This is a genomic window from Woronichinia naegeliana WA131 (genome assembly GCA_025370055.1).
Classification (GTDB): domain Bacteria; phylum Cyanobacteriota; class Cyanobacteriia; order Cyanobacteriales; family Microcystaceae; genus Woronichinia; species Woronichinia naegeliana.
Genome location: CP073041.1, coordinates 7,437,053 through 7,552,395 on the forward strand (window position 1 = coordinate 7,437,053; position 115,343 = coordinate 7,552,395).

General features: G+C 40.1%; 117 protein-coding genes and 22 pseudogenes (1 of these 139 cut by a window edge). 67 read left to right on the forward strand and 72 right to left on the reverse strand.

Annotation, left to right across the window (positions count from 1 at the left end):
* On the reverse strand, positions 1-435 hold the start of the coding sequence (gene thrC, locus KA717_37825) for a threonine synthase (GenBank protein UXE61099.1). It extends 882 nt beyond the left edge of the window; the window shows 435 of its 1,317 coding nt (coding positions 1-435); the start codon lies at positions 433-435; its stop codon lies beyond the left edge, outside the window.
* A gap of 329 nt (positions 436-764) precedes the next feature.
* Positions 765-1,427 (reverse strand): class I SAM-dependent methyltransferase, encoded by a 663-nt coding sequence (locus tag KA717_37830; GenBank protein ID UXE61100.1) that lies wholly within the window; start codon positions 1,425-1,427, stop codon positions 765-767.
* 46 nt (positions 1,428-1,473) lie between these two features.
* Between KA717_37830 and KA717_37835 the strand changes: the two genes are divergently transcribed.
* Both KA717_37835 and KA717_37840 read left to right on the forward strand, forming a co-directional pair.
* On the forward strand, positions 1,474-1,932 hold the full coding sequence (locus tag KA717_37835) for a reverse transcriptase-like protein (protein UXE61101.1): 459 nt from the start codon (positions 1,474-1,476) through the stop codon (positions 1,930-1,932).
* A 270-nt stretch (positions 1,933-2,202) separates the two neighbouring features.
* Complete coding sequence (locus KA717_37840; GenBank protein UXE61102.1) at positions 2,203-2,673, forward strand: hypothetical protein; 471 nt, start codon at positions 2,203-2,205, stop codon at positions 2,671-2,673.
* A 71-nt stretch (positions 2,674-2,744) separates the two neighbouring features.
* On the opposite strand, the gene glnT is transcribed toward KA717_37840, so the two are convergent.
* The 8 genes and pseudogenes from glnT to KA717_37880 form a co-directional block, all read right to left on the reverse strand.
* Positions 2,745-4,052, reverse strand: coding sequence for a type III glutamate--ammonia ligase (gene glnT / locus KA717_37845; GenBank protein ID UXE61103.1), 1,308 nt, complete (start codon positions 4,050-4,052; stop codon positions 2,745-2,747).
* Between the two features lie 39 nt (positions 4,053-4,091).
* The gene (locus tag KA717_37850) at positions 4,092-5,108 is read right to left on the reverse strand and encodes an alpha/beta fold hydrolase (GenBank protein UXE61104.1); all 1,017 of its coding nucleotides are present in this window, start codon (positions 5,106-5,108) and stop codon (positions 4,092-4,094) included.
* Positions 5,105-5,977: a fatty acid desaturase family protein gene (locus KA717_37855; protein ID UXE61105.1), complete on the reverse strand. Its 873-nt coding sequence runs from the start codon at positions 5,975-5,977 to the stop codon at positions 5,105-5,107. The genes KA717_37850 and KA717_37855 overlap by 4 nt, the downstream gene beginning before the upstream one ends.
* 192 nt (positions 5,978-6,169) lie before the next feature.
* Positions 6,170-7,006 carry an AAA family ATPase gene (locus KA717_37860; protein ID UXE64910.1) on the reverse strand — a complete coding sequence of 279 codons (837 nt, stop codon included), beginning with the start codon at positions 7,004-7,006 and terminating at the stop codon, positions 6,170-6,172.
* Between the two features lie 5 nt (positions 7,007-7,011).
* Entirely contained in the window at positions 7,012-8,028 is a 1,017-nt protein-coding gene (locus tag KA717_37865; protein UXE61106.1) for a T4 RnlA family RNA ligase, read from the reverse strand.
* A gap of 105 nt (positions 8,029-8,133) precedes the next feature.
* On the reverse strand, positions 8,134-9,054 hold the full coding sequence (locus tag KA717_37870) for a LysR family transcriptional regulator (protein ID UXE61107.1): 921 nt from the start codon (positions 9,052-9,054) through the stop codon (positions 8,134-8,136).
* A gap of 127 nt (positions 9,055-9,181) precedes the next feature.
* On the reverse strand, positions 9,182-9,388 hold the full coding sequence (locus KA717_37875; protein UXE61108.1) for a hypothetical protein: 207 nt from the start codon (positions 9,386-9,388) through the stop codon (positions 9,182-9,184).
* A gap of 511 nt (positions 9,389-9,899) precedes the next feature.
* A pseudogene (locus KA717_37880) lies at positions 9,900-11,181 on the reverse strand (ISKra4 family transposase).
* Positions 11,182-11,280: 99 nt separating this feature from the next.
* On the opposite strand from KA717_37880, the gene KA717_37885 reads away from it, so the two are divergent.
* Together KA717_37885 and KA717_37890 are read left to right on the forward strand one after the other, a co-directional pair.
* Positions 11,281-11,574, forward strand: coding sequence for a hypothetical protein (locus KA717_37885; GenBank protein UXE61109.1), 294 nt, complete (start codon positions 11,281-11,283; stop codon positions 11,572-11,574).
* 20 nt (positions 11,575-11,594) lie between these two features.
* Positions 11,595-12,077, forward strand: a complete 483-nt coding sequence (locus tag KA717_37890) for a hypothetical protein (protein ID UXE61110.1) — start codon at positions 11,595-11,597, stop codon at positions 12,075-12,077.
* A gap of 17 nt (positions 12,078-12,094) precedes the next feature.
* Here KA717_37890 and KA717_37895 read toward each other — a convergent pair.
* Positions 12,095-13,152, reverse strand: a protein-coding gene (locus KA717_37895) for an ISKra4 family transposase (GenBank protein UXE64911.1) whose coding sequence is annotated in 2 segments (ribosomal slippage) — positions 12,095-12,996 and positions 12,996-13,152 — 1,059 coding nt in all. Because the reading frame shifts where the segments join, the coding sequence is not laid out codon by codon here.
* 157 nt (positions 13,153-13,309) lie between these two features.
* Between KA717_37895 and KA717_37900 the strand changes: the two are divergent.
* Both KA717_37900 and KA717_37905 read left to right on the forward strand, forming a co-directional pair.
* A pseudogene (locus tag KA717_37900) lies at positions 13,310-13,615 on the forward strand (ISKra4 family transposase).
* Positions 13,612-14,727: a transposase gene (locus tag KA717_37905; protein UXE61111.1), complete on the forward strand. Its 1,116-nt coding sequence runs from the start codon at positions 13,612-13,614 to the stop codon at positions 14,725-14,727. Before KA717_37900 ends, KA717_37905 begins: the two are co-directional and overlap by 4 nt.
* 43 nt (positions 14,728-14,770) lie before the next feature.
* Here KA717_37905 and KA717_37910 read toward each other — a convergent pair whose 3' ends face one another.
* Positions 14,771-16,018: a CCA tRNA nucleotidyltransferase gene (locus tag KA717_37910; protein ID UXE61112.1), complete on the reverse strand. Its 1,248-nt coding sequence runs from the start codon at positions 16,016-16,018 to the stop codon at positions 14,771-14,773.
* Positions 16,019-16,151: 133 nt separating this feature from the next.
* Here KA717_37910 and KA717_37915 point away from each other — a divergent pair, with 133 nt between their 5' ends.
* Both KA717_37915 and KA717_37920 read left to right on the forward strand, forming a co-directional pair.
* The gene (locus tag KA717_37915; protein UXE61113.1) at positions 16,152-16,400 is read left to right on the forward strand and encodes a Ycf34 family protein; all 249 of its coding nucleotides are present in this window, start codon (positions 16,152-16,154) and stop codon (positions 16,398-16,400) included.
* Between the two features lie 72 nt (positions 16,401-16,472).
* Entirely contained in the window at positions 16,473-17,765 is a 1,293-nt protein-coding gene (locus KA717_37920; GenBank protein ID UXE61114.1) for a TldD/PmbA family protein, read from the forward strand.
* Between the two features lie 10 nt (positions 17,766-17,775).
* Here the strand turns inward: KA717_37920 and KA717_37925 are convergent, their stop codons facing one another.
* Together KA717_37925 and KA717_37930 are read right to left on the reverse strand one after the other, a co-directional pair.
* Entirely contained in the window at positions 17,776-18,537 is a 762-nt protein-coding gene (locus KA717_37925; protein ID UXE61115.1) for an MBL fold metallo-hydrolase, read from the reverse strand.
* Positions 18,538-18,601: 64 nt separating this feature from the next.
* The gene (locus tag KA717_37930) at positions 18,602-19,201 is read right to left on the reverse strand and encodes a hypothetical protein (GenBank protein ID UXE61116.1); all 600 of its coding nucleotides are present in this window, start codon (positions 19,199-19,201) and stop codon (positions 18,602-18,604) included.
* Positions 19,202-19,537: 336 nt separating this feature from the next.
* Between KA717_37930 and KA717_37935 the strand changes: the two genes are divergently transcribed.
* Positions 19,538-19,789 (forward strand): hypothetical protein, encoded by a 252-nt coding sequence (locus tag KA717_37935; GenBank protein ID UXE61117.1) that lies wholly within the window; start codon positions 19,538-19,540, stop codon positions 19,787-19,789.
* On the forward strand, positions 19,786-20,220 hold the full coding sequence (locus tag KA717_37940) for a PIN domain-containing protein (protein UXE61118.1): 435 nt from the start codon (positions 19,786-19,788) through the stop codon (positions 20,218-20,220). The genes KA717_37935 and KA717_37940 overlap by 4 nt, the downstream gene beginning before the upstream one ends.
* A gap of 529 nt (positions 20,221-20,749) precedes the next feature.
* Here KA717_37940 and KA717_37945 read toward each other — a convergent pair.
* Both KA717_37945 and KA717_37950 read right to left on the reverse strand, forming a co-directional pair.
* Positions 20,750-21,022: a hypothetical protein gene (locus KA717_37945; GenBank protein UXE61119.1), complete on the reverse strand. Its 273-nt coding sequence runs from the start codon at positions 21,020-21,022 to the stop codon at positions 20,750-20,752.
* A 135-nt stretch (positions 21,023-21,157) separates the two neighbouring features.
* Entirely contained in the window at positions 21,158-21,310 is a 153-nt protein-coding gene (locus KA717_37950; GenBank protein UXE61120.1) for a hypothetical protein, read from the reverse strand.
* 395 nt (positions 21,311-21,705) lie between these two features.
* Here KA717_37950 and KA717_37955 point away from each other — a divergent pair, with 395 nt between their 5' ends.
* Entirely contained in the window at positions 21,706-22,044 is a 339-nt protein-coding gene (locus KA717_37955; GenBank protein ID UXE61121.1) for a hypothetical protein, read from the forward strand.
* Positions 22,045-22,164: 120 nt separating this feature from the next.
* Here the strand turns inward: KA717_37955 and KA717_37960 are convergent, their stop codons facing one another.
* Both KA717_37960 and KA717_37965 read right to left on the reverse strand, forming a co-directional pair.
* Positions 22,165-22,575, reverse strand: a complete 411-nt coding sequence (locus tag KA717_37960; GenBank protein ID UXE61122.1) for a PIN domain-containing protein — start codon at positions 22,573-22,575, stop codon at positions 22,165-22,167.
* Entirely contained in the window at positions 22,559-22,774 is a 216-nt protein-coding gene (locus tag KA717_37965) for a hypothetical protein (GenBank protein UXE61123.1), read from the reverse strand. Before KA717_37965 ends, KA717_37960 begins: the two co-directional genes overlap by 17 nt.
* A 136-nt stretch (positions 22,775-22,910) precedes the next feature.
* Here KA717_37965 and acnB point away from each other — a divergent pair, with 136 nt between their 5' ends.
* The 4 genes from acnB (at position 22,911) to KA717_37985 (ending at position 26,973) form a co-directional block, all read left to right on the forward strand.
* Positions 22,911-25,520 (forward strand): bifunctional aconitate hydratase 2/2-methylisocitrate dehydratase, encoded by a 2,610-nt coding sequence (gene acnB, locus KA717_37970; GenBank protein ID UXE61124.1) that lies wholly within the window; start codon positions 22,911-22,913, stop codon positions 25,518-25,520.
* 54 nt (positions 25,521-25,574) lie between these two features.
* Positions 25,575-26,009: a XisH family protein gene (locus tag KA717_37975; GenBank protein UXE61125.1), complete on the forward strand. Its 435-nt coding sequence runs from the start codon at positions 25,575-25,577 to the stop codon at positions 26,007-26,009.
* Positions 25,979-26,320 carry a XisI protein gene (locus KA717_37980; GenBank protein UXE61126.1) on the forward strand — a complete coding sequence of 114 codons (342 nt, stop codon included), beginning with the start codon at positions 25,979-25,981 and terminating at the stop codon, positions 26,318-26,320. Before KA717_37975 ends, KA717_37980 begins: the two co-directional genes overlap by 31 nt.
* A 497-nt stretch (positions 26,321-26,817) precedes the next feature.
* A complete protein-coding gene (locus KA717_37985) occupies positions 26,818-26,973 on the forward strand; it encodes a hypothetical protein (protein UXE61127.1) in 156 nt (51 codons plus the stop codon).
* A gap of 28 nt (positions 26,974-27,001) precedes the next feature.
* On the opposite strand, the gene KA717_37990 is transcribed toward KA717_37985, so the two are convergent.
* The 8 genes from KA717_37990 to KA717_38025 form a co-directional block, all read right to left on the reverse strand.
* On the reverse strand, positions 27,002-27,256 hold the full coding sequence (locus tag KA717_37990) for a hypothetical protein (GenBank protein ID UXE61128.1): 255 nt from the start codon (positions 27,254-27,256) through the stop codon (positions 27,002-27,004).
* Positions 27,256-27,456 (reverse strand): hypothetical protein, encoded by a 201-nt coding sequence (locus KA717_37995; GenBank protein UXE61129.1) that lies wholly within the window; start codon positions 27,454-27,456, stop codon positions 27,256-27,258. The genes KA717_37990 and KA717_37995 overlap by 1 nt, the downstream gene beginning before the upstream one ends.
* 235 nt (positions 27,457-27,691) lie before the next feature.
* On the reverse strand, positions 27,692-28,036 hold the full coding sequence (locus KA717_38000) for a type II toxin-antitoxin system RelE/ParE family toxin (protein ID UXE61130.1): 345 nt from the start codon (positions 28,034-28,036) through the stop codon (positions 27,692-27,694).
* The gene (locus KA717_38005) at positions 28,033-28,287 is read right to left on the reverse strand and encodes a hypothetical protein (GenBank protein ID UXE61131.1); all 255 of its coding nucleotides are present in this window, start codon (positions 28,285-28,287) and stop codon (positions 28,033-28,035) included. The genes KA717_38000 and KA717_38005 overlap by 4 nt, the downstream gene beginning before the upstream one ends.
* A 75-nt stretch (positions 28,288-28,362) precedes the next feature.
* Complete coding sequence (locus tag KA717_38010) at positions 28,363-28,503, reverse strand: hypothetical protein (protein UXE61132.1); 141 nt, start codon at positions 28,501-28,503, stop codon at positions 28,363-28,365.
* Positions 28,504-28,708: 205 nt separating this feature from the next.
* Entirely contained in the window at positions 28,709-31,381 is a 2,673-nt protein-coding gene (locus KA717_38015) for a GTP-binding protein (protein ID UXE61133.1), read from the reverse strand.
* Positions 31,382-31,450: 69 nt separating this feature from the next.
* Positions 31,451-31,753: a HigA family addiction module antitoxin gene (locus tag KA717_38020; GenBank protein ID UXE61134.1), complete on the reverse strand. Its 303-nt coding sequence runs from the start codon at positions 31,751-31,753 to the stop codon at positions 31,451-31,453.
* 11 nt (positions 31,754-31,764) lie between these two features.
* Entirely contained in the window at positions 31,765-32,040 is a 276-nt protein-coding gene (locus KA717_38025) for a type II toxin-antitoxin system RelE/ParE family toxin (GenBank protein ID UXE61135.1), read from the reverse strand.
* Between the two features lie 104 nt (positions 32,041-32,144).
* Between KA717_38025 and purL the strand changes: the two genes are divergently transcribed.
* Positions 32,145-34,463 carry a phosphoribosylformylglycinamidine synthase subunit PurL gene (purL, locus tag KA717_38030; protein ID UXE61136.1) on the forward strand — a complete coding sequence of 773 codons (2,319 nt, stop codon included), beginning with the start codon at positions 32,145-32,147 and terminating at the stop codon, positions 34,461-34,463.
* Here the strand turns inward: purL and KA717_38035 are convergent.
* Positions 34,443-34,679, reverse strand: a complete 237-nt coding sequence (locus KA717_38035; GenBank protein UXE61137.1) for a hypothetical protein — start codon at positions 34,677-34,679, stop codon at positions 34,443-34,445. The genes purL and KA717_38035 overlap by 21 nt on opposite strands.
* A gap of 332 nt (positions 34,680-35,011) precedes the next feature.
* Here KA717_38035 and petN point away from each other — a divergent pair, with 332 nt between their 5' ends.
* The 3 genes from petN (at position 35,012) to KA717_38050 (ending at position 36,293) form a co-directional block, all read left to right on the forward strand.
* A complete protein-coding gene (gene petN, locus KA717_38040; GenBank protein ID UXE61138.1) occupies positions 35,012-35,101 on the forward strand; it encodes a cytochrome b6-f complex subunit PetN in 90 nt (29 codons plus the stop codon).
* 14 nt (positions 35,102-35,115) lie between these two features.
* Positions 35,116-35,265, forward strand: coding sequence for a hypothetical protein (locus tag KA717_38045; protein ID UXE64944.1), 150 nt, complete (start codon positions 35,116-35,118; stop codon positions 35,263-35,265).
* Between the two features lie 65 nt (positions 35,266-35,330).
* Complete coding sequence (locus KA717_38050; GenBank protein ID UXE61139.1) at positions 35,331-36,293, forward strand: metallophosphoesterase; 963 nt, start codon at positions 35,331-35,333, stop codon at positions 36,291-36,293.
* 27 nt (positions 36,294-36,320) lie between these two features.
* Here KA717_38050 and KA717_38055 read toward each other — a convergent pair whose 3' ends face one another.
* Together KA717_38055 and pruA are read right to left on the reverse strand one after the other, a co-directional pair.
* Complete coding sequence (locus KA717_38055) at positions 36,321-36,593, reverse strand: hypothetical protein (protein UXE61140.1); 273 nt, start codon at positions 36,591-36,593, stop codon at positions 36,321-36,323.
* A gap of 333 nt (positions 36,594-36,926) precedes the next feature.
* On the reverse strand, positions 36,927-39,842 hold the full coding sequence (gene pruA, locus KA717_38060; protein UXE64912.1) for an L-glutamate gamma-semialdehyde dehydrogenase: 2,916 nt from the start codon (positions 39,840-39,842) through the stop codon (positions 36,927-36,929).
* Positions 39,843-40,544: 702 nt separating this feature from the next.
* Here pruA and KA717_38065 point away from each other — a divergent pair.
* A pseudogene (locus tag KA717_38065) lies at positions 40,545-41,613 on the forward strand (IS4 family transposase).
* 134 nt (positions 41,614-41,747) lie between these two features.
* On the opposite strand, the pseudogene KA717_38070 reads toward KA717_38065, so the two are convergent.
* Positions 41,748-42,880, reverse strand: a pseudogene (locus KA717_38070) (IS1380 family transposase).
* Between the two features lie 464 nt (positions 42,881-43,344).
* Here KA717_38070 and KA717_38075 point away from each other — a divergent pair.
* From KA717_38075 to KA717_38125, 11 genes and pseudogenes are all read left to right on the forward strand, one after another.
* Positions 43,345-43,592: pseudogene (locus tag KA717_38075) on the forward strand (ISKra4 family transposase).
* 148 nt (positions 43,593-43,740) lie between these two features.
* A complete protein-coding gene (locus KA717_38080) occupies positions 43,741-44,415 on the forward strand; it encodes a hypothetical protein (protein UXE61141.1) in 675 nt (224 codons plus the stop codon).
* A gap of 59 nt (positions 44,416-44,474) precedes the next feature.
* Positions 44,475-45,755 (forward strand): ISKra4 family transposase, encoded by a 1,281-nt coding sequence (locus KA717_38085; protein ID UXE64913.1) that lies wholly within the window; start codon positions 44,475-44,477, stop codon positions 45,753-45,755.
* A 309-nt stretch (positions 45,756-46,064) separates the two neighbouring features.
* Positions 46,065-46,217, forward strand: coding sequence for a hypothetical protein (locus KA717_38090; protein UXE61142.1), 153 nt, complete (start codon positions 46,065-46,067; stop codon positions 46,215-46,217).
* A gap of 152 nt (positions 46,218-46,369) precedes the next feature.
* Entirely contained in the window at positions 46,370-47,413 is a 1,044-nt protein-coding gene (locus KA717_38095) for an IS630 family transposase (protein ID UXE61143.1), read from the forward strand.
* Between the two features lie 161 nt (positions 47,414-47,574).
* The gene (locus tag KA717_38100; protein ID UXE61144.1) at positions 47,575-47,742 is read left to right on the forward strand and encodes a transposase family protein; all 168 of its coding nucleotides are present in this window, start codon (positions 47,575-47,577) and stop codon (positions 47,740-47,742) included.
* A 56-nt stretch (positions 47,743-47,798) separates the two neighbouring features.
* A complete protein-coding gene (locus tag KA717_38105; GenBank protein UXE61145.1) occupies positions 47,799-48,299 on the forward strand; it encodes a transposase in 501 nt (166 codons plus the stop codon).
* A 112-nt stretch (positions 48,300-48,411) separates the two neighbouring features.
* Positions 48,412-49,749: pseudogene (locus tag KA717_38110) on the forward strand (IS5 family transposase).
* 239 nt (positions 49,750-49,988) lie between these two features.
* Positions 49,989-51,221, forward strand: a complete 1,233-nt coding sequence (locus KA717_38115; protein UXE61146.1) for a transposase — start codon at positions 49,989-49,991, stop codon at positions 51,219-51,221.
* Positions 51,222-51,253: 32 nt separating this feature from the next.
* Positions 51,254-51,682, forward strand: a complete 429-nt coding sequence (locus tag KA717_38120) for a hypothetical protein (protein UXE61147.1) — start codon at positions 51,254-51,256, stop codon at positions 51,680-51,682.
* Positions 51,648-51,857, forward strand: coding sequence for a hypothetical protein (locus tag KA717_38125; GenBank protein ID UXE61148.1), 210 nt, complete (start codon positions 51,648-51,650; stop codon positions 51,855-51,857). The genes KA717_38120 and KA717_38125 overlap by 35 nt, the downstream gene beginning before the upstream one ends.
* Before the next feature lie 9 nt (positions 51,858-51,866).
* Here KA717_38125 and KA717_38130 read toward each other — a convergent pair.
* From KA717_38130 to KA717_38140, 3 genes and pseudogenes are all read right to left on the reverse strand, one after another.
* Positions 51,867-52,604, reverse strand: a pseudogene (locus KA717_38130) (IS4 family transposase).
* Between the two features lie 16 nt (positions 52,605-52,620).
* Positions 52,621-53,796 carry an IS4 family transposase gene (locus KA717_38135; GenBank protein ID UXE61149.1) on the reverse strand — a complete coding sequence of 392 codons (1,176 nt, stop codon included), beginning with the start codon at positions 53,794-53,796 and terminating at the stop codon, positions 52,621-52,623.
* Positions 53,797-53,813: 17 nt separating this feature from the next.
* The gene (locus tag KA717_38140; GenBank protein ID UXE61150.1) at positions 53,814-54,008 is read right to left on the reverse strand and encodes a transposase; all 195 of its coding nucleotides are present in this window, start codon (positions 54,006-54,008) and stop codon (positions 53,814-53,816) included.
* Positions 54,009-54,236: 228 nt separating this feature from the next.
* On the opposite strand from KA717_38140, the gene KA717_38145 reads away from it, so the two are divergent.
* Together KA717_38145 and KA717_38150 are read left to right on the forward strand one after the other, a co-directional pair.
* On the forward strand, positions 54,237-54,599 hold the full coding sequence (locus KA717_38145) for a hypothetical protein (protein ID UXE61151.1): 363 nt from the start codon (positions 54,237-54,239) through the stop codon (positions 54,597-54,599).
* Positions 54,600-54,736: 137 nt separating this feature from the next.
* Complete coding sequence (locus tag KA717_38150) at positions 54,737-55,513, forward strand: TGS domain-containing protein (GenBank protein UXE61152.1); 777 nt, start codon at positions 54,737-54,739, stop codon at positions 55,511-55,513.
* Here KA717_38150 and KA717_38155 read toward each other — a convergent pair.
* Positions 55,492-56,624, reverse strand: a protein-coding gene (locus tag KA717_38155; protein UXE61153.1) for an IS630 family transposase whose coding sequence is annotated in 2 segments (ribosomal slippage) — positions 55,492-56,204 and positions 56,204-56,624 — 1,134 coding nt in all. Because the reading frame shifts where the segments join, the coding sequence is not laid out codon by codon here. The two genes, KA717_38150 and KA717_38155, sit on opposite strands and share 22 nt — an antisense overlap.
* 164 nt (positions 56,625-56,788) lie before the next feature.
* On the opposite strand from KA717_38155, the gene KA717_38160 reads away from it, so the two are divergent.
* The gene (locus KA717_38160) at positions 56,789-57,277 is read left to right on the forward strand and encodes a hypothetical protein (GenBank protein UXE61154.1); all 489 of its coding nucleotides are present in this window, start codon (positions 56,789-56,791) and stop codon (positions 57,275-57,277) included.
* Here the strand turns inward: KA717_38160 and KA717_38165 are convergent.
* Complete coding sequence (locus KA717_38165) at positions 57,259-58,302, reverse strand: IS630 family transposase (protein UXE61155.1); 1,044 nt, start codon at positions 58,300-58,302, stop codon at positions 57,259-57,261. The genes KA717_38160 and KA717_38165 overlap by 19 nt on opposite strands.
* Positions 58,303-58,517: 215 nt before the next feature.
* Complete coding sequence (locus tag KA717_38170) at positions 58,518-58,691, reverse strand: hypothetical protein (protein ID UXE61156.1); 174 nt, start codon at positions 58,689-58,691, stop codon at positions 58,518-58,520.
* A 75-nt stretch (positions 58,692-58,766) separates the two neighbouring features.
* On the opposite strand from KA717_38170, the gene KA717_38175 reads away from it, so the two are divergent.
* From KA717_38175 to KA717_38195, 5 genes and pseudogenes are all read left to right on the forward strand, one after another.
* Positions 58,767-58,922, forward strand: a complete 156-nt coding sequence (locus KA717_38175) for a hypothetical protein (protein UXE61157.1) — start codon at positions 58,767-58,769, stop codon at positions 58,920-58,922.
* A 129-nt stretch (positions 58,923-59,051) separates the two neighbouring features.
* Positions 59,052-59,507, forward strand: a complete 456-nt coding sequence (locus KA717_38180) for a transposase (protein ID UXE61158.1) — start codon at positions 59,052-59,054, stop codon at positions 59,505-59,507.
* Positions 59,508-59,577: 70 nt separating this feature from the next.
* On the forward strand, positions 59,578-60,903 hold the full coding sequence (locus tag KA717_38185) for an IS4 family transposase (GenBank protein UXE64914.1): 1,326 nt from the start codon (positions 59,578-59,580) through the stop codon (positions 60,901-60,903).
* The gene (locus tag KA717_38190) at positions 60,900-61,652 is read left to right on the forward strand and encodes a hypothetical protein (protein UXE61159.1); all 753 of its coding nucleotides are present in this window, start codon (positions 60,900-60,902) and stop codon (positions 61,650-61,652) included. Before KA717_38185 ends, KA717_38190 begins: the two co-directional genes overlap by 4 nt.
* A gap of 105 nt (positions 61,653-61,757) precedes the next feature.
* A pseudogene (locus KA717_38195) lies at positions 61,758-61,844 on the forward strand (DUF2499 domain-containing protein).
* A 162-nt stretch (positions 61,845-62,006) separates the two neighbouring features.
* Here the strand turns inward: KA717_38195 and KA717_38200 are convergent.
* Positions 62,007-62,603 (reverse strand): PAP/fibrillin family protein, encoded by a 597-nt coding sequence (locus KA717_38200; protein ID UXE61160.1) that lies wholly within the window; start codon positions 62,601-62,603, stop codon positions 62,007-62,009.
* Between the two features lie 28 nt (positions 62,604-62,631).
* On the opposite strand from KA717_38200, the gene KA717_38205 reads away from it, so the two are divergent.
* On the forward strand, positions 62,632-64,152 hold the full coding sequence (locus tag KA717_38205) for a mercuric reductase (GenBank protein ID UXE61161.1): 1,521 nt from the start codon (positions 62,632-62,634) through the stop codon (positions 64,150-64,152).
* 72 nt (positions 64,153-64,224) lie between these two features.
* On the opposite strand, the gene KA717_38210 is transcribed toward KA717_38205, so the two are convergent.
* A complete protein-coding gene (locus KA717_38210; GenBank protein ID UXE61162.1) occupies positions 64,225-64,512 on the reverse strand; it encodes a peptidase in 288 nt (95 codons plus the stop codon).
* Positions 64,513-64,727: 215 nt separating this feature from the next.
* Here KA717_38210 and KA717_38215 point away from each other — a divergent pair.
* Together KA717_38215 and KA717_38220 are read left to right on the forward strand one after the other, a co-directional pair.
* A pseudogene (locus KA717_38215) lies at positions 64,728-66,065 on the forward strand (IS5 family transposase).
* A gap of 590 nt (positions 66,066-66,655) precedes the next feature.
* Positions 66,656-68,308 (forward strand): iron uptake porin, encoded by a 1,653-nt coding sequence (locus KA717_38220; protein ID UXE61163.1) that lies wholly within the window; start codon positions 66,656-66,658, stop codon positions 68,306-68,308.
* A 261-nt stretch (positions 68,309-68,569) separates the two neighbouring features.
* Here the strand turns inward: KA717_38220 and KA717_38225 are convergent.
* A pseudogene (locus tag KA717_38225) lies at positions 68,570-69,907 on the reverse strand (IS5 family transposase).
* 235 nt (positions 69,908-70,142) lie between these two features.
* Between KA717_38225 and KA717_38230 the strand changes: the two are divergent.
* Positions 70,143-70,499 (forward strand): annotated as a pseudogene (locus tag KA717_38230) (ISAs1 family transposase).
* Between the two features lie 106 nt (positions 70,500-70,605).
* Here the strand turns inward: KA717_38230 and KA717_38235 are convergent.
* A complete protein-coding gene (locus tag KA717_38235) occupies positions 70,606-71,241 on the reverse strand; it encodes a peroxiredoxin (protein UXE61164.1) in 636 nt (211 codons plus the stop codon).
* 538 nt (positions 71,242-71,779) lie between these two features.
* On the opposite strand from KA717_38235, the gene psbU reads away from it, so the two are divergent.
* On the forward strand, positions 71,780-72,190 hold the full coding sequence (gene psbU / locus KA717_38240) for a photosystem II complex extrinsic protein PsbU (GenBank protein ID UXE61165.1): 411 nt from the start codon (positions 71,780-71,782) through the stop codon (positions 72,188-72,190).
* A gap of 727 nt (positions 72,191-72,917) precedes the next feature.
* On the opposite strand, the gene KA717_38245 is transcribed toward psbU, so the two are convergent.
* The 6 genes from KA717_38245 to KA717_38270 form a co-directional block, all read right to left on the reverse strand.
* On the reverse strand, positions 72,918-73,085 hold the full coding sequence (locus KA717_38245; protein UXE61166.1) for a type II toxin-antitoxin system HicB family antitoxin: 168 nt from the start codon (positions 73,083-73,085) through the stop codon (positions 72,918-72,920).
* A 47-nt stretch (positions 73,086-73,132) separates the two neighbouring features.
* A complete protein-coding gene (locus tag KA717_38250) occupies positions 73,133-73,357 on the reverse strand; it encodes a type II toxin-antitoxin system HicA family toxin (GenBank protein ID UXE61167.1) in 225 nt (74 codons plus the stop codon).
* A gap of 345 nt (positions 73,358-73,702) precedes the next feature.
* Positions 73,703-74,770, reverse strand: a complete 1,068-nt coding sequence (locus KA717_38255; GenBank protein ID UXE64915.1) for an IS4 family transposase — start codon at positions 74,768-74,770, stop codon at positions 73,703-73,705.
* 73 nt (positions 74,771-74,843) lie between these two features.
* Positions 74,844-76,103 carry a lipase family protein gene (locus tag KA717_38260; protein ID UXE61168.1) on the reverse strand — a complete coding sequence of 420 codons (1,260 nt, stop codon included), beginning with the start codon at positions 76,101-76,103 and terminating at the stop codon, positions 74,844-74,846.
* A gap of 440 nt (positions 76,104-76,543) precedes the next feature.
* Positions 76,544-77,758: a bifunctional phosphopantothenoylcysteine decarboxylase/phosphopantothenate--cysteine ligase CoaBC gene (gene coaBC, locus KA717_38265; GenBank protein UXE61169.1), complete on the reverse strand. Its 1,215-nt coding sequence runs from the start codon at positions 77,756-77,758 to the stop codon at positions 76,544-76,546.
* Between the two features lie 13 nt (positions 77,759-77,771).
* Complete coding sequence (locus KA717_38270; protein ID UXE61170.1) at positions 77,772-77,984, reverse strand: DUF2555 domain-containing protein; 213 nt, start codon at positions 77,982-77,984, stop codon at positions 77,772-77,774.
* A 234-nt stretch (positions 77,985-78,218) separates the two neighbouring features.
* Here KA717_38270 and KA717_38275 point away from each other — a divergent pair, with 234 nt between their 5' ends.
* A complete protein-coding gene (locus KA717_38275) occupies positions 78,219-78,800 on the forward strand; it encodes a hypothetical protein (GenBank protein UXE61171.1) in 582 nt (193 codons plus the stop codon).
* A 150-nt stretch (positions 78,801-78,950) separates the two neighbouring features.
* Positions 78,951-79,658 (forward strand): hypothetical protein, encoded by a 708-nt coding sequence (locus tag KA717_38280; GenBank protein UXE61172.1) that lies wholly within the window; start codon positions 78,951-78,953, stop codon positions 79,656-79,658.
* Here KA717_38280 and KA717_38285 read toward each other — a convergent pair.
* A pseudogene (locus KA717_38285) lies at positions 79,631-80,912 on the reverse strand (ISKra4 family transposase). The gene KA717_38280 and the pseudogene KA717_38285 overlap by 28 nt on opposite strands.
* A 150-nt stretch (positions 80,913-81,062) precedes the next feature.
* On the opposite strand from KA717_38285, the gene KA717_38290 reads away from it, so the two are divergent.
* The gene (locus tag KA717_38290) at positions 81,063-81,428 is read left to right on the forward strand and encodes a hypothetical protein (GenBank protein UXE61173.1); all 366 of its coding nucleotides are present in this window, start codon (positions 81,063-81,065) and stop codon (positions 81,426-81,428) included.
* An 85-nt stretch (positions 81,429-81,513) separates the two neighbouring features.
* Here the strand turns inward: KA717_38290 and KA717_38295 are convergent.
* From KA717_38295 to KA717_38305, 3 genes and pseudogenes are all read right to left on the reverse strand, one after another.
* Positions 81,514-81,645: pseudogene (locus KA717_38295) on the reverse strand (ISKra4 family transposase).
* A gap of 41 nt (positions 81,646-81,686) precedes the next feature.
* The gene (locus KA717_38300; GenBank protein ID UXE61174.1) at positions 81,687-82,766 is read right to left on the reverse strand and encodes an IS1 family transposase; all 1,080 of its coding nucleotides are present in this window, start codon (positions 82,764-82,766) and stop codon (positions 81,687-81,689) included.
* Between the two features lie 139 nt (positions 82,767-82,905).
* Positions 82,906-83,298: pseudogene (locus tag KA717_38305) on the reverse strand (ISKra4 family transposase).
* Between the two features lie 654 nt (positions 83,299-83,952).
* On the opposite strand from KA717_38305, the pseudogene KA717_38310 reads away from it, so the two are divergent.
* Positions 83,953-85,290 (forward strand): annotated as a pseudogene (locus KA717_38310) (IS5 family transposase).
* 245 nt (positions 85,291-85,535) lie between these two features.
* On the opposite strand, the gene KA717_38315 reads toward KA717_38310, so the two are convergent.
* Positions 85,536-85,808, reverse strand: coding sequence for an ISAs1 family transposase (locus KA717_38315; GenBank protein UXE61175.1), 273 nt, complete (start codon positions 85,806-85,808; stop codon positions 85,536-85,538).
* Positions 85,809-85,957: 149 nt separating this feature from the next.
* On the opposite strand from KA717_38315, the pseudogene KA717_38320 reads away from it, so the two are divergent.
* The 5 genes and pseudogenes from KA717_38320 to KA717_38340 all read left to right on the forward strand — a co-directional run bounded on the left by KA717_38320 (position 85,958) and on the right by KA717_38340 (position 89,364).
* Positions 85,958-86,268, forward strand: a pseudogene (locus KA717_38320) (ISKra4 family transposase).
* A gap of 46 nt (positions 86,269-86,314) precedes the next feature.
* The gene (locus KA717_38325; GenBank protein UXE61176.1) at positions 86,315-86,743 is read left to right on the forward strand and encodes a hypothetical protein; all 429 of its coding nucleotides are present in this window, start codon (positions 86,315-86,317) and stop codon (positions 86,741-86,743) included.
* Entirely contained in the window at positions 86,709-87,569 is an 861-nt protein-coding gene (locus KA717_38330; protein ID UXE61177.1) for a hypothetical protein, read from the forward strand. Before KA717_38325 ends, KA717_38330 begins: the two co-directional genes overlap by 35 nt.
* 48 nt (positions 87,570-87,617) lie before the next feature.
* Positions 87,618-88,746: pseudogene (locus KA717_38335) on the forward strand (ISAs1 family transposase).
* Between the two features lie 159 nt (positions 88,747-88,905).
* Positions 88,906-89,364, forward strand: a pseudogene (locus tag KA717_38340) (ISKra4 family transposase).
* Positions 89,365-89,504: 140 nt separating this feature from the next.
* Here KA717_38340 and KA717_38345 read toward each other — a convergent pair.
* Both KA717_38345 and KA717_38350 read right to left on the reverse strand, forming a co-directional pair.
* Positions 89,505-90,786, reverse strand: a pseudogene (locus KA717_38345) (ISKra4 family transposase).
* Between the two features lie 59 nt (positions 90,787-90,845).
* Positions 90,846-91,727 (reverse strand): annotated as a pseudogene (locus KA717_38350) (ISKra4 family transposase).
* A gap of 218 nt (positions 91,728-91,945) precedes the next feature.
* On the opposite strand from KA717_38350, the gene KA717_38355 reads away from it, so the two are divergent.
* The 4 genes from KA717_38355 (at position 91,946) to KA717_38370 (ending at position 93,620) form a co-directional block, all read left to right on the forward strand.
* On the forward strand, positions 91,946-92,158 hold the full coding sequence (locus KA717_38355; GenBank protein ID UXE61178.1) for a type II toxin-antitoxin system HicB family antitoxin: 213 nt from the start codon (positions 91,946-91,948) through the stop codon (positions 92,156-92,158).
* Complete coding sequence (locus tag KA717_38360; GenBank protein UXE61179.1) at positions 92,151-92,378, forward strand: type II toxin-antitoxin system HicA family toxin; 228 nt, start codon at positions 92,151-92,153, stop codon at positions 92,376-92,378. The genes KA717_38355 and KA717_38360 overlap by 8 nt, the downstream gene beginning before the upstream one ends.
* Positions 92,379-92,573: 195 nt before the next feature.
* Positions 92,574-93,170, forward strand: coding sequence for a Uma2 family endonuclease (locus KA717_38365; protein ID UXE61180.1), 597 nt, complete (start codon positions 92,574-92,576; stop codon positions 93,168-93,170).
* Positions 93,171-93,392: 222 nt separating this feature from the next.
* Positions 93,393-93,620, forward strand: a complete 228-nt coding sequence (locus KA717_38370) for a hypothetical protein (GenBank protein ID UXE61181.1) — start codon at positions 93,393-93,395, stop codon at positions 93,618-93,620.
* 215 nt (positions 93,621-93,835) lie between these two features.
* On the opposite strand, the gene KA717_38375 is transcribed toward KA717_38370, so the two are convergent.
* The 4 genes from KA717_38375 to KA717_38390 form a co-directional block, all read right to left on the reverse strand.
* Positions 93,836-94,303, reverse strand: coding sequence for a DUF721 domain-containing protein (locus KA717_38375; GenBank protein ID UXE61182.1), 468 nt, complete (start codon positions 94,301-94,303; stop codon positions 93,836-93,838).
* 29 nt (positions 94,304-94,332) lie between these two features.
* On the reverse strand, positions 94,333-94,770 hold the full coding sequence (locus KA717_38380; protein ID UXE61183.1) for a peroxiredoxin: 438 nt from the start codon (positions 94,768-94,770) through the stop codon (positions 94,333-94,335).
* Between the two features lie 366 nt (positions 94,771-95,136).
* Positions 95,137-95,730 carry a pyridoxamine 5'-phosphate oxidase family protein gene (locus KA717_38385; GenBank protein ID UXE61184.1) on the reverse strand — a complete coding sequence of 198 codons (594 nt, stop codon included), beginning with the start codon at positions 95,728-95,730 and terminating at the stop codon, positions 95,137-95,139.
* 9 nt (positions 95,731-95,739) lie between these two features.
* Positions 95,740-96,357: a glutathione S-transferase gene (locus KA717_38390; GenBank protein UXE61185.1), complete on the reverse strand. Its 618-nt coding sequence runs from the start codon at positions 96,355-96,357 to the stop codon at positions 95,740-95,742.
* 112 nt (positions 96,358-96,469) lie between these two features.
* Here KA717_38390 and KA717_38395 point away from each other — a divergent pair, with 112 nt between their 5' ends.
* From KA717_38395 to KA717_38405, 3 genes are all read left to right on the forward strand, one after another.
* On the forward strand, positions 96,470-97,015 hold the full coding sequence (locus tag KA717_38395) for a TetR/AcrR family transcriptional regulator (protein ID UXE61186.1): 546 nt from the start codon (positions 96,470-96,472) through the stop codon (positions 97,013-97,015).
* Between the two features lie 402 nt (positions 97,016-97,417).
* A complete protein-coding gene (locus KA717_38400) occupies positions 97,418-98,467 on the forward strand; it encodes an ATP-binding protein (GenBank protein UXE61187.1) in 1,050 nt (349 codons plus the stop codon).
* A 2-nt stretch (positions 98,468-98,469) separates the two neighbouring features.
* Positions 98,470-99,108, forward strand: a complete 639-nt coding sequence (locus KA717_38405; GenBank protein UXE61188.1) for a hypothetical protein — start codon at positions 98,470-98,472, stop codon at positions 99,106-99,108.
* A 199-nt stretch (positions 99,109-99,307) separates the two neighbouring features.
* Here the strand turns inward: KA717_38405 and KA717_38410 are convergent, their stop codons facing one another.
* The 6 genes from KA717_38410 to KA717_38435 form a co-directional block, all read right to left on the reverse strand.
* Positions 99,308-99,610 carry a putative addiction module antidote protein gene (locus KA717_38410; protein UXE61189.1) on the reverse strand — a complete coding sequence of 101 codons (303 nt, stop codon included), beginning with the start codon at positions 99,608-99,610 and terminating at the stop codon, positions 99,308-99,310.
* Positions 99,588-99,752, reverse strand: a complete 165-nt coding sequence (locus KA717_38415; GenBank protein ID UXE61190.1) for an addiction module killer — start codon at positions 99,750-99,752, stop codon at positions 99,588-99,590. Before KA717_38415 ends, KA717_38410 begins: the two co-directional genes overlap by 23 nt.
* Before the next feature lie 504 nt (positions 99,753-100,256).
* Positions 100,257-100,601: an endoribonuclease MazF gene (gene mazF, locus KA717_38420; GenBank protein ID UXE61191.1), complete on the reverse strand. Its 345-nt coding sequence runs from the start codon at positions 100,599-100,601 to the stop codon at positions 100,257-100,259.
* Positions 100,602-100,605: 4 nt separating this feature from the next.
* Positions 100,606-100,842 (reverse strand): hypothetical protein, encoded by a 237-nt coding sequence (locus tag KA717_38425; protein ID UXE61192.1) that lies wholly within the window; start codon positions 100,840-100,842, stop codon positions 100,606-100,608.
* A 671-nt stretch (positions 100,843-101,513) separates the two neighbouring features.
* Complete coding sequence (locus KA717_38430) at positions 101,514-101,816, reverse strand: putative addiction module antidote protein (protein ID UXE61193.1); 303 nt, start codon at positions 101,814-101,816, stop codon at positions 101,514-101,516.
* The gene (locus KA717_38435; protein UXE61194.1) at positions 101,794-102,114 is read right to left on the reverse strand and encodes a type II toxin-antitoxin system RelE/ParE family toxin; all 321 of its coding nucleotides are present in this window, start codon (positions 102,112-102,114) and stop codon (positions 101,794-101,796) included. The genes KA717_38430 and KA717_38435 overlap by 23 nt, the downstream gene beginning before the upstream one ends.
* A 254-nt stretch (positions 102,115-102,368) precedes the next feature.
* On the opposite strand from KA717_38435, the gene KA717_38440 reads away from it, so the two are divergent.
* From KA717_38440 to KA717_38455, 4 genes are all read left to right on the forward strand, one after another.
* On the forward strand, positions 102,369-102,587 hold the full coding sequence (locus tag KA717_38440) for a hypothetical protein (protein UXE61195.1): 219 nt from the start codon (positions 102,369-102,371) through the stop codon (positions 102,585-102,587).
* Positions 102,587-102,826 carry a type II toxin-antitoxin system HicA family toxin gene (locus tag KA717_38445; protein UXE61196.1) on the forward strand — a complete coding sequence of 80 codons (240 nt, stop codon included), beginning with the start codon at positions 102,587-102,589 and terminating at the stop codon, positions 102,824-102,826. Before KA717_38440 ends, KA717_38445 begins: the two co-directional genes overlap by 1 nt.
* A 387-nt stretch (positions 102,827-103,213) precedes the next feature.
* On the forward strand, positions 103,214-103,642 hold the full coding sequence (locus KA717_38450; GenBank protein UXE61197.1) for a putative toxin-antitoxin system toxin component, PIN family: 429 nt from the start codon (positions 103,214-103,216) through the stop codon (positions 103,640-103,642).
* Complete coding sequence (locus KA717_38455) at positions 103,639-103,884, forward strand: toxin-antitoxin system HicB family antitoxin (GenBank protein ID UXE61198.1); 246 nt, start codon at positions 103,639-103,641, stop codon at positions 103,882-103,884. Before KA717_38450 ends, KA717_38455 begins: the two co-directional genes overlap by 4 nt.
* A gap of 100 nt (positions 103,885-103,984) precedes the next feature.
* Here KA717_38455 and KA717_38460 read toward each other — a convergent pair whose 3' ends face one another.
* Complete coding sequence (locus tag KA717_38460; GenBank protein UXE64916.1) at positions 103,985-104,983, reverse strand: IS630 family transposase; 999 nt, start codon at positions 104,981-104,983, stop codon at positions 103,985-103,987.
* A 319-nt stretch (positions 104,984-105,302) separates the two neighbouring features.
* On the opposite strand from KA717_38460, the gene KA717_38465 reads away from it, so the two are divergent.
* Both KA717_38465 and KA717_38470 read left to right on the forward strand, forming a co-directional pair.
* Positions 105,303-105,452 (forward strand): hypothetical protein, encoded by a 150-nt coding sequence (locus KA717_38465; protein UXE61199.1) that lies wholly within the window; start codon positions 105,303-105,305, stop codon positions 105,450-105,452.
* A 94-nt stretch (positions 105,453-105,546) separates the two neighbouring features.
* Entirely contained in the window at positions 105,547-106,626 is a 1,080-nt protein-coding gene (locus tag KA717_38470) for an IS1 family transposase (protein ID UXE61200.1), read from the forward strand.
* Between the two features lie 180 nt (positions 106,627-106,806).
* On the opposite strand, the gene KA717_38475 is transcribed toward KA717_38470, so the two are convergent.
* Both KA717_38475 and KA717_38480 read right to left on the reverse strand, forming a co-directional pair.
* Positions 106,807-107,325, reverse strand: a complete 519-nt coding sequence (locus KA717_38475; protein UXE64917.1) for a transposase — start codon at positions 107,323-107,325, stop codon at positions 106,807-106,809.
* Between the two features lie 206 nt (positions 107,326-107,531).
* Positions 107,532-107,834: pseudogene (locus tag KA717_38480) on the reverse strand (ISKra4 family transposase).
* 96 nt (positions 107,835-107,930) lie between these two features.
* Between KA717_38480 and KA717_38485 the strand changes: the two are divergent.
* Positions 107,931-108,140, forward strand: coding sequence for a hypothetical protein (locus KA717_38485; protein UXE61201.1), 210 nt, complete (start codon positions 107,931-107,933; stop codon positions 108,138-108,140).
* Positions 108,141-108,544: 404 nt separating this feature from the next.
* Here KA717_38485 and KA717_38490 read toward each other — a convergent pair.
* The 6 genes and pseudogenes from KA717_38490 to KA717_38515 all read right to left on the reverse strand — a co-directional run bounded on the left by KA717_38490 (position 108,545) and on the right by KA717_38515 (position 115,146).
* Positions 108,545-109,885 (reverse strand): annotated as a pseudogene (locus tag KA717_38490) (IS5 family transposase).
* 178 nt (positions 109,886-110,063) lie between these two features.
* Complete coding sequence (locus KA717_38495) at positions 110,064-110,465, reverse strand: HNH endonuclease (GenBank protein ID UXE61202.1); 402 nt, start codon at positions 110,463-110,465, stop codon at positions 110,064-110,066.
* An 8-nt stretch (positions 110,466-110,473) separates the two neighbouring features.
* Positions 110,474-110,824, reverse strand: a complete 351-nt coding sequence (locus tag KA717_38500) for a hypothetical protein (GenBank protein UXE61203.1) — start codon at positions 110,822-110,824, stop codon at positions 110,474-110,476.
* A 353-nt stretch (positions 110,825-111,177) separates the two neighbouring features.
* On the reverse strand, positions 111,178-112,602 hold the full coding sequence (locus KA717_38505; protein UXE61204.1) for a hypothetical protein: 1,425 nt from the start codon (positions 112,600-112,602) through the stop codon (positions 111,178-111,180).
* A gap of 672 nt (positions 112,603-113,274) precedes the next feature.
* A complete protein-coding gene (locus tag KA717_38510) occupies positions 113,275-114,636 on the reverse strand; it encodes an SCP2 sterol-binding domain-containing protein (GenBank protein ID UXE61205.1) in 1,362 nt (453 codons plus the stop codon).
* A 54-nt stretch (positions 114,637-114,690) separates the two neighbouring features.
* A complete protein-coding gene (locus tag KA717_38515) occupies positions 114,691-115,146 on the reverse strand; it encodes a MarR family winged helix-turn-helix transcriptional regulator (protein ID UXE61206.1) in 456 nt (151 codons plus the stop codon).
* Positions 115,147-115,343: the final 197 nt, after the last annotated feature.

Here is a 115,343-nt window from a genome sequence, read left to right on the forward strand (position 1 = left end):
AACCGTCGTAAAACCCAATTCACGAGCACGGGTCAGAGCCACGGATACCACTCGATCTTTAAAACTGAGGGTGGGCATATTGACCGCATCATTTTTAATATAAAGATTTTTTAGACCCAAACGACGGGCTAAACGGTGGGATTTAACCAGAGGAGTCATGCCTGTTCCCACATCAATTAGGTCATCGCCAACGACGGGCAGAAAAGCTCGATAACGCCAGATGGAGTGGGGGCCAGCCTGAATGGTTTCGCGGGTGACATAACGACGAATCAAGTCATAGTCATAGGCGACTTCCAAAGGGGCAAAGGTTTCTTCGCAGATGTGGATCGCCTTGAGGGGGTATTCGGTGCCACCTTCCTTGGAAACCAGTTTAGTGCAGAAACTTGTGGGGGCTTGAGTGGTGAAAGCGGTGGGGATTTGTGTTGCTACAGTCATGGTTAAGATCGTCCTCTTTTCCATTGGTATGTCGTCAGATTAACACTGGGCAAAATACCTGTCAAACATACCCGATAAAAAAAGTCGGGATTAGGATTTTCGTACGAAAAAGGTCGGGAGATGGGGAGATGGGGAGATGGGGAGATGGGGAGATGGGGAGATGGGGAGATGGGGAGATGGGGAGATGGGGAGATGGGGAGATGGGGAGATGGGGAGATGGGGAGATGGGGAGATGGGGAGATGGGGAGATGGGGAGATGGGGAGATGGGGAGATGGGGAGATGGGGAGATGGGGAGATGGGGAGATGGGGAGATGGGGAGATGGATTAGTTAACGGTGGATGTAATGTCGTTCAATTGTCCAATGGCGATCGGAGGATTGATAAATTTTTAAGTCAGAGAGGGCAAGGGTTTGGGCAAGGTTTTCGATTTCGGGTAAAGTCAGGGCAGCCTGTAGAGAATCTCGAAAGAGTTGGGTTTGGCGATCGCTGTAATCGGGGCCAATCTGGTTGACGATTTGATCGAGTTGTTCAGGGGTATCGGGACGAAGTAAATCTCGCAACAGTAAAAAGCCCTGGGGTTTTAGAACTCGTTTCACTTCCTGTAGAAAAATCTGGGGACGGGGTAAATGATGCAATAAACTGTTAGAAATGACCCCATCAAAGCAATGATCAGCATAGGGTAAATGCTTGGCATCCACAAATTCCAAACGGATTTGCTTTTCTAGTCCGGCGGCTATGACATTACGCTCGGCGATCGCTAACATCGACTGGGCCAAATCAATGGCCACAATCTGCCACTCAGGACGCAACTGAGCGATTAAAATAGGAATACGTGCGGTTCCTGTTCCAGCATCTAAAATATTCCCAACCATCGGGCCAAGGGCTAGGGCTTGTTGCGCAAAAACAGTATTAATGGACAAAAAGTCCATCGCATCATACTCCAAGGCTTCGGCTTCTGTATCCATTACTTCCGGTTCAAGAATACGCTCCATCTAATTACCCTCTCCTGATTACGTTCATTGTATTTAATAATTGACGATGCCTAATCCTACCAGTCAAATCATCAGGGACAGTGCTTTTCCCATTATGCTATTCGCGGGAGAATCCAAAAATGAACAGGGAGCCGCCGCCGCCGTCATTTTGCTACCGAATGGCCGACGTTTTACGGTTAGCCAACTGCTCTCCTTTGTTAGTAAAGAAGAAGCGGAATATCAAGGGCTACTCATTGGTCTCCGTAAAGCCCAACAACTTGGACTGCAATCTGTGGAAATCAAAGGAGATAGTGAGACAATCTTCAATCAGGTCAATGGCTTGGTGGAAGTTGTAGCCGAAAAAGTGCGCGTCCTCTATCGGGAATCCATACGACTAATGCGACAGTTTGACCGAGTGAGTGTGGAATGGATCTCGGCAGAACAAAATCGTTCAGCCCATAAGGCAGTTCATCGCTGCATTGAAGAAGCCCTAGGATGGGAGCTTCGTTGCCTCCAATCAAAATAATCATGTCATGTTTTTTCCGTGACTGATTACCAAGATCCTTTCAGTACAGCCGCCGAAGATCTGGAATTGAATTTTATGCCCAAAGATCCTGGCAAGCATAAGGAAACACTTCCTCGCATGGATTCGGATACAGCAAATCGTTGCTATGATTATGCCCTTGCCGGAAGAAGACAAAACTCGCCTAGTTCGAGAGTTAGTTCAATCCCCTGATTTGATTAATCGCATTCTCAACGCGATCGCTGAAACCTTAAAACCACGAGAGGACAGGCCATGAATCTGAAATCCCAACTCCAGGAGCTATCTAAAGGACTACAAGGAATCATGTCCACCGTTGCGATCGAAAAAGCAATCATTCCAGTGATGGTTAGTTATGCGAAACGGGTTAAACGGGGCCATTTTTTCGTCTGGACAAGTCCTGAACAAGAATGGATTGTAACGACCCTTTGCCATCGATTAGATCCCTCGTTAGAGAAAAGGGTTGTCTATGCCTTTACAAGTATGCAAGATGCAAAAAAGCATGAAGATTTTGATGATCCAGGGTTGCGAGTTGTTGAAGTCCCTATCGTCTTAATTTTCACTAAGTTATTGGTCTCAGAAGGCCTAGACAGCATTATTTTCTTTCCCCATCGTGGCAACGTTAAACAGGGATTGGAATTGGAAAAAAGTCAGTTTTTAGAGCTTATTAAAGATCGTCTCAGACAAGTTGAGGATGTTACCGATAATTATTCTCGAATAGCCTAATTTCCCAAATGTGGCGATCGCTGTTGAGGAGGAAGAGCTTTTCAATTGATAACAAGCTTGATGCTTATCTATTAACAATCCAACGTATTTTCTTTCTCCCAAGCCGTAATGCGATCGCAGAAATTGTGCCATTCCTGATGTTTTAGTTTGAGATAGGAAGCGACAAATTGTTCACCTAAAGCATTGGCAATAATCGTATTTGCTTCCAAGCAACGTAACGCATCCAGTAAATTACCGGGTAGTTTTTTGGCCGTTCCTTCGGGTAACGGATCTGTATAGTTATTGTTATCGCAACGCTGACCCGCCTCTCGTTTTTGCTCGATACCCTCCAGACCTGCCGCAATCAGGGCGGCTGGTAAAAGATAGGGATTAGCTGCACCATCGGCTAGGCGAAACTCAAATCGTCCTGCTTCAGGAATGCGAATGGTATGGGTGCGATTGTTGCCACTATAACTAATGGAGTTGGGCGACCAGGTTGCTCCCGAAGCCGTGACAGGGGCATTAATGCGTTTATAGGAGTTGACAGTGGGATTGGTAAAAGCACAAATCGCTTCGGCGGAATGTAAAACGCCCGCAATAAATTGATAGGCCAAACTCGATAGTCCCAATTCTCCCTGGGCATCATTAAAAAGATTGGTATTTCCTGCTAAATCCCAAATAGAAAGGTGAGTATGACAACCGCTGCCTGTTAAATGGGGAAAGGGTTTGGGCATAAAAGTGGCTCGCAGTCCGTGTTTTTCCGCGATCGCCTTGACCATGTATTTAAAAAAGGCATGACGATCCGCCGTAACGAGAGCATCATCGTACATCCAGTTCATCTCAAATTGCCCATTGGCATCTTCGTGATCATTTTGATAGGCTCCCCAACCCAAGGCCAGCATGGCATCACAAATTTCGGCAATGACCTCAAAACGACGCATTAAAGATTGCTGGTCATAACAGGGTTTACTTTGGCGATCGCAGCTATCCGAGATTTGTTCACCATCAGCAGAGAGGAGGAAATATTCGCATTCCACCCCCGTTTTAACGCGATAACCCTTAGATTCCGTTTGGCTTAACACTTGTTTTAGTACCAGTCGAGGCGTTTGCAAAATCGGTTCTCCTGTCGTTGTCTGCAAATCCGCCGTCATCCAAGCTACATCGGGTTGCCAGGGTAATTGAATTAAAGTATTGCGATCGGGAATTGCCAACACATCAGGATCGGCGGGAGTCATATCCAACCAAGCGGCAAAACCTGCAAAGCCCGCCCCATTAGTTGCCATGATGTCGATCGCCTGGGCAGGAACCAATTTTGATCGCTGGACTCCGAAAAGATCGGTAAAACTAATCAGGAAATAACGGATACCTTTTTGGCGAGCAATGTCAGAAAGAAGAGTCATAGAAATTTAAAGTAGGTTTTTCGGTTTGACAGACAAAATTTAAGTAGCGAGTAATTTATGGACGGCTTGACGAATAAAAGCTTCATCTTCGGGATTTTGATAGGGATTGCCTGCTCGATGTCCCCAAATCGAAGGAATGGGTAAAAATTCAGCATTCGGAATCAAGTTTGCTTCGGCTTGGCAATCTTCGGGAGTGAAATACAAATCCGTGGTAGAGGGCATCACTAAGGTTTTAGCTTGAATGGCCGTTAAAGCGCGATGATAATCCCCTTTATAGGTGGTATTATCACTCAGATTACAGCGCAACCAGGTATCAATCATTGCCAATAAATTATGAGGATCTCGTTTTCGATAACCCGCTTCCCAGGCTCTTTGTAGATAATCTTCAAGGGAATCATAACCCAATTGATAATAAATGCCTGTTCGATAAAAGGCTTGGGATGCCGCCCAACTCGCGTAAATTCTGGCAAAGGCACGAAAACCCCGTTCGGGAATACCTTCAAAATGGGTTCCTGTCCAGGCCGGATCAGCCGTTAAAGCCGCTCTCAGACTTTCTAAAAAGATGCGGTTATGGTCGGTGGTTCTAGCCGTTCCACAAAGAGCCACGATTCTTTCTACCTTGTCGGGAAATAAAGTTCCCCAGTGATAGCCCTGTTGCGCTCCCATAGACCAGCCATAGATCATCGCTAGTTTTTCTATTCCGAAAACTTCTCGTAGCAATTTTTCCTGAGCTAACACATTATCCCAATGGCTAAACCAAAAGCCCTGTTCCGCTAAACCGCAAGCCTGACAATTACTCGGTGAACTGGATAGCCCATTGCCAAACATATTGGGGATGACAATAAACCATTGCTCTGGATCAAGAATGCCGTTAGGACGAATCAGCCACTCAATATCTAAATGGGTTGCGCCGTAGGAAGTGGGATACAGAATGGCATTACAGCGATCGCGGTTTAATTGACCGTAGGTTTGATAGACCAATTGGGCTTGGGGCAGAACTGCACCACATTGAAGGACGAAGTTTTCAATCGTAAAAGTGCCACCAGAACTGATCATGATTGGAGCGGCTCAATAGATTGATCAAAACCCGCAATAATGTTGCGATTCACCTTCAGATAACCTGATTCAAGCTGTTTTAAATGAGGTGACAATTTAGCGTGGGCTGCTGTCAAAGCATGGAAAGGAATTGAAGCATAAAGATGATGTTCGGTATGGTAGGGCATATTCCACATTAAAAAGCGAATCGGCCACAGAGTTAAGGTTGTGCGAGTATTGGTGACAGGATTGTCATCCTGGGTACAGCCTGTATGTTCTGCCAAAAGAATCATCCGCAAAATCGGTTGCCCAATCGCCAAAGGCAATAGCCAATACATCACAAACCAAGGCTGTTTAAAAATAATAGAAACCGCGATCGCAACAAAATAAACTAACAATTGTAAGCGAGTTGAACGAATGACTTCCTGCCTGGCTGTTTCTGAAATATAGGGATAATTATCTAACTGTCCTAACGCAATGCGAAAATGTCCCCGTATCTTTCCTAACCACCAGGGAATGGCACTAATTTCTAATAGATATTGCTGTAAATTTTGAGGTTTTGGGTCTTCCAATTCGGGATCTTTATCGGGAATTTGGGTATAGCGATGATGCCATTTATGGTAACGCCGATAAAAGGTACTGTTATAAAAGGAGAGGATGCCAGCCAACCAAGCAACTCCATCATTCAAGCGATTATTTTCAAAGGCTGTGCGATGGCTACATTCATGTAAGGTGGCAAACATTGTCGCCAAACTAAAGCCATAAATAACTACCGCAGGAAAGGCAATAAACCAGTGAGGATTGGTTGCCCATAAATAACCACTCGTAATCATCACGCCTAAATGACCTGTTAATTGCAGCCCTCCTTTGAGGTTGGAACGCTCGTTCAAAAGTTTCAGATCTTCTGGGGAAAGCAACGGGTTTAGCTTTGTACTGCTATCACTCTCGATGGGAGATGAGACTGAATTGGCGATCGGCATTGCGGCTAGAGAGTCTAGGGGGAAATTAATGCTAGTTTCAACGGTGTGCTGGCCCATAAGTTGTAACGTGAGATACGAAATTCCCCGATAATAGAGAAATGATTAAAAATCTCCATCTGCCACCTGCAAACAGGTTAATCCCAAACTGCGCCAAAGCTCTACCACTTGATTGCGATCATCTAACACAAATTCAATATTGTAAACATCCCGAATATGACGATCAAAAATCTCTTTTTTGATAATCGAGTCTTTACGCCTATCTCCAGTTTCTCGCATCCAGAGAGCATGATATTGAATATTATATTTTGTTAGAAATTTTAAAGTTGGTTCGCGATATTTTTCTTCTCGACCGGACACCAGCAAAACAATTTTCCCCACTAATAGAGAGGCAACTACTGGATTGAGATCATCTTGATCACAATGGGAAGCATCGTAGGGATTGCGATTTCTTAATAGACATAAAGTCCCATCTAAGTCACAGATTACAGCATGGGGTAAACCTTCTTTAAATAAGTAGGGTTCTAGTTTCGGGGCAAGGAATTGTTTATACATATCCCGAATCACCTTTTCTCCCACAGAAGCAAAACGATTTAAGTCACGCTTAATGCAAGTTTCCACAGAAATATGGGTAAAATCTTGAATAGAAACCGTCGCAATTCCTTTAACTAGTTCCCGAATTTTAGCTTCATGTTTTGGGTGTAAATTTGTGTCATCAATGATAACGTGTTTGCCTTGCTGTAAGGCCATCAATAAAATTTGATTGCGAACCTCCAGCACAAAATCTTCATTTTGCTTAGAAAATTTTCCATTGTCTAACATGGCTCTGAGATCATCCTTGTTAATCCTTTTATATTGTCCTGGATGATCATCAATCAGTTTTTTTGCCCAGGTACTTTTACCGGAGCCAGGCAAGCCTTTACAAATAATCACGTTTAACATTATCACTAAGTTTCAATCTTAAAGGGTTTACTATAGGCCGGTTTAACCATTTTCCAGATAACCTCTGCGGGATCTTTATGATCCAATAAACGGAACATCACATGGGGATATTTTTGGGTCAGAAAATATTCCGCACATTCTTTCCGAGTAGGAAAAATTTTAAAAGCAGCCTGGGCTTCATCTAAAATAGCATTGAACTTTCCTTCCAATTCTAATTTAGTTTGCTTAACCCACTCATAGAATTCATCGGGAACTCTTTCGAGTAATTCTTCTAGGGATTTTCCGGCAGCTAAATGTTCCCAGACAACGGTACTAGAAGTTTGAGTAATAATACGATGTAAACGAACATATTCTGAAAATTTAACTTTCAAGCGAAAGCCATTTTTAAAACGAATCACAAAACCTTCTTTATTGTCCTGTTCTAACGCCTTTAATTGGTCTAGATCATGAATGCCATCATAATGGGTAATGACGGGAAAACCTAATTCAGTGGGTAAGGGTAAATCCAAACCTGTTTGATTGTCGATTACGGCTAATAGGAGCAAATCGTCCATTTCTCCATAGTCCACGACAATGCGATTGTCGGGATAGATAATTTCAAATAAATAGGTGACATTTCGCTCTAGTTTAGAAAAAAGATGGCTATAGCGATCGCGTAATAATTGAGTAGCATGAAAAGCTTGATCACTGGTAAAACTGCCCCTGGTGGCAATACAAGGTTGTTCCTGTAACCAATAGAGAATCCCTAAACTGCCATCTGCTTTATCAAATACATCAAAGGGTTCCTGGGGAATTTCTGTCGGGGAATGTTCTTCTAAATTGAAAAACTTTTTAAAGGGACGAGCAATAATATTACCGTCGGCATCCAGAATTAATCCTCTGGTCATCAGCGTTATCTCATTCCACAGTCGCTGATATTGCACCAAAGGACTGTAATTATAGATATAAAATTCTGTATCGGGATGTTTTTGAACAGTCACCAATTTTTGTTCGACCAAGGCTTGTAAGGCTTCTAGATTCATTCTTTTTTTATTAATGTTACTTATAATCTCAAGTCACGACGTAATGAGTTAACCTAAACAATCTAAGCTAGTTGAGCAAGACCATCGCCTATTTTTGTGAAGTATTTAGACAATATTAACAAAATTCTGAGCCGACTCCCTACCCTCTGTTAATAGATAATCTAAAAAGGTTTGGGCCACAATCGATAACTGTTTACCACTGGGGTAAATAACATACCAGTGTTTTTGAATAGGAAAACCTTCCACATCCAGGATCACTAAAGGGCCTTGAGCACCTTCTAGGGCAAGGGAGTGACGGGAGAGAATTGATAGGCCTAAACCTCCGACTACCGCTTGTTTAATGGCTTCATTACTGCCAATTTCCATTTCTACCCGCATTGGCAAACGGTTTTCCGTAAAAAAATCTTCTACGGCCATTCGAGTCCCTGACCCAGGCTCACGCATGATTAGAGGTTCCTTAGCTAATCGTTCGAGGGGAATTAACTTTTCCTGGGCCAAAGGGTGATGACGGGGAGCAATCACAACAAGAGGATTATCGAGAAAGTGACGGAGATTAATGTCTAAGTCTTCTGGCGGTTGACCAATAAAATAAAGATCATCTAGATTATTGCTGAGACGATCCAAAATTTGTTGGCGATTGGCAATTTGTAGGGAAATACTAATGCCTGGATAGCGTTGCCGAAAAACGCCTAAAATACGAGGCACAAAATATTTGGCAGTGGTAATGGCCGCTAGTCGCAGGTTTCCCTGTTTTAGCCCTTTGATATCAGCTAGAGTCATTTCTAGCTCGTTAAAGCGTTGGGAAATATCTTGACTAACACTCAGAACCGCTTTGCCGGCATCCGTGAGATAAATCCGCTTGCCAATTTGTTCGTAGAGTGGAACGCCGATCGCCTTGGTCAGTTGTTTCATCTGTTGGGAAACCGTCGGTTGAGTTAAAAATAATTCTTCCGCCGCACGGGTAAAACTCCCATAATGGGCGATCGCCGCAAAAATCTGCAATTGATGGAGAGTGGCCTGTTTCATATATATAGATAAAAGCTATGATAGAAATAATATATCTTTGCTTTATCTATGTTAGTTCTTTTCTATGACTAAAGTCAATCCAGAGAGACTGCTCTGGCATCTTCACTCAATTCTGGGTCACCTTAAATCAATCACTAATCACCCAAAACCCGCTTTTACGCCAATGTTGCTCCAATAAGGCTTCGGCTAATTGGGATGAGGTAAGAAAACCTTGTTGCACCAGTAACTCTCCCAACCTGATAGGAACCTGAGATTGAGCTTGTAGCTTGAGTACCGTTTCTAACTGGTCGGAAGAAATCCAGTTTTTTCGCAGGAGAATTTGACCGAGTTGCATCGTTAACAACCTCCCAAGTATTGAAGATGTTAGCCAGGGTTGATTCAATGAACCTGCTTTATAGTGCGAGCAAACCAAGGTATTTGTCGAGTTGAAAAAGTCAGGAAAAAGTCAGGAAAAAGTCAGCACACCTAATCATTGAATAACGAAGTATAATGGGGTCAAATAGGATAAATCAAATGAAGTACCTAACCCCAACCCAAGTTTATCAAAAGTATGGTTATCACCCAAGAACAACATCTGACTGGGCAGATCAAGGGAAAATCCCTTGTATTCGTTCTCCTGGTGGGCATCGCAGATACCCTGAATCGGCATTCGAGGAGTCGATCTCTATCGAGAAAGAACGGGTCTTGTATGCTCGCGTAAGTACGAGAACACAAGTCAACGATCTTGAAACTCAGATTGACTTTTTGGGGAAAGCCTACCCAGGGACACGGGTTGTCAAGGACGTTGCCAGTGGAATGAACTGGAAAAGAAGGGTGCGACCTTTAGTTGATAAAAGCTGTTGTAATCAGGGTTCTACAGGGAACCCATATTGATCAAGTTTTGCCCAAAATTGACTCCATCGTTCCTTGGTCAATACCAAAGCTCGTAGGCTCAAAATAATTCCTGCTCCTTTTTCCTTCCATCGCATTCCTGAACAACATAATCGTTGTTTGACCAACGTCTTACAAGCTGCTTCCGTAACACCTGAACCAATCGGATACTTTTTCTCTATGTATTCAGCATAATCCATTTGATGCTGATGATTCTCGTAATAAGTAATCGCCGCTTGTAGTTTCTCGGTAAGATTCTTAGAATGACTTTTTTCTTCTTTGACTTCTTTCATCAGATTTAGCAGTTCTCCTGCTTTTCCTTTTTCATGCTTGAGTTCTCGACAATTTTCAGTCAACCATTCTTTTTGTTTTGACACGGTATTCGGATGCAACGCTTCTGCCAAGGCACCTAAGTAACCAGAGGCATGATAGAAATCTAATATCTGTTCTTCCGTTTGCTTTTCTAAAAACTTCCAATTTGATTCTGCCCCGTCTGCTATCCCGACCAATGTTGCCTCTGGATAACGGTTTTTCGCTCGCTCAATTTCTCTTTCTAATCTTTCTAGAAAACTCTTTTTTCCATACTCTGGTGCCGCACCTAGATAGATTGTAGGTTGACGTTCGCCTTCACTATCGTATAGGGAAACGGTTCCCACCATTGCTTCACGGTAGCCATCCTCACACATCAGCATACAGGTTCCATCTAATCCTATTCCCACTGTTGCAATTTGGCTATCCTCCTTGGGCGGGGCATAACTCCACGCTTCTTCTTTTGCCTGTACCACACTTCCTACTGCTTCACTCAATCTTTGGATATAGGATAGCGCTACTTTTCTACCATGATTTTCTAATAAATCATTTTTCACCTCTTTGCCTGCCATCCCTGACATTTTTGAGGATACCTGTTTTGCCAATAATGGCGTTGATGTTATGATTATCCTTGCTTCTCTTTCTAAGGGGCAATACGTTTTTCCTCAAAGGTGAACGCTGATATACATGACGATTCACTATAACCTCACCATAAGGTGTTTGATATTCTTTCGGTTGCTCTCCCTTACTCTTCCAGATTTCTTCACCGATTTTTAAGGGTGAACCATCTGTATCTAAATATTTCAAGGCTTCTTTGCTGGCGATGCAACCTACTTCGTTTAAGCCTTTTTGAATATTTATTTCTGTATCCAACATTGAACGACTTAGTTCTAATGTTAGTTCTATTTTTATCTTTGAACCCTCTACATTAATTAGTTTTGCTGTCATCATTGTTTCCTCTTTGTCACTTTTCATCTCATGTTAACACTTTTCTTTTCCTTCATCAACTAAAGGTCACACCCGAAAAGAAAAGGTTTCCTGAAATTAATGACTCAAGTATCAAAAGGAGAAATAGGTGAGATTGTTGTTGGTCATAAAGACCGACTTTGCCGATTCGGATTTGATTTTGTGGAATGGTTCTGCCATCTTCACGATTGCAAAATCACGGTAATCAACAACAGTAAACTATCTCCTCAAGAAGAATTGATGCACGACTTTATGAGTATAATGCACTGTTTTAGTTCCAAGCTCCATTTTCTTCGTGCTTACAAGAAAAAGATTGAGGATGAACAAAATATATCTACAATCGATCCAACAACTAAGCAATGTGAATCGCTATAATAAAAGAGGAGGTTAACTCAATGAAACGCAAGGTAAAAGGTCAACTGACGGTAACTAGGATTGCTATTCTAGGAACTCAAGAACTGAATAAGTGGAAGTCGGAAGAACTGGATACCATCGCGCTTCGATTGGGTCAACTTCGTTGTGACTTGTGGAATGAATTTGGCTCATTAAAAGCTTGGGGAATCTCTAAATTTGAGATTGACAAGCAACTACGTCCCTTTCGTGAGAAATATGAGCTACCAGCGAAGTTATGGGATTCAACTCTTTATGATGTCATAGATGATATTCACCTTGTACAAGCTTCCTGTATTGAAAAGGTAATGAAAGCTCTGAGGCAATCTTATCAAACGTTTCACTCCAAAAAAGGAGTATTACAGTTAACCCTAGAAAGTCGTGATTGGCTTAATCACCCTAAACTATGTTCTCTTGTCCGTAAATATTGGCATCGTGGACACACGAAGGGGGAGCATCTCACCTTTGCAATAAGTAGAAATACTTAACGAGGTAAATGAAAGAGTCAAAAAAGGTAATCATTTAAATAGGAACAGCGATGACGAAGTACTTGTGGTACATTGTCAGAATTCCAACTCGCACCAGTAATTTTAAGACGATGACCAATTTGTTTAACTTGAGATTCGACAGAGCCAGAGCCAATGGAAATGCCCTCTGCCTGCAAATAACCATAATTGACAATCCGATGTTTATGCTTGTTTAAATAAATGATAAAATTCTCAGCTTGAGGCTCTGACCATCCCTCAAAACAGGAGATAGCGGCATCCACTTCACCCGTCCAAAGAAAAGACTTGACCTCCTCAATTCGCTGGAATGACCCCCCAACTTTATAGAGGTTTTCAATTAAGTGATACCAGTCCAAAATTTCAATTCGCTCATGTTTCTGTCCTATCTCACGAAATAAGTTCCAGATACCATCATGTCCATCTCCCAAACAAATTAAAGGCTTAGCCAAAATTTGAGAATTAACCAAATCTAATAAAGCCGAGTTATCTTGAAAAAAGGCAGCTACCCCCAATTGATGAAAACTGACTCCTTTATAATCACGCCAAATTAAGGGTTCTCCCTTGGGAGTTCTGAGTCGTACCTTCCCACCATCTATGCTAATTTCTTCGACTTCTGTGTTAGAGGGTAATTCTTCAAAATGATAGCGATGTACAAGGCGTTGTTGCGTACTGTGAGAAACAGCAATTCCCGTCAATGATTGGATTTTCTTAGCTGCTTTTTCATAAGACTCATCGCCACTCAGTAGCAAACAGTTCTTCTCTAACATTGGACTCATCTGAGTTCGAGGCTTTAGTTCTAATTTCTTCGCTTGTTTTTCTGTAATGGGCAATTCCCCCAAAATACTTTTTACTGTTCGTATCCGACCTGTGGTTTCCTCGGTACTTGTTTTGACAAAAAAATACCTATTTCTGGGTTGACATACTGAATCATTAAGTCTCTGACAGTCTCCTCTATTTCGCCCAAATTATTAAATGTTTTAACTTGAGATTGTTGATAGAGACATTCTCCCAACTCTTGACATAACTCTTGAATCCTTTTTTCATTTTCTGATAACACTGATAACATGAGATTGTTCCTCAATTGGGATAGATTTTGGAAAGTGGGTCTCGACTATTATACTCTCATTTCTTTTTTTGATAAAGTTCGATAAAGTTCAAAGTCTTATTTTTCTGCCCATAAGTATTAATACTTATTGCATAAGTGAGATGCTCCCCAGCGAATTGAGGAGGTCAAGTCTTTTCTTTGGACGGGTGAAGTGGATGCCGCTATCTCCTGTTTTGAGGGATGGTCAGAGCCTCAAGCTGAGAATTTTATCATTTATTTAAACAAGCATAAACATCGGATTGTCAATTATGGTTATTTGCAGGCAGAGGGCATTTCTATTGGCTCTGGCTCTGTCGAATCTCAAGTTAAACAAATTGGTCATCGTCTTAAAATTACTGGTGCGAGTTGGAATTCTGACAATGTACCACAAGTACTTCGTCATCGCTGTTCCTATTTAAATGATTACCTTTTTTGACTCTTTCATTTACCTCGTTAAGTATTTCTACTTATTGCAAAGGTGAGATGCTCCCCACGAAGGTTGACAATCAAATTATTCTCAGAGCGTTTGATACACAAATTGACAAAAATGGAGTGGTTTGGCTTCGTTTTGGTGGCTTAAAAAAAGGGAAAACTATAAAAGTTCCGACTACATTACCTCACGAAGTTACCTGTCAGTTACGCTTGATTAAACGGGCTGATAGATGGGAAATTCATTACACAACTAATATTCAAAAGTCCGAACTTAAAACAGAAGGTTTAACCATCGGTTGCGATAGGGGTTATACGGAAGTTTATGCCACTTCTTCTAACGATAGTGCTAGACTTTTAGGTAATAATTTTGGTTCCTTGCAAACGAAAGAAACCGATTATCGTACAGCCAAAAAAGTTAAGCGCAACAAATTAAAATCTGTTGCCGATAAAGCAATCCAAAAAGGGGATACCGCCAAAGCGGATAGGATTAATCGTAACAACTTGGGTAAACAGAAATGGGATAAACGAGAGTCCCGTTTCAAGGGACAAATTAAAACCCTTGTTTTTACCGCTACCCATCAACTCATGCAAAATGCGATTAAGGTAGCCTTTGAAGATTTAACAGAGCAAATTCGCAACAAAAAACCAAGAACAAAACGGATGAAAAGAAACGTTTCTTCTTGGTGTAAAGGCGTGGTCGCCGATGCTCTTAATCAGGTTTCAACTCGCGTAGGTTGCGCGATTGTTGCTGTTAACAGTGCCTATACGTCACAACTCGATTCTCGGTTCGGGACTCTTACAGGGACTCGCTCTGGGGAGCGGTTTATCGGACATGATGGGGTCGTATTACACTCTGATATCAACGCTGCTGACAACATTCTAGCAAGACTGGGAGACGTTGAAATCCCCCGTTTTCTTAGCTATAAAAAGGCAAAGGAAATATTGTTAGAACGGACTCGGAAGTTTCTGGATAGCTTGACTCCTATGCAGGGTCAACTATTCGAGGCGAAAACGGACAAAGGCAAGTCCCAGACCCTAGAACCAAGGAGACGCAAGCCTCCATCGGTCAATCAGGGAGCGAACATAAAGCAGCTAACTCTATTTAACTTTGGTTAACTCCGTTTTCTGTGTGCCTCTGATTAACCGACAATGATTAAAGTCAGAACAATGAAGTTTGATTTTGAATTAAAAACTCTCCATAAATCAATGCTTCTTGGACAGAAGCAACTTTACCCTCAATATGGGCAACCTGAATTTCAGTGAGTAACTTGCCGATGATAGGACTGGGTTTAAGCTTCAGTTTTTGAATTAAATCGTTTCCTGAAATAAGGGCGCGAGGATGGGCAACAGCATTTTGAGGATCTAGATATTTTGCCAAAAGCTCAAAAATCAAGGATTGCTCAGAACCATTGGCCAGGGCAAAGAGAATCAAAATAGGTAGATATTTCCCCATTTCTAAAAAGAAAAAGTACTGTTCTCTCAAACTAGGAAGTGAAGAAATTTGGGTTAACCAAACATAGCCTTTAAGAACGGAGCAGACTGCCCGAATTTCTTGGCGAGAATACTTCAGGGTTTCCAATTGTATTTCTGCCTGGAGGAGATCTCTTGTCACTAAACTGGCTAATTTGGCTGTGGCCATGCTTTTTTTCCCTAGTGCCTGGGCAAAGACTAGCCTTTCCTCTACGCTTAACGTCGCTTTAACCGTCGCTAGAGCTAAATCAATTCGACAAATGATATTTAAGGTATCCAGGTCAACCTGAGGAAACCAGACCTTTAATAGTCCATCTTGCCAAGCCGCTAATAGCCATTGATTACCTCGCGGACTACTGAGAAGATAATTCAACTCTGATTGTACCCGTTCCGCTGCCACCCCTTTAATCAAACGGGCTAGATCTTGAATGGTTTCTCGCGTTGTGGGATCAATGGCAAATTGCAATTGAGCAGCCTGTCGATAGGCTCGCAATAATCTTAAGGGGTCATCAGCCAAGTTTCTGGCACTGACCATTTTTAGGAGTCTTTTTTTCAGATCTTTTACGCCATTGAGAGGATCAATGAGTCTTTCCTGGTGAAGGTTATAGGCGATCGCGTTAATAGTAAAATCCCGCCGTTGTAAATCCTGTTCTAGGGTCTGACCTTCCTGTAGGGCAAAATCAACCGTTCCTTGGGGAAATACGACTCTCGCAATTTGACGGGCCTTATCAAGAACGACAAAGCCAGCCTGATAATGTTCGGCGATCGCCCTGGCCGTTTCTACTGCTTTTTCAGGGATGACAAAATCCCAATCTAAATATTCCCGTCTGCGTCCTAGAATGGCATCTCGCACCGCTCCCCCCACCAAATAGGCCTGACTGGGAAGCCAGATTAAATCAAACGGTAATTGCTGACGAAGAGGGGGAAGTTGGGTCAAAAGAGCAAGGATTATTTAAAAAGATAGCCGATAGTCGGGATGGTTTGCCCCCAAAAGACAAACATAGTCTAAGAGCAGTAACCAGAATCTAGAAGTCTAAGCTAAAGTAGCAAAAAAGGATTGTGTCAGTGCCATGTGTATTTGTGTCAACTGCCATTATGTTGATCGCTGTGTTACCTATCATGCCGTCGAGCAGCAACATCAACAACCCCATCTCACTGAGTCTCCAGACTTTGATCCCATTGAACCCAGTATTAATGTCAACATTCGTCCCCAAAGTGATTATATCGAAATGGAGTGGGACGTGGTTGGTTGTGAGAGTTTTTTACAGGAAATGGGAAAATGGCTCAAGCTAAGACCTGGTGAGCCGGTTCCTACCTAGTGCTTGCTGTTTTCCCTCTCCAAACTGTTGACTGAGCCATCTCGATTTTAAACGGAATTTTTGGAGCTTTTGATGAGTCACGACCTAGAACAACTATTAACCCTCGCCCGTCAAGCAGGAGCCGAAGCTGCCGAAGTTTATTATTCGCGATCGCTGTCCCATCCTGTTTTTTTTGAAGCCAATCGTCTCAAGCAATTAGAAAGCTCTGAGTCTGACGGTACAGCCCTGCGATTGTGGCGAGAAGGTTGCCCTGGTTTAGCCGTTGCCTATGGCCTTGCCGATCCCCAAGCTTTGGTTGATAAAGCGATCGCCCTTTCCCATTTGAATCCCCCAGAAACACCAGAATTAAACGAAGCTCGCACAGCTATTTATCCCACTGTCGGAGCAAGTCTGGAGGTGCAAACCTTGATCGAAATGGGCAAAACAGCGATCGCCCAAATCCGTGACCAATATCCCGAAGTTCTCTGTAGTGGAGAATTAGAATGCGAAGAAGATACTACTTTATTAATGAACTCCAAAGGCTTACATTGCCAGTACAGTGATATCGCCATTAGCTACTACTTTGGCGTGGAATGGATTCGCGGCGAAGACTTTTTAGCCGTTTACGATGGGGAATATAGTCGGGGAAAACTTCAGCCCGATCAGATTGTGCAGCAATTATTACAACGCTTAGCCTGGGCCAAAACCAACGCAACGGCGACCACCGGAAAAGTCCCAGTTCTCTTTACACCTAACGCAGCGACCTTACTCTGGGGAACCGTGGTGTCGGCCTTGAGCGGTAAACGGGTACAGGAAAAGTCCTCGCCCTGGAGCGATAAAATCGGTCAAAATGTTCTGGCGGATTGTCTCACCCTTTACCAAGATCCCACCTTTCCTCCCTACGATTGTCCCTTTGATGATGAAGGCACTGCAACCCAAGTTCTACCCTTAATTACTCAGGGTCGTATCGAACAGTTTTACAGCGATCGCACTACCGCGAGATTATTAGGGTGTCAAAGTACAGGTAACGGTTTTCGTCCAGGACTGGGCAACTATCCAACACCGAGTTTAGTGAATCTGATTGTTGAACCAGGAGAAGGTTCACTCATGGATTTAATGGGACAGATTGACAATGGTTTATTAATTGATCAAAGTTTGGGTGGAGGGCCAGATATTTCTGGCGATTTTTCCATTAACGTTGATTTGGGTTATCGCATCGAAAAAGGACAAATTGTTGGCCGGGTTAAAGATACGATGATTGCTGGTAATGTTTATAGTTTGCTAAAGCAGATCTTGGCCCTAGGGAGCGATCGCCAATGGAATGGTTCTTGCTATACGCCTTCCCTGCTGATTGAGGATCTTTCCGTTGTCGGGGGTAATTTCTAATTTAATCAGGCTAAACAACGGGTAGGACGATTGCTTCTCCTAACTGAGGATTAATCACCCTAGATTGGAGATTGGCTCGACTTAACAAATTTTCAAAAGCGGCGATCGATCCCTCCTCCCGAAATAGATAACCAATTAGACCTTCATAACGAATATCACCCGCCGCCGCCGTTGGAACAATCACCTCTGGTTGTAGCCATTTACAGAGTTCTAACGTCGTTTTTTGACCATTGAGAACGGGAATTAAATGTAAGAGACTCGCTCCCACCACAGGCGTTAAAATAACATCTATCGTACCCATATTTTTCAGTTCGGGAGAATGGAAACCATGGGGTTCATAATAAAGACGATAACCTGTGGTTAAATCTGTTAATAAATAGGCATTTTCTACCAACTGGGGGCCAACTAAAGACCCCGAAAAGGCACGAATTTCCACCTGATTATTTAAAGTAAAAGTTTGGCCAGGAAGCAAGGCAGTAATTTCTTGAAATCCCAACTTTTTAGCCACTTTTGCACCATTGGCCGAAGCCACAACGGGTAATTGTGGATCTAACTGTTGCAGTGTGGGTGGATGGGCATGATCCTCTAGTCCCTGGGAGAGTAACAGCAACGATAAGTCCGTTGGTATGGGAAATTGACGATTTTTTTTCCCTTTAAATAACCAAGTTGCGTTGCCAAAAACCAAGGGGCCAACAAACCAAGGATCAAGAAGAATTCTTTGATCTCCAACTTCAATTAGCCAGGAATTACTGTCAAACCAGGTTAAACGCATAAATTTTAGCAGATAGCCAAATCTGATTTTTTCCTATTGTAACGGATCGTAAAGAATTGTAAACTTAGGCAGCCACAGTTGACAGGCGAGGAACCCAACCCAAATAGGGAAAAACTGTCCAGGGATAATTCTTTTGAGGAAGAGGCGGTTGTAGAGCGAGACGATAACCCAGGAAGGGAAAGCAGGGTGAAAAAATCCAATCCATTTGCAGGTTGGCAGTTTGGGATTGAGGTGTCGGCACAAATGACCAGGCTTCAGCGCGGAAGGGTTCACTGACCAGTTTCATGCCCCAATGGGTAACTTGAGCGCAGGAACGATGGGGACAGGCGACGAGGGATAAACTATTGCTGACAAAATTATCGTTAGAGGCAATAATCAATTGCTCTTTTCCGGCTTCAAAAATAGCGAAGTCCTGCATCTGCCATTGCAATAAAATACTTCTGCCATCAGTGCCAATATAGCTGGCCTGTAGGTGCGTAGCTTGGTTGAGGTTATGGGTTTGAGGATCAATCTTACCCTTGACTTGACCGACTAAACGACTGCCATCCTGAAACTGATATTGCCAATCAAAACTAATGGGTGTCTCTGGGGTGCTAGATACCCCAATCCAACTCATGGTCACACGCAGGGGGTCAATAATAATACGAGTGCAGTACTCAGCCATGACAGTTTTTCCTCGCTAAATCTAGAAAATGCGATCGCTGCTCTACTACTAGATTACTATTAAATTAACCTAATCAGCCACCCTATTTGGCCTCATTGGAATTCTTGCTGTAAAATTTTCGTTGATTACATCTGACGCGAGCTCGAAAGCCCTATCGTACCGTTTCACAGGATAATCTATCAACGAATTATTTACAGGTAGAAATTTCCCTAGAAACCGCGATCGCCATCCTATCAAATTTCAAAAATGCGATCGCGCTTAGTTATTGCCAGGCTATAATGGCATTGAAACAGTATAACCAGTATCAAATTACATTAACTTATTCATTTAACTATCATGTTTATTCAAACCAAAGGTAAAATTCGAGACGGTCAACTCATCCTTGAGCAAACCGAACCTGCCTTGCCTAGAGATGTCGACGTTTCTGTGTTTATTATTTTTCAAACTCCCCACGAATGCCAAGAAAATGACGAAATTAGAACAGCTATGCAACAATCTTTTAAAGAAGCGGGCATCGAAAATAGAGAACAAATCTTAGAACTTATCCGCGAGGTCAAACAAGAACTCATTCAAGAACGTCAACTATGAAACTATTTTTAGATACTAATGTCTATATTATTGGTCAACAAATACCTGACTCTCCTGAAGATAAAATTCTACAATGGATCGGCTACTATGACGGTCAATGCAATGCTAAAACGATTATCTCTCAAGAATTGATCAATCAAATTCTACGAGTCGGGAAACGACTACAAGGTAAAGATTGGGCGGCTAAAATTGTTACAAGAATTTGGGTAAATCTTGACTGCTTATTTATACCAGAAACTGAACAAGTCTTAATAGAAGCTAAACAGATTTTAGCTAACAAAACTATTCCGAGAGAGGATATTTTCATTTATCTAACTGCTAAATACGCAGAGGCCGATAGTTTCGTTTCTTCTAATCGAGAATTAATTAGACAAATTGCTGATTTTGAATGCTTAACGCCTGAAAATTTCATTCAAAAATATCTATGTTGACTATCATCAATAAAAAAGCGATCGCCCTGTTATACCTCGCACGGTGATAATTTGCGTTTTTTAGTTCAGCCCCCCTAGCCCCCCAAGTTTTGGGGGAACCATTCTCTATTTATCGGTTTCAAAGTCCCCCAGCATTGGGTAGGGCTGATTCATTCTAACAAATCTCAATCAATCAAATCCTTATCTGGCAAGGTTTTAAGGCGATTTCTCAGAATAAATATCTGAAAATTTTTAAAAATACCTTACTTTGCTTACCCCATAAGCGATTGAAGAGAGACAAAAAAGGAATCAAACCAGAGAATGAATCAGCCCTACCCAGCATTGGGGGATTCAGGGGGCGAAAATCTCAATCCATGACCGTGCCAAGTATATCAAATTTTAAAAAGTCGTTGGTCAATTTTACTGTGATGGTATTTCTTTTGTCATAAAGCGGGTATTTTAGAGAGAAATAAAAAAAGCGATCGCCTTCACAGTCCCTTTACCAGGAGCTAACTCTCGCCATTCTATCTATTTGACAAGTGCGATCGCATCAAACCAGTAAATCATCCAAAGATAATCTGCCTGCGATCGGTTCGTACTCATCCTCTAACAACCATAACTTAGCTGTTTCATAACTATCGCTGGAAAATATTACTTGATAATCCTTCGCTGGATCATAAATAAAATATTGACCTTTCTTATCTGCCAACAATAAAAGTAAATAAGGAGGCGTTAACATCGGATCGATCCAAACTTCTGTAAATTGCCAATCAGTCTCTACTTGGACTGGTTCTAGGGATAACGTGATATTGGTTGTCGTCATTGATTTTTATTTCCCCATAATAAAGGTTTAATTTTGTTCCATCTGGGCTAATTCGATAGCCAATTACATCACTAAAATACAAACCATATCGTTCATATTTTCTGACTTTACCTGTATATTCTCCTTGTTCAATAATTAAAATTGAGCAACATTTTCTAAGGTTTCAATATCTTTAAAAATATGGGCTGAAAGACCTTTACTTAAAAGACGCTTTACTTGGGGAGTATTGGGTAAATGCTTGGCTAAGTGTTTTTTATCTAATTCAATAAGATAATTAATACCACTCATTATGTTATGTCACATCTCTCCCTAAAAAAACACCAGTATTTGTTCGTTTTGTAATCATCGTAACTCACCTCAAATCAAGACCTTCCCTCAAATTATAGTCAATGGCTGACTTGTTTCGTCAATTCCTTTACAGCGATCGCCTTAACAGACTTTTTACAATAAAATAACCGTCATTCAGTATCGAGAAGACTTCTATTTTAGCTGACGATCATCAACAAGCAGGCGATCGCTTTCTCCCCTCTTAAAAATGCGATCGCCTTTAGTGAAATTTGTTATGATCGCATGGACTTTGTATGAAGATTGTAGTTGTCCAGAATAGCTCGGCCTTTACAATCTATTTAAAACTGCTACAATTGAGCCTAATTTAAGATAAAAATCCTTCGGGGGCTAGGGTTATGAGTGATTTTAGTAGTGTTTTGGGTAAACTGGCTGGTAAAGTTATGAATGCCGCCAATTCTAGCGAAGAACTTATGTGTTTAGGAAAATGCGACAAAATAACTAAACATATCAGCATAAGTTATGCAGATTTCATGCTAGCAGATAGTAGCGGCGGGCTAACGGACACTTTGTCGTCTATCTTAGGTACATCTGTTGATTTAGTCCCTGCTGTATTACCTCTTACGCTTGGTAACTCCTATGCCTGTATTTGTTGTAGCAAAATTCGATTTCATGGAGGTGCTTTATCTAGTCAAATGAATGAAAATATTAAAGACCTTTATTTGGAAAAAAAGTAAATGGCATTCATCTTCAAAATAGTATAACTAGCCAAGAGTTTACTTTGGACTAAATGCGATTATCAAAAAAAGTGTAATTGCGGCTCAACGATGGTTTAGGGTGAATCCCAAAGTTCACCTTTATTTCATTAGTGCTTGAAAACCTGCTTGGATAAAATGCCTGTCAAAAGTTAAAGCTTGACTAACCTTATGTTGCTTCATTACCACAAAGGAAAAACAATCCACTAGCCCCCAGGATTTGTCCTGATGTTTTTTGTATAAACGTAATGATTGATCAAATAACTCAGGCGTTAAACGAATAACATCAATTTCATCAGATGCTAAAAACTGTTCAATTAATTCAGCCGCTTCATTCTTGTAATTACTGGATAAAGCATTGCCAAATTCCAAGAAAACTGCATCAGTCGTAATCAAAGGATGATTTTTGTATTGTTCTGACAATTGTAAAGCTTTTTGATGATATTGATCCCGTTTATTAATTAAAGCAACAATAAACCAAGTATCTACAAAAATTTTAGTCATCACCAACATCTCTCCCATAACGGATAGCCATTTGAACAGAGAAATCTTCGGGAGCATCAATCGAAATTTCCTGTAATCGAGACATCAAACTCTGTTTTTTAACCGTATTTTCTGAACTGTTTAACTGTTCAATCATGCCATAGACTTGTTTAAGCTGTTCTTCACTTAAACCTTCAATTTTTTCTTGAATCATTTGTTTTGTAGTCATCGTAACTTACCTCAAATCAAGACCTTCTCTCAAATTATAGTCAATGGCTGGCTTTTTCCGTCAATTCCTTTACAGCGATCGCCTTAACAGACCCTTTAGAATAAAATAACCGTCATTCACCATCAAGAAGAATCCTATGTTAGCTGACTATCATCAACAAGCCGCAGAACGGGCAAAATTGGGCATTCCTCCACTTCCCCTGAATGCCGCACAAACGGCCGAGCTTTGTGAACTACTCAAAAATCCCCCCGAAGAGCAAAAAGGAGAACTCTTAAGTTTATTGCGAGACAGGGTTCCGCCTGGGGTAGATGAAGCGGCCTACGTCAAAGCCGGTTTTTTAACGGCGGTGGCAAAAGGTGAAATTAGTTGTCCATTTATTTCCGCCCAGGGCGCGGTGAGTCTGTTGGGGACAATGATTGGTGGTTACAACGTTCATTCCCTGATTGAATTGCTCAAATCTAGGGATGTCAATATCGCCGCCACTGCCGTTGCCGCCCTCAGCAAGACCCTCTTAGTCTTTGATGCCTTTAACGAAGTTTTAGAACTATCGGAAATCAATCCCTACGCCAAACAGGTGATTGATGCCTGGGCCAATGCCGCTTGGTTTATCAATAAGCCCAAATTAGCTGAAAGTATTACCGTCACCGTCTTTAAAGTCCCTGGCGAAACCAATACTGACGATCTTTCTCCTGCCACCCATGCCACGACTCGCCCCGATATTCCCCTTCATGCCCTAGCGATGTTGGAAAGTCGTTTACCTGGCAGTTTAGAAGTGATTGCCGAACTTAAACAAAAAGGTCATCCCGTTGCCTATGTTGGTGATGTGGTGGGTACAGGGTCTTCCCGCAAATCGGCGATCAACTCTGTACTATGGCATATTGGCGATGATATTCCCTTCGTTCCCAATAAGCGATCGGGCGGTTATATTTTGGGTGGGAAAATTGCCCCGATTTTCTTTAATACTGCCGAAGATTCGGGCGCGTTACCGATTGAATGTGATGTCTCAAAACTGAATACAGGGGACGTAATCACCATTTATCCCTACGAAGGGGTGATTAAAAACGAAGCTGGGGAAGTCGTTTCTAGTTTTACCCTCAAACCCGATACGATTCTCGATGAAGTACGGGCAGGCGGTCGTATTCCCCTGTTGATTGGGCGCAGTTTAACGGATAAAACCCGTCATGCGCTGGGATTAGAACCTAGTACGTTGTTTGTTCGTCCCACAATGCCCGCCGATACAGGCAAAGGTTTCACCCTGGCGCAAAAAATGGTCGGTAAGGCTTGCGGTCTCCCTGGAGTTCGTCCTGGGACATCCTGCGAACCGATTATGACCACCGTTGGCTCCCAGGATACCACTGGCCCCATGACCCGCGATGAGTTAAAAGAACTTGCTTGTTTAGGGTTCAGCGCGGATTTAACCATGCAAAGTTTCTGTCATACCGCCGCCTATCCCAAACCCGTGGATATTACCACCCATAAGGAATTACCCGACTTTTTCTCCACACGGGGCGGTGTGGCTTTGCGTCCTGGCGATGGCATTATTCACTCCTGGTTGAATCGGATGCTCTTACCCGATACTGTTGGTACAGGCGGTGATTCCCATACGCGTTTTCCTTTGGGGATTTCCTTTCCAGCAGGTTCGGGTTTAGTTGCTTTTGCGGCGGCCTTGGGAGTGATGCCTTTAGATATGCCAGAATCGGTTTTAGTACGCTTCACGGGGGAATTACAGCCAGGTGTTACCCTGCGCGATATTGTGAATGCCATTCCCTGGGTCGCCATGAAACAGGGCAAGTTAACCTTTGGCAAGGAAAATAAGGTTAATGTCTTCAATGGTCGGGTGATGGAAATGGAAGGTTTACCCGATCTCAAGGTAGAACAAGCATTTGAACTAACCGATGCGACGGCGGAACGTTCCTGTGCAGGTTCGACGATTAAACTCAGTGAAGAAACCGTTGCCGAATATCTGCGCTCCAATGTGGCTCTGTTGAAAAATATGGCTGCGCGGGGTTATCAGGATGCTCGTACCATTCTGCGTCGGGTGGTGAAAATGGAACAATGGTTAGCCAATCCTCAGTTAATGTCTGCCGATTCTGATGCGGAATATGTTGACACTATTGAAGTCAATTTGAACGAGATTAAAGAACCAATTGTGGCGGCTCCTAATGACCCCGATAATATTAAATTAATGTCGGAATGTGCGGGAGACAAAATTGATGAGGTCTTTATCGGTTCTTGTATGACGAATATTGGTCATTATCGGGCCGCGGCGAAGATTTTAGAAGGGGCTGGAACGGTTAAAGTTCGGCTTTGGATTTGTCCTCCCACTCGCATGGATGAAGAGCAATTACGCAAGGAAGGAATTTACGAAATCTTTGAGGCGGCCCAAGCTCGCACGGAGATGCCTGGTTGTTCTCTTTGTATGGGCAATCAAGCCCGTGTGGAAGATAATGCAACGGTATTTTCGACCTCTACTCGTAATTTTAATAATCGTATGGGTAAGGGAGCGCGAGTCTATCTTGGTTCGGCTGAATTGGGGGCGGTTTGTGCCTTACTCGGTAAGATTCCAACGGTCGAAGAATATATGGCGATCGTGCAGGAAAAGGTTGATCCTTTTGCAGGGGATTTATACCGTTACCTCAACTTTGATCAGATTGCGGGTTTTGAGGATGAGGGCCGTGTAATTGCTCTTGAAGATATGCCCAAGATTGAGGATATTTTGGGGATTCCTGCGGGAGCTTTGAGTTAAAATTTGCTTTGGGTGGGTCTTCATGGCTCACCTTTGACTAAAATAAGGAGGAGAATGCCCGCAAAAGATCGCTATCACAATACAGTTAAAAATGCTTTAATCAAGGATGGTTGGATAATCCTTGCTGATCCTTATACGGTTGAATATGAGGGTGATAATCTTTATGCTGATTTATTAGCTGAGAAGACTTTATTGCCTGAACAACAAGAGCGCATAATTGTTGTAGAAATTAAAAGTTTTATTGGCCCCTCGCCAATGAATGATTTTCAAAATGCTTTGGGTCAATATCTTTTATATCGTGATTTTCTTGCGTTTTCTCATAAGAATTATAAGCTTTATTTGGCGGTCAAAAATTCAATATTTGATACGTTTTTTCAAAGAAAATCAATTCAGGCTGTTATCCAACATTATCAAATTAATTTTGTTATTTTCAATGATAAAAAGGAGGAAATTACTTCATGGATAAAGTCACAAAATATCGAATATTAATCAAGGATATTCTCACAGTGTATGATCAATTGGTTCATAAATCCCCCGATTATGATGCTGAAACTTGTTTAGTATTTGATGAAAACCATGATCATTATCTTTGGTTAACGGTTGATTGGCAAGATGATAAACGGAAAAAGTCAACTCATGTTCATGTTCGCATTAAAAACGGGAAAATTTACATTGAGGAGGATTGGACAGAAGAAGGAATTGCGAATGAATTACTCAGGGAAGGAGTACCAAAGGAGGATATTGTTTTGGCATTCTATGCTCCCGAAACTCGTAAGTTCACCGAGTTTGCTGTTGCTTAAGGTTCGGTCTCTCAAGGCTTTGGACTATTTTTCTTTGATTTGAGGATAGCTACGGGAGTTTTGAGCTAAAATTAGTTTGGGTGGGTCTTTACAGCCTACCTCGATTTAACTTCATTTTTATGGGAAAAAGTCATTTTAAAAAAGCGATCGCGTAGGAATCTGGCTTCGCCAGCGTGCGTCTTTGGAAGCCCGAATTGCTGAACATCAATTACAATTGTCTAAACTCAGCGATCGCGTTTTGAGGATTAGAAATGGTGATCGCTGTTTTTATTGAGTTTGGGAAAGGCGATCGCTGTTTTGTTGTGGAGAGAGGAGAGGGCGATCGCGTTTTATAGAGTTTGGAAGGCGATCTCGTTTTTATAGAGTTTGGAAGGGCGATCGCTGCTTGATTGTGGAGAGAGGAGAGGGCGATCGCCGTTTTAAGTGAAGTTTGAGAAGGGGCGATTGCTGTTTTATTAAGTTTAGGAAGTGCGATCGCGTTTTATAGAGTTTGGGAAGTGCGATCGCAGTTCATTAAGTTAAGGTGCGATCGCGGTTCATTATCTCAAACTGGAAAGAAGGCGATCGCGGTTTATTCTCTCAAATTAGAAAAAAGGCGATCGCGGTTTATTGTCTCAAATTGGAAAAAGGGCGATCGCAGTTTGTTTTTGTAAGTTGAAAAGAGGCGATCACAACAAAAAATTATTTAATGAGTTTGTCATATTCTGAGTGTGTACCAATCCAAAACCAAGAAATACCAGATTCCACCTCGATTCCCACCGCTCGATAACTTGAACCGACTCGAACAGACCAATATTTACCGCTAAGTTTTTTAAAATGTAACGAGGGATGGCCTGGATTTGTTTTGAGAAGTTGATAGGATTGATTTGCTATATTCTGAATACTTTCAGGGAGGGCATCATAACATTGCCAAAAGCGTCGGGTGTTATAGTGCATCAGATTGTTTGACAATGGCCAGCCTGAAATTCAGCCAATGCTTCTTGCCCAAAAGCCTCTAAACGACCGTTAGCAATATCTTGTTCTATTTGTTGATCCCAGTGTTCATAGTCTAAATCTGCAAACCATTGTTTTAATGCTTCCAAGTCTTTTGCAGACAAGGCAAGAATATCGGTTTCGATTTGCTCTAGTTTTGACATAAGCAGGGGAGAAATGATTTACAGCCTAATTTTAGCAAACAGAGCGCGGCTTATTGTCTCAAATTGGAAAAAGGGCGATCGCTGTTTCAGGTTGAGGGATGGAAAGCGATCTCGTTTTTAAGTTCAGAATTAAGTGTTGGCGGCGATCGCCTTTACATCAATTTTGTTATCTAGAATTGATGAATATAGTCTGACAAAATTGGCATGAAAGATAGTGATTTTATCTTTTTAACAGTTAATTTGTGTCAGAAGTTTCTGATTCTTCTCCAATCGTTTGCTGTGAGACATGACGAATATGAAGAATCCGAACCGTTGGTATTTTTTCCTCTACAATAACAAAAAGAATTCGATAGAAATTATGTCCTCTACCGTAGAGTAACTGGCGAATTTCTTGGCTAAAATAATAGTCTTCTCTTGCTAAAGCACAGCGTCTAGGCATCTTAGACAGAGACTCAATTGCTTTCAGTAAACCTGAGTACCATTGACTTGCTTTTGTCGGAGAGATAAGTTGAGATAAACGCAGAAATGCGCTGTCGGCTTCCGATTCAGCAATACTTGAAATTTCGATATGATATTTCATTTGTCATCCGGAAGATTATACTTGCGGCGTTGCTCCTCAGCAAAATCGTCAAAAGATCGAGATTTTCCCGTTTCAAAATCCTGCAATCCTTGTTGAATACCCCTAACTGCCTCTTGCGAATCTTGTTCCTCCCAAGTTAAAGCATTAGCCAACAATTCAGATGCAACCGAACTAACATCTTGACCGCATTGCGTTGCTCTTTCATATAGTAATAATTCTAGTTCAGGACTAAGGGTGACAAAAATCGTCATTGAATAACCTCTTCTAACAAGAATGTGTTTAGTTTATATTGTAACAATAAATATTGATTTTATTTGGCTAAAACTTTATCTTAAACTAAAGCGATCGCAGTTCATTAAGTTAAGGGGCGATCGCTGTTTGTTTTTGTAAGTTGAAAAGAGGCGATCGCTGTTTATTGTCTTAAATTGTAAAAGGGGCGATCGCAGTTTCTTTTTGAGAATTGGCAAGGGGGCGATCTCAGTTTACTCTCTTCAACGGTCAAGAGGGCGATCACTGTTTATTATCTTAAATTAGAAAAGGAGTGATTGCTGTTTATTTTTGTAAGTTGGAAAGAGGGTGATCGCTGTTTAGTCTCTCAAATTGGAAAAAGGGCGATCGCTGTTAGTAAAATGATAAGTAGGCGATCACTGTTTATTTTTGTACGATAATAGATTAATCAGCATCAATAAATCCTTTTAAAGCAGCAACAACAACTTTAGCGACGGGATGATCAATTGCTTCTTCAAATGCTGCTGATCCCGCTTCTTTAAGAGCGTTAATAGTACGAGTTTTAAGGGGTAAATTAGAATCAATGGTTTCAACAATTTTTGAACCCATTTGCATTTGACCGAGAGGAGTATTAGAATTATAATCAGTAGAGAGTTGACTAATTAATGCGTTAATATCGTGAGCAGCTTGGGCAAGGTTTTGGCTATTATTGTAATTGGTGACTTTATCACGGCCAACTTTATCACCGTAGATTTTATCGCCAGCAACATTGTCGCCACTTTCGCTTTTTTGATAAATATTAGACATAGAAGGACTGTTATGAATTGCAATATTAATTTTATCAGATTGTCGAAAATTTTGAGTTTCGGGGCGAATACCATTCAGTAGTTTTCTAACACTTACGCATTCTCTCATACCTTCTGGAAAATATTCATCTTGAGAAATTGATTCAAGAAAAAGCAGATGATCATAGCTGACAGTTGCTATTCCTTTAGGATCTTGAGGAATAGGAACACGTTCTTCTGGCAGTTTCGAGAAGCTGTTATGAATGTTATTAAAATAACCCCGAATTTCTGCTAAAAAATCGCGGCGAGTGTTGACTTGACCATTAATTGCAATGAAAATCTTTTTGTCATAAAGATCGGCTTCTACTAGGGCTTGGTTATCGTTGCAAAATAGAACAACACCTGTCCGCCAATAGGTCTGCTCAAAAACTCGATGGTGCATTTTCACAATAAAACGGGAGATAACACTCTGGGCAAGAATGGAGTAATGATATTCAAAACGTAGTGCTTCTTGCCATTGAGTACGGTCGAGATGCTCAGGTGCAGTTTTAGGTAAAAGATTCGGCAGCAGAAATGTTTGGTTATCAATAGCAAAACATAGCTCAAACTTCTTCATTATTGAAATAATAAAGCTGTGTTTTTGTGGAGGATAAAGATAGTGTGGAAGAATCTCACTTAAGATAGCAAAAGAAAGAATACCTTGATAACGATCAATTAAAGGATCATGGTTAATAATTTTATAAATTCCTGTTGTCACCCATTCAGGGTTAATGACATGAGTATCGCTGACTTGGGGATCATCATAAAAATTTAAAACAATACCTAAATCATGAAGTAAGCTAACTAAAACTTTTTGTTTTTTAGTTTCTAATATTTGATTTTCTTCACAAATTTGCTGATATTCTTCATAAGGAATATAATTTTTCTTGAGACCTTCGAGATGTGTCTTCACCTCAAACCATTTTTGAGGTAAAAGATCACCGACGTGCTTAAGATTGCCAATTTCACGATTAATAAATTGTTGCAATTCTTCAATTCCTAATCCTGTTTTGCAAGAAGTAGCAATAAAGTCTTTAATCTGCGGATATTTGCGTTGTAAGCCTCGTTGATCAATATCTAAAGGATGTTCATCATTTTTGTTACCGACAATAATAATGGGAGAATCACCACCAAAACTTTCGATAGTATTTAGCCAATATTCCAAACGATTTTCATCTTCAGTTTGACGATTATTAAGAACAAGCAAATAGAGGCTACGTTTAGTTAAAAAGAATTGATGAGTGGCGTGCATAATTTCCTGACCACCAAAATCCCAAATGTTTAGACGAATACTACGGTTGTTTTTATTTATCTGAAAAACCTCAAGATTGCGAATAGAAATACCGTCAGTTTTGTTTTCATCAGAACTAAAACATTCCCCCAATAAACATTTAACAATAGATGTTTTTCCAACTGTTCCCTGACCAACAAGAATTACTTTTGCCTCATTAAGGGGTTGCATTTCTTGTTCTAAATAATAGGTAATCACTGATTGTGGATCGCCATCATCCCAATAATCTTTTCCCCAACCTTTACGAATAATTTCAGGAAGGATTGGCAAGGGATTACTAGCAAGAACAAAACATTTTAAATTAATTAATTGATCAATCTCTTTAGGCAAACTGTTTAACTGATTGAGATGAATGTGTAGTCTCTGCAAATTTGTCAACAAACAGATCTCTCTCGGAAGCCGATTTAGTAAATTTTCGCTAAGAACAAGTATTTCTAGGTTGATCAAATTTTTAATTGTATCTGGCAAGCTTTTCAATTGATTATTTGAAAGATAAAGTTTTTGTAAATTTACAAGTTTTGAAATTGCTCTTGGGAGATTTTTTAAGCGATTTCTTGAAAGGTAAAGTTCTCGTAAATTCGTGAGTAGAAAAAATTTTTCTGGTAACTCTTCCAAATTATTTTGTGTCAAGTAAAGTACTTTTAAGCTTGTAAGATTGCCAATCTCTTCTGGAAGGCGACTCAATTGATTCCCTATTAAATTAAGTTCTTGTAAATTTGTAAGTTTAGATATTGCCCAGGGCATCAAGCTTAATTGGCCATCAATGTTCAAATGATTTCTACGGAGATCAAGTTTTTTTAAAGAGGTTAGTTCTAGAAAAGTATCTGGTAAAAATGTTAAATTATTATTGCTGAGATTGAGTTCGTGTAAATTGGGAATTGTGGTAATATTGTGTGGAATTGTTGTAAGAGCTAAGTTACTGAGATCGAGATAATCTATCTCTCTCCGCTTAGCCTGTTTAATACGTCGTTGTGCTTCAAAATAGCCTTTATCTCTTGCCATTATTTACTCCTTTTTTAAGTGTGATAGCCGATAAAAGTAGTCAATTTAAGCGGATACAGACAATTCTTCTCAAGTAGAAGACAGCGATCGCCAAGGTACAATCAACTCTAACTTATCCCCTAACTGTTGACGAGCAACATCCAACTCATAGGCTTTTTGTAAATTCATCCACATCTCAGCCCCCGTATTTAAAAAATAGCCTAATCGGAGAGCAATGTCGGCTGTAAGATTAACTTGACCCATTAAAAGTTCCTCAATAGTCTTGTCTGAAACCTTAATATATTGGGCCAACTGCTCAACACTAAGACCCATAAACTCTAACTCGTCCGCTAAAATTTCCCCAGGGTGAATAGGTTCTTTCCAATCTTTCATAACCAATACCTCTAATGATAATCTACAATTTCAACATCATAGGGAGAATCATCCCACAAAAAACAAATGCGAAATTGATCATTAATACGAATACTATATTGTCCCATTCTATCCCCTTTTAAACGTTCTAAACGATTACTCGGTAAATTCGCTAAAGCTTCTAACGTATCGGCACTATCTAAAATACGCAATCTTTTCAGAGCCGATCGCTCCAACCCTGAAAACTTCTTGACAAACACTCGATTATAAAGTTTTTCTGTATCCTTACAACGAAAACTTTTTATCATCTCCTAAGCAACTTCCCCCAAAATCTGATTTTATTATCCTAAACGCAATTTTCTCCCTAGCCAACTTCACGATAAAATAACCCTAAACCGTTAATCTTAAACCCATGACCACACCCTTTACCCCTGCCGAAATTGCCTCCGAAGGACTCAAACCCGAAGAATACGCCGATATTGTCCAACGGCTGGGCAGACATCCCAACAAAGCCGAACTAGGGATGTTTGGGGTCATGTGGTCAGAACATTGTTGTTACAAAAACTCGCGCCCCCTCCTCAAAAACTTTCCTACCACCGGCGATCGCGTTTTGGTCGGGCCAGGAGAAAACGCAGGGGTCGTAGATTTGGGAAACGGATTACAACTAGCTTTTAAAATCGAATCCCATAACCATCCGTCAGCAGTAGAACCCTTTCAAGGAGCAGCTACTGGAGTCGGGGGAATATTGCGCGATATTTTTACTATGGGAGCCAGACCGATCGCTATTTTAAATTCCCTACGGTTTGGTAACTTAGACGATGCGCGTAATCGCCGTATTTTTATGGGAGTCGTAGATGGTATTTCACACTACGGAAATTGTGTCGGTGTACCAACCATTGGCGGTGAAGTCTATTTTGATCCCGCCTATTCAGGCAATCCCTTAGTGAATGCCATGGCCCTGGGCTTAATGGAAACCGAAACCATTGTCAAATCGGGAGCCGCAGGGATTGGTAATCCCGTTTTATATGTGGGTTCCACAACGGGACGGGATGGTATGGGAGGAGCCAGTTTTGCCAGTTCGGAATTAACTGATGACTCCATGAGCGATCGCCCCGCCGTCCAGGTCGGTGATCCCTTTTTAGAAAAATCCCTAATAGAAGCCTGTTTAGAAGCCTTTAAAACGGGAGCAGTGGTCGCGGCCCAGGACATGGGAGCCGCAGGCATTACCTGTTCTACTTCCGAAATGGCTGCCAAAGGTGGAGTGGGAATTGAACTAGATTTAGATAAAATTCCTGTGCGAGAAACGGGCATGATTCCCTACGAATATTTATTATCCGAATCCCAGGAACGAATGTTATTTGTGGCTCACAAAGGACGGGAACAGGAATTAATTGATATTTTTCACCGTTGGGGATTGCAAGCGGTTGTTGCGGGAACTATAATTGAAGAACCCATCGTTCGTATCCTATTTCAAGGGGGAATTGCTGCCGAAATTACTGCTACCGCTTTAGCAGATAATACGCCTATTTATCATCGAGAATTAGTCAAAGAAGCCCCTGAATATGCCCAAAAAGCCTGGCAGTGGACAAGCAATAATTTACCCGTAGCTCAACAGAATGGGATCGAAGTTAATGGTCAATTAAAAAGCTGGAATGACGTTTTAAAAATACTTCTCGATACCCCTAGCATTGCCTCGAAAAAATGGGTTTATCGCCAATACGATCATCAAGTCCAAAATAATACCGTTCTCTTGCCAGGGGGAGCAGATGCCGCCGTGATTCGGGTTCGTCCTGTCAACGCGAATCCAACCGATTGTACCATTGGAGTCGCAGCAACCACCGATTGTAATCCCCGTTATGTTTATTTACATCCCTACGAAGGGGCAAAATTAGCGGTAGCAGAAGCGGCTCGAAATTTAAGTTGTGTGGGAGCCGAACCCTTAGCGGTAACGGATAATTTGAATTTTGGCAGTCCCGAAAATCCCATCGGTTATTGGCAATTAGCAACCGCTTGTCAGGGTATTGCCGAAGCCTGTCGAGAGTTAAGTACACCCGTTACAGGAGGAAATGTTTCGCTCTATAATGAAACCCTAGATTCTGAGGGCAAACCCCAATCCATTTACCCGACTCCTGTGATCGGCATGGTGGGGCTAATTCCCGATTTATCGAAAATTGTGGGTCAAGGTTGGCAACAAACGGGGGATTTAATTTATTTATTAGGGAATAATGCTCACAATATTTTAGGCGGTTCGGAATATCTAGCAACTCTTCATCAAACGATCGCTGGTCAGCCTCCCCGTCTCGATTTTGAATTAGAGAAAAAAGTACAAGCCGCTTGTCGTCATGGTATTCGTCAAGGTTGGTTGAATTCCGCCCATGATTGTGCTGAAGGAGGTTTAGCTGTGGCCTTAGCTGAGTCTTCTATTAGTGGTAATTTAGGGGCAGAAATTGTGATTAATACGGACAATCAACGCTTAGATGAATTGTTGTTTGGAGAATCCGCCAGTCGCATTATCGTTTCCGTTCATCCCCAACATCAAACTACTTGGGAAAATTATCTTCAAGAAACTTTAGATAACAACTGGCAAAAGTTAGGAGTAGTGGGTTCTTCTTTTGGAAATTTAAGCATTTTAAATCTTCATAATACGACTTTAATTGATTCTGATGTAGTCACTATTAAAGAAATCTGGGAAAACGCGATCGCCCTTCAGTTAACTGACTTTTCCCGTTAAGTGTTGTTTACCATGACCAAAATTATGTTCTAAGTGATAGCCCCGATTTTTGAGAATATTGTGATTCTCGTTCTCAATGCGCCAACGTGTCCGTCCAGCACGACAGCCATCAAGAACGATTTGAGGGGTGAGAGAATGGTTGGTAATCCAACTATTGTGATAGAGGAGTTGAGTATCGGATTCGCGGTAGATTTTTACTTCACACCAGTTAACCAACAAAGCAGGCTTTTGCTCTCGCAGGGGAATTTGATTGAGATAACGACATTGCCAAATCTCAAAATACTTCCCATTCCAACGTCGGTGTCGAGTAGTTTTGACTTCCCCATTGGCTTCTAAATAGGCTAACCACCCCGCCAGAAATGAATTGCCACACTGCTACCATAAATGCCGGTAAAGGCGATCGCAGCCAATCCACCGGCCTTCAAAGACTGTAAAAGTTCTTTAAGCGTAATTTCCATTTGACGATTGGTTCTCAAAGCTACCCCATTAGACCTATCATAGATTTTGTTGTCATTCAAATCTTCAGAATTGTATTTAGGTAGAAAGCTATGGATATTTTGACATTGGGCTGGGTCAGCGTACTGGTATTGTTTACCTGGTCGATTTCGATGGTAGTTTGGGGCCGTAACGGTTTCTAGGGATTTTAACAACAGTGGCAATAGAAACAACGACGCTACTTAACACTCTGTTTTTAGCCGCCCTTGGCCTTTTAGTCATTGTTAGCGGTGGTATTCTCTATCTCACCACCTTGGAATGGCGCGATCGCCGTCGTCAAGATCGAGATAAAAGACTGGGTAGTTAACTTTTAGCTTGAATAAGTACAATTAACGGCGGCAGTAGGGAAAGGTTTAACGGGATGAGTTTAACGTGATCGGTTTACAACGCACTCAACGACTGAAACGGTTCTGGCTGATTTTCGTTTTAGTGGGAGCCTTGATTGTCTGCAATTCAATTACTTCTCCTAGTCAAGCCAAAACACTGCCGCCCCAACCCTCCACCGTCATTGTGGCTGTGGGGGATATTGCCTGTGATCCCCAAAGTCCCTACTTTAACGAAGGGAAAGGTAAGAATGACAATTGTCAGATGCGGGCAACGGCGGATCTCGTACCGAAAATTAAACCAAAAGCAGTGCTTGTGCTAGGAGATAATCAGTACGAAAAAGGGGAGTTGGAAAATTATCGGAAATCCTATGACCCAACCTGGGGAAAGTTTAAAAGTATTACTAAACCTGTACCGGGTAATCATGAATATGCCACGGATCAAGCGGCTGGTTATTTTGATTATTTTGGCAAACTAGCCGGCGATCGCACCAAAGGTTACTACAGTTTTAATTTAGGGAACTGGCATCTGATTGCCCTGAATTCTAACTGTGAATTTGTGGGCGGCTGTAATGCAGGTTCTCCCCAGGAAAAGTGGTTGAAAGCAGATTTGAAAGCTAATTCTAAAGCTTGTACGCTTGCTTTTTGGCATCATCCCCGCTTCTCCTCTGGCTTACATGGGAATAACAAAGCCCTAGATATTTTTTGGCGGGATCTATACGCCGCAGGAGCGGAACTGGTGTTATCCGGCCATGACCATGACTATGAACGTTTTGCTCCCCAGGGCTTAAACGACACCGTTGATCTAAAACAGGGGATTCGTCAATTTGTGATCGGGAGTGGCGGCAAAAATCTTTATCCGTTTAAGACGGTGCGGGCCAATAGCGAAGTTCGCAATAATGACACCTATGGCATTTTAAAATTAACGCTCCAACCCCAAGGTTATACTTGGGACTATAAGCCTATCCCTGGGAGTGATTTTACTGATCAGGGAAAGGCAACCTGTCATTAATGCAGAGAACTCAAAAGAGATAACGGTCTATTCAGCTTGGGTCATGGCATAGAAACCAGCCGCTTTTCCAGACACCGCCGAGCCATCTTTTTGGGAGACAATCACCGCACTGATTTGATCGCTCATAATGGCGGCTTTCTTTTCCGTTTGCTTCTCACAGGTCAATTCAAGTAATTCTGGTGTCGGCGATCGCATAGCAGCAATCAGTTTTTGGTAGAGTGCCTCAGCATCAATGGCTTCTTTACGTTGAACGGAAACAGGAACAGGCGAATATTTTAGGGTTACATCAATACTAATCATGGAAACTCCAACAAAAAGAAATGCAATAAAGAGGCTTTAACCAGTAAAGCAGTTTTTTGAAAGCTTGGGGCGACTCTTGTTGGGATCTTATTGGGAAAACATCTTCACGGAGATAGAACGGCAAGATGGGCGATCGTCGCATTACGAGAAAAACCGCGATATTTAAAATGGCAAAATGTGCTTAAACTGACAAAGGGCGATCGCTCCCTAAACTGGAATCTAAGTCAATACGACCATTACAACTTGTTCAAGATATGTTTTTTTAGACATGATCGTACATCTTTTGAATGAGAAGATTGATGGGGAAATTATTGCTAACTCCCCTATTATAATCTATTGATCTGCTCCTTCAATCGGTGCAAAACCTTGACGCTGAATATTTTCAGTTACATGACGCGGCTCTAAAAATTGCAACAAATAATCAGGGCCACCTGCCTTTGAACCCACTCCCGATAACTTAAAACCGCCAAAAGGTTGACGAGAAACGATCGCCCCTGTAATGGTGCGATTAATATAAAGATTGCCCACTTCAAACTCACGGTTAGCGCGATCAATATGCTCTGGAGTGCGAGAGAAAAGACCGCCCGTTAAGGCATAATCTGTGCCATTAGCGACGGCTAAAGCTTCATCAAAACTAGCAACTTTAATTACTGCGATAACGGGGCCAAAAATTTCTTCTTGAGCAATAATATCGTGGGCAGAAACATTTTTGAAAATGGTCGGACTGACAAAATAACCGTCTAAGTTAATGTCACCCGTTAAGGCAATTTCTGACTCTAATTTGCCCTTTTCGATGTATTCCTTAATGCGTTTTTGTGCAGTGCCATCAATCACAGGCCCGACTTGCGTACTAGGGTCATCCGTTGGCCCCACATTTAAGGATTTAGCAGCCTCCACAAATCGCTCCACAAAGGCATCATAAACAGGCTCTAGGACAATTACCCGCGAACAGGCTGAACATTTTTGACCCGTATAACCAAAGGCGGAATAAACCGTACTAGCTACCGCTTGATCGAGGTCAGCACTTTCATCCACGATGATGGCATTCTTGCCGCCCATTTCGGCAATGACCCGTTTTAAATGCTTTTGACCAGGCTGTAAAACCGCCGCATCGGCATAAATTCGACAGCCCACTTCCCGCGATCCAGTAAAGGCGATTAAATGCACATCGGGATGATTAACCATGTGGGAACCGACCACAGAACCTTTACCAGGCACAAATTGAAATACACCTTTAGGAATGCCTGCGGCGATTAAAATTTCGGTGATTTTTGCCGCAATTACGATGGAAGTTTCCGCTGGTTTTAAGAGGGTACAATTACCTGTTACTAAGGCCGCGACGGTCATACCAACAGCGATCGCAAGGGGAAAATTCCAGGGCGAAATAACGAGAGCTAGACCACGCGGTTGATAGAAATAGCGGTTAGTTTCCCCCGCAATATCGTAATTGTGACCGCGATCTAATCGTTCCATTTCATCGGCATAATAGCAACAAAAATCAATTGCTTCGGAGACCTCGGCATCGGCTTGGGGAATGATTTTACCGACTTCCAAACAAATCCAAGCATTCAATTCATGGCGACGCTCTTCCATGATTTTGGCCGCATTACGCAGGATTGCACAGCGTTCGGAAACTGGGGTTTTCTTCCAGGCTGGGAAGGCATTTTTGGCCGCTTCTAGGGCTTGATCGGCTTGGTCTAAATTAATTAAACCGACTTTACCAATTAGTTCTTGAAAACGGGAAGGATTAACGGAGTCAATATAAACTTCTGTATTAACGTATTCGCCGTTAATATAAGGTAAATAAGTTTTTCCTAAACTATTTTCAACCTGATTTAAGGATTCTATTGCTTTGTCTCGCAAAACCGAATTGGCATAGTCGGTATCAGGAGAATTAGCATAACCTTTGGTGGGTAAATTGGGAATATTTAACACTTTAGGCGCAGCAATTAAATCCTCAACAGGACGGTCTTCTAAACTTTGGCGCAGGAAAGAACTATTGGCAGTATTTTCTAACAGCCGACGAATTAAATAGGCCATGCCTGGTAACAATTTACCGTAGGGCGCATAGACCCGAACCCGATGACCGCGTTTGACTAAAGCCTTGGCCAAAGCGTCACCCATACCGTATAAAACTTGCATTTCAAAACGGCGTTTAGGAATTTGTAATGTTTCCGTGATCGCACAGGCTAGGGCTTGGGAACGCACATTATGACTACCGATCGCCGCGTATAAATATTCGTGATTTTCCAATAATAAACGGGTCATACGCTCATAATTGGTATCGGTTTCTGCCTTTTCGTGATAGACAGGAATGGGCCAGTGATTTTGTTGGGCTTTGATAGTTTCTTGATCCCAATAGGCTCCTTTAACTAGGCGAATAGTAACAGGATAACCGCGATGTTTGCCCCACTCAATTAACTGTTTTAAATCTTCTTCGGAGTCTCGTAAATAGGCTTGTAAGGTGACACCAATATCGGTACGAGAGCGAAATTCTGTTTCGATTAATAATTCCTTGAGAATATTTAAAATAACATCTTTATAGGCGTACTGTTCCATATCAAAATGAACGGCAACTCCTAATTCTTTGGCGCGACGTAATAAAGCTCGAATGCGATCGCAGACTTTAGCTTTACTGCCCTCTGGATCGAAGGAATCAAATTGGGAATAAAAAGCGGTTAATTTGACAGAAACCTGAACCGTAGGCACAATTTCATCATCAGCTTGATCAATTTGAGCCACCCTTGACCAACTTTTTGCTTGCTGTGTCAACTGTTCCATTAAGTTTAAATAACTTTGGTAATAGGCTTCGGCTTCCGTTTCGGTAATAACGGCTTCTCCTAATAGGTCAATGGTAAAACCCATCTTTTCCTTGCGTAACCGTTCAACGGCTTTAATCACCTGTTCAATGGTTTCCCCAGAGATATATTTAAAGGCGAGGGTTTCCGTTGCTTTACTAATGGTTGCGGCAGCTAATTGAGCGGGGGGAGTATGGGGATCAGTAAAGTTTAAAATGCCTTTTAATGCCCCAGGTAATTCGACATTTTCTTGTCCTAAATATTGTTGTAAATGGTTAGCAATTTCGGCGTTACTTTTCAGAGCAGGTAAACAATCAATAAAGCGAAACAATTGCATTCTTAGCCCAGGACTGGCCATAGCCCAATCTAATAACTTGTCGTCCCAACGCAGGTTATCACTAATTTTGTCCCACAGCGATCGCTTTTCACGGGTTTGGGCGAGGAGTTCCATGGCGATTTCTCGCGCTTTTTCTTCGTAATTGTGTTGAGTTGTAAGTTGGGTAACCACTGTTAATGCGCTCCGATTTAGTCTTGAGTTAGAGATATTTCCAGATGTTCTATTATAACGCAGTCAGCCTTTAATGGATTGTTAGACACGTTTTTTTTCATTAGACCTCTTGCAAAAGTTTTTTAACGGTTGATATGAAAAATACATTTAATCTAGAAAATTCGCCTCGACTGTCAAAAACGGTGAACAACTCATCGAAAATCAAGCCAAAATAATCTCTTAAAGAAGAACAAAAAATTGGCACACTCAATCCGCTCAGCTTGTCTCCAAAAGCTGAACTTAAAGAATAAATTATCTTGAATAACTGGACAGTACGAAGTTTATGGATGCCAGATAAAGTAATAACTATGCGGCCAAAGTAAGCATATCAGGGCTTGGGGAAGAGGCAAGTTTAGCGGCAAGGAATTTAGGCAAAAGCAGACTGGGTGGACTTTGAGGAAAAATCATTTGGGCTTGATCCCGCATTTCTCACAAATTGAATTGAGAAGCTAATTTTGAAGTTAAAAATTGATACTTTTAAAAAATAAGAGAAATTCTTAAAGTTGCCCAGCGATGAGCTAACACAATTCTAAGTACAGGACAAAAGGCTTGAAAAGTATACGAGAAAGGGGTTTCATGGAAGATGAACGTAATGTAAGAAAACCCATGAACCAATATAACGCATTGAAACAAGCCCTAAAACCCCATTTGGGATGGCATGGTGCCAGACTCTCCTTCCTAGCCTTGTTCTTACTCGCCCTCCTCAAAGTGAAAACGGTTAACCTTAAAGAATTGGCTCTGGGTTTTGAAGGTCGGGCATTGGTGGATTCTCATTACAAACGCTTACAACGCTTTTTCTCAGGATTTGAGCTGGATTACCATCACATTGCCCGTATTGTAGTCAGTTGGCTGGATATCCCTCAACCTTGGGTATTAAGTATTGACCGCACAACCTGGGAGTTTGGCAGTCATGGTTATAATATCCTCACTGTCGGCATTGTCCATGAAGGAGTAGCCATTCCCATCTTGTGGTGGATGCTTAGCAAGAAAAAGGGCAATTCTAACAGTGATGAACGAATGCGTTTTATCGAGGAGATGCTCAAGATTTTTCCCACCGCCCTGATTCGTTGTTTATGTGGCGACCGTGAGTTTATTGGTCAGGCTTGGCTTCGCTATCTTCTGCTCGAACCGCTACTGGCTTTCTGTCTGAGAATTCGGGCTACGGACAAGATTGAGCACAATGGCAAGCTTTTGGCCGCCAAAGTCATTTTTGCCCATCTTGCAAAAGAGTGAATCTCAACGTCTTCAAGGGAGTTGTCGGGTTTGGGGATATCCTGTTTCTGTAGAGGCTCTTCGCTTGCCTGATAATTCTCTACTCATCGTCATTGGACATCCCGATTCCCAAGGTCTTATTCACGATTATGCCCTGCGTTGGGGCATTGAAACCCTTTTTGGCATCTTTAAGACTCGTGGCTTTTGCTTGGAATCTACTCACTTTACTGACCCCAAGCGTCTTCGTAAGCTTTTGGCTTTACTGACTTTAGCTTTGGCTTGGTCTCTCAAAACTGGTCTAGCAATTCATCATCTTCATCCCATTCCCCTCAAGAAACATGGTCGCCTAGCGCAGAGTCTTTTTCGTCTTGGTTTTGACCATCTTCGTCATCTTGTTCTTAATCCTTCTCTACCCAATTTTTCTCTTTTTCTCGACTCCCTACATTTTTTGTCCTGTACTTAGAACACAATTAACCAAATTTTTCGGGAGTAACAGACAAAATCTAATTAGTTAGTCAAAATTATCATGACAAAATGGGCTGAATTGATGAGCAGCCCTTGGCAAGATTATTTTGTTCTCTTTGAAAACTATTCGACTTATCCAGGAGCAGGCATTCCTTGGATTCGAGAATAAGCAATCGCCAAAATATCTTGATAAGGACATGAACTGGCTATGGCGATTAAAATTCTTCTGACGCTCACAGTAATTCTCGCACCTAATTTCAGAAAATTAAGGCGAATTGTTCCTACAGTTGCTTTCGCAAAAGCCGTTTTAGATAAACAATTTTGACGGAAAGCTTGCATCAAAACATAAGCTATTGAGGATAGCCATAGTCTTAATTGATTACTCTCAAATGTCTGGGTTGAAGTGCGGTCTGCGAATAAATCTAATTGTTGTTCTTTTATCCGATTTTCCATCTCGCCCCTCGGACAATATTTCTCTGTATAAAGTTTTGAGGGAGGAATTTTTGAAGCGGGTAAAGATGTGACGACATGACGAATTTTTAATCCGCCACTACCATAACAAACTTTAGTGACCACTCTTCTTGAACAACTCCAAGATCTTGAGTTTTGTAGCAAAGGGAGCGATAAAAAGTCGATTCTGGAACTAATTCACCGACTTCTTCTAATTTATCCTCAGGAGAAAATAGTGTCTCCATTAATTTAGTCACAGGTTCCAGTCTTTGTTCATAATCACTTTTTGCTTTCTCAATTGTAGCCATCGCTCGTAGTTTTAATTGGCTATTACTTGCCATCGCTATCACATAATCAACACATCAACACAAGCTTGCTCTTCACAGAATTTCATGATATCTTCACGAGCATATGCACTATCACCTCTAACTATGATTTGAGTCTCTTTCCATTCTGCTCTAATAATTCCGATGATTCTCTGTAATTCTTCTAACGCTCCGCCGGCTGGATCGACATGTTTATGAGCGAAGTTTCGCTACTAATAAATGATGCCCACAGAAAATATATAAAGGTGCATAACAAACTCCTTTATAATGCGTGTTGAAAAACGCACCTTCTTGAGAGCCATACACTTGGTCATCGGTTACATCCATATCTAAAATAATTTGTCTCGGTGCCTTTTTGTAGGATTCTAGAAATATGTCCACAAAAGTCTTTTCAATTTCTTTGGGGTTATGCTCGATTTTATGGTACCGACTTTTCTCTTGCTCGATAACTGTTTCTGGACGATACTCTAGTCGATTAATTGGGCTCTTCTGGATTGACGTTGAAAAATGTATAATAAGATACCCTATATGAGGATGGCATCAATGTTATTTTTTCTAGAAAATCTGGTAGATTTGCCAAAGGTAAAAATAAGAAATGTTATTCAAGAAGGAACAGAGGCTTTTTTGATACTGAGTTGTCAAGAGGAAGAAGTCAAATGTATACTGAACACGGTCACAAGTTGCGAATTTTAAAAATAAGAGATATAAGAGATAATATAGTAAAAATAGAAAAAGTAGTCAAGAGGCTGAGAAATGATTAAGTTAGAATTTACGGAAGAAGACAAAAGACTGTTGGGGAGCATCTCACTTATGCAATAAGTATTAATACTTATGGGGCAGAAAAATAAGACTTTGAACTTTATCGAACTTTATCAAAAAAAGAAATGAGAGTATAATAGTCGAGACCCACTTTCCAAAATCTATCCCAATTGAGGAACAATCTCATGTTATCAGTGTTATCAGAAAATGAAAAAAGGATTCAAGAGTTATGTCAAGAGTTGGGAGAATGTCTCTATCAACAATCTCAAGTTAAAACATTTAATAATTTGGGCGAAATAGAGGAGACTGTCAGAGACTTAATGATTCAGTATGTCAACCCAGAAATAGGTATTTTTTTGTCAAAACAAGTACCGAGGAAACCACAGGTCGGATACGAACAGTAAAAAGTATTTTGGGGGAATTGCCCATTACAGAAAAACAAGGGAACTGGTATCGTCTGATCAAAGTTGGAAAAAGTTATGGTGTAAGGCTTTGAGAAAATAGAAAAATAGTTTAAGACTAGACATCGGCTCGTTTTTATTATACTATTATTATTGTCATTATATCAAAGAAGAAGGAAACAGAAAAAAATGTCAATATTAAAGAAAAGCTCTATGGAAATCCTGAATGATGTTGGCTTGTGCCAAGAGAAAGAGGATGCCTTATTCAAGAAAAACTGTCCTCATTGCTATAGTGAAAAAGTAAAAATACATTCTCATTATCAAACGAAAGGTAACGGGGAACGTAAAATGTTCATTTGTCAAGAATGTAGTTCTTGTTTTGCTGAGACTTATGGTAGCGTAATCGCTGGCTTAGAAACCCCATTAAGTGAAATTGTAAAAGTATTAAAAGCCAGAATGGAAGGAATAGGATTAAATGCAGCAGCCCGAGTATTTGGCTACGCGAAAACAACAATATTGAATTGGGAAAAGAAATTATCAGGATTACAAGAGACATTATTTTTATACGCCTTAGTGAATGAATTTGTTAAATTAGTAATAGAAGGGGATGAACTATACACAAAAGTTGTAAAAAATAAAGAAGCAAGTGCCTCTGAGGGGTGGACAATCGTGCTCATGGACAGGGCTAGCCGCTTTATTTGGCATTTAAAATGTGGTCGAAAAGAGCAGAAATTATTTCTAGAAGCAATGATGACGGTAGCGGAATTATTTGAAAGGAGTGCAGAATCTCTCCAGTTATTTACAGATGGAGAAAAGCGATATAGTCAACTGCTATTTAATATTTGTCACGGGTGTGACCTTTAGTTGATGAAGGAAAAGAAAAGTGTTAACATGGGATGAAAAGTGACAAAGAGGAAACAATGATGACAGCAAAACTAATTAATGTAGAGGGTTCAAAGATAAAAATAGAACTAACATTAGAACTCAGTCGTTCAATGTTGGATACAGAAATAAATATTCAAAAAGGCTTAAACGAAGTAGGTTGCATCGCCAGCAAAGAAGCCTTGAAATATTTAGATACAGATGGTTCACCCTTAAAAATCGGTGAAGAAATCTGGAAGAGTAAGGGAGAGCAACCGAAAGAATATCAAACACCTTATGGTGAGGTTATAGTGAATCGTCATGTATATCAGCGTTCAGTAGGAGGAAAAACGTATTGCCCCTTAGAAAGAGAAGCAAGGATAATCATAACATCAACGCCATTATTGGCAAAACAGGTATCCTCAAAAATGTCAGGGATGGCAGGCAAAGAGGTGAAAAATGATTTATTAGAAAATCATGGTAGAAAAGTAGCGCTATCCTATATCCAAAGATTGAGTGAAGCAGTAGGAAGTGTGGTACAGGCAAAAGAAGAAGCGTGGAGTTATGCCCCGCCCAAGGAGGATAGCCAAATTGCAACAGTGGGAATAGGATTAGATGGAACCTGTATGCTGATGTGTGAGGATGGCTACCGTGAAGCAATGGTGGGAACCGTTTCCCTATACGATAGTGAGGGAGAACGTCAACATACAATCTATCTAGGTGCGGCACCAGAGTATGGAAAAAAGAGTTTTCTAGAAAGATTAGAAAGAGAAATTGAGCGAGCGAAAAACCGTTATCCAGAGGCAACATTGGTCGGGATAGCAGACGGGGCAGAATCAAATTGGAAGTTTTTAGAAAAGCAAACGGAAGAACAGATATTAGATTTCTATCATGCCTCTGGTTACTTAGGTGCCTTGGCAGAAGCGTTGCATCCTAATACAGTGTCAAAACAAAAAGAATGGTTGACTGAAAATTGTCGAGAACTCAAGCATGAAAAAGGAAAAGCAGGAGAACTGCTAAATCTGATGAAAGAAGTCAAAGAAGAAAAAAGTCATTCTAAGAATCTTACCGAGAAACTACAAGCGGCGATTACTTATTACGAGAATCATCAGCATCAAATGGATTATGCTGAATACATAGAGAAAAAGTATCCGATTGGTTCAGGTGTTACGGAAGCAGCTTGTAAGACGTTGGTCAAACAACGATTATGTTGTTCAGGGATGCGATGGAAGGAAAAAGGAGCAGGAATTATTTTGAGCCTACGAGCTTTGGTATTGACCAAGGAACGATGGAGTCAATTTTGGGCAAAACTTGATCAATATGGGTTCCCTGTAGAACCCTGATTACAACAGCTTTTATCAACTAAAGGTCGCACCCTTTGTCACGAAGTATTAAGGACTGGAAAGCGAGGTCGTCCCACCAAAGTATTACCGAAGGGTCTTGTAGTAAGACTAAAAAATAAGAGTAGTAAACGTCGAGATTCTGAGGGTAAACTAAAGAAAGTAGAAACTCCGAAACCAGAACATCCAGAGACAACAGAAAAACCAGAAGAAAAGGACGTCCATGCCAACCACGTTGAGGCCTTTAATAGTGCTATCCGACGCTATTTATCCGCCTTTCGTCGTCGTACAAATACTTATGCTAAATCTGTTGTGGGATTACAGCGAGTCCTAGATATTTTCTGGATGGTTCATAACTTTGTTCGCAGCCATTTTACGACTAGAGAAGTTCCTGCTGTAGCTCTCGGTATAATTGAAAAAGGGTTAACTTGGGAGGACTTACTCCAAATTCGCCTGATTTTTTGAACCTCTCGTATTGCAACGTTTGTAGCTTCTAGCTAGACGATACCAGTGCCAAAACAAGCGAAGAAATTATACTGAACACGGTCACAAGTTGCGAATTTTAAAAATAAGAGATAATATAGTAAAAATAGAAAAAGTAGTCAAGAGGCTGAGAAATGATTAAGTTAGAATTTACGGAAGAAGACAAAAGACTGTTGTCTTACGGTCGGTTTAATCACCCGCATCCTAGAGTACAGCTAAAGATGGAAGTTTTATGGTTAAAAAGTCAGGGATTATCTCATCAAAAAATTGCTCAATTCGCAGGAGTTTCAGTAAATACGGTGACAAGCTATATCCGTGATTATCAAGAGGGCGGGATAGAAAAACTAAAAGAAATAAAATTTAATCGCCCGAAAAGCGAGTTAACAGAGCATCAAGGGAAAATTGAGGCATATTTTGAGTCAAATCCACCAGCAACAATAAATGAAGCAGTAAAAAGAATAGAAGAATTAACGGGAATAAAAAGAAGTCCAACGCAAGTCAGAAAATTTTTAAAGTCAATAGGAATGAGGTGTCTAAAGGTGGGAACAATTCCATCAAAAGCAGATGTAGAAGCTCAAGATAGCTATAGGAAAAAAGAGCTAGAACCAAGGCTAGAAGAGGCAAAAGCAGGAAAAAGGGCAGTTTTCTTTGTAGATGCCTCTCATTTTGTAATGGGAGCATTTGTAAATTTTATATGGTGCTTCAAGAGGATTTTTATTAAGTCACCATCAGGGAGAAAACGTTTTAATGTGTTAGGAGCATTAAATGCAATTACCCATGAAGTAATTATGGTAACGAACAGTTCTTATATTACGGGAACTCAGGTTTGTGAACTCCTAGAAAAGATAGCAGAATTAGGACTATTAATACCGATTACGTTGGTATTAGACAATGCTCGTTATCAAAAATGCCGAATTGTGCAGGAGTTGGCAGAATCATTAGGAATAGAGTTACTGTACTTACCTCCTTATTCTCCTAACTTGAATTTAATTGAAAGACTGTGGAAGTTTGTGAAGAAGAAGTGTTTATACGCAAAATATTATGAAGATTTTACGCAGTTTTCTGCAGCAATTTCAGGATGTCTTGAAGATGCTAACGTAAAATATAAGGAGGAGCTTGATTCTTTGCTCACCTTACGATTTCAACGCTTTGATAAATCTCAGATTATGAACGTTTGAAGTATGATTACTGTGGAAGATTAACCGATGAATTACATCAGACCAACAATCTACTCATAAGGGATTTGCCCATTTCTGGTCAAACGGTGTACCTACAAGTCCCTCGTCGTAAGTTTTATTGTAAAAAATGTCAAAGGTTTTTTACAGAAAACCTAGAATTTATGGAAGCACGTAGAAAATATACAGTGCGGTATGAAGAATATGTGTATAATCGAGTAAATGTGAGCAGTGTGGAACAAGTAAGCCGAGAAGAAGCCCTATCTTGGGATAAAGTTCATGGAATTTATCAACGTCAATGTGAAAAGAAAAAAAAGATTGGCAAGGGATAAAAAAAGTAGGAATAGATGAAATATCGAAACGAAAAGGTCATAAGAATTTTGTAACAGTGGTAGGAGACCTAGAAAAAGGAGAATTAATAGAAGTAATTGATAGTCATCAAAAAGATGAAATAATTGAAGCCCTGATGGAGAAACCATTAGAGGTAAGAGAAGCTGTCGAGGAAGTGAGTGTGGATATGTGGGGAGGATTTCCAAAAGTAATAGAAAAAGTGTTTCCTAATGCGGTAATTTTGACGGATAGATTTCATGTAATGAAAGCGGTGAATGAAGAATTAAATAAAATCCGTAAACAGACAAGTTTTACTCTAAAAATTAAGGGAGAAAAGTGGCTATTATTAAAAAATAAAAAAGACCTGACAGAGGAGGAATTACAAAAACTAGAATTGGTGTTAAAGCAATCAAATCGTTTACGAAAAGTCTATGAGTATAAAGAATCATTTCGAGAGATATATGAAAAAGTAAAGGACAAGGAGGAAGGACGTTTAAAATTCACAGAATGGCTAGAGAATGCTAAAAGCATTTATACAGATGTAATTAGGGCTTGCTGAAAAAAGCTGAAACCTTTACGGAGAAAAATAGTAGGCGAATTAAGAACCGCTAGAATGCACGAAAATAGGGTAGAATGCCTCAAAACCATTGCATTAAGAAGAGAGAAAGCAGATGTACCGAAAGCAACAGTACTCAATTGAAACACCAGAAAACTTGAAAAATCTGTTCGGCGGGCAGTTAGACGAAGAAAATCGTTGGATAGAAATGTCAAAAATGATTCCCTGGGAAGAATATGAGGAAGAATATGCAAAAAACTTCACAGAAAAAAAAGGAGCCCCAGCCAAATCATTTAGAATGGCATTAGGAGCATTAATTATCAAAGAAATTTCAGGAAAAAGTGACAGAGAAACAGTAGAACAAATAAAAGAGAACCCTTATTTACAGTACTTTATAGAAATGGAAAGCTATAGTAGCAAAGAAGCATTTAATGCGTCAATGATGGTTCATTTTCGTAAAAAAATAGGAATGGAATTAATAAATAAAATTAATAAAGAAATAGAAAAAAAAGCGACGGGTGTAGCGTCAGAAAAAAAAGAAAATGAAGGAAAGTTATTGTTAGATGCGACTTGTACACCAGCAGATATAAAATATCCAACGGATATAGGAATATTGAATGATGCCAGAGAAAAAACAGAAAAAATAATAGATAAGCTGTATGAAGAAATAAAAGAGAAAAGGAAAGAAAAGCCGAGGACTTATAGGGAAGTGGCAAGAAAAGAGTACTTAGCCATAGCAAAAAAACGTCGTGTGTCAAAAAAAGAAAGAAGAAAAGGAACAAAAAAACAACTAGGATATATAAAAAGAAACTTGTCTGATATAGAAAAAATGATAGAAGAGGGAGCAAAGTTAGAAAAACTAACGAAAAAAGAGCAAGAAGAGCTTGTAACGATAGGAAAAGTGTATGAGCAACAGTTAGAAATGTATGAAAAAAAGACAAATAAAGTAGAAAACAGAATTGTGAGTGTAAGCCAACCTCACGTGCGTCCAATAGTGCGTGGAAAAGCGGGAAAAGCAGTAGAGTTTGGAGCTAAAATATCGGCAAGTAATGTGAATGGCTTTGTCTTCTTAGACAAATTAAGTTGGGATAATTACAACGAATCGGGAGATTTACAAGCGCGAATAGAAGAATATAAAAGGGAAACAGGATGTTATCCGGAATCGGTTCATGTGGATAAAATCTATCGAACAAAAGCGAATCGAGCTTATTGTAAAGAAAGGGATATAAGAATGAGTGGTCCCCGATTGGGAAGACCGCCGAAAGAGGTGAGCAAAGAAAAAAAGAAAGAGGCACGCTCAGATGAAAGAGTGCGTAATGCCATTGAGGGTAAATTCGGACAGGGAAAGAGGAAATTTAGTCTTGGTCGAGTGATGGCCAAACTACCTGAGACCTCGGAAACGGTAATTGCGATGAACTTTTTGGTAATGAATCTTTCTACTCTACTTCAGAAGACAAAAAGTAAAAAGTTGTAGAGTCGTTTTTCTTGTGAAAAATGGTGTTAATTTTCCTCTCTTTTGTGAGGAGTGATTTGTGTTGACCTTTTTAGACAGAAAGGAACAATAGATTAAACAAAATCTGTATTTTGATTTGTTTCCATAAGGATAAGTTATCTATGCTTTTTCAGTCCATACTTCCCTAACCCACATTTCTTTCGTTTTTTGACTTTTTCAGCAAGCCCTATCTATCAATTATGCAACTATGTCAGCGACTAGAGCAAATCCTAGAGAATCTCCGTCCCGCCTTTAGCCGAGAAGCAACGTACCAATGGTTTATCCTATTAGCCTGGGGAGTAGTGCTCAACAGCCAACCGAGCGCAATAACAAGCTATGTCAATGCCTTAGGGTTAACAGAGAGCTACTACCATCAGGCACTACATTGGTTTGAATCCAAGGCATTTAACGTCAAAGGACTGACCTTGGGATGGTCGAAGTGGGTAAGTCAGCATGAAAATCTATATCGAATCAAGGAAAAACGAGTGTATGTGGGGGATGGAATCAAAGTGGGGAAAGAAGGGCGCAAGATGCCAGGGGTAAAACGACTACACCAAGAATCCGGAAATGTGGCGAAGCCAGAATGGATAAGGGGGCATTACTTCAATGCCTTGAGTGTTTTGGTGGGAGCAGGAAAAGCCTGCTTTGCCTTGCCCTTAGTGTTGCGGCTAGACGATGGCATCAAGTCCAAAGCAACGGCAAAGGAAGGGAAAAAAGGCAGCAAAAAAGAGAAGACTACTCTAGTCACGAAAATGGGGGAGCTTTGCACTACCTACGCAGAGGCGGGAAGCTATGTGATTTTGGATGCTTACTTCGCTTGTGGAGCAGTGCTCAAAAGTTTTCGCCAAAATGCCTTGCATCTTATCACCCGAGTGCGTTGCTCTACAGTGGCATATGCTCCCTTTTCTTCCGTTCCGACCTTGAGGGGGAAAGGACGACCACGGCTTTGGGGGAGTTCAATAAAACTAGAAAGCCTGTTTGCTCTTGTGGAGGATTTTCCCACCGCTAAAGTCTGGCCCTATGGTCAACAAGTCTCCGTTTCTTATCAGTGCTTTGAGTTCCACTGGGATAGTCCCCATCAGCTCGTTAAGTTTGTCCTCACCCAATTGCCCAACGGACAAAGACTGATTCTGCTTTCTACTGACCTCTGTTTGACTGGACCTGAGATTATTGCCGCTTACGGTCTCCGATTTAAGATTGAAGTCACTTTTCGTCAATTAATCCATCTTTTGGGCGGCTTTGCCTATCGTTTTTGGCTTAAGGCTCTTCCTACTTTACCGACCTGGCCTAGCAATCTTATCCTCCCTGACTATCCCCAAACTGTTCAGACTCAGATTTTAAACAAAGTAGAAGCCTTTGAGCGTTTTGTTAATCTTCATGTCATTGTTCTCGGCTTACTTCAAATTCTTTCCTTAGAGGGGTGCGACCTTTAGTTGATGAAGGAAAAGAAAAGTGTTAACATGAGATGAAAAGTGACAAAGAGGAAACAATGATGACAGCAAAACTAATTAATGTAGAGGGTTCAAAGATAAAAATAGAACTAACATTAGAACTCAGTCGTTCAATGTTGGATACAGAAATAAATATTCAAAAAGGCTTAAACGAAGTAGGTTGCATCGCCAGCAAAGAAGCCTTGAAATATTTAGATACAGATGGTTCACCCTTAAAAATCGGTGAAGAAATCTGGAAGAGTAAGGGAGAGCAACCGAAAGAATATCAAACACCTTATGGTGAGGTTATAGTGAATCGTCATGTATATCAGCGTTCACCTTTGAGGAAAAACGTATTGCCCCTTAGAAAGAGAAGCAAGGATAATCATAACATCAACGCCATTATTGGCAAAACAGGTATCCTCAAAAATGTCAGGGATGGCAGGCAAAGAGGTGAAAAATGATTTATTAGAAAATCATGGTAGAAAAGTAGCGCTATCCTATATCCAAAGATTGAGTGAAGCAGTAGGAAGTGTGGTACAGGCAAAAGAAGAAGCGTGGAGTTATGCCCCGCCCAAGGAGGATAGCCAAATTGCAACAGTGGGAATAGGATTAGATGGAACCTGTATGCTGATCTGACTTTTCCCGTTAAGTGCGGATTGCAAGCTGCCAGCCTTGGCAAAGGTCATGCAACTTCAACCAACCGCGCCAAAGGACTTGGATACCGAGAGGAGTTTTACGACGATGTTCAAGATAACCACCAAGAAAAGCAACAGACTCGACAGCCCAAGCAACAGTCAAAATAGGGGGAAGTTTTTGAGAGGCGGCTGCTTTTAACACCTGAAGTTGAAGAGGATTAAGAATTTCAATCGCGAGAGCATCGGGCTGGGTACGATGAAGATAAGTAACGTGTAAAAGTTCAACAGCAATGACACTTAAAAAACCCAAAAGAGTTTTCATTCCATCAGAGGCAAGTCGATAACGCTCACTCTGACAACCAGACTTAAGGACTTTATGAAATTCTTCAACCCGCCATCGGTAGGTGTACCAACGAAGAATAGTGACAGCCATCTCAATAGTCTCAACAACTTCTGTAGTCAGAAGCATCCAAGATAAAGGAGTTTCGCCTTCGGGACAATCGATTTCTGTCGCATAAACAGCATAGACATTCAACGGGTCACGATTATCAAAACGATAGGGAGTTCGTAGATTAACTGAGCAAAATCGGACGGCAAGCTTAACCTTCCGTGCTTTTCTTTTTCCTGTACTCGGAATCTCGATTTCTTGATGAAAACGAATCGGTTCTGATTCCAAATGTTGCCAAAGTCGTTCACTATTTTTGTCTAAACTACGATTATGAGACGCTCTGACCAGCACTCCTGTATGCTTCTGACTTTTCCCGTTAAGTGCGGATTGCAAGCTGCCAGCCTTGGCAAAGGTCATGCAACTTCAACCAACCGCGCCAAAGGACTTGGATACCGAGAGGAGTTTTACGACGATGTTCAAGATAACCACCAAGAAAAGCAACAGACTCGACAGCCCAAGCAACAGTCAAAATAGGGGGAAGTTTTTGAGAGGCGGCTGCTTTTAACACCTGAAGTTGAAGAGGATTAAGAATTTCAATCGCGAGAGCATCGGGCTGGGTACGATGAAGATAAGTAACGTGTAAAAGTTCAACAGCAATGACACTTAAAAAACCCAAAAGAGTTTTCATTCCATCAGAGGCAAGTCGATAACGCTCACTCTGACAACCAGACTTAAGGACTTTATGAAATTCTTCAACCCGCCATCGGTAGGTGTACCAACGAAGAATAGTGACAGCCATCTCAATAGTCTCAACAACTTCTGTAGTCAGAAGCATCCAAGATAAAGGAGTTTCGCCTTCGGGACAATCGATTTCTGTCGCATAAACAGCATAGACATTCAACGGGTCACGATTATCAAAACGATAGGGAGTTCGTAGATTAACTGAGCAAAATCGGACGGCAAGCTTAACCTTCCGTGCTTTTCTTTTTCCTGTACTCGGAATCTCGATTTCTTGATGAAAACGAATCGGTTCTGATTCCAAATGTTGCCAAAGTCGTTCACTATTTTTGTCTAAACTACGATTATGAGACGCTCTGACCAGCACTCCTGTATGCTTGAGTTGACGCACTGAGTCAAAGACTTCTGAAACATCTCCTTCTCTGTCAAATACATGAATTACCCTCGTTGAACTTTCTACCTGTTTCTCACAGGTGTTTAGAGCCTCTACCCATTTGTAGGATTCTTTTTCCTCAAATGGTCTTTGACGAGCTGCTTTTCTTTGTTCTTTCTGTCTTTCTTTTTTCTGCTTCGCCGTTTCATCTGTTGGGGGCTTTTCTTTTACCTCCCTATTCCACAGTTTTTGCCATAATAAACCTAATACTTGTCCTTTTTCTGGCTCAATTGCTAAAGCACTATGCAGTATTAATCCATTCCCTCCTTTTCCAGTCGGCCCATACCCTTCCCTTTTTTCCTTGATATTGCGATAATCTAAGAAGGTCGTATCTCCGACTGATAGCATTATCTTATATTCTTCTACGGCGGCAGTTGTCATTTCACAGTGCGGCTCTATTATCTTGACAAAGTCTGTTTTCGGATTCCCAAAAATTCATAGGCCCTCTTTAACTCGTTTCCTCCCTTAAACACTTCTGATAAGGCTTTTCCAAACCCCTCACTTAACTTTTTCCCAATCGAGAAGGCACGATTGTTTAGCCTCTCGTCTCCCAATTCACAACTGGCAAAGTTTTTTGTCCACCATTCCAACATTTTTTGACCTGCCCTTTAAGATTTTCTCCATTTTACAGTCTCATACTCCCTTCATCCTTTGTTTTTGAAATTTGAACGATAAGCGGGATGATGGCTTCAGAATATTTTTTTCCTGTCAAGAGAATCATTACTCAAACCCTTGCCAGATAAAGCCTCTAGAAGTTTGCATTGCTGGATTTTGGACTTAACGGGAAAAGTCAGATGTTACGATGAGTGAAACCGTAAAGCATGGCGGAGCTTCTCATGTCGAACCCTAATCCTCGAATTGAAAATTTAGCATTAGGGCGAGGACAAAAGCCCAAGCTGGGTCATCAGTCTTATAAATTCAATATTAATCCCGAAGATAAAGACCGATTGGAAACGATTGCGGAAGCTTACGGTTGCATATACGCAGGCAAAGGCTCTATTTCGGCCCTGTTAGCTAAAATTGCTAGAGATGAACTAATTATCACCCCTTCTCCTTCTTATGTCACAGTCCAAAATACCGCGACAGGCAATCAGGAACGCGAGAAGAAGCGGAAACGGATTTTAGATCAAGATTTGCTTGACAGGAATAAGTCAAAACTTTCTGATACTGAATCCTTCGAGTGATTGTGAGGGATCACAAGCATAGATTTTGGAATGAAATAGCTTGAAAAACACAATGCCTGATGGTGTTGTGACCTTTTTGCTGGAAACTTGTTAGAATGGGAGCCGAATCTCATTAAGGTTTTGGCTGCTAGAGAATTTTGGACTATCCTTATCACATCGTTGCCAGTTTTTCTCCCCTACTAGACCTCTTGCTTGAGCCAGAACAGCCAGATGATCGCATTGCTCAACTCAAACAAGCGATTCAAGCAGGGGAACTTTATATCGAAGTTTCGCCGATTACTATCAATTCAGCAATTCGTTATATTGAGCTAAAATATCCCCGTCTTAATGAACAAAAAAGACTGACCAGTGAATTACTCGATTGGGTTCGGGTTAATTCAGAGCATGGCATTGAGTACCACAATATTTTAGAAGAAGCGAATAATTTACGTCCTTACCCAGATAGTCTGGCTTTTGAAGATATTGTTAATCTTGTCTTTGCCAAGGAAATTGGTGGTGGCTCAGTCTATCTTACCGATGAGCCTGTTGTCATACAAGAATTTATTGCTAATAAAAATCTCGGTTTAGAATATCAAGATTTACCAATTTTTGACTTAGAATCGTTGGCTGATTGGTTAGACAAGGATTCTCCATTTAATGATTCCAGAGGAGTGATTATTTCCAGAACTCCTGCGGGTAAAGAGATTCAACTAAGCTTTGATCCCCAAACTAATAAGCATCCAACCCCTGTAGATTTTGCCTATGGAGTGCATACAAATATTGGCCATCGCTGTCAAGGAGCCTTAATTAACGGCAAAGAGGTTTCTCTTAATACACAATTACGGGATAATCAGATTGTTCAAATCATTGAACGGCCTGATCAATGTCCTGATCGCGCTTGGCTAGTGGTCTGTCAATTTTCTATTTGTGGATAAAGACGCTTGAGACGGATACGAGCCTCAGCCGTCGTGAATTGCCAATCTACCGACTTTTGGGAATGATTGCGCTGAGTGTACCAAGCCGTTGTTTCTTGCTCTAAAGTTTCCCGATCTGGAATTCGACGAGCTAGGCATTGCCGAGTCATTGCGGACAGCTCGTTTTCAGCAATATTAAGCCAACTGCCATGTTTTGGGGTATGGTGAATTTCCAACCGTTCGACTAGACGACGAGCCGTGGAAGGCTCAAATGCTTCATATAGTGAGGCAAGTTTGTGAGTATTTAGCTGATCACATACTAAAATGACTTTGTCGTTATCAGCATAGTCGTTATCGAGTAAATTCTTAATTTCTGTTGCCCAGTCAACCGATGTTCTACGTTCACTGACAACTGTCTTTCGCCACCCAGACAAGGGTTCTGTAAACATAAAGATATTGGCTGTTCCATTGCGTTCATATTCGTAATCATGCGCCTCTGGCTGTCCAGGTTTGGCTGGTAGAGGAAGGCGGGTTTCTTTGACCAATTGTATAGGTTGCTCATCCATGCAAATCACTGGACAATTGGGGTCATAGGGTCGGTGATAAATTTCTAGAACATCTTCCATGTTAGACACAAATTCGGCACTCTTTTCTGGTGGAATCACGTACATCTGTCGCAGATGAGGTTTTAGTTCGTTTTTTTTAACACTTGACGCACGGTTTCGTGACTAATTGCTGGCACAATTTCTAACTCGACCGCCTTGTCGGCTAGTAACCTCAATGTCCAACGGGCTTGACCAGCAGGCGGTTCTCCACAACGTAAGGCGATTAGTTTTGCTTCTACCTCTCCATCAATAATCGGTTGACGAGGCGGCGTTTTGCGGGGCTTGCGGCTTAATGCTGACTCCACACCTTCATTGACCAATCGCTCCCTGAGATTGGCGACTGTGTTACGGTGACAACTAAAGGCGGCGGCAGCTTCCTCATCCGTCCATCCTTGTCCATTCACATCAATGTTTAACAGAATATTGGCGTGCTTAATTTTGTAAGCCGCTCCTTTGCCGATGGATACCAAATCTTTTAGGGTCTGACGTTCTTCTTGACTTAATCGGACAATATAGGTCTTGAGCATGGTTACTTATTACGATATCTGTTGAGGTAATGAATAGCCTCTCCATTTTCCCTCAAATTCACAATCTTTAGCTTGACAGACCACTAGAATTTGTTGCTACTAAAAAAGCGAAGGAAAAAATTCGCCAATGGTTCAAAGAAAAAGATATTGAGAATGGCATCAAAATGTTAAAACAACAGTTTGACAATCAGTATTATCTTAATGGAGAAACCTATCTTTACGTTGCTCGAAGACTCCATTATAAAAATACTTTAACCTTGCTGGAAAAATTAGGATCGGGGGCGATTGGCATCGAAAAAGTAATACAAATAGTTGAATCGAGATTCAAAGCAAAAGGGCTATCCGTTTCTAACCGTACTTTAGTTGGCACAAAGCCTTCTCTTTTAGGGACTGAACCTAACCAAGAAATTATTCTGGCAACCTGCTGTTTTCCGTTGCCCCAGGATGGTGAGATTGTTGGCATTATCAGTGAACGTAATAAGAAGCCCCTACTGCGAGTTCATCGTCAAGACTGTCCTAATCTGAATAATATCAGACCCGAACATCAACAAATACTACAGTGGAATTGTCAGGTTTGTACGGTTGAAATTCAGGTGACAATGAAAAATCGTCCTGGCATTTTAATGAGTATACTTCAAACGTTCATAATCTGAGATTTATCAAAGCGTTGAAATCGTAAGGTGAGCAAAGAATCAAGCTCCTCCTTATATTTTACGTTAGCATCTTCAAGACATCCTGAAATTGCTGCAGAAAACTGCGTAAAATCTTCATAATATTTTGCGTATAAACACTTCTTTTTCACAAACTTCCACAGTCTTTCAATTAAATTCAAGTTAGGAGAATAAGGAGGTAAGTACAGTAACTCTATTCCTAATGATTCTGCCAACTCCTGCACAATTCGGCATTTTTGATAACGAGCATTGTCTAATACCAACGTAATCGGTATTAATAGTCCTAATTCTGCTATCTTTTCTAGGAGTTCACAAACCTGAGTTCCCGTAATATAAGAACTGTTCGTTACCATAATTACTTCATGGGTAATTGCATTTAATGCTCCTAACACATTAAAACGTTTTCTCCCTGATGGTGACTTAATAAAAATCCTTTTGAAGCACCATATAAAATTTACAAATGCTCCCATTACAAAATGAGAGGCATCTACAAAGAAAACTGCCCTTTTTCCTGCTTTTGCCTCTTCTAGCCTTGGTTCTAGCTCTTTTTCTCTATAGCTATCCTGAGCTTCTACATCTGCTTTTGATGGAATTGTTCCCACCTTTAGACACCTCATTCCTATTGACTTTAAAAATTTTCTGACTTGCGTTGGACTTCTTTTTATTCCCGTTAATTCTTCTATTCTTTTTACTGCTTCATTTATTCTTGCTGGTGGATTTGACTCAAAATATGCCTCAATTGTCCCTTGATGCTCTGTTAACTCGCTTTTCGGGCGATTAAATTTTATTTCTTTTAGTTTTTCTATCCCGCCCTCTTGATAATCACGGATATAGCTTGTCACCGTATTTACTGAAACTCCTGCGAATTGAGCAATTTTTTGATGAGATAATCCCTGACTTTTTAACCATAAAACTTCCATCTTTAGCTGTACTCTAGGATGCGGGTGATTAAACCGACCGTAAGACAACAGTCTTTTGTCTTCTTCCGTAAATTCTAACTTAATCATTTCTCAGCCTCTTGACTACTTTTTCTATTTTTACTATATTATCTCTTATTTTTAAAATTCGCAACTTGTGACCGTGTTCAGTATATCTCTGATAAATTAACCAAACTTTTTGGCCGAAATGTTGATATCCTAAAAGTAGATGCTGAACGTAATCCCGCCATTCTGGAGTTTTATGTTCTCTGTGCAGAAAAAGCACAATTAGAGGATTTAGAACCTCAGCTTAAGGATTTGTCCCCTGATGTCTTACAACTTCGCGTTATGGGTTTATTGCCTGGACGCACTAAATTTGATAAGGCGATCGCCCGTTGAAAGCTAATTTGCTCTATTCTACCGAGCTGGACAGTGGGAAGTTCTCGAGGCGTGTAAGTGGAGAAAAGAAAATCGGACATCCGATACAAAAGAGTGCCGTTATGTCCGAAACTGGCTGATATAAGAAAATCGATAGCCAGTGCTATCTATCAATTATGCAACTATGTCAGCGACTAGAGCAAATCCTCAATAATCTCCGTCCAGCCTTTAGCCGAGAAGCAACGTTCCAATGGTTTATCCTGTTAGTCTGGGGAGTAGTGCTCAACAGCCAACCCAGCGCAATAACTAGCTATGTCAATGCCATTGGCTGAACAGAGAGCTACTACAATCAGGCTCTACATTGGTTTGATTCCAAGGCGTTTAGGGTCGAAGGACTAACTTTACAATGGTCAAAGTGGCTAAGTCAGCATGAAAGTCTATACAGAATTAAAGGGAAACGGGTGTATGTGGGTGATGGCATCAAAGTGGGGAAAGAAGGACGCAAGATGCCAGGTGTAAAACGACTACACCAAGAATCGGAAGATGTGTCCAAGCCAGAGTGGATAAGGGGTCATTACTTCAATGCCTTGAGTATTTTGGTGGGAGTAGGGAAAGCCTGCTTTGCCTTGCCCTTAGTGTTGCGGCTAGACGATGGCATCAAGTCCAAAGCAACCGAGAAGGGGGAGGGAAAAGGCAAAAAAAAGGTGAAGACGAGCCTGGTGACAAAAATGGCTGACCTTTGTGTTACTTACGCAGAGGCAGGGATTTATGTAATTTTGGATGCTTATTTTGCTTGCGAACCAGTGCTCAAAAGTTTTCGCCAGAACGCCTTGCATCTAATCACAAGAGTGCGTTGCTCCACCGTCGCCTATCATTGGTGTCAACTTAAGCCAAAATGCCTACTCACAAAAGATTAGCCTAAAAGCAGGCGGAAGTAAGAGTAGGCTGAAAAAAAGGTTAGTATATAAAAAAGTGAGCAAAAAACAAATGGCAAGACAACATCCTCGGAGAAAAGGAAACCCAGACTTACGTCGTAAGACAAATCAGCCAGGGGTAGAAATCCCTGAAATAACAAAAGAGTTGTTTGAATTACTAGAACCCACAATGTTTACACCATTAAAATATTTACAGGGAACTCATGAGAAAATGATGAGAGATAGGGTATTAAATTTACCAGTAATGGTGGCATTAGTGTTAAGTATAGTGTATCGTCAAATAGCGGGTATAAGTGAAGCGGTAAGACTGTTAGAGGAAGAGGGATTGCTATGGGTAGCATCATTAAAAGTAAGCAAACAGGCAGTATCAAAAAGAATGATGAATGTGCCAGCCGAAATATTTGCAATATTACTAAAAGGAGTGTTAGAAAAAGCAGCCGAAAAAGGGAAGAAGCTCCAAGTAGGAGAAAAATGGGAAAAAATAAGAGAAAAGTTTAGTGCAGTGTGGATAGCAGATGGCTCAACGCTAGAGCAGATAAGGAAAAATATGAAAATAAGTAAAGAAGAAAAGAGTAAATTGGGGGGTAAAATAATGATGGTAGTGGAAGCCTTTACCCAAAGACCCGTTACTTTATGGTACACAGAAAATGATAAATCAAATGATAAAATATGGTGTGAAGAATTGGCAGCTAAATTACCAGAAAATGGTTTAATTCTTGTAGATATGGGATTTTTTAGCTTTGTGTGGTTTGATTTGTTAACAGAAGCTAAAAAGTTTTTTCTAACCAGATTTAGAGCGGGTACATCTTACAAAACCAAACAAGTATTGTCTCAAGGTAGTCATTACAGAGATGAGATTATCATTATGGGAAATTACCGTTCTAATCCTTGCAAGCATCCGGTGAGATTAGTCTCAGTATTATGGGGAACAATCTGGTATCAGTATTTAACAAATGTGTTGTCTCCCGAACAACTGTCCGCCGAAGAGGTCTGTGATTTATATCGAAGACGATGGACAATCGAAGAAGCCTTTTTATTAACGAAAAGACTTTTAGGACTAGCCTATTTATGGGTAGGGAATAAGAATGGTGTCCAAATCCAGATTATTTGCACTTTGATTTTCTATACGGTCTTAAATCAATTGGTAGGGGAAGTGGCGATTGCTCTAAATCAACCGAAAGAAAAAATCTCAGTAGAGATGGTGTTTCGGAGTCTATACTATGTAGCGAAGGCTATTGCTAGAGGAGAAAAGCCTGATACAGTAACCTATCTGGCTGAACGTGCTAAGTTATTTGGTTTGGTCAAAGCTGAGAGAAAGCGACATCGAGAAAAGGCCGCTCTCAATCAACAAATTTGGGAACCCATTCCTTTAAGTTGACACGGATGGTCGCCTATGCCCCCTTTTGTTCCGTGCCGACGCTGACGGGGAGAGGACGACCACGGATTTGGGGGAGTTCGATAAAACTAGAAAAGCTGTTCGCTCTGGCGGCGGACTTTCCGACAGCTAAAGTCTGGCTCTATGGTCAACAAGTCACGGTTTCTTATCAGTGCTTTGAGTTCCACTGGGATAGTCCCCATCAGCTCGTCAAGTTTGTTCTGACCCAATTGCCTAACGGACGACGACTGATTCTGCTTTCTACTGATCTCTGTTTGACTGGACCTGAGATTATTGCCGCTTACGGTCTCCGATTTAAGATTGAAGTCACTTTTCGTCAATTAGTCCATCTTTTGGGCAGCTTTGCCTATCGTTTTTGGCTTAAGAGTCTTCCTACTTTACCTACCTGGCCCAGCAATCTTATCCTCAGTGACTATCCACAAGCTGTTCAGACTCAGATTTTAAACAAGGTAGAAGCCTTTGAGCGTTTTGTTAACCTTAATGCCATTGCTTTAGGGCTACTTCAAATTCTCGCCTTAGAGTTACCCCAGGGGATTTGGGCTAATTTTCCTCGATGGTTTCGGACATTACCATCCCATGGCTACCCTAGTGAACGGATTGCTCAACTAGCCCTTCAACATCAAGCCCAAATGATTTTTCCTCAAAGTCCACCCAGTCTGCTTTTGCCTAAATTCCTTACCGCTAAACTTGCCTCTTCCTCAAGCCCTGATATGCTTACTTTCGTCGCATAGTCATTACCTTATCTGGCATCCATAAACTTCCCACTGTCCAGCTACCGAGTTGTTGTAAATTAAACAGAATCAGACTTTTGTTAGCCAATTGCGGAGATTTTAACCATGCACGCTCTTTCCATTCCCACCTGGATTATCCATGTTTCTAGTGTGATTGAGTGGATAGCCTCGATCGCTCTGGTCTGGAAATATGGTGAAGTCACGATGATAGCTTCAGAATATATATTTTCCTGTCAAGAGAATTATTTCTCAAAGCCTTGCCAGATAAAGAGTCTAGAAGTTTGCATTGCTAGATTTTAGACTTAACGGGAAAAGTCAGATTTAATGATGCGAGTCATCTCCCTAATAAAATCATTACCCATGATAATTGTCTTTTGCCAAGATAAAAACGCTGCCTTCACTACCGCGTCCGATGCGGAGATCTTCGTCTAAGTAGGTGATTTCTAACCAGCCCAGAGATTCTCGTTGGGGTAGGCCAAAATCCACTGCTAAAAAGCGTTTTTCCAGTTCTAGATCCTGAATCAGTTGATTGGGATTTTTATAGCCGATAATTTTTTGTAACCCGACGATGGTGCGTTCAAACTTGACTTCAACTCGACGTTCAGAAACCGGCACGAAGCTGGCCACTACCACCACCAAACTATCCAGAAAAGGTAGGCCAACAAATTCAGCGATATTGTAGAGTTTAGATTCCGTTGTCCGAATACATTGATAAATTTCCCCCAGGTCGATCAGGGGAAAGCGATCCAAGCCTAACAGATTGCGACTAGTCGTATAAAGTAATCGCCAGTTGCCATCTAATAGAGATTGATTATTTAGGGGCTGGGCATTGGGATTGAGATCTTCCAAATGCTCTACTGCTGTCAGAATATTGATCCGATCCATTTCTGTCGCCCGTAAGCCTCGATTTCTGCCCGCGATCGCTTCGAGGAGTTTTGTTTTTTCCTGCATAAGCAACAAGAACCCGTATAAATAAAATATGAATAACGATGATCAAGCCCTATTATCCCATGTTCATCCACCCGATTGGATCAATCCTCCTCCTCAAAACTCCTACGATTTAGTTGTCCTTGGGGCCGGAACTGCCGGATTAGTGGTAGCTGCCGGAGCAGCCGGTCTAGGAATTGGTTTAAAAATTGCCCTAGTCGAAAAACACTGGCTGGGGGGAGATTGTCTCAATTTTGGCTGTGTTCCCTCTAAAGCCCTGATTCGGGCCGCTCGTGTCCTGGGGGAAATGCAGCGATCGCCGTCCCTGGGAATTACTTTGGCGACGGAACCTGAGATTCATTTTGCGGCGGTGATGGAACGAATGCAAAAAGTTCGTGCTGAGATGAGTCACCAGGATTCAGCCTCTCGTTTTCAAAATCTAGGTGTGGATGTGTTTTTCGGCTCGGCCCATTTTTTAAATAATTCAGCAGATAATGCAGCGATCGCGGTGGGAGAGACGATTTTACCCTATAAAAAAGCCGTAATTGCAACGGGAGCGAGAGCCAAAGCACCAGACATTTTAGGATTAGCGGCGGCAGGCTTTCTGACCAATGAAACCGTTTTTTCCCTGACCCAATTACCCTCTCGTTTAGCCCTGATCGGAGGTGGCCCCATTGGTTGTGAATTAGCACAAACATTTCAGCGTTTAGGTTCCCAGGTAATTTTATTTCATAGCCAGGATCAGCTTTTAAACAAAGAAGATCAAGATGCGGGCCTGATCATCCAAACTATTTTTAGCCAAGTAGGAATACAATTACATTTGAATACTCAGATAGAACGAGTAGAAAAAATTGCCAACGGAAAGGTTATTTACTATCGTGATCAGAATCAATTGAAAACCATCACAGTTGATGAAATCCTAGTGGGCATTGGTCGCGTTCCTAATGTGGAAGGCTTAAATTTAGAAGCAGTGGGCGTTGAATCTGATCAAAAAATAGGCGTAAAGGTTAATGATTATCTACAAACTACCAACCCTAAGATTTATGCCGCCGGAGATATTTGTTTAAGTCAAAAATTTACCCATGCTGCCGATGCCACAGCCCGAATTGTTATTAAAAATATGCTTTTTTCTCCTTTCAATTTGGGACGAGAAAAACTGAGTCATTTAGTCATTCCAAGAGTGACCTATACTGATCCAGAAATTGCCCAGGTTGGGCTTTCAGAAGCAGAAGCAGGGCAGCAAAAAATTAGTATTGATATTATTAAAATCTCTTTAGATATCGTTGATCGCGCTATTATTGATGGCGAAACGGAAGGGTTTATTAAAATTATCCTGGCTAAAAATTCTGATCGCATTTTAGGGGCCACCATCGTGGCTCGTTCTGGTGGAGAATTGATCTCAGAAATCACAACGGCGATCGCGACCAAGATGGGACTGAGTAAGTTGGCAAAAATTATTCATCCCTACCCCACCCAGTCCGAAATGATCAAAAAAGCAGCAGATGCCTACCGTCGGACAAAATTAACGCCTCGCACCCAGACTTTTTTAAAATTCCTGACCAAATTTTCCTGAACAGGAAATTTATTATGCTTTTATCTGATTTAAGTTTGTCAAGATTTGATAAATATCGAGTAGAAAAAATCCCTAAGAATCCCCTGTTTTTGGCGTTGGAGGACGTTTTTTAAAAATACCTGTCATGGTTATTCCTGTCACCAATAAACCGATTAAACCAATGCCATTGAGCAGGGGATAAATTTTTTCTAAATGAATAATTTCAAAAGTATGTAATGAGAGGAGAAATTCCCCAATTTCATCTTGATGGAACCATTCGCCCATAATAGTGTAACCAACGCCACTAATCACCGTGACAATTAAAGGTAAGCAGGCAATAAGGGCTAAGGTTCGATGATATTTACGGAAAGTACGAAGCATAGGCGTATCATCCTAAACACATTTATTGACAGATATCTTCTTATTCTATCCTGAAACTTACCTTCTGGGCTTAATTGAGATAAAAATAATTAGGGCTTGCTGAAAAAAGCTGAAACCTTTACGGAGAAAAATAGTAGGCGAATTAAGAACCGCTAGAATGCACGAAAATAGGGTAGAATGCCTCAAAACCATTGCATTAAGAAGAGAGAAAGCAGATGTACCGAAAGCAACAGTACTCAATTGAAACACCAGAAAACTTGAAAAATCTGTTCGGCGGGCAGTTAGACGAAGAAAATCGTTGGATAGAAATGTCAAAAATGATTCCCTGGGAAGAATATGAGGAAGAATATGCAAAAAACTTCACAGAAAAAAAAGGAGCCCCAGCCAAATCATTTAGAATGGCATTAGGAGCATTAATTATCAAAGAAATTTCAGGAAAAAGTGACAGAGAAACAGTAGAACAAATAAAAGAGAACCCTTATTTACAGTACTTTATAGGAATGGAAAGCTATAGTAGCAAAGAAGCATTTAGTGCGTCAATGATGGTTCATTTTCGTAAAAAAATAGGAATGGAATTAATAAATAAAATTAATAAAGAAATAGAAAAAAAAGCGACGGGTGTAGCGTCAGAAAAAAAAGAAAATGAAGGAAAGTTATTGTTAGATGCGACTTGTACACCAGCAGATATAAAATATCCAACGGATATAGGAATATTGAATGATGCCAGAGAAAAAACAGAAAAAATAATAGATAAGCTGTATGAAGAAATAAAAGAGAAAAGGAAAGAAAAGCCGAGGACTTATAGGGAAGTGGCAAGAAAAGAGTACTTAGCCATAGCAAAAAAACGTCGTGTGTCAAAAAAAGAAAGAAGAAAAGGAACAAAAAAACAACTAGGATATATAAAAAGAAACTTGTCTGATATAGAAAAAATGATAGAAGAGGGAGCAAAGTTAGAAAAACTAACGAAAAAAGAGCAAGAAGAGCTTGTAACGATAGGAAAAGTGTATGAGCAACAGTTAGAAATGTATGAAAAAAAGACAAATAAAGTAGAAAACAGAATTGTGAGTGTAAGCCAACCTCACGTGCGTCCAATAGTGCGTGGAAAAGCGGGAAAAGCAGTAGAGTTTGGAGCTAAAATATCGGCAAGTAATGTGAATGGCTTTGTCTTCTTAGACAAATTAAGTTGGGATAATTACAACGAATCGGGAGATTTACAAGCGCGAATAGAAGAATATAAAAGGGAAACAGGATGTTATCCGGAATCGGTTCATGTGGATAAAATCTATCGAACAAAAGCGAATCGAGCTTATTGTAAAGAAAGGGATATAAGAATGAGTGGTCCCCGATTGGGAAGACCGCCGAAAGAGGTGAGCAAAGAAAAAAAGAAAGAGGCACGCTCAGATGAAAGAGTGCGTAATGCCATTGAGGGTAAATTCGGACAGGGAAAGAGGAAATTTAGTCTTGGTCGAGTGATGGCCAAACTACCTGAGACCTCGGAAACGGTAATTGCGATGAACTTTTTGGTAATGAATCTTTCTACTCTACTTCAGAAGACAAAAAGTAAAAAGTTGTAGAGTCGTTTTTCTTGTGAAAAATGGTGTTAATTTTCCTCTCTTTTGTGAGGAGTGATTTGTGTTGACCTTTTTAGACAGAAAGGAACAATAGATTAAACAAAATCTGTATTTTGATTTGTTTCCATAAGGATAAGTTATCTATGCTTTTTCAGTCCATACTTCCCTAACCCACATTTCTTTCGTTTTTTGACTTTTTCAGCAAGCCCTAATTATAAATCCCTATTAACAAGTAAGATTCGCAATAAATTCTTCTTTGACACCCTATTTCTCTGTTAATTCAAGAAAAAGAAACTAAATTTTATTATTGGCGATTCTAACCTGATTTCTTCGCAATACTTTATGATTGCTTTTTCCTTGACAATAAATAAGCCTAATAATTCAAAATCACTCAAAAACTTAATTACTTACCTCAATCAATAATAAAGCTGAATGACTACATTTCTTGACAAAGAAAGCGGTATATAGCTAGGCAGTGTTTTGTGATATGATTTATGTGCCGAAATGTTTTCTTGCCAGAAGATAGGCTCAAACAATTTTCTTGTTTTAATTGGGTTTTAATTGGGTGAATTATGCTGAAATTTCTTGTCAAAGGCTTGATTGTCTCTGTTTTTTGCGCTGTGATAGCTCCTTTAAGTCCTCTCCAGGCACAAACCTTAACTCGTCCTCTTCGTACTATCTATAAAACCCAGGCATTAGATGGTTGGTTAGGCGATCCAATCAACAAAGAATCTTCTCAAGCGTCTCAAGTAACCAGTGTGTCGGAATTGCGCGATGTTTCTCCCCAGGATTGGGCCTACGAAGCTTTGAAAAGTTTAGTAGAACGCTATGGTTGCATTGTCGGTTATCCTGATCGCACCTTTCGAGGCGATCGGTCTTTAAGTCGTTGGGAATTTGCGGCAGGCTTAAACGCCTGCATGAATACGATTGAAAGACTTTTACAGGAAAATGTTGCTGTTTTGCGAGAAGACTTGGATAAACTCAAGGCTTTGGCTCAAAATTTTGAAACGGAACTCAACGCTTTGGGGACAAAGATTGATAACCTAGAAGCTCGTACTGCTTATCTAGAAGATCATGCTTTCTCAACGACGACCAAATTAAATGGAGTAACGGTTTTAGGCCTAGTGGGAGTGGCCGCTGGTGAGAAAGATCAGGGGCAGGAAACTATTTCTAAAAATCCGACCCTAGGCTATCGCAACCGTCTAGAATTAAGTACTAGCTTTACGGGCGAAGATCTGCTGTTTACTCGTTTATCGACGGGAAACCAAACAGATTTATTCGACGAGACTGGAACATTTCAGAGTTCTTTAGGTTTTGCCCAATCTCAGAATAACGAAGTCGGAATAGAAAAAACTTTTTATACTTTTCCCGCAACGGAGAATATTACCCTCGGAATATATGGTACGGGGGGAGCTTTTGATGATTTTAACCGTATTTTGAATGTTCTAGATGGTGATGGTAATTCGGGATCTATTTCACTGTTTGGAACCCGTAGCTCAATTTATTATGGAGGAGAGGGGGCTGGTCTGGGGATGCAAAGTCAATGGGGAGATTTCTCTTTCAGTGGCGGTTATTTAGCTCCTGATGCCAACAATCCTAGTCAAGGCAAAGGTGTATTTAATGGGGCCTATGCGGCGATCGCTCAAGTTGGCTACGTTTCTCCCGATCAGAAAAATACAGGAGTAATGTTAACTTACCGTCATGGTTATAATACCCTGGATACTGAAGTGGGTAGTCAACGGTCTAATTTTCAATTTTTTGTTGAAGATCAATTAGGACAATCCGTTCCCATTGTCAGTAATTCCTACGGCTTGGAATTTAGCTTAGGTCTAGCGGATCGGTTTGTACTAGCTGGCTGGGGAGGTTATACTAGGGCTTTAACGCTGAGTAGTTTAGAAGGTCAGCTTAATCAAGGCAGCTTGGACATTTGGGACTGGGCCGTTACTCTAGCCTTTCCTGATGCTTTTCAGGAGGGTAACTTAGGGGGAATTGTGTTAGGAATGCAGCCTTGGGTAACAAGTTCTAATGTCATTTTAAACACAGCCAACGGCCCTGTGAGTGCGGCTGATCGTAATAATTCCTTCTATATTGAAGCTTTTTATCAATATGCTGTGAATGATAATATTCAAATTACGCCTGGCATTATGATCATTACTGCCCCAGATAACGATACGCGCAATTCATCCTTGGTTATTGGCACAATTCGCACAACTTTTACCTTTTAGTCAACATTCTGTTGATATTTCCTACCTGTAAATAGGGCTTGCTGAAAAAGTCAAAAAACGAAAGAAATGTGGGTTAGGGAAGTATGGACTGAAAAAGCATAGATAACTTATCCTTATGGAAACAAATCAAAATACAGATTTTGTTTAATCTATTGTTCCTTTCTGTCTAAAAAGGTCAACACAAATCACTCCTCACAAAAGAGAGGAAAATTAACACCATTTTTCACAAGAAAAACGACTCTACAACTTTTTACTTTTTGTCTTCTGAAGTAGAGTAGAAAGATTCATTACCAAAAAGTTCATCGCAATTACCGTTTCCGAGGTCTCAGGTAGTTTGGCCATCACTCGACCAAGACTAAATTTCCTCTTTCCCTGTCCGAATTTACCCTCAATGGCATTACGCACTCTTTCATCTGAGCGTGCCTCTTTCTTTTTTTCTTTGCTCACCTCTTTCGGCGGTCTTCCCAATCGGGGACCACTCATTCTTATATCCCTTTCTTTACAATAAGCTCGATTCGCTTTTGTTCGATAGATTTTATCCACATGAACCGATTCCGGATAACATCCTGTTTCCCTTTTATATTCTTCTATTCGCGCTTGTAAATCTCCCGATTCGTTGTAATTATCCCAACTTAATTTGTCTAAGAAGACAAAGCCATTCACATTACTTGCCGATATTTTAGCTCCAAACTCTACTGCTTTTCCCGCTTTTCCACGCACTATTGGACGCACGTGAGGTTGGCTTACACTCACAATTCTGTTTTCTACTTTATTTGTCTTTTTTTCATACATTTCTAACTGTTGCTCATACACTTTTCCTATCGTTACAAGCTCTTCTTGCTCTTTTTTCGTTAGTTTTTCTAACTTTGCTCCCTCTTCTATCATTTTTTCTATATGAGACAAGTTTCTTTTTATATATCCTAGTTGTTTTTTTGTTCCTTTTCTTCTTTCTTTTTTTGACACACGACGTTTTTTTGCTATGGCTAAGTACTCTTTTCTTGCCACTTCCCTATAAGTCCTCGGCTTTTCTTTCCTTTTCTCTTTTATTTCTTCATACAGCTTATCTATTATTTTTTCTGTTTTTTCTCTTGCATCATTCAATATTCCTATATCCGTTGGATATTTTATATCTGCTGGTGTACAAGTCGCATCTAACAATAACTTTCCTTCATTTTCTTTTTTTTCTGACGCTACACCCGTCGCTTTTTTTTCTATTTCTTTATTAATTTTATTTATTAATTCCATTCCTATTTTTTTACGAAAATGAACCATCATTGACGCATTAAATGCTTCTTTGCTACTATAGCTTTCCATTCCTATAAAGTACTGTAAATAAGGGTTCTCTTTTATTTGTTCTACTGTTTCTCTGTCACTTTTTCCTGAAATTTCTTTGATAATTAATGCTCCTAATGCCATTCTAAATGATTTGGCTGGGGCTCCTTTTTTTTCTGTGAAGTTTTTTGCATATTCTTCCTCATATTCTTCCCAGGGAATCATTTTTGACATTTCTATCCAACGATTTTCTTCGTCTAACTGCCCGCCGAACAGATTTTTCAAGTTTTCTGGTGTTTCAATTGAGTACTGTTGCTTTCGGTACATCTGCTTTCTCTCTTCTTAATGCAATGGTTTTGAGGCATTCTACCCTATTTTCGTGCATTCTAGCGGTTCTTAATTCGCCTACTATTTTTCTCCGTAAAGGTCTCAGCTTTTTTCAGCAAGCCCTAAATAATTCGTTGATAGATTATCCTGTGAAACGGTACGATAGGGCTTTCGAGCTCGCGTCAGATGTAATCAACGAAAACTTTACAGCAAGGAATTTTTGCTGGGTGCAGAGAAATGGGCAAAGTTGACGAGCATCTGTATGATTCAATCGGAGAGACGCTTAAAGGACAAAACAGAGTACGAGACCCGCTACTATATCAGTAGCCTACCGAGTAATGCTCAAAAGTTATGCCAATCTGTTCGCAGTCATTGGTTGATAGAGAACTCTTTACACTGGGTTCTAGACTTGGCTTTCAATGAGGATGCTTGTCGCATTCGCAAGGATTTCGCGCCTGAGAATTTAGCCGTCTTACGTCATATCGCTCTTAACTTGCTCACAAGGGAAAATACCCTGAAACTTGGTATCAAGAATAAACGGCTACGCGCTGGTTGGGACGAGGACTATCTCCTTAAGATTTTACTCGGATAAGATGCTTTTGCCCTGTGACACGCTCTAGGAATTGAGACAAAAAAAGGAAGCTTGGCGGTGCTTCCCTAATCTTTGGTGAATGTGCTGAATCCCTGATGAGAAAAAATTATTTATTCGGCTGGGGAGTCAGTCGTAGGTAGGGTTTAATTTCCTTGACACCTTTGGGGAATTTAGTCCGCGCTTCCTCGGTGGGGATGGAAGGTACAACTACACAATCATCGCCATCTTGCCAGTTAGCCGGCGTAGCGACCTGGTGATAGTCGGTCAATTGCAGAGAATCGATAACCCGTAAAATTTCGGCAAAGTTGCGTCCAGTACTGGCAGGATAGGTAAAGGTTAAGCGCAGTTTTTTATGGGGATCAATGATAAAAACTGATCGCACAGTCAGATTATTTAAGGAGTTAGGGTGAATCATTCCATAAAAACCAGAAACTAGGCGATCGCTGTCCGCCAAAAGGGGATAATTAACCGTTGTATTTTGAGTTTCGTTAATATCGCCAATCCAACCTTTATGGGAGTCCACATCATCCACACTCAGGGCAATTACCTTAACATTCCGCTTGTCAAATTCTGGTTTTAGGCTGGCCACTGTTCCCAGTTCGGTTGTGCAAACTGGCGTAAAATCGGCGGGGTGGGAGAATAATACTACCCAGCTATCTCCAGCCCATTCATGGAAGGAAATAGTCCCTTCGCTGGATTCCTGGGTAAAATCGGGAACAATATCACCTAATTGCAGTACCATAATACTTTTTCCTAGAACACTTAAGACATGATCCTAAAGGACTTGAGATTATTGTGCCACAGAAAATCCCCTTTTCCTAGAGACTTCATGGAATTTTACTGAAAACAGCAGCATTCGTTCTCTGGTCAAGCGTCCCCGAAAACTCTACAATACAATGTATAGCGTTTTAAGCAAGGATGAAATCATAAGAATGCTTATACAGCAAAGCTTTGAGAGCTACTTTCATACCTCACTAAGGTGAAAACCGCTATAACTCTCTTGTGTTACTTTAGGAAATGATTTTAAATCTCAAATCCTACAACCCTTGTTCAACAAGAATTCTGTCGTTATTTCTGAGGATAAAATAGAATGTGTGTTTTCTCCTAACTTAATAGCTCAAAAGTCTTGCTATGGAAGAACTTCAGTCTTTGAGGTCTGAAAATGCCTTCCTAGACTAACAGAAGAGAGATAATTTGTTTTAGCCCTGTCTGTGGTCTGTGCTGGGTGGTTGATTCCCCATCTCTATAAAATTTTGTGTGTTCCATTAGGAGAACTATTCATGAAAATTCTGTCCCGTCTTTTTATTCTATTAACCCTTTTAGTAGGTTGTCTTGGTTTTCTGGGCCAGGCACCAGCCCAGGCTTTTAATTTGCCGACTTCTGCAACTGTATTAGCGGATGTTCGCGTTAATGCGGTAGATGCAAAGTTATCCACTGAATTTGGCAAGAAAATTGATTTAAATAACAGTGATATTCGGGATTTTCGTAGTTTACGCGGTTTTTACCCGAATTTGGCCAGCAAAATCATCAAAAATGCTCCCTATGAAAAGGTAGATGAGGTTTTAGATCTTCCTGGTTTAAGTGAAAAGCAAAAATCTCGTTTACAGGCTAATTTAGATAAATTTACTGTGACAGCAACTTCCTCGGAATTAACAGAAGGGGATGATCGTATTAATCCTGGTGTTTACTAAAGTTGATTATTGGGACTACTTGGGTTATCTTGGGCGGTTCTCATTGTCCAAACTTTAGATAAAATCTTTAAATTTTGTCCTTTAGAATTCACTCCTAACCCTAGGGGTGTTTTTTTGTGATTAGAGTCAACTGCGATCGCCTTTTTATTATTCTCCAAACCACTCATCTCTTGTCACTCCTGCTTGACGTAAAATTCGCTAGTAACAGGAATGCTTAATCCTAAACTCAGGCGTAAAGCAGCAATTCTCAGTTTTAGACACAGCAAGCCTTTAAGCCCACATTTCGTACTAAAAAACAAGACAAAGAGGTAGTGTTCTGAATCTGTGGATAGATAGCTTTCTAATGGGCAAAGTGACTACGATTCAGAGGATCGATCCACAGGTTTATAACATCATCTGCTTTCCTATCCCAAGCCGCGATCGCACTTTTATCAACTAACCTACATTTGCTTGATCGCAATTTCAAAAGCCAAAACGATCGCAATTTTAAAATTTAATCAACCAGATAACGGCTATCACCCTTTGCTTTCCTATCCCAAGCCGCGATCGCACTTTTATCAACTAACCTACATTTGCTTGATCGCGCTTTCAAAAGCTAACGTGATCGCATTTTTAAACCTTAATCAACAATGTGAAAGCGATCGCACTAAAAAATGTTCCATTAAAGCTTCATCTGACATCGTAGTATGATTTTTCTCAGACATTAAATTACCTCCAAAAAGAATCATTAGGCAACTTGTAAGGTTTTCGGTACAGGAATCGTTTTACCTTCGGCTTCCCATGCTTCTAGATACATTTCAATGACTTCTTCTCCATTACGAATCGCTTCTTCACGAGTTTTTCCATGCGTACAAGGCATAATAACTTGTTCAGAAAATTCAGGAATTGTAACCAAGAATAACTGATCTTCTTCTGACCATTGAATAAGCAGACTATACTGATTCATGAGTCTTCATTCTCCTTTGATTGTTGCAATTCAACAAGTATTTTAGTGAGTTGTTTTTCTAAATAAATGGGAACATCATCGCCATCTTTGCCAGGAATTGTTAAGTTTTTTTTGATTAAAGGATGTTGCCAACGTTCATGACTGCCTTTTCCTCTTTTGGGTAAATAAATAAATCCTTCACGGGCAATTTGTGCTTTAAACTCTCGAATTTTCCTCGGCATGGATGATTTTTATATTTTACTCTTTTCATTTTATCCCAAATTATAACAAATAAGGTAAGCTACTTTTCGTTATCGCATCTTACAAGAGTAGCGATCACACTTATTATACTGTGATCGCACTTTCAACAGCCTAAAATGATCGCACTTTCAATAGTCAACGAAGCGGTTTTAAAGTTTAATCAACAAGATAACGGCGATCGCACTCCTCATATAGCACCACAATAGGTTACACTCATATTATGATTACTGGAAATAGCCCCAGTCTGATGACTAAAATAAACAGGTTGGCCAACGTGTTCATAAGCATCTTTAGAAAAGATAGATTTCAAAATAGGTAGCATCTCTCTAAGTACAGGACAAAAAATGTAGGGAGTCGAGAAAAAGAGAAAAATTGGGTAGAGAAGGATTAAGAACAAGATGACGAAGATGGTCAAAACCAAGACGAAAAAGACTCTGCGCGAGGCGACCATGTTTCTTGAGGGGAATGGGATGAAGATGATGAATTGCTAGACCAGTTTTGAGAGACCAAGCCAAAGCTAAAGTCAGTAAAGCCAAAAGCTTACGAAGACGCTTGGGGTCAGTAAAGTGAGTAGATTCCAAGCAAAAGCCACGAGTCTTAAAGATGCCAAAAAGGGTTTCAATGCCCCAACGCAGGGCATAATCGTGAATAAGACCTTGGGAATCGGGATGTCCAATGACGATGAGTAGAGAATTATCAGGCAAGCGAAGAGCCTCTACAGAAACAGGATATCCCCAAACCCGACAACTCCCTTGAAGACGTTGAGATTCACCAATAGCAAGATGGGCAAAAATGACTTTGGCGGCCAAAAGCTTGCCATTGTGCTCAATCTTGTCCGTAGCCCGAATTCTCAGACAGAAAGCCAGTAGCGGTTCGAGCAGAAGATAGCGAAGCCAAGCCTGACCAATAAACTCACGGTCGCCACATAAACAACGAATCAGGGCGGTGGGAAAAATCTTGAGCATCTCCTCGATAAAACGCATTCGTTCATCACTGTTAGAATTGCCCTTTTTCTTGCTAAGCATCCACCACAAGATGGGAATGGCTACTCCTTCATGGACAATGCCGACAGTGAGGATATTATAACCATGACTGCCAAACTCCCAGGTTGTGCGGTCAATACTTAATACCCAAGGTTGAGGGATATCCAGCCAACTGACTACAATACGGGCAATGTGATGGTAATCCAGCTCAAATCCTGAGAAAAAGCGTTGTAAGCGTTTGTAATGAGAATCCACCAATGCCCGACCTTCAAAACCCAGGGCCAATTCTTTAAGGTTAACCGTTTTCACTTTGAGGAGGGCGAGTAAGAACAAGGCTAGGAAGGAGAGTCTGGCACCATGCCATCCCAAATGGGGTTTTAGGGCTTGTTTCAATGCGTTATATTGGCTCATGGGTTTTCTTACATTACGTTCATCTTCCATGAAACCCCTTTCTCGTATACTTTTCAAGCCTTTTGTCCTGTACTTAGAGCATCTCTATAATTCCTGTTAGAAAATCATTAGGATCTTTCTCTTTTTTCATTTCAGGTCCTGTCAACTCAGTAATAGTTCCTGTCGGTAAGCCATTCACCAAATCCTCACAGTTAGCAATCCGAAAAGCCTGAGCATAGACTACTTTTTCTGAAAACCGTTGAGCAAATTTTAGATTGCCAACTCGTGGAAAAGCAAAAGCATATAGAGTGGGTGAAAAATTATTTTCTGCAATGTGAAGGGTTGAGAGAGTTGCGAGTGCCGCACCTAAACTATGTCCTGTTACATATATTTTCTTCTTTTGTCCGTCACCTTCTTTAGCTAATTTATTGAGGAAATTCTGAATGGTATCATTGATTGATAAATCATCTCCATCAGCCTTAGATTTATAAATATCGTTAAAGCCTTCACTGATTTTTACTCTGTCGTTGTCTTGTCCTTTGATTTCAAAGCATGGGGGAACGAGTTTAAATTTAGCATCCTTAAGCCACTCAAATGGTGATATTGTTCCTCGCAAAACAACAAAGTATGTTTTCTCATTAGTTTGTTCAGACTCCTGCTCAAGAATGAAGCCAAAATTATGAGCTTTGTCAATTTCCTTGGCTTTTAATATTTTGATGACCTTGTATTTGTAGAAATCAGTTTTATTGCTGTTTTCTGATGAGTTAATCCAGTATTGAGTAATGGGATTGACGATCATCTCAGCTTTACGGGTCAAGATTGTATCGCCTTCTTTCAAGTACAATGCTTGCTTTTGGCTATTATCATAATCGTTGTAGGCTATTCGCACCAGATTCCCCAGTTCCATTGCTCTGTAGCGATCAAATCCTTCGGGGATTGTCATCTTATGTACAGGGAGATTGATATACTTTTCACCAGGATTGTATAGATTGATTTCTGGCTTTTGCTCTGCTATAAGCTCAATAGCTTTTGTTAATTCTTCATTGTGATTCTTCAAAAAAAACTCTTCCAAAGAATAGCTTCCAAATATTATTCTGCCTTGGGAATCCGCTAAAAATAGGTGGTCTACTCCTTTTGGGTTTGTAAACATTTTAATTCGTGTTCTATCTTGTAATGTGCAGAGGAGTTTTGCTGTGTCAAAATCTTCAATATTTCCAATCGGCTTCATATGAGGCTCATTGACCAATGTTTCAATAATATTTCGGAATATTGGAGAAATACTAGCAATCTGAGCCTCAGAATTCCATTTTCTTAAATAATCAAGTGCTTTTTCAGAAAGTGCTTTTTCAGACATTTTTAGCTCCGTATATGATTTAGAACAGTTTCCTAATAATACTGTTAAAGAACTTACTCCAATGAATCCTCGGCTATATTTTAGTAAATGCCTTCTCGAAATTTTTAGTTTGTTTAAGTAGTGATCCATAAAAATACCTCATTGGAAGGAGAGAGAGTAGTGCGATCGCCGATCTTGTCGCTTTTTTTAAGGAACGCAATTAGGGGAAATGATAACCTCACTGTCGAGTTACCGTGTGCCGACTCAAGTGCGATCGCCGATTTTGTTAGGGACATGGTAACTTCGTTTTCGCCTAATTGTCAAGTTGCGGCGATCGCTTTCTCTGATGAAGTGCGATCACCTATCAATTTTTGAAACTTAAAAATAAGATCGCCGCTTTATATTTGGCAAAAATTAATTTTGAGGTGGAAATAAACCACACTCGAATAGTAATGTTTTTTCTAACTATCCTGCTTGATAAAATTATAAAGCTCATGGGCTAAGACTAATTTAGAACAGGGCGCGATCGCCGTTTGTTGACCAGCTTTCCCTAAAATAACCGCTTTATTAGTATCCGTGCCAAAGCCAGCAGCCGCTCGATCAATGGGATTAGCAACAATAAAATCTAACCCTTTACGGCTTAATTTTTCCCTAGCCGGTGTGATAATATCTCCGGTTTGGGCAGCAAAACCAATCACTAATTGATGAGGCTTTTTCCTTGCTGTCAACTGAGCCACTAAATCGGGAACAGGGGTTAAAGGCAAAGAGGCTGGTAACTGGCTTTTCGGTAATTTGGTGGTGGCACAATCGCTTGGTTTGACATCCGCAACGGCGGCGGCCATGATCAACCAATCACAGAGCGGAAACTCTAACTGTAAAGCCTTTTCCATCTGTTCAGCATTGACGATCGCTACTGTTTTTAACCGTGTCGATAAAGGTAGAATACCCGTTAAAGGGCCATGAACCAATGTCACCGTTGCTCCCCGATCCAAAGCGGCTTGAGTGAGAGCCAAACCCATTTTTCCAGTGGAAGGATTGCCTAAAAAACGAACCGGATCTAGATATTCTCGCGTTCCCCCCGCACTAATTAACAGATGTTTGCCGTTTAAATCCTGTTGTCCACCGGTACAAAGCCAAGATTCTAGCGTTTTTAAAATGGCCTGAGGTTCTGCCATACGGCCCTTGCCCCAGCGATCGCAGGCCAATAAACCCACGCCCGACTCTAGGAAATAATAACGAGGATCTTGACGCAGTAGTTGTTCATTGCGTTGGACTGCCCATTGCTCACCCATATCCGTATTCATAGCCGGAGCCAAAAGGATGGGACAACGGGAAGCCAAAACCGTATTGGTTAATAAATTATCTGCCAAACCATTGGCCAACTTGGCCAGGGTATTAGCCGTCAAAGGGGCAATTAACAATAACTCAGCCCATTCCCCCAACTCAATATGCAGTGGTCGAGAGTGAATTGGTTGCCAAAAATCTTGATCGGTATAGGCCTGGTGACGGCTGAGGGTGGCAACGGTAAGAGGCGTAATAAATTGCTGGGCAGTGGCGGTGAGAATAACTCGAACTTCGGCCCCGTTTTGAAATAGTTGGGAAATGACTTCACAAACCTTATAGGCTGCAATCCCGCCCCCAATACCGATTAAAATGCGACGTTGCTGAAAACCCATAACTTAGGCCCACTCAGGCTTCATCGTAGGTTTCAATATCAAGCAAATAGAGATAGGGACTGGCCAATTCCTGACGCTGAAAAGCGATCGCTCGCAACAAATGCCAATCCTGTAGGGCTTCAAAGGGGCTATTATAATCATCCGTCTCTAGTCGCTGGGCTAAGTTAGCCACTTCATCGCTCGTTAAAGTCGAAATTTCCTTATCATTCAGCATTAAGGCAGACATACTGACCTCCCTAGGATGATTTTGCCTCTCACCCTTTATCTTACAGCGATCGTTCTCTAAAAATGTTCTTCTTTTTACTTTTGACCCGTAAATGTCATCAAATGTCAGAGCAAACGCATCTAAATTCTAGACTCCTAGGACAGGGCAAACGCATCTTATCCGAGTAAGAGATAGCCATAAAATAAATGATCCGATAGAATAGCAAAAGACAGTTTTAACAAAAAGGTAAATTGTATGCTGAAAAAATCAGTAACGGAAATCAGTGAAGACCTAAAATCGCTGTACATCGAAACAGCCAAAAAACTAAAAGGTAGCGACAGGAGACAATTCATGGCACAGGTTGTACAAGGTTTGGGAATAGGGGGACAAACCTTCGCAGAACGCGAATTAGGGTGGAATAGACGAACAATCCGCAAAGGAACAGAAGAATTAACGAGTGGTCAAGCATTCATAGATGGTCGCAGCCGTAGTGGGCGCAAAAAAATAGAAACAAAATTACCGAATATCTTAGAAGATATAAAGTCGATAGTGGAGCCGAAAAGTCAAACAGACCGAAGTTTTAAAAGTACGCGATTATATACGAGAATAACAAGTGAAGAGGTGCGTAGGCAACTGATTGTACAATCAGGTTATCAAGAGGAAGAACTACCATCATCGGAAACAATCAGAAGAAAATTGAATGATTTGGGGTATAGCTTAAAAAGAGTATTAAAAAGCAAACCGAAAAAAAAGATAGCAGAAACGGAAGCTATTTTTGAACAAATCGAAAAAATCAACAGGGAAGCAGATGAAGGGAGTATCTCACCTTTGCAATAAGTAGGGTACTGGTATCGTGTGATCAAAGCTAGAAAAAGTTATGGTGTAAGAGTTTGAGAAAATAGAAAATAACTTACGACTGGACATATTCCCGTTTTTGTTATACTATTATTATTGTCATTATATTAAAGAAAGGGAAAACGGAAAGCAATGTCAACATTGAATAAAAGCTCAATTGACCTCCTAAGTGATATTGGCTTACCTCAAGAGAAAGAGGAAGCCTTATTTCAGAAAAACTGCCCTCATTGCTATAGTGAAAAAGTAAAAATACATTCTCATTACCAAACGAAAGGTAACGGGGAACGTAAAATGTTCATCTGTCAAGAATGTGGTTCTTGTTTTGCTGAGACTTATGGTAGCGTAATCGCTGGCTTAGAAACCCCATTAAGTGAAATTGTAAAAGTATTAAAAGCCAGAATGGAAGGAATAGGATTAAATGCAGCAGCCCGAGTATTCGGCTACGCAAAAACAACAATATTGAATTGGGAAAAGAAATTATCAGGATTACAAGAGACATTATTTTTATACGCCTTAGTGAATGAATTTGTTAAATTAGTAATAGAAGGGGATGAACTATACACAAAAGTTGGAAAAAATAAAGAAGCAAGTGCCTCTGAGGGGTGGACAATCGTGCTCATGGAAAGGGCTAGCCGCTTTATTTGGCATTTAAAATGTGGTAAAAAAGAGCAGAAATTATTTCTAGAAGCAATGATGACGGTAGCGGAATTATTTGAAAGGAGTGCAGAATCTCTCCAGTTATTTACAGATGGAGAAAAGCGATATAGTCAACTGCTATGGGTGCGACCTTTAGTTGATAAAAGCTGTTGTAATCAGGGTTCTACAGGGAACCCATATTGATCAAGTTTTGCCCAAAATTGACTCCATCGTTCCTTGGTCAATACCAAAGCTCGTAGGCTCAAAATAATTCCTGCTCCTTTTTCCTTCCATCGCATCCCTGAACAACATAATCGTTGTTTGACCAACGTCTTACAAGCTGCTTCCGTAACACCTGAACCAATCGGATACTTTTTCTCTATGTATTCAGCATAATCCATTTGATGCTGATGATTCTCGTAATAAGTAATCGCCGCTTGTAGTTTCTCGGTAAGATTCTTAGAATGACTTTTTTCTTCTTTGACTTCTTTCATCAGATTTAGCAGTTCTCCTGCTTTTCCTTTTTCATGCTTGAGTTCTCGACAATTTTCAGTCAACCATTCTTTTTGTTTTGACACGGTATTCGGATGCAACGCTTCTGCCAAGGCACCTAAGTAACCAGAGGCATGATAGAAATCTAATATCTGTTCTTCCGTTTGCTTTTCTAAAAACTTCCAATTTGATTCTGCCCCGTCTGCTATCCCGACCAATGTTGCCTCTGGATAACGGTTTTTCGCTCGCTCAATTTCTCTTTCTAATCTTTCTAGAAAACTCTTTTTTCCATACTCTGGTGCCGCACCTAGATAGATTGTAGGTTGACGTTCGCCTTCACTATCGTATAGGGAAACGGTTCCCACCATTGCTTCACGGTAGCCATCCTCACACATCAGCATACAGGTTCCATCTAATCCTATTCCCACTGTTGCAATTTGGCTATCCTCCTTGGGCGGGGCATAACTCCACGCTTCTTCTTTTGCCTGTACCACACTTCCTACTGCTTCACTCAATCTTTGGATATAGGATAGCGCTACTTTTCTACCATGATTTTCTAATAAATCATTTTTCACCTCTTTGCCTGCCATCCCTGACATTTTTGAGGATACCTGTTTTGCCAATAATGGCGTTGATGTTATGATTATCCTTGCTTCTCTTTCTAAGGGGCAATACGTTTTTCCTCAAAGGTGAACGCTGATATACATGACGATTCACTATAACCTCACCATAAGGTGTTTGATATTCTTTCGGTTGCTCTCCCTTACTCTTCCAGATTTCTTCACCGATTTTTAAGGGTGAACCATCTGTATCTAAATATTTCAAGGCTTCTTTGCTGGCGATGCAACCTACTTCGTTTAAGCCTTTTTGAATATTTATTTCTGTATCCAACATTGAACGACTGAGTTCTAATGTTAGTTCTATTTTTATCTTTGAACCCTCTACATTAATTAGTTTTGCTGTCATCATTGTTTCCTCTTTGTCACTTTTCATCCCATGTTAACACTTTTCTTTTCCTTCATCAACTAAAGGTCACACCCACTGCTATTTAATATTTGTCACGAAGTATTAAGGACTGGGAAGCGAGGTCGTCCCACCAAAGTATTACCGAAGGGTATGGTGGTAAGATTAAAAAATAAGAGTAGTAAACGTCGAGATTCTGAGGGTAAACTAGAGAAAGTAGAAACTCCGAAAACTGAACATCCTGAGACAACAGAAAAACCAGAAGACAAGGATGTTCATGCCAACCACGTTGAGGCATTTAATAGTTCTCTACGACGCTATTTAGCCGCCTTTCGTCGTCGAACAAATACTTATGCTAAATCTGTTGTGGGATTACAGCGAGTGCTAGATATTTTCTGGATGGTTCATAACTTTGTTCGCAGCCATTTTACGACGAAAAAAGTTCCTGCGGTAGCTCTCGGTATAATTCAAAAAGGGTTAACTTGGGAGGACTTACTCCAAATTCGCCTGATTTGTTGAACCTCTTGTATTGCAACGTTTATAGCTTCTAGCTAGACGATACCAGTGCCATAAGTAGAAATACTTAACGAGGTAAATGAAAGAGTCAAAAAAGGTAATCATTTAAATAGGAACAGCGATGACGAAGGACTTGTGGTACATTGTCAGAATTCCAACTCGCACCAGTAATTTTAAGACGATGACCAATTTGTTTAACTTGAGATTCGACGGCACTGGTATCGTCTAGCTAGAAGCTACAAACGTTGCAATACAAGAGGTTCAACAAATCAGGCGAATTTGGAGTAAGTCCTCCCAAGTTAACCCTTTTTGAATTATACCGAGAGCTACCGCAGGAACTTTTTTCGTCGTAAAATGGCTGCGAACAAAGTTATGAACCATCCAGAAAATATCTAGCACTCGCTGTAATCCCACAACAGATTTAGCATAAGTATTTGTTCGACGACGAAAGGCGGCTAAATAGCGTCGTAGAGAACTATTAAATGCCTCAACGTGGTTGGCATGAACATCCTTGTCTTCTGGTTTTTCTGTTGTCTCAGGATGTTCAGTTTTCGGAGTTTCTACTTTCTCTAGTTTACCCTCAGAATCTCGACGTTTACTACTCTTATTTTTTAATCTTACCACCATACCCTTCGGTAATACTTTGGTGGGACGACCTCGCTTCCCAGTCCTTAATACTTCGTGACAAATATTAAATAGCAGTTGACTATATCGCTTTTCTCCATCTGTAAATAACTGGAGAGATTCTGCACTCTTTTCAAATAATTCCGCTACCGTCATCATTGCTTCTAGAAATAATTTCTGCTCTTTTTTACCACATTTTAAATGCCAAATAAAGCGGCTAGCCCTTTCCATGAGCACGATTGTCCACCCCTCAGAGGCACTTGCTTCTTTATTTTTTCCAACTTTTGTGTATAGTTCATCCCCTTCTATTACTAATTTAACAAATTCATTCACTAAGGCGTATAAAAATAATGTCTCTTGTAATCCTGATAATTTCTTTTCCCAATTCAATATTGTTGTTTTTGCGTAGCCGAATACTCGGGCTGCTGCATTTAATCCTATTCCTTCCATTCTGGCTTTTAATACTTTTACAATTTCACTTAATGGGGTTTCTAAGCCAGCGATTACGCTACCATAAGTCTCAGCAAAACAAGAACCACATTCTTGACAGATGAACATTTTACGTTCCCCGTTACCTTTCGTTTGGTAATGAGAATGTATTTTTACTTTTTCACTATAGCAATGAGGGCAGTTTTTCTGAAATAAGGCTTCCTCTTTCTCTTGAGGTAAGCCAATATCACTTAGGAGGTCAATTGAGCTTTTATTCAATGTTGACATTGCTTTCCGTTTTCCCTTTCTTTAATATAATGACAATAATAATAGTATAACAAAAACGGGAATATGTCCAGTCGTAAGTTATTTTCTATTTTCTCAAACTCTTACACCATAACTTTTTCTAGCTTTGATCACACGATACCAGTACCGATTCGACAGAGCCAGAGCCAATGGAAATGCCCTCTGCCTGCAAATAACCATAATTGACAATCCGATGTTTATGCTTGTTTAAATAAATGATAAAATTCTCAGCTTGAGGCTCTGACCATCCCTCAAAACAGGAGATAGCGGCATCCACTTCACCCGTCCAAAGAAAAGACTTGACCTCCTCAATTCGCTGGAATGACCCCCCAACTTTATAGAGGTTTTCAATTAAGTGATACCAGTCCAAAATTTCAATTCGCTCATGTTTCTGTCCTATCTCACGAAATAAGTTCCAGATACCATCATGTCCATCTCCCAAACAAATTAAAGGCTTAGCCAAAATTTGAGAATTAACCAAATCTAATAAAGCCGAGTTATCTTGAAAAAAGGCAGCTACCTTAGGGTAATCGCATCTTATTTGTTACAAAAAATACAGACAAAAAGAGAGAAATATAGTGTAAAAAAGAAGCAGTCATCTAAGAGAAGAAAAGGCTATTATTTAAAAAAAGTAAGTGAGTGAGGTCAAAGACAGGGTAATCGCATATTAGTAGAGTGGAATCAAAAAAGAAATCTAGCTTAAAAATAGACTATATCAAAAACTAAAAAGAGAAGAAAATCAACTTAAACTCTAAAAGATTAAGTAATTTCGCTAATTCATAATTGTTGGTGTCAATATTTTGCCAATCCTCCTATTTGGGGCTTGCTGAATAAGGATGAAATCCTTGCTATACAATACTTTCAGGCATTTTACAAACGATCAGATGCAAGGTTATGGCATTTGGAGGCTCAAAATCCATGCACTTTGCTGGAAAAATGTGAGGTAAAACTGGAAACTGAGCTCTGAAGTCACCATTTTTCGCGCCCTGTGGCATCTAGGTTCGTTTTGTGGACTTTTTTAGCAAGCCCTATTTGAAGCTAAATAGGGCTTGCTGAAAAAAGCTGAAACCTTTACGGAGAAAAATAGTAGGCGAATTAAGAACCGCTAGAATGCACGAAAATAGGGTAGAATGCCTCAAAACCATTGCATTAAGAAGAGAGAAAGCAGATGTACCGAAAGCAACAGTACTCAATTGAAACACCAGAAAACTTGAAAAATCTGTTCGGCGGGCAGTTAGACGAAGAAAATCGTTGGATAGAAATGTCAAAAATGATTCCCTGGGAAGAATATGAGGAAGAATATGCAAAAAACTTCACAGAAAAAAAAGGAGCCCCAGCCAAATCATTTAGAATGGCATTAGGAGCATTAATTATCAAAGAAATTTCAGGAAAAAGTGACAGAGAAACAGTAGAACAAATAAAAGAGAACCCTTATTTACAGTACTTTATAGGAATGGAAAGCTATAGTAGCAAAGAAGCATTTAGTGCGTCAATGATGGTTCATTTTCGTAAAAAAATAGGAATGGAATTAATAAATAAAATTAATAAAGAAATAGAAAAAAAAGCGACGGGTGTAGCGTCAGAAAAAAAAGAAAATGAAGGAAAGTTATTGTTAGATGCGACTTGTACACCAGCAGATATAAAATATCCAACGGATATAGGAATATTGAATGATGCCAGAGAAAAAACAGAAAAAATAATAGATAAGCTGTATGAAGAAATAAAAGAGAAAAGGAAAGAAAAGCCGAGGACTTATAGGGAAGTGGCAAGAAAAGAGTACTTAGCCATAGCAAAAAAACGTCGTGTGTCAAAAAAAGAAAGAAGAAAAGGAACAAAAAAACAACTAGGATATATAAAAAGAAACTTGTCTGATATAGAAAAAATGATAGAAGAGGGAGCAAAGTTAGAAAAACTAACGAAAAAAGAGCAAGAAGAGCTTGTAACGATAGGAAAAGTGTATGAGCAACAGTTAGAAATGTATGAAAAAAAGACAAATAAAGTAGAAAACAGAATTGTGAGTGTAAGCCAACCTCACGTGCGTCCAATAGTGCGTGGAAAAGCGGGAAAAGCAGTAGAGTTTGGAGCTAAAATATCGGCAAGTAATGTGAATGGCTTTGTCTTCTTAGACAAATTAAGTTGGGATAATTACAACGAATCGGGAGATTTACAAGCGCGAATAGAAGAATATAAAAGGGAAACAGGATGTTATCCGGAATCGGTTCATGTGGATAAAATCTATCGAACAAAAGCGAATCGAGCTTATTGTAAAGAAAGGGATATAAGAATGAGTGGTCCCCGATTGGGAAGACCGCCGAAAGAGGTGAGCAAAGAAAAAAAGAAAGAGGCACGCTCAGATGAAAGAGTGCGTAATGCCATTGAGGGTAAATTCGGACAGGGAAAGAGGAAATTTAGTCTTGGTCGAGTGATGGCCAAACTACCTGAGACCTCGGAAACGGTAATTGCGATGAACTTTTTGGTAATGAATCTTTCTACTCTACTTCAGAAGACAAAAAGTAAAAAGTTGTAGAGTCGTTTTTCTTGTGAAAAATGGTGTTAATTTTCCTCTCTTTTGTGAGGAGTGATTTGTGTTGACCTTTTTAGACAGAAAGGAACAATAGATTAAACAAAATCTGTATTTTGATTTGTTTCCATAAGGATAAGTTATCTATGCTTTTTCAGTCCATACTTCCCTAACCCACATTTCTTTCGTTTTTTGACTTTTTCAGCAAGCCCTAATTATACTCATGAATATCACTCCCGTGAACTAGCTGCTAAAACCTGTAGAAGAAAATTGTTGTCCATCGCCGCCAAATAACGCTTCATCTTCAAGCTTTTTTGAGATGGCTCATGTTTAAGCAAATTAATACTTAAACGACGGAGCAAGCCCAAATTATCAGCCGCATTACCTTGACGCACTCGACTCGCATCCTCATTAAAAGTGACATCTAAAACCCAATGCAGACTATTTTCAATACTCCAGTGAGAACGAATCACATGGCTATGACGTTTGACGTTCGGGAGCATCTCACTTATGCAATAAGTATTAATACTTATGGGCGGAAAAATAAGACTTTGAACTTTATCGAACTTTATCAAAAAAAGAAATGAGAGTATAATAGTCGAGACCCACTTTCCAAAATCTATCCCAATTGAGGAACAATCTCATGTTATCAGTGTTATCAGAAAATGAAAAAAGGATTCAAGAGTTATGTCAAGAGTTGGGAGAATGTCTCTATCAACAATCTCAAGTTAAAACATTTAATAATTTGGGAGAAATAGAGGAGACTGTCAGAGACTTAATGATTCAGTATGTCAACCCAGAAATAGGTATTTTTTTGTCAAAACAAGTACCGAGGAAACCACAGGTCGGATACGAACAGTAAAAAGTATTTTGGGGGAATTGCCCATTACAGAAAAACAAGCGAAGAAATTAGAACTAAAGCCTCGAACTCAGATGAGTCCAATGTTAGAGAAGAACTGTTTGGGTGTGACCTTTAGTTGATGAAGAAAAAGAAAAGTGTTAACATGAGATGAAAAGTGACAAAGAGGAAACAATGATGACAGCAAAACTAATTAATGTAGAGGGTTCAAAGATAAAAATAGAACTAACATTAGAACTAAGTCGTTCAATGTTGGATACAGAAATAAATATTCAAAAAGGCTTAAACGAAGTAGGTTGCATCGCCAGCAAAGAAGCCTTGAAATATTTAGATACAGATGGTTCACCCTTAAAAATCGGTGAAGAAATCTGGAAGAGTAAGGGAGAGCAACCGAAAGAATATCAAACACCTTATGGTGAGGTTATAGTGAATCGTCATGTATATCAGCGTTCACCTTTGAGGAAAAACGTATTGCCCCTTAGAAAGAGAAGCAAGGATAATCATAACATCAACGCCATTATTGGCAAAACAGGTATCCTCAAAAATGTCAGGGATGGCAGGCAAAGAGGTGAAAAATGATTTATTAGAAAATCATGGTAGAAAAGTAGCGCTATCCTATATCCAAAGATTGAGTGAAGCAGTAGGAAGTGTGGTACAGGCAAAAGAAGAAGCGTGGAGTTATGCCCCGCCCAAGGAGGATAGCCAAATTGCAACAGTGGGAATAGGATTAGATGGAACCTGTATGCTGATGTGTGAGGATGGCTACCGTGAAGCAATGGTGGGAACCGTTTCCCTATACGATAGTGAAGGCGAACGTCAACCTACAATCTATCTAGGTGCGGCACCAGAGTATGGAAAAAAGAGTTTTCTAGAAAGATTAGAAAGAGAAATTGAGCGAGCGAAAAACCGTTATCCAGAGGCAACATTGGTCGGGATAGCAGACGGGGCAGAATCAAATTGGAAGTTTTTAGAAAAGCAAACGGAAGAACAGATATTAGATTTCTATCATGCCTCTGGTTACTTAGGTGCCTTGGCAGAAGCGTTGCATCCGAATACCGTGTCAAAACAAAAAGAATGGTTGACTGAAAATTGTCGAGAACTCAAGCATGAAAAAGGAAAAGCAGGAGAACTGCTAAATCTGATGAAAGAAGTCAAAGAAGAAAAAAGTCATTCTAAGAATCTTACCGAGAAACTACAAGCGGCGATTACTTATTACGAGAATCATCAGCATCAAATGGATTATGCTGAATACTTAGAGAAAAAGTATCCGATTGGTTCAGGTGTTACGGAAGCAGCTTGTAAGACGTTGGTCAAACAACGATTATGTTGTTCAGGGATGCGATGGAAGGAAAAAGGAGCCAGGGCGAACGCATCTAAAAATGATACAGATACAAGAACATTATAGAGGGATGGATAAGGGAAAATAAGGGAAAGTGCATAGAAAACAAAAGCGATGAAACTCCGACCCAAATATAGACTGGTAGAACACTTTGCCGAAATAGATGACCCTCGCATCGAACGAACAAAACGGCATAAACTCATTGATATTCTAACGATTGCCATCTTAGCCGTCATTTGTGGAGCAGAAGGTTGGGTAGCCATGGAAAGTTTCGGCAAGGCTAAACATCAATGGCTAAAAAAAATTTTGGAATTGCCAAATGGCATCCCCTCCGACGATACGTTTGCGCGTGTATTTGCTAGTCTGAATCCAGAGCAATTTCAAGACTGTTTTCTGCATTGGGTCAAAAGTATAGCGGAGGTAAGTGAAGGGGAAGTGATAGCGATTGACGGCAAAACCCTTCGCCACTCCTATGATAATGCCAACGGAAAGGGCGCAATTCAGATGGTAAGTGCATGGGCAACAGCAAATCGTCTAGTACTAGGACAGTGCAAGGTGGAAAGCAAATCGTAATGAAATCACGGCGATACCCAAACTCCTGAAAATGCTAGAGGTCAAAGGTTGTATCGTAACGATTGATGCCATGGGAACTCAGACAAAGATTGCCCAACAGATAGTAGGGCGAGGGGGAGATTATGTTTTGGCATTGAAAGGCAATCAAGGTAATCTATGTGAGGATGTTGAACAATTATTTGCTCATGCTCAATCGGTTAATTTTGCGGGAATTAAGCATGATTTTCATCAAACAATAGACAAGGGACATGGACGGATTGAAATTCGCCGTTGCTGGACGATGGAACAAACAGAATTTTTGCTGGGTGCGGAGAAATGGGCAAAGTTGACGAGCATCTGTATGATTCAAGCGGAGAGACGATTGAAAGACAAAACAGAGTATGAGACTCGCTACTATATCAGTAGCCTGCCGAGTAATGCTCAAAAATTATCCCAATCTGTTCGTAGTCATTGGTTGATAGAAAACTCTTTACATTGGGTTCTAGACTTGGCCTTCAACGAGGATGCTTGTCGCATTCGTAAGGATTTTGCTCCTGAGAATTTAGCCGTCTTACGCCATATCGCTCTTAACTTGCTCACAAAGGAAAATACTCTGAAACTTGGTATCAAGAATAAACGGCTACGCGCTGGTTGGGACGAGGACTATCTCCTTAAGGTTTTACTCGGATAAGATGCGTTTGCCCTGAAAAAGGAGCAGGAATTATTTTGAGCCTACGAGCTTTGGTATTGACCAAGGAACGATGGAGTCAATTTTGGGCAAAACTTGATCAATATGGGTTCCCTGTAGAACCCTGATTACAACAGCTTTTATCAACTAAAGGTCGCACCCAACTGTTTGCTACTGAGTGGCGATGAGTCTTATGAAAAAGCAGCTAAGAAAATCCAATCATTGACGGGAATTGCTGTTTCTCACAGTACGCAACAACGCCTTGTACATCGCTATCATTTTGAAGAATTACCCTCTAACACAGAAGTCGAAGAAATTAGCATAGATGGTGGGAAGGTACGACTCAGAACTCCCAAGGGAGAACCCTTAATTTGGCGTGATTATAAAGGAGTCAGTTTTCATCAATTGGGGGTAGCTGCCTTTTTTCAAGATAACTCGGCTTTATTAGACTTGGTTAATTCTCAAATTTTGGCTAAGCCTTTAATTTGTTTGGGAGATGGACATGATGGTATCTGGAACTTATTTCGTGAGATAGGACAGAAACATGAGCGAATTGAAATTTTGGACTGGTATCACTTAATTGAAAACCTCTATAAAGTTGGGGGGTCATTCCAGCGAATTGGGGAGCATCCCAGATTTGCAATGAGTAAAAGTACTCAGGCAATAGCTTCATTGAGATAAGCACAGCGTAATCTCAATATTTGAGGAACGTTTTCTGACTTCCAACGGGTGCGACCTTTAGTTGATAAAAGCTGTTGTAATCAGGGTTCTACAGGGAACCCATATTGATCAAGTTTTGCCCAAAATTGACTCCATCGTTCCTTGGTCAATACCAAAGCTCGTAGGCTCAAAATAATTCCTGCTCCTTTTTCCTTCCATCGCATCCCTGAACAACATAATCGTTGTTTGACCAACGTCTTACAAGCTGCTTCCGTAACACCTGAACCAATCGGATACTTTTTCTCTAAGTATTCAGCATAATCCATTTGATGCTGATGATTCTCGTAATAAGTAATCGCCGCTTGTAGTTTCTCGGTAAGATTCTTAGAATGACTTTTTTCTTCTTTGACTTCTTTCATCAGATTTAGCAGTTCTCCTGCTTTTCCTTTTTCATGCTTGAGTTCTCGACAATTTTCAGTCAACCATTCTTTTTGTTTTGACACTGTATTCGGATGCAACGCTTCTGCCAAGGCACCTAAGTAACCAGAGGCATGATAGAAATCTAATATCTGTTCTTCCGTTTGCTTTTCTAAAAACTTCCAATTTGATTCTGCCCCGTCTGCTATCCCGACCAATGTTGCCTCTGGATAACGTTTTTTCGCTCGCTCAATTTCTCTTTCTAATCTTTCTAGAAAACTCTTTTTTCCATACTCTGGTGCCGCACCTAGATAGATTGTATGTTGACGTTCTCCCTCACTATCGTATAGGGAAACGGTTCCCACCATTGCTTCACGGTAGCCATCCTCACACATCAGCATACAGGTTCCATCTAATCCTATTCCCACTGTTGCAATTTGGCTATCCTCCTTGGGCGGGGCATAACTCCACGCTTCTTCTTTTGCCTGTACCACACTTCCTACTGCTTCACTCAATCTTTGGATATAGGATAGCGCTACTTTTCTACCATGATTTTCTAATAAATCATTTTTCACCTCTTTGCCTGCCATCCCTGACATTTTTGAGGATACCTGTTTTGCCAATAATGGCGTTGATGTTATGATTATCCTTGCTTCTCTTTCTAAGGGGCAATACGTTTTTCCTCAAAGGTGAACGCTGATATACATGACGATTCACTATAACCTCACCATAAGGTGTTTGATATTCTTTCGGTTGCTCTCCCTTACTCTTCCAGATTTCTTCACCGATTTTTAAGGGTGAACCATCTGTATCTAAATATTTCAAGGCTTCTTTGCTGGCGATGCAACCTACTTCGTTTAAGCCTTTTTGAATATTTATTTCTGTATTCAACATTGAACGACTGAGTTCTAATGTTAGTTCTATTTTTATCTTTGAACCCTCTACATTAATTAGTTTTGCTGTCATCATTGTTTCCTCTTTGTCACTTTTCATCTCATGTTAACACTTTTCTTTTCCTTCATCAACTAAAAGTCGCACCCCTTCCAACAAGCCCCTGCTATTTGTATTCTCTTGCCAATTTGTTTGATTTTTGACTCTACACTTCCTGAGCCAATGCAGATACCTAAGTCTTGATAGAGTCCATAATCTGGCATTCTGCTTTCATGTTTCTTCATATAATTGATGAAGTTAATTGCTTCCTTTTGTTTTGAACCGTTCAATTCTTTAATTGCTGAATCTTGCTCCCCTTGCCATAAGTACGTCTCTATTTGCCTCTTTACCTTTTTTGAAACTTTCACTTTATGGATATTTTCCACCAAGTGATACCAATCCAATACTTCCCTTCTTTCGTCTTTATCCCTTATCTTTTCTATCAGATTCCAAATCCCATCATGTCCATCTCCTAAGCAAGTTACTACTCTCGCTAATGGTTGATTATTTGTCCAAGCGATTAATTCTTCCTGCGCTTGAAAAAATGCCGCACATACCTGACCATGTAAGCTTACTGCTTTATAATTTTTCCAGATACTTTCTTCGCCTACGCTCGTTCGTATTCTTACTGTTCCGCCATCTATGCTTAGACTTTCTATTTTCCCTTTACCTTGAGCTTCTTGAAATTCATACCCTAATGCTAATCGGTGTTGACTGCTTTTTGAGATGGACATTCCCGTCGTCATCTTGATTGTTTTTTCTCCTCTCTCAAATGACTCACAGGCTACAATATTTAAGCAGCATTTTTCTAAATAAGGACTCACTTGTTTATTTTTTTCTAACCCTAGCTTTTTCGCCTGTTTTTCTGTAATTTTTACTTTTCCGATAATACTGTCCACTGTTCTTTCTCTTCCTGCTTTTGTTCCTGTTGCTGTTTCACAAAAAAAACGGCCAATAGCTGGACTTACGACCGATAATAGAGGTGATCGCCTAAAAATCACGACTCACAATACTAGCGATCACCTTTAGAAGATAAATTGTTAATGCGATCGCCTAGAAATCATGAATCACAGTAGTAGCGATCGGCTTTAGGAGTAGATTGTTGATGCGATCACTTTTCGCTGTTGAAATAGAGAATTAGGCGATCAGTTTATGGTGAAGATGATATTATTTTTCTAAAGATCGAGAGTGAATTATGACTAAAAGTAGCAGCTTTACAGCCATTATCTACAAAGAAGATGATATGTACATTGCCGAATGTCCAGAGGTGGGTACAGTCGATCAGGGGGAAACAATTGAACAGGCGATCGCGGGATTAAAAGAAGCGACTCGGCTGTATTTAGAGGAATTTCCTCTTCCAAAAACGTCACCTAGATTTGTGACCAGTATAGAGGTTAGCTATGCCTAAAATGCCACGAATTTCAGCCAAAGAAGCAATTCGTGCGTTAGAGCGCTTAGGATTTGAGCAAGTTCGTCAAACTGGTAGTCATGTTGTCATGAAAAAGGAAACCCAAGAAGGCGAGATCGGTTGTGTCGTGCCTTTACATCGAGAATTGAAGATAGGCACATTGAGTGGAGTACTCAAACAAGCGCGAATTACAGTAGAAGATTTTATCGATAATCTGTAAGTGCGATCGCCTAAAAATCACGACTCACGGTAATAGCGATCGCCTTTAGGAGATAGATATTGAAGCGATCGCACCTGAGATTGCTTTGATTGATCGGCAATTCGATTATACTTCGCAATCAGATAAAGCTTGCTGCAAAAAATGTTTGTGTAACCCGTTAAAATAGTACCAAGACTAACCAAAGAGTGATTTCCCATGATCGCAGTTAAAGGAAACTTTCCAAAACTTACCCCAGAAGAATACTTTGCTTGGGAAGAAAAGCAACTAGAAAAACACGAACTGATTAACGGTCAAGTTTACGCCATGAGCGGCGGTAGCGTTAATCATAGCCGCATTGCAATTCGATTTGCGACTATGGTTGATACCCATTTAGACGCTAGTCACTGCATAACAGGTAACTCAGACCTTAAAGTTAAAATTTTTGGCACAAATAACTACACCTATCCAGATGTCAGCGTCACCTGCGACGATCACGATAAAACTACAGACCAATACATTACATACCCTTGCCTCATCATTGAAGTTCTTTCACCTAGCACTGAAACCTATGATCGTAGTGGCAAATTTAGACTGTACCGCAAAAATCCAGTCTTACAGGATTATTTATTAGTGAGTTCCATCAGCATCGAAATAGATTTGTATCACAAAAACGAAGCAGGTGATTGGTTAATTATTAACTATCAAGCAGGTGACACCGTGGAACTCAAAAGTATTAATTTAAGCTTTCCCATTGAGCAAATCTATCGCAACCTCGATCTTACACCAGAGACTGAATCAACCCAATTATCCTAAACCTCATTCCCAAGTCGAAATTAAAAAACTATCGCCTCTAGCGATCGCCTTTAGGAGACAGATTGCTGATGCGATCGCCTAGAAATCCTGATTCACGGTAATAGCGATCGCCTGATTTGGTGAGGGTGTGAGGAGTTGGGGATTAATGTGCCGTTATAATTTAGGCAATAGAAAATAATATTTTGCTAAACTTATCAATAACACTTAAGGAAATTGACACTTATGCTAACTTTGCAAATTGCAAAAGATCAGACTTTTACTTTGATCGATCAACTTTCACTTAACGAGCAGCAAGAAGTCTTACAATATTTAGTCGAAAAAAACCGTGAAAATCTTGATGATCCCCCCGATCATATTGTTATCGAGGGTATTAAACAAGGACTCAAAGAGGCGATTAGTGGTCAAACTATTCCTCTATCTCAGATGTGGGAGGGGATTGATGTCGAGTAATTCTATCGAAATTTTTCTGACTTCCCGTTTTAAAAAAATCTTAGTCAATTAGCTAAACGTTATAGTTCAATTTGTAAGGATTTAGAATCTCTAGTTGAGCAGCTAAAATCAGGAGAAGTTTTAGTCGATCAAATTTCTGATTTGAATAATCAAGTATTTAAGGTTCATCTCAAAAATAGCAATATTCAAAAGGGAAAAAAGCGCAGGTTATCGGGTTATTTATTATGTGAAAACTGAAACCAGTGTGGTTTGAGAACGGGAGCATCGGTTTTATTTGATTTTAGATGATTGGATTTATGGTTTGATGAAGCGATCGCGGGTAGATAACTAGGATGGTCTTCCATCATAACTTTGGATTGGGCTATGGTCTGCTGCTGTGTCGCCCATTTTGCGGTTGAGAAATGAATATCAGTGATCGCTAAACTGCGATCGCCACCTGACAATGTATTAATTTTAGCTAAGATTCGCACACGCTCAAAAGCAAGCGCCTGTGACCAAACCGAACTAGATACGGCAACCTGCAAGTTTTTTTGATAAACTCCCATCGGACAAGTTTGTTTAGCAACCAAATCACCGACAATATCTGACCATTTTTCGAGAATGAACAAATATTGTCGGCGCTGTTGCCAGCTATTGGGCGATTGAATGTCATGCAGAATGTTTGGTAAACCAGTTAAGGACATGAATCAACCAGTTCCACTTCCAGAAAGTCTTACAAACCTAGCTGAGCTAAAATATCATTGGCATGGGTGGCTGTGTTGACTGAAGCATCTACATGGATAATTTTTCCAGCGCCATCAATGACATAGGTGACGCGCTTGGCATAACCACCACCATCAACATCGTAAGCTCTGATTAGTTGCTGGTCGATATCAGCTAAAAGAGGGAAATTGAGATTGTATTTGTGAGTAAATGCTTGATGAGAAGCTTCATCATCAGCGCTGACTCCCAAAACTATCACCTCCTTAGATGTATAAGTGTCTGCGGCATCACGGAAGCTACAGGCTTCTTTTGTGCAACCAGGGGTATCGTCTTTAGGATAAAAGTACAATACTACGGTTTGACCAGCGAAATCAGATAAAGATACTTCATTACCATTGGTATCATTGACTGTAAATGCTGGAGCGTCTGTACCTACTGCTAAAGTCATAATTAGTCTTTTTGATGGTTGTTTTATTTGTTTGTAATGCTTGGATTTTACCACAGCTTGCGTTTTAGTTGGAAAGCTATGCGATTAGTTTCTTCGCAGCTTCCACTTGAACTTTGACCTGTTCAATACCCGTACCACCATAGTTATTGCGAACCTTGACCACCTGCGCGGGGGCGATCGCCTAAAAATCACGACTTACAGTCATAGCAATCACCTTCAGGAGATAGATCGTTGATGTGATCGCCTTAAAATCATGACTCATAGTAATAGCGATCAAGATAGATGTTGAAGTGATCGCAAGGCTAAAATGAGAGAGCGATCTGTGTTTACTTGCTACTACAGAAAAATAGAAATGCGATCGCCTTTTCAAACCATGACCGATTTTTCTAACTCAGCAATACGAGCCTGTAACGGTGCAATCATGGCCGCAACTTCTGCTTCAGAATAGCGAATCGGAATATGTTGGGGACAATTTTCACTAATCGCTTCAACTTGAAATAAAATCGCCCTTTCTATCGGTGCAGAATAATCTTTCACCCGCAATTTTTCCAGTAGTTCAGATTCGCCTTCAATGTAACTAGCTCGACCCCAAATTTTAATGCGTTTACGGTGACGATAATCCATCAAAAATAAAAAAGCTTTGTCATTGCCCGACAGATTACCAACGGTGATGTACTGCACATTGCCAGAGAAATCCGCAAAGCCCAGGGTCTTTTCATCCAAAACTTTGAGAAAACCTGGAGGGCCACCCCGAAATTGAATATAGGGATAGCCGTTAGAACCCACCGTTCCCAGATAAAAACCGTCTAATTGGGCAATAAAATCGGCAATTTTGGGCGTAATGGTATCGTTACTGTCACCATTGGCAATATAGCGTTCATAGGTTTGCCGTGAACCCCGATCGCTTTGGGCGGCTTGGACTTCGGGGGTAAAAGCAATCTCACCAAATTTTCGGGGCATAATCTTCTCCTAGACCACAACTAATTCTTTGATACCAATCATGCCGACAAACCCAGGCAACTTTTTCACCCGTTCAATCCAGGCTAAAACCTGGGGATAGGGACTGAGATCAATCTGCCCATCACCCGCTAAAGCAACATAGGGAAACACCGCTACATCGGCGATCGTGGGTCGTCCCAATTCTAACCAAGTCCGTTCCGTTAAATGCTGATCCAATTGGGACAAAATAAATTCGGCTTTTTGATTGGCTCGTTCCAAATTAATACTGGTCGCGTTGAATAAATGGTATAACCGTGCCGACTCTGGCCCCTGACGAATTTCTCCCGCCGCCGTCGAAAGCCAACGCACCACTTGGGCTAGGGGTAAGGGTTCTAAGGGCAACCAGCGATCGCCGCCGTACTGTCGCGCTAGATAGACCAAAATTGCCTGGGCATCGGCCAAAACTGTATCACCATCCACCAATACGGGAAGCTGCCCAAAGGGATTCAATGCCAGAAATTCAGGCTGCTTGTGCGCTCCGACCATTAAATCCACTTTAATCCATTCGTAATCCAATGCCAGCAAGGATAACAGCAGTTTGACTTTGTAACTGTTTCCCGATAATTCGTGACCGTAAAGCTTAATCATGGGTTTTTCTCTCAAAAAAAGTGAACCGTTCGTTCGGTATAGAGTCAATTTAACCGAACGTTTGGTATGATGTCAAGGGGGAAACCCAAAAATGTTTTAGGAGATGGGAAAAATGCCGAAGGAAAATTATCTGCCTTGTTTGCTGCAATTGTTTCGTCAGTACGGTTATGACGGTGCGACCCTATCGAAAATTGCGGAGGCGACGGGTTTGGGGAAGGCTAGTCTTTATCATCATTTTCCAGGCGGTAAGGAGGAGATGATGATTTCGGTGTTGGCCTATGTGGAAGGTTGGTTAGGAAAAAATCTGTTGCCGAGTCTTCAGGGGGATGGAAATGCCCAGGTTAAATTGCAGCGTATGGGCGATCGCCTGTTGGAACTTTATGAGGGGGGAGAACAACCTTGTTTATTTGCGATTTTGTTGTCGGGTTCTGCCCGTGATACCTTTCATGCTCAGGTTCAACGGTTATTTGAAACTTGGATAGCGGCGATAGCGGCGGTTTTAATGGCAGAGGGAATGGAGGCAAATGTGGCGAAACAGCAAGCTGAAAAAGCGGTTATTTTGGTGCAAGGTTCTTTGATTTTGTCTCAGGGTTTAAATGATGTTAAGATTTTTAAACGGATTGTTGGCGATCTTTCCATAGAATTACTTTTGAGCTAAAACTATCATCAACAATAGGCAATCGTCCCTTACCACAAAGCAAAAGGTGATCGCCAAGCTAATTTTGGAGGGTTCACTTTGGATTGACATTCATTCCGATGATAAGTCGTTAGCTTAACTTAGTGATTCGAGTCACTGAAAAAGCAATTAATCGTCAAAACTACTTTAGGGGCTTGTTTTCCGTGATGACGGTTGCTATGATTAAAAGAAACGACAATTCCACTGGTGCAGAGATGTCTCATTATTTTGTCTTTTCTTTTTAATTTCAAATTTACTATTTTTATTAATTAGCTAACGAGAATCAAGGGGGCTTTTGTGCTAAATTCTTTTCACATAAGTGATTTTAGACTCTTTCAGTTTCTTCAAGTTGAAAGATTGAATCGTGTCAACTTAATTACAGGGATGAATAATTCTGGCAAGAGTACATTTCTCGAAGCAATAGAACTCTATGCTAGTAATGCGTCTCCTGTAGTTCTTCTCGATCTTGTTGAGTCTAGACAAGAGACTTGGTTTAGTGAAGCTCAACCACGATCTCAAAATTTTACTGGTAACTCAGTTCGCCATCTCTTCTACGGACACAAGTTGCCTCAAGTTGGAGAGCGAGGTATTTTTCTTGGTCAAATATCCTCAAATACAAGGCTTCATATTAGTGTTGCAGCTTATCAAAATAAAAATGATGAAGAAGGTACTATAAGAAGAATCCGTATTTCTGATTTTCAGTCAGATATCGTTGATGAGGAGCTATCTAACATTGAAGTTTTTCTTATTGCAGAAGAAGGTGAAAAAACTAGAAGAATTTTTGGGTTAGATAGAGATATAAGGGACATTCGGCGTTACAGTTCTAGACGGCTATATGAAAGGCATGAATCTGAGTTTACATCCACATGGCAGATTGTTTCAACAGAGAATATGCCTAATCGAAAACTAGCTGCACTTTGGGATTTAACAGGTCTAACTAATTTAGAGTCCGAGGTGATTTCTGCACTTAAATTGATTGATAATCGAGTTTCAGGTGTTGCCTTTGTAGAAGATATTAGTCGAAGGAGTTCAGATGAAAATCGTATTCCATTAGTAAAACTTGAAGGGATAGATGAACCATTACCTCTCAAAAGTATGGGAGATGGTATGACTCGTTTATTCCATATCATTGTTGCTCTTGTGAATGCTCAAAATGGTTTTCTTTTAATTGATGAATTTGAAAATGGTTTGCACTGGAGCGTACAACCTAGAGTTTGGAATATCATTTTTCAGCTATCGGAGAAACTTAATGTTCAAGTTTTTGCTACAACCCATAGCCGTGATTGTATAAAGGGGTTTGACAGTAATTGGAATCAATATCCTGAACTTGGTGCATTCTTTCGTCTTGATATGAAAGATAAGCTTATCAGAGCAACAGAATATACCTCTGAAACGCTTACTGATTCTATTGATATGGATGTTGAGGTTCGATAAATATGAGCAAGATTTGTCAACAAGATACGGATAAAATATTGCTTGTCGAAGGAATTGATGACTGCCATGTTGTGATGAATTTATGCGTCGCTCACCAGGTTCCTAAAACTTTTGGCATATATGAATGTGGTGGCAAAGATCAAGTGTTGAAACGCCTGAGTTCTTTAATCGTCAGTTCTAAGGCTCCTCAAGTTATAGGTGTTATGCTTGACGCGGATCAATCTTCCCTTAGTAGATGGCAAAGCATACAAGATAAATTAACCAATAACAATCATAATTATGTGATGCCGAAAATTCCTAACATTGACGGAACAATAATTGAAAAAATTGAAGGGAAACCAAAGCTGGGATTTTGGTTAATGCCAAATAATCAAGATTCTGGAATACTAGAGGATTTCTGTGCAAAACTTGCAGAACCAAATTCGCTAAAATTTGCTGAAACCTGTGTTAAACAAGCGAGTGAAAGTAATGTGACAACATTTAAAGAGGTAGATTATAGTAAAGCAGTTATTCATACCTATCTCTCTTGGCATGACGAACCTGGCTATCCACTCGGAAAAGCGATCACAAGTCAAGCCCTTCGTCCTCAGACGGAGGTCGCATTCAAATTTACGGAATGGCTAAAACACCTGTTCACATGAAATTACCAAATTAACAACTGATAGTGCGATCGCCGCTTCGTAGGCTAAGTTAACAACTGGAAAGTCAGACTGCACTTTAAACTGTAACTGTGGATGCGATCCCTAAAGAGGTATGGGTTTTGAGTTAGAGGCGATTGTCCCTTAACTTGAATTAAAAAAGCGATCACTATTAATAAACTCCAGAAAAAAACAAAAAATTTTAGATGGAAACCTGATCAGGGATTACTGTAATCTTCATTCCAACTGTTTTGAGTATTTTCTCAATGGTTGATAAATGGGGATTACCTTTTTCAGAAAGCGTTTTATAGAGACTTTCTCTTCCTAATCCAGTTTCTTCAGCGACTTTTGTTAAGCCTTTTTGATGTTGTACAATTTGTCTAAGAGCAATTAGAAAAAGCGGAATCCCCCCTTCCTCTAAAGCATCTTGGAGATAATCAGAAGCAAATTCAGGGTTATTAAGTTCTTTGACAATAAAATCATCAAAGTTTCTCAAAGTCGTCATTTTTAATCTCCTGCCAAAGTAGTTGAGATTGGGTAATATCTTTTGATTGAGAACTTTTGTCTCCACCGACAAGAAGAATAACAAAAAGCTCTCCCTTTTTTGCAAAATAGACTCGGTAGCCTGGCCCAAAATGAATTCTCAATTCATAAATTTCTTTACCAACTGATTTGTAATCGCCAAAGTTACCTAGGGCTTGCTGAAAAAGTCCACAAAACGAACCTAGATGCCACAGGGTGCGAAAAATGGTGACTTCAGAGATCCGTTTCCAATTTTACCCCACAATTTTCCAGCAAAGTGCATGGATTTTGAGCTTCCAAATGTCATAACCTTGCACCTGATCGTTTCCAAAATACCTGAAAGTACTTTCTAGCAAGGCTTTCATACTTATTCAGCAAGCCCTACCTAATTTTAATCTTTGAATGCGTAGAGTGATTTTTCTACGACTACGAATATCCACAATGCCACGCAACCATTTTTCAAATTTGTCGGTTGTGATAATTTGAATTTCTTGCATAGCGATTGTTTTTCCTAATCACCTTAAGTGGTGCTTTGTTCATTGTATCTCAAAGGATACAAAATCGCAAGACTAAAATGAGAGAGCGATCTGTGTTTACTTGCTACTACAGCAAAATAGAAATGCGATCTCCTAAATTTGAGTAAATAATTTATTAATCATAATAATTACTTCTGCTAGTGTCTCACTAGGAATTTTACAAACAAACTCAGCTTCTCTCGTTCGGTAATCCAGAGATTTTACTTGATCGGCTAAAACAACACCTGAAATTGTTAAACCGTCAGGAATCTTGACTTCAAAGGGATAATTCTTAACTTTTGTGGTGATAGGACAGACAACAATTAGTCCGACTTTGTGATTATAGATATTAGGAGAAATCACTAAGGCTGGCCTTCTCCCCATTTGTTCACGTCCAGACTGAGGATTAAAATTAATCCAGATAATGTCTCCTTTTTTAGGAATGTAAGCTTTAGGCATCTTCTTAGAAAATTTCGGCTCCAACAAGTTCCCCTATTTCTATAATTTCAGGTAGAGCTTCAGGAAAATTTATTGTGAGAAGCTCATTTAAGTCTTTCGCTTTTTGAGTTGAATTTAAGATGTTATTGGTAATCATTTGAATCACCAATTCATTGATTGGCTCTTCGGTTAATTCAGATAGTTTCTCTAGTTTATGAAATAATGATTCAGAAATTTCTAGGGTTAATTGTCGAGTTTTCATCGGCTTACCTAACATTGACTAGCTATAATTAGGGTCTGCTGAAAAAGTCCACAAAACGAACCTAGATGCCACAGGAGGCGAAAAATGGTGACTTCAGAGAGTAGTTTCCAATTTCAACCCCCAGTTTTCCAACGACGTGCATGGGCTTTGAGCCTCCAAAGGCCATAACCTTGCACCTAATCGTTTTTAAAATGCTTGAAAGCATTATCTGGCAAGGGTTCTATACTTATTCAGCAAGCCCTAATTATAAAAGGCGAATATTTTACGCCCATTATAACAGATTTTTAATAGTTACTGGCTCAATTATACGATCAGGCAGTGCCGCCACGCGATCGCCGCTTCGTAGGCTGGTTTGACAACAGGAAACCCAGAATCACTTTTCTCTATTAGCACGAACTAGAAACTAGACTGCACTTTAAGCTGTAACTGTGGATGCGATCACTAAAATGAGAGAGTGATCAGGATATGGGTTTTGAGTTAGAGGCGATCATCCCTTAACTTTAATCTCTATCGGGTAAATTCCCCGCTGCTCGCAGCGAAAAAATTAAAGTTGCAATGAAAACCGTCGGTTTGCGAGCAAAACATTTTCCATACCCCGTCCGCTTGCGGCGGGGAAATTTTGATTTAAAAAAGTGATCGCCATTAACAAACTTCAGAAAAAACGAATTTTTTTAGATAGAAACATGATCAGAGATTACTGTAATCTTCATTCCAACTGTTTTGAGTATTTTCTCAATTGTTGATAAATGGGGATTACCTTGTTCAGAAAGCGTTTTATAGAGACTTTCTCGTCCTAATCCAGTTTCTTCAGCGACTTTTGTTAAGCCTTTTTGATGTTGTACAATTTGTCTGAGAGCAATTAGAAAAAGCGGAATACCCCCTTCTTCTAAAGCATCTTGGAGATAATCAGAAGCAAATTCAGGATTATGAAGTTCCTCTACAATAAAATCATCAAAGTTTCTCAAAGTCGTCATTTTTAATCTCCTGCCAAAGTACTTGAGATTGGGTAATATCTTTTGATTGAGAACTTTTTTCTCCACCGACAAGAAGAATAACAAAAAGATCTCCTTTTTTTGCAAAATAGACTCGGTAGCCTGGCCCGAAATGAATTCTCAATTCATAAATTTCTTTACCAACTGATTTGTAATCGCCAAATTTACCTAATTTTAATCGTTGAATGCGTAGAGTGATTTTTCTACGACTACGAATATCCACAATGCCACGCAACCATTTTTCAAATTCGTCGGTTGTGATAATTTGAATTTCTTGCATAGCGATTGTTTTTCCTAATCACCTTAAGTGGTGCTTTGTCCATTGTATCTCAAGGGATACAAAACAACAAGGCTAAAATGAGAGAGCGATCAGGGTATAACAAATCATTGAATGAGAGGCGATCGCAAGGTTAAAATGAGAGGGCGATCAGGGTATAACAAATCATTGAATGAGAGGCGATCACCAGTATCTTTATTAAAGCCATCTAGAAAATGAGATAGGATCAAGACATCCCTGTAAACTATCAACAATTTATGAAATCCATTAAAATCGTTGTAGAAAAGCATCATGATGGCTATATTGCCTATCCATTGGGAATTCAAGGCGTAGTAGTTGGTGAAGGTGATACCTATGAAGATGCGCTTAATGATGTGCGGTCGGCGATCGCTTTTCATATTGAAACCTTTGGAGAATCAGTTCTCGAAGCCGACTCATCGGTCTTAGAAGCTTTCGTCGTAGAGGCAATCGTCTAATGGCAAAATTTCCCGTTGATGCCCCTAAAGCCAAAGTTATCAAAGTCCTTGAACAATTTGGATTTTCAATCGTTAGGGAAAAAGAGCATATTTCTATGGTTAGAAAAAATTTGGATAGAACAACAACACCTTTAACGCTACCGAATCATAAGCAAATTAAAAGCTCTACATTAAGGAGTATTTGCACTCAAGCGGGTATCTCACGAGATGATTTTATTACTGTATATGAAAAGGCTTAAGACAAAATTTTTTAAAGGCGATCGCGTTTTGTAGGGATGAAGTGCAATCACATACTTCCGCGATTTGGGTTAACAACAGGAAACCCAGAATTACTTTTCTCTGGTAGTATTAACGAACCCAGATTGCACTTTAATCTGCAACCGTAGATGCAAGGCTAAAATGAGAGAGCGATTCGGACTATAACAAATCATTGAGTTAGAGGCGATCACAAGGTTAAAATGACAGAGCGATCGGTGTTTACTTACTACTACAGCCAAATAGAAATGCGATCAGGGTATGGGTTTTGAATTAGAGGCGATCTCCGATCTTGTAGAAATGTAACGCGCCTTTTTTCGTCCTCTGAATGATAGAGTTAGGGCTTACCGATAGTCACTTTTCAGTTCCAAATGCCATTACCTCAAGTCGTTATTGACACCAATGTCATTGTTGCGGGATTGATGTCTAGGCGTGGTAGCGCATTCAAATTACTAACACTAATTGATACTGGACAATTTGATATACATTTGTCAGTACCTCTCGTCCTCGAATATACAGAAGTTTTACTACGGGAATTACCAAACCTTTACTTGAGTCGAGAAGAAGTAGATGACCTAATTGATTTCTACTGTGCAGTAGGAGTACCGCATAAAATTTTCTTTCTTTGGCGACCATTCCTACACGATCCCAAAGATGAAATGGTATTAGAGCTTGCCGTCAAAGCAGGATGCGAGAGTATAATTACATATAACACTCGTGACTTTGCTGGCGTAGAGCAGTTTGGGTTAAATTTGCTAGAGCCTTCAGAGTTTTTACGCTTAATAGGAAAGTTGCCATGAGTATCGTTCAAGTTCAAATTCCTGACTCATTACAAAAAAGCTTGTATGACCTTGCCAGTCGTGATGGCATTTCTATCGATCAATTTATATCTACTGCGATCGCGGAAAAGCTATCAGCTTTGATGACAGAGAATTACCTCAAAGAAAGAGCTAAAAGAGGTAGTTGCTCAAAATATGAAGCAATTTTAGCAAAAGTTTCCGATGTGGAACCAGAACCATATGATGTACTCCCGACTGGCTAACTAGACTGGTTATACCAAACCGATACGCCCGTTAAAGTTGTCTGTTTCTAGTCGAGATTGTGCCATCAGGCTAAAATGAGGGAGCAATCAGGGTAAGTGATCATGCAAAATTAATTACATACTCAGTCCCGAAGCCTTCAAGCACTTTTGTGAGGTAATTGCGTAAACTCTTTTTGCTTTCATACGCACTTACTTCTACCCATTCATATTTTATGAATTTCCATAGTATTTCAATTAAATTTAACTTTGGTGAATAAGCTGGCAACCAAAATATTTCTAGATTTTTCTCTTTCCACTCTTCTATTTTTTCCATTACTTTGTCACTTGTGTGTATTGTTGCTTGATCCATCAACAATACTGTTTTCTTTTCACTAAATTTATCAATAAAACTAATTATCATTTCACTGTTAATATTTTTTTCATGCTGCTCATAATATAACTCATTTCTTACGTTCATTACACCTATTACATTAATTCTTTTTCCTTCTACATCTTTTAATATTACTGGCTCATCTTTTTCTTGCCACCCATAAGGAATACAGGCTCTCATTCCCCAGCCTGCTTCATCAAAGTATCTCAGATCAATTTCTCCTTTTTCATCTTGTTCTTTTAGCTCTTTTATTTTAGGTAATTTCACCTCTAACTCCCATGCCGCAGCACTTTTGCTCAGACCCCTCTTCATTCTTTTCCATCTCATATCAAACTTTTTTATAGTTCTTTTAATTCTTTTAATTGTATCTTTACTGATTTTATAGTCCCATTCTTTCTCTATTTTAATTTGGACATTCTTTAGATTTTTAGGATCCTCTTTTACCCACTCTTTTACTTGTTTTTCTTGTTCTTTTGTTAACTTTGGCTTTCTGCCTCGACCCGCACGATCATACAGCCCTAACAATTTATTTTCTTCCCAAGAACTAAACCAATTGTAAATTGTCTTTCTTGTTACTTCAAATATTTTCATTAGCTCTTTTATTGGCGTTCCTTTTAAGCTCAATAGAAGGCACTTTGCACGTTGTCTTGTTTGATGATGCTTACTTTGCTTGTAAATGCGTTCTAGCATTTTCTTTGTGTCCCAACTTAAATCACAAATAAACTTCATAGTCATCTCCTTTTTGATTTTTTATATGGTATCATTACTTTTGATTTAGGCCATTATAGCACTTGTCTGTATAGGTAATTAATTTTGCATGACTACTTATAACAAATCATTGAATTAGATGCGATCGCAAAGCTAAAATAAAAGGGTGATCTGTGTTTACTTACTACTACAGCCAAATAGAAATGCGATCAGGGTATGGGTTTTGAATTAGAGGCGATCGCAAAGCTGAAATGAGAGAGAGAGCAGTGGGTGATTGAGAACTTAATCTGAATGGGTGTAACCTTTAGTTGATGAAGGAAAAGAAAAGTGTTAACATGAGATGAAAAGTGAAAAAGAGGAAACAATGATGACAGCAAAACTAATTAATGTAGAGGGTTCAAAGATAAAAATAGAACTAACATTAGAACTCAGTCGTTGGAACTGGTATCGTCTGATCAAAGTTGGAAAAAGTTATGGTGTAAGGCTTTGAGAAAATAGAAAAATAGTTTAAGACTAGACATCGGCCCGTTTTTATTATACTATTATTATTGTCATTATATCAAAGAAGAAGGAAACAGAAAACAATGTCAATATTAAAGAAAAGCTCTATGAAAATCCTGAATGATGTTGGCTTGTGCCAAGAGAAAGAGGATGCCTTATTCAAGAAAAACTGTCCTCATTGCTATAGTGAAAACGTAAAAATACATTCTCATTATCAAACGAAAGGTAACGGGGAACGTAAAATGTTCATTTGTCAAGAATGTAGTTCTTGTTTTGCTGAGACTTATGGTAGCGTAATCGCTGGCTTAGAAACCCCATTAAGTGAAATTGTAAAAGTATTAAAAGCCAGAATGGAAGGAATAGGATTAAATGCAGCAGCCCGAGCATTCGGCTACGCGAAAACAACAATATTGAATTGGGAAAAGAAATTATCAGGATTACAAGAGACATTATTTTTATACGCCTTAGTGAATGAATTTGTTAAATTAGTAATAGAAGGGGATGAACTATACACAAAAGTTGGAAAAAATAAAGAAGCAAGTGCCTCTGAGGGGTGGACAATCGTTCTCATGGACAGGGCAAGCCGCTTTATTTGGCATTTAAAATGTGGTCGAAAAGAGCAGAAATTATTTCTAGAAGCAATGATGACGGTAGCGGAATTATTTGAAAGGAGTGCAGAATCTCTCCAGTTATTTACAGATGGAGAAAAGCGATATAGTCAACTGCTATTTAATATTTGTCACGAAGTATTAAGGACTGGAAAGCGAGGTCGTCCCACCAAAGTATTACCGAAGGGTCTTGTAGTAAGACTAAAAAATAAGAGTAGTAAACGTCGAGATTCTGAGGGTAAACTAAAGAAAGTAGAAACTCCGAAACCAGAACATCCAGAGACAACAGAAAAACCAGAAGAAAAGGACGTCCATGCCAACCACGTTGAGGCATTTAATAGTGCTATCCGACGCTATTTAGCCGCCTTTCGTCGTCGTACAAATACTTATGCTAAATCTGTTGTGGGATTACAGCGAGTCCTAGATATTTTCTGGATGGTTCATAACTTTGTTCGCAGCCATTTTACGACGAAAAAAGTTCCTGCTGTAGCTCTCGGTATAATTGAAAAAGGGTTAACTTGGGAGGACTTACTCCAAATTCGCCTGATTTCTTGAACCTCTCGTATTGCAACGTTTGTAGCTTCTAGCTAGACGATACCAGTGCCCGTGTCCCTCTGACTCTGAAAGAAGCCACTGAGACTTTGGCAAATATATCAGAAGACCAATGGCAGCAGGGTGAACAGGACGGTTATCGTTGGCAAGTGAGAGAACACCAGAAAAAAGATGATCCAATGATTATAGCGGTTTGGCAAAGATTTCCACAAACCATTTTTTGAGGCTAGGAAGGCGATTAATCCGTGCTTCAACCTTTTCCATCCCAGCCTTGCTCAGCTTCACTCCTGTCTCATAAACTTTTTCTATCAGTTTCACTACAGGATTTTGACCCCTGAATGTTAGCGTTTTAGCAAAATTAAGCACGGTTTCAACCGTATCCAGTAAACTCCCATTCCAATGTTTTTCTAACCAACCAAAACAACGCTCTATCGGATTATACTTGCTGTGATACGGCGGATAATAAGCCAATTGTATATCTAGCTTTGACGATTCTGTAAAATCAATCATACGCCGCATGAATTGACTACGACGCGAATGATTTTCAGGTCCATTATCCTGATTTATCACCAATTTCTCAATATGACTAAAGCGATGCTTTACACTTTCCCACCAACTTTCTAATATGTCACCAATGCAATCTGCTGTTAATTTGGACGACACAAAAAATAAAGATAATTCATTCTGTTCAGGTAGAAAAATTCCGTAAGGAATTAGAGTAACTTCTGCTCCAAAGTTATGGTAAGAATGCCTCTGTTTTTACCCGCGTTTTTCCACCCCTGTCAAATTCTCCCACTTTGACCCCTACCTTGCCATCTAGCGATATACGCAATGTCTTTGGGTCTTCATCTGCGGGAGCATCTCACCTTTGCAATAAGTAGAAATACTTAACGAGGTAAATGAAAGAGTCAAAAAAGGTAATCATTTAAATAGGAACAGCGATGACGAAGGACTTGTGGTACATTGTCAGAATTCCAACTCGCACCAGTAATTTTAAGACGATGACCAATTTGTTTAACTTGAGATTCGACAGAGCCAGAGCCAATAGAAATGCCCTCTGCCTGCAAATAACCATAATTGACAATCCGATGTTTATGCTTGTTTAAATAAATGATAAAATTCTCAGCTTGAGGCTCTGACCATCCCTCAAAACAGGAGATAGCGGCATCCACTTCACCCGTCCAAAGAAAAGACTTGACCTCCTCAATTCGCGGGAGCATCCCAAATTTGCAGTAAGTATAAATGCTTAGTTACAAAGAAGGGAAAAGGGGATAATCTAAAAAGTTATAAAAATTGGAGTACAAAAAATGAACGTTGAAGATAAGCAAAAATTAGACGACCATCTCAAAGCTATCGCAGAAATCATGGTCAGAAATACGCAAAAAGAAGACTTGAAAAGCTTTGAAAGTATAGAACTAGCGGTACGAGAGCAAATGTTGACGGTAACCGTTCAGGGGGTAATCAAGAAAATGAGCTACATGGAATTGGATGGAATCACTATGAACAAGCAGTTGTAATTGATTTCATTGCCAATAATTCTGAGTAGCCAAAGTCCTATATCAAGTTGCGAATCGCCTTTTAGACTTCTTGGGCGCGCTCATCCCATTGCATTAAGCTCATCTATCCCTTGCTATACAAAGGTTTTGATCATTTTGGCAAATGCGCTATCCCCCTGAACGGTTACCTATTATCTAGGGCTTGCTGAAAAAGTCAAAAAACGAAAGAAATGTGGGTTAGGGAAGTATGGACTGAAAAAGCATAGATAACTTATCCTTATGGAAACAAATCAAAATACAGATTTTGTTTAATCTATTGTTCCTTTCTGTCTAAAAAGGTCAACACAAATCACTCCTCACAAAAGAGAGGAAAATTAACACCATTTTTCACAAGAAAAACGACTCTACAACTTTTTACTTTTTGTCTTCTGAAGTAGAGTAGAAAGATTCATTACCAAAAAGTTCATCGCAATTACCGTTTCCGAGGTCTCAGGTAGTTTGGCCATCACTCGACCAAGACTAAATTTCCTCTTTCCCTGTCCGAATTTACCCTCAATGGCATTACGCACTCTTTCATCTGAGCGTGCCTCTTTCTTTTTTTCTTTGCTCACCTCTTTCGGCGGTCTTCCCAATCGGGGACCACTCATTCTTATATCCCTTTCTTTACAATAAGCTCGATTCGCTTTTGTTCGATAGATTTTATCCACATGAACCGATTCCGGATAACATCCTGTTTCCCTTTTATATTCTTCTATTCGCGCTTGTAAATCTCCCGATTCGTTGTAATTATCCCAACTTAATTTGTCTAAGAAGACAAAGCCATTCACATTACTTGCCGATATTTTAGCTCCAAACTCTACTGCTTTTCCCGCTTTTCCACGCACTATTGGACGCACGTGAGGTTGGCTTACACTCACAATTCTGTTTTCTACTTTATTTGTCTTTTTTTCATACATTTCTAACTGTTGCTCATACACTTTTCCTATCGTTACAAGCTCTTCTTGCTCTTTTTTCGTTAGTTTTTCTAACTTTGCTCCCTCTTCTATCATTTTTTCTATATGAGACAAGTTTCTTTTTATATATCCTAGTTGTTTTTTTGTTCCTTTTCTTCTTTCTTTTTTTGACACACGACGTTTTTTTGCTATGGCTAAGTACTCTTTTCTTGCCACTTCCCTATAAGTCCTCGGCTTTTCTTTCCTTTTCTCTTTTATTTCTTCATACAGCTTATCTATTATTTTTTCTGTTTTTTCTCTGGCATCATTCAATATTCCTATATCCGTTGGATATTTTATATCTGCTGGTGTACAAGTCGCATCTAACAATAACTTTCCTTCATTTTCTTTTTTTCTGACGCTACACCCGTCGCTTTTTTTTCTATTTCTTTATTAATTTTATTTATTAATTAATTCCATTCCTATTTTTTTACGAAAATGAACCATCATTGACGCATTAAATGCTTCTTTGCTACTATAGCTTTCCATTTCTATAAAGTACTGTAAATAAGGGTTCTCTTTTATTTGTTCTACTGTTTCTCTGTCACTTTTTCCTGAAATTTCTTTGATAATTAATGCTCCTAATGCCATTCTAAATGATTTGGCTGGGGCTCCTTTTTTTTCTGTGAAGTTTTTTGCATATTCTTCCTCATATTCTTCCCAAAGAATCATTTTTGACATTTCTATCCAACGATTTTCTTCGTCTAACTGCCCGCCGAACAGATTTTTCAAGTTTTCTGGTGTTTCAATTGAGTACTGTTGCTTTCGGTACATCTGCTTTCTCTCTTCTTAATGCAATGGTTTTGAGGCATTCTACCCTATTTTCGTGCATTCTAGCGGTTCTTAATTCGCCTACTATTTTTCTCCGTAAAGGTTTCAGCTTTTTTCAGCAAGCCCTATCTATCTACTAAAAGACTTGCAGTTGCGATCCATCTAGCAGGGCTAGACAGGATTATGGAAATAATCCCAATCGAATCCATAGCTTTCGAGCAGCCACTTGAGCAGGACTATTCATTCCTAAATTTTCAACAGTGACTTTTCCAGTAGCAGTAATTCCTATAATTATGCCAGTTTCCATATCGATTTGAAAATGTTCGCCCCACAGATTTTGTCGTGGATGGAAAAATTGAACCTCATTGTTTAAATCAGGATCGATACCACTGATACGAGCTCCTTTACGAAGATTACAAGACCGACAGGCAAGAGCTAAATTTGATTCTTCATTTGTACCTTGTCGAAAGGTAGGGATGACATGCTCAACCTCAAAAGGAAAATTAAAAACCAATTCTGGAGCATGGCAGTATTCACAACGATGATTAGCACGTTCAGCGATCGCACTGTAATAGGGATTCATAGACTTAGTTACTGCATTAAGGCAGTTGTTCGTGCAGTTGCTGCTCTTAGTTCAGCTTCAACTAAATTATCTAGCTCCGCTTGTTGCTCCAATAGTAATGTTTCTCCGCGATCGCGTGCTACTCGCCATAAATCCATCAACTCCGACAGCCGATTTTGTTGATCGGCACTAAAAAATGGGTCAGGATGAAAACTTTGGATGACGAGTAACGCTGTAAATTCAGCTTCACCTAGCTGAGCAGTTAAACCATCTAGAGCCTGTCCCGCAGTTTTACCAACCCACTGCTTATCTCCAGCGATCGCCCGATAAGATTTTTCGCCGCTAACACTTGATATTGGCAAGATTGATACTGTAGTCATTTTTCAACTTAAAGATCACTTACTTCCTCCCATTATAGCGTTGATAAATATCGCAGTTGCCTCAATTATCTATGTGCTACAAGGTTTGCGGTATTACGATCGCTGTTACTGTAAGTCGTGATTTTTAGGCGATCGCTTCAATATCTATCTCCTAAAGGCAATCGCTATTTCTGTGACTCTTGAGTTTTAGGCGATCGCCTAACAATTATTTGTCTTTGTGATCGGAAATAACTTATCAGTACTCAATTATGAGGTCTGGCAACTTCGCTTTCCTAATCTCGGTTAAGGAAAATAAAATCAAAGAAATTTTTATTCTCCGAATCTATGTTATTTGAATTATGAAGTTATTACCTCTATCGAACTTGACTTGCGGTGGGTAAAACTCTTCCATCAACCACAAAAATCTCTGGTGCTCTTTTACCAGCAGTCACTTGATCCTTCCTGAATTTGATTAGCTCCTCTAAAGCTTTTATGGACTCAGTGGTTCTTATAATCAGGAAAATACTGTATTGTGTCCGTTCAGCAGCATCGTATATAGGAAGTTGTTTCTCATAACCCGTTCTGATGTTATTTGATGTGTATTTTATCTCAACATTTACTCGTGCATTATAGCCGCTAGAGATCTTGAAATCAACTGGTCCCCTTCCTGCGTTAGGTTCTCTATTTAAATCTAGGTTATGAGCACCGCAATAGGCATCAGCTATGCCAAAGAAAAGCAACTGTGCAAAACGCTCATTTCGCGTTTTTTTTGATTCATCCCAAAAATGTACAGACAAACCATTAACTTCAACCAAAACCTTAAAATGATTACATATCTTGAGAACTAACTGAAGAATATTTTCAGGAGTTACTTTATCTACACCTAACAAGAGTGGATAAAGATTGGCGTATTTTCTTGCGATATCATGCCAAATGAGTTGTCCTGATGGATCTTTATCAAAATCGTATTTTTCAGCAGGATTTCTCTTGTATTGTTCTACTAAATCTTGCAGTACTTCGGGATGATGAAGGAGAATATATTTCAACTCGCGTTTCGTGATTCTTCTTCTCTTTCCTGATTCATCCTTCCAAGCATCTCCGATGATTTCATTTATGCGATTACGCAAGTCCTCGTTATGAGCACAAACACGATCAATATCATCCCAACCATTTGCTACAGGAAGGTCATTGAGAATCTCGCAAGGAATCAATACTGTAGGGCGATTGCTACCAGAAATGGCTGGCAGCAAAAATTCCTTTCCGCGTGCTTTTGCTTGGCAGGTATTTAAATTAAGATTTTTAGCAATTCGTTCTGAGTAAGTCAGTAAGTCCAGAAGAATTATATGAATCGCCATATCGCTGATTCGATCAGCACCAATATTTTCTTCAATAAGTCCAACTATCTCAAAAATAACTGGATCGGTTATGCCTGCTTGTATGATTTCCCAAGCTGTGTTGGTTAGATTCAAAGCAATCCCTGAACCAATACCACTACCTGATGTGCCCTCTGTAGAATAGCCTAAAGATACAAATGGCAATTCTGGAAATATCAATTTTTTGTGGGCTGCACGAAAGAACCTATCGCCAGAATGTTTGGTTACCTCTAAAAGATGAACAATTTTCGTAAAATGAGTTTTGAAACTTAGATATGAGTTCGCAAGTTCTGGAACTTTTGTGCTCTCAAGAAGATGGGGATCAACATAGAACTTAGAGTCAAGATCTATGAATCCGTTAAATACCCCTTCTTTTCTTAGGTCTTCCTCAGCAACCCCAAAAATCTCGCTTATTCTTTTAGGCATAAAACTATAACTTCAAGTGGAATGGATAGTTATCATGGAAATGTAAAAAACTAGGGTTGCGACTAAGAGCTACAACCCTAACAAAATAGAACTAGACTATCTTTTAGTCCTCCTTCCGCACCCCCTTAAACGGTTCGCCGTTTTGCCTTACGTCAATAAACTGTCCATTCTCCGTATTACGCTTTACCCACTGTTCAGTAGTAGGGTTAAATGCTTGACTACGAGCATCTACAGCGCCTCGACGATACCCTTTACCTGTATTCTTAGCCATAACTCAATTTTCCTCTATGGTTTACACAACATATTTTAACATAAATTTATAAACTGTATTTATTATGATTGCTTCTCGAATAAAGTTAGTGTGATCGCCGATCTTGTAGGTTGGGTTAAGGAACGCAACCCAACTATGGGAAATAATAACCTCATTGTGGTTTACTGCGTGCCGACTCAAGCTTGATCGCTGATCTTGTAGGGATATTGTAACTGCGTTTTTGGCTAATTCATCGAGTTACTGCGATCACTTTCTCTGATGAAGTGCGATCGCACCAACAATCTATCTCTTAATGGCGATCACTATTACTGCGAGTCATGATTGATAGAGCGATCGCCAAGGATTTGATTCTTAGTTCATAAAAGTATCGCCGCATTTTTATGAATTAAGAACAAGTTGGCTTAAGATGGGAAGCATTTTCCGAATTTGAGCAATAAACGAATATCGCCTTTGACGCGGATTTTGCGTGTCAAAATTGCCAAGACAATGTTTTGGTATTTCCGCAAAAAAGCAATCCAAGTTTTACTATCCGCCTTGACGATCAGATCGGGCTTACCTACCAATCCATCCTGAACTTCACAAACTTGATTGGAGATGTTGACCGTGAACTGAGAAAATTCCTGCCCAGTAAATAGGAAGTGATACCTTGCATTGATTCCTTTCGCTTGATTCGGTTGAAAGGTCAAGGCCATTCCATTCTTAAAGCCTGCGATGGAAATGGGCGTTAGGCTATTGCGAACCAACTTGATCTGCTTGTGGGGAAAGCGTTTAGCAGCATGGGCTTCAGCATCTGAACCAGAAATGACATACAATGTCTCGACCTTATCTTGCAGGGGTTTGACGATCTCCTTAATAAATTCTTTACGGTTATGCAAAAAAGGAGCCATCACATCTTCACCAGCAGGACAGGCAGCGAGGCAGTAGGCTGCTTTGTAGTTAGCTCCAAAGGATAGACTTTGCCACATGGCTGCCGAGTCTTCTTCACCCACTTTGCGCTCATAATCTTTCGCCGACTTACTTTCGGCAATATTCTTTGCCCAATCGGTAAAGCCACCTAAAAATTCGCGATAATTGTGGGTATAGCAAGCCGAGAAATTGAAGCTACCATCCGAAGCGATCGCCCCCACGGGACAGGCAGCTACACAGAGTTTGCACTCCACGCAGGGATTGTAATCAATGGGGTGATCATATTCCGTTACCTCCGCATCCATCAGCACTGTACCCAAGAGAATAAAGTTGCCAAATTTAGGATGAATCACATTGCGATGAATGCCCATATGTCCCAATCCTGCAGCGACAGCGATCGGTTTGTGAGAAACCACCCAGACATTTTTACCGACGTTGAGAAAGTCTTGGGCTTCCATCGGAAATCCCATCGCTGGATTGATTGCTCTTATCCCCCGATCTTCTAATTCTTTGACTATTTTGCGAGCGATCGTGTTGATTTCCTCTCCTGCATGGTGAAATTCCAGATTGGCGACGGAGCGGGCGGGATTGCGAACATCATCCCGATTCATGCGACAGACAAAACTAATCAAACTTTTTGTCTGCGGAAAAGCCTGTAATAGCTTAGTCCGTTGATCGTCGATTTCGGGTTGATTGATACTCACAAAACCCACATCATCAACTCCCAAATCCAAGCAGAACGAACGCAACCAATCGCGATCTAGCGGCGATGAAATCATACTTTGCGGATTCTGCTCTTGAGATTTTTGTTGCGATCGCAAAAGCTTAACGGTGGGATGATCATCAAATTTTGTCATTAAATCCTCCAAAGAAAACTATTGCATGTACATACATATTATGATTCTTTTTTATTAGCTTAAGCTTTTTACTTCAGACAACAACGATAGCAAAGTTTGCCATTTTTGCGTTCCAAAATGTTGTTTTAGTTCGGCTTGTACCTTCTCCCATAAAGGAAATGCGCGATCAAGAAGCATTTGTCCCTGAAGTGTCAACGAGACTAATTTAATACGCCGATCTTCGCCAGGGTGAGTTGCGATCAATCCTCGTTTTTCTAATACCTTAATGTTTCGAGTAATAGTGGTTTGATCCGTAAACAACTCTTGTCCTAACCGCGTAATTGACACCTCCTTGAATAGATAAATTGCCACCAGTAACGTAAATTGATTGATCTCCAAGTCAATTGAACGTAATGCGTCATCGTAAACTTGCGTTAAAATACGCGATGCTTGACGGATGTGCAGTCCCATACAGGCTTCAGGTACTTGAGTAGCGATCGCAAGTTTAGTCTTTGCAGTTGAATTACTCATATTATATGTATATACATGCAATGAAATTTTGTCAAGTACTCTTTGTGCTTAGAAACTTTGCCAATCATGAGCCAAAATCAAAGACCCCTGCACCAAAATAACCGCTTTTTTAGCTTGCTGTTTTCCCACATTTGCCTTGATTCCCTCTGCCATCATCATTTATCAACGATTGAGAAAATACTCAAAACAGTTGGAAT

Coding starts and splice junctions, on each gene's coding strand:
- KA717_37830 (UXE61100.1), bottom strand. CDS start 1,427: ATGGAGCGTATTCTTGAACCGGAAGTAATGGATACAGAAGCCGAAGCC.
- KA717_37835 (UXE61101.1), top strand. CDS start 1,474: ATGCCTAATCCTACCAGTCAAATCATCAGGGACAGTGCTTTTCCCATT.
- KA717_37840 (UXE61102.1), top strand. CDS start 2,203: ATGAATCTGAAATCCCAACTCCAGGAGCTATCTAAAGGACTACAAGGA.
- glnT (UXE61103.1), bottom strand. CDS start 4,052: ATGACTCTTCTTTCTGACATTGCTCGCCAAAAAGGTATCCGTTATTTC.
- KA717_37850 (UXE61104.1), bottom strand. CDS start 5,108: ATGATCAGTTCTGGTGGCACTTTTACGATTGAAAACTTCGTCCTTCAA.
- KA717_37860 (UXE64910.1), bottom strand. CDS start 7,006: ATGTTAAACGTGATTATTTGTAAAGGCTTGCCTGGCTCCGGTAAAAGT.
- KA717_37865 (UXE61106.1), bottom strand. CDS start 8,028: ATGAATCTAGAAGCCTTACAAGCCTTGGTCGAACAAAAATTGGTGACT.
- KA717_37870 (UXE61107.1), bottom strand. CDS start 9,054: ATGAAACAGGCCACTCTCCATCAATTGCAGATTTTTGCGGCGATCGCC.
- KA717_37875 (UXE61108.1), bottom strand. CDS start 9,388: ATGCAACTCGGTCAAATTCTCCTGCGAAAAAACTGGATTTCTTCCGAC.
- KA717_37885 (UXE61109.1), top strand. CDS start 11,281: ATGACTCAAGTATCAAAAGGAGAAATAGGTGAGATTGTTGTTGGTCAT.
- KA717_37890 (UXE61110.1), top strand. CDS start 11,595: ATGAAACGCAAGGTAAAAGGTCAACTGACGGTAACTAGGATTGCTATT.
- KA717_37915 (UXE61113.1), top strand. CDS start 16,152: ATGTGTATTTGTGTCAACTGCCATTATGTTGATCGCTGTGTTACCTAT.
- KA717_37920 (UXE61114.1), top strand. CDS start 16,473: ATGAGTCACGACCTAGAACAACTATTAACCCTCGCCCGTCAAGCAGGA.
- KA717_37925 (UXE61115.1), bottom strand. CDS start 18,537: ATGCGTTTAACCTGGTTTGACAGTAATTCCTGGCTAATTGAAGTTGGA.
- KA717_37930 (UXE61116.1), bottom strand. CDS start 19,201: ATGGCTGAGTACTGCACTCGTATTATTATTGACCCCCTGCGTGTGACC.
- KA717_37935 (UXE61117.1), top strand. CDS start 19,538: ATGTTTATTCAAACCAAAGGTAAAATTCGAGACGGTCAACTCATCCTT.
- KA717_37940 (UXE61118.1), top strand. CDS start 19,786: ATGAAACTATTTTTAGATACTAATGTCTATATTATTGGTCAACAAATA.
- KA717_37945 (UXE61119.1), bottom strand. CDS start 21,022: ATGACGACAACCAATATCACGTTATCCCTAGAACCAGTCCAAGTAGAG.
- KA717_37950 (UXE61120.1), bottom strand. CDS start 21,310: ATGAGTGGTATTAATTATCTTATTGAATTAGATAAAAAACACTTAGCC.
- KA717_37955 (UXE61121.1), top strand. CDS start 21,706: ATGAGTGATTTTAGTAGTGTTTTGGGTAAACTGGCTGGTAAAGTTATG.
- KA717_37960 (UXE61122.1), bottom strand. CDS start 22,575: ATGTTGGTGATGACTAAAATTTTTGTAGATACTTGGTTTATTGTTGCT.
- KA717_37965 (UXE61123.1), bottom strand. CDS start 22,774: ATGACTACAAAACAAATGATTCAAGAAAAAATTGAAGGTTTAAGTGAA.
- acnB (UXE61124.1), top strand. CDS start 22,911: ATGTTAGCTGACTATCATCAACAAGCCGCAGAACGGGCAAAATTGGGC.
- KA717_37975 (UXE61125.1), top strand. CDS start 25,575: ATGCCCGCAAAAGATCGCTATCACAATACAGTTAAAAATGCTTTAATC.
- KA717_37980 (UXE61126.1), top strand. CDS start 25,979: ATGGATAAAGTCACAAAATATCGAATATTAATCAAGGATATTCTCACA.
- KA717_37990 (UXE61128.1), bottom strand. CDS start 27,256: ATGCACTATAACACCCGACGCTTTTGGCAATGTTATGATGCCCTCCCT.
- KA717_37995 (UXE61129.1), bottom strand. CDS start 27,456: ATGTCAAAACTAGAGCAAATCGAAACCGATATTCTTGCCTTGTCTGCA.
- KA717_38000 (UXE61130.1), bottom strand. CDS start 28,036: ATGAAATATCATATCGAAATTTCAAGTATTGCTGAATCGGAAGCCGAC.
- KA717_38005 (UXE61131.1), bottom strand. CDS start 28,287: ATGACGATTTTTGTCACCCTTAGTCCTGAACTAGAATTATTACTATAT.
- KA717_38015 (UXE61133.1), bottom strand. CDS start 31,381: ATGGCAAGAGATAAAGGCTATTTTGAAGCACAACGACGTATTAAACAG.
- KA717_38020 (UXE61134.1), bottom strand. CDS start 31,753: ATGAAAGATTGGAAAGAACCTATTCACCCTGGGGAAATTTTAGCGGAC.
- KA717_38025 (UXE61135.1), bottom strand. CDS start 32,040: ATGATAAAAAGTTTTCGTTGTAAGGATACAGAAAAACTTTATAATCGA.
- purL (UXE61136.1), top strand. CDS start 32,145: ATGACCACACCCTTTACCCCTGCCGAAATTGCCTCCGAAGGACTCAAA.
- petN (UXE61138.1), top strand. CDS start 35,012: ATGGATATTTTGACATTGGGCTGGGTCAGCGTACTGGTATTGTTTACC.
- KA717_38055 (UXE61140.1), bottom strand. CDS start 36,593: ATGATTAGTATTGATGTAACCCTAAAATATTCGCCTGTTCCTGTTTCC.
- pruA (UXE64912.1), bottom strand. CDS start 39,842: ATGGAACTCCTCGCCCAAACCCGTGAAAAGCGATCGCTGTGGGACAAA.
- KA717_38080 (UXE61141.1), top strand. CDS start 43,741: ATGTCAATATTAAAGAAAAGCTCTATGGAAATCCTGAATGATGTTGGC.
- KA717_38085 (UXE64913.1), top strand. CDS start 44,475: ATGACAGCAAAACTAATTAATGTAGAGGGTTCAAAGATAAAAATAGAA.
- KA717_38095 (UXE61143.1), top strand. CDS start 46,370: ATGATTAAGTTAGAATTTACGGAAGAAGACAAAAGACTGTTGTCTTAC.
- KA717_38100 (UXE61144.1), top strand. CDS start 47,575: ATGGAAGCACGTAGAAAATATACAGTGCGGTATGAAGAATATGTGTAT.
- KA717_38115 (UXE61146.1), top strand. CDS start 49,989: ATGCAACTATGTCAGCGACTAGAGCAAATCCTAGAGAATCTCCGTCCC.
- KA717_38120 (UXE61147.1), top strand. CDS start 51,254: ATGAAAAGTGACAAAGAGGAAACAATGATGACAGCAAAACTAATTAAT.
- KA717_38125 (UXE61148.1), top strand. CDS start 51,648: ATGTCAGGGATGGCAGGCAAAGAGGTGAAAAATGATTTATTAGAAAAT.
- KA717_38135 (UXE61149.1), bottom strand. CDS start 53,796: ATGACAACTGCCGCCGTAGAAGAATATAAGATAATGCTATCAGTCGGA.
- KA717_38140 (UXE61150.1), bottom strand. CDS start 54,008: ATGTTGGAATGGTGGACAAAAAACTTTGCCAGTTGTGAATTGGGAGAC.
- KA717_38145 (UXE61151.1), top strand. CDS start 54,237: ATGGCGGAGCTTCTCATGTCGAACCCTAATCCTCGAATTGAAAATTTA.
- KA717_38160 (UXE61154.1), top strand. CDS start 56,789: ATGTTAAAACAACAGTTTGACAATCAGTATTATCTTAATGGAGAAACC.
- KA717_38165 (UXE61155.1), bottom strand. CDS start 58,302: ATGATTAAGTTAGAATTTACGGAAGAAGACAAAAGACTGTTGTCTTAC.
- KA717_38170 (UXE61156.1), bottom strand. CDS start 58,691: ATGTCCGATTTTCTTTTCTCCACTTACACGCCTCGAGAACTTCCCACT.
- KA717_38175 (UXE61157.1), top strand. CDS start 58,767: ATGCAACTATGTCAGCGACTAGAGCAAATCCTCAATAATCTCCGTCCA.
- KA717_38185 (UXE64914.1), top strand. CDS start 59,578: ATGGCAAGACAACATCCTCGGAGAAAAGGAAACCCAGACTTACGTCGT.
- KA717_38200 (UXE61160.1), bottom strand. CDS start 62,603: ATGCAGGAAAAAACAAAACTCCTCGAAGCGATCGCGGGCAGAAATCGA.
- KA717_38205 (UXE61161.1), top strand. CDS start 62,632: ATGAATAACGATGATCAAGCCCTATTATCCCATGTTCATCCACCCGAT.
- KA717_38210 (UXE61162.1), bottom strand. CDS start 64,512: ATGCTTCGTACTTTCCGTAAATATCATCGAACCTTAGCCCTTATTGCC.
- KA717_38220 (UXE61163.1), top strand. CDS start 66,656: ATGCTGAAATTTCTTGTCAAAGGCTTGATTGTCTCTGTTTTTTGCGCT.
- KA717_38235 (UXE61164.1), bottom strand. CDS start 71,241: ATGGTACTGCAATTAGGTGATATTGTTCCCGATTTTACCCAGGAATCC.
- psbU (UXE61165.1), top strand. CDS start 71,780: ATGAAAATTCTGTCCCGTCTTTTTATTCTATTAACCCTTTTAGTAGGT.
- KA717_38250 (UXE61167.1), bottom strand. CDS start 73,357: ATGCCGAGGAAAATTCGAGAGTTTAAAGCACAAATTGCCCGTGAAGGA.
- KA717_38255 (UXE64915.1), bottom strand. CDS start 74,770: ATGAGCCAATATAACGCATTGAAACAAGCCCTAAAACCCCATTTGGGA.
- KA717_38260 (UXE61168.1), bottom strand. CDS start 76,103: ATGTCTGAAAAAGCACTTTCTGAAAAAGCACTTGATTATTTAAGAAAA.
- coaBC (UXE61169.1), bottom strand. CDS start 77,758: ATGGGTTTTCAGCAACGTCGCATTTTAATCGGTATTGGGGGCGGGATT.
- KA717_38270 (UXE61170.1), bottom strand. CDS start 77,984: ATGTCTGCCTTAATGCTGAATGATAAGGAAATTTCGACTTTAACGAGC.
- KA717_38275 (UXE61171.1), top strand. CDS start 78,219: ATGCTGAAAAAATCAGTAACGGAAATCAGTGAAGACCTAAAATCGCTG.
- KA717_38280 (UXE61172.1), top strand. CDS start 78,951: ATGTCAACATTGAATAAAAGCTCAATTGACCTCCTAAGTGATATTGGC.
- KA717_38290 (UXE61173.1), top strand. CDS start 81,063: ATGGTGGTAAGATTAAAAAATAAGAGTAGTAAACGTCGAGATTCTGAG.
- KA717_38300 (UXE61174.1), bottom strand. CDS start 82,766: ATGTCAACATTGAATAAAAGCTCAATTGACCTCCTAAGTGATATTGGC.
- KA717_38315 (UXE61175.1), bottom strand. CDS start 85,808: ATGCTCCCGAACGTCAAACGTCATAGCCATGTGATTCGTTCTCACTGG.
- KA717_38325 (UXE61176.1), top strand. CDS start 86,315: ATGAAAAGTGACAAAGAGGAAACAATGATGACAGCAAAACTAATTAAT.
- KA717_38330 (UXE61177.1), top strand. CDS start 86,709: ATGTCAGGGATGGCAGGCAAAGAGGTGAAAAATGATTTATTAGAAAAT.
- KA717_38355 (UXE61178.1), top strand. CDS start 91,946: ATGACTAAAAGTAGCAGCTTTACAGCCATTATCTACAAAGAAGATGAT.
- KA717_38360 (UXE61179.1), top strand. CDS start 92,151: ATGCCTAAAATGCCACGAATTTCAGCCAAAGAAGCAATTCGTGCGTTA.
- KA717_38365 (UXE61180.1), top strand. CDS start 92,574: ATGATCGCAGTTAAAGGAAACTTTCCAAAACTTACCCCAGAAGAATAC.
- KA717_38370 (UXE61181.1), top strand. CDS start 93,393: ATGCTAACTTTGCAAATTGCAAAAGATCAGACTTTTACTTTGATCGAT.
- KA717_38375 (UXE61182.1), bottom strand. CDS start 94,303: ATGTCCTTAACTGGTTTACCAAACATTCTGCATGACATTCAATCGCCC.
- KA717_38380 (UXE61183.1), bottom strand. CDS start 94,770: ATGACTTTAGCAGTAGGTACAGACGCTCCAGCATTTACAGTCAATGAT.
- KA717_38385 (UXE61184.1), bottom strand. CDS start 95,730: ATGCCCCGAAAATTTGGTGAGATTGCTTTTACCCCCGAAGTCCAAGCC.
- KA717_38390 (UXE61185.1), bottom strand. CDS start 96,357: ATGATTAAGCTTTACGGTCACGAATTATCGGGAAACAGTTACAAAGTC.
- KA717_38395 (UXE61186.1), top strand. CDS start 96,470: ATGCCGAAGGAAAATTATCTGCCTTGTTTGCTGCAATTGTTTCGTCAG.
- KA717_38400 (UXE61187.1), top strand. CDS start 97,418: ATGAATAATTCTGGCAAGAGTACATTTCTCGAAGCAATAGAACTCTAT.
- KA717_38405 (UXE61188.1), top strand. CDS start 98,470: ATGAGCAAGATTTGTCAACAAGATACGGATAAAATATTGCTTGTCGAA.
- KA717_38410 (UXE61189.1), bottom strand. CDS start 99,610: ATGACGACTTTGAGAAACTTTGATGATTTTATTGTCAAAGAACTTAAT.
- mazF (UXE61191.1), bottom strand. CDS start 100,601: ATGCCTAAAGCTTACATTCCTAAAAAAGGAGACATTATCTGGATTAAT.
- KA717_38425 (UXE61192.1), bottom strand. CDS start 100,842: ATGAAAACTCGACAATTAACCCTAGAAATTTCTGAATCATTATTTCAT.
- KA717_38430 (UXE61193.1), bottom strand. CDS start 101,816: ATGACGACTTTGAGAAACTTTGATGATTTTATTGTAGAGGAACTTCAT.
- KA717_38435 (UXE61194.1), bottom strand. CDS start 102,114: ATGCAAGAAATTCAAATTATCACAACCGACGAATTTGAAAAATGGTTG.
- KA717_38440 (UXE61195.1), top strand. CDS start 102,369: ATGAAATCCATTAAAATCGTTGTAGAAAAGCATCATGATGGCTATATT.
- KA717_38445 (UXE61196.1), top strand. CDS start 102,587: ATGGCAAAATTTCCCGTTGATGCCCCTAAAGCCAAAGTTATCAAAGTC.
- KA717_38450 (UXE61197.1), top strand. CDS start 103,214: ATGCCATTACCTCAAGTCGTTATTGACACCAATGTCATTGTTGCGGGA.
- KA717_38455 (UXE61198.1), top strand. CDS start 103,639: ATGAGTATCGTTCAAGTTCAAATTCCTGACTCATTACAAAAAAGCTTG.
- KA717_38460 (UXE64916.1), bottom strand. CDS start 104,983: ATGAAGTTTATTTGTGATTTAAGTTGGGACACAAAGAAAATGCTAGAA.
- KA717_38465 (UXE61199.1), top strand. CDS start 105,303: ATGAAAAGTGAAAAAGAGGAAACAATGATGACAGCAAAACTAATTAAT.
- KA717_38470 (UXE61200.1), top strand. CDS start 105,547: ATGTCAATATTAAAGAAAAGCTCTATGAAAATCCTGAATGATGTTGGC.
- KA717_38485 (UXE61201.1), top strand. CDS start 107,931: ATGAACGTTGAAGATAAGCAAAAATTAGACGACCATCTCAAAGCTATC.
- KA717_38495 (UXE61202.1), bottom strand. CDS start 110,465: ATGAATCCCTATTACAGTGCGATCGCTGAACGTGCTAATCATCGTTGT.
- KA717_38500 (UXE61203.1), bottom strand. CDS start 110,824: ATGACTACAGTATCAATCTTGCCAATATCAAGTGTTAGCGGCGAAAAA.
- KA717_38505 (UXE61204.1), bottom strand. CDS start 112,602: ATGCCTAAAAGAATAAGCGAGATTTTTGGGGTTGCTGAGGAAGACCTA.
- KA717_38510 (UXE61205.1), bottom strand. CDS start 114,636: ATGACAAAATTTGATGATCATCCCACCGTTAAGCTTTTGCGATCGCAA.
- KA717_38515 (UXE61206.1), bottom strand. CDS start 115,146: ATGAGTAATTCAACTGCAAAGACTAAACTTGCGATCGCTACTCAAGTA.